We start from the raw sequence: 115,343 nt of genomic DNA on the forward strand, positions 1-115,343 counted from the left end.
GGTTGCAAACATTGAAAAAGATGATGCAGCTTATGATGATTTAATTGCTCAGCTTAAAGCCATTCATCACATGCTTTTAAATGCACCAAAACAATTCTTACTGGTATGTGAAGAACATCATTCTGAACGTCTTGTTGAAGAAGTCCAAAATGTTTGGGATAAATTGGCCATTGGTCAGACACCTTCAACGTTAAAAACAGTTGAATTTGACACCACTACAGAAGATGAAGCATGGTTGATTCAAGCCAATGTTCAGTTCTGCGCATCTGCTTATCCTGCTGTGGCGGTTTCACATCCAGATGCTGCACCACTCATGGTACTTGCAGGCTACTTAAGAAATGGTTTCTTGCACAGTGCGATTCGTGAAAAAGGTGGTGCATACGGTGGTGGTGCTACTTATGATGGCAACGCATGTTCGTTCCGTTTCTATAGTTACCGTGATCCGCGTTTAGCTGAAACATTTAAAGACTTTGAAGCAAGTTTAGAGTGGTTACTTGAAGTTGAACAACAGCCGCATCAACTTGAAGAAGCGATTTTAGGTTTGGTGTCAAGCATGGACAAACCAGGTTCTCCAGCAGGTGAAGCAATCACAGCATGTTATGCGTTATTGCATGGTCGTAATCCAACATTTAGAAAAACTTTACGTGAACGTTTACTTAAAGTGACGCTTGAGGATTTGAAACGTGTTGCAAAAACGTATTTAATAGAGCAAAAGCCAAGCAAAGCCGTAGTTGCTCCTGTTGCAAAAAAAGAAATACTTGAACAACTCGGATTTGGAATAAAACAAGTGAATTAAAAAAACCTTCGGGAGAATTGAATGCCGTTCAAACATTTTGAACGGACACCATTGAATTTGAGCATCTTTTTGATGCTCAATTTTGTTGGGGTGTCTGTTTCGCACGCAGAAGATCCATCGACACAAATAAATCCAGCAAGCTCCCAAGCTTGCGTAGCCTTAGAATCAAATGCAGATCGATTGGCCTGCTATGATGCTTTATTTAAAACTCCAAATGTAGATAGCTCTGCACCTGTTTACGTTTCAGAGCAACGAGCAGCAAAAGAAATAGAAGCAAAAGAAGAACCAAAAACTTTGGCCAATAAAATTGAAAATAAAGTCGAAAATTTATTTAGTGTTCATGCCCAAGTTGATCCAAATTCATCTTTACTCGATAAGCGTTGGGAGTTGTCTGAGGACAGTAAACTTGGAACGTGGAATATTCGAGCACATCAACCGGTATATTTAATGCCAGCATTTTGGACATCGAAAAAAAATGAATTTCCACATAGTCAAAATCCAAATAATACAGTTACCGATGATCAAAACTTAAAATCCTTAGAATCTAAATTTCAAATTTCTTTAAAAACCAAAGCACTTGAAAATTTAATTGGAAATAATGGTGATCTTTGGTTAGGTTATACCCAGTCATCACGTTGGCAAGTTTATAACGGTGATGAATCTCGACCATTTCGTGAAACCAATTACGAACCTGAAGCCAGTTTAGTGTTTCACACTAATTATAATATCTTGGGTTTAAATGGACGTTTATTGGGTTTAACGCTGAATCATCAATCCAATGGTCGTTCTGATCCACTATCACGCAGTTGGAATCGTGTCATGTTGAATGTAGGATTTGAGCGTGGCAATTTTGCAATGATGGTGCGTCCTTGGTACCGTATTGAAGAAGATGCAGAAGACGATAATAATCCAGATATTAAAAACTATATTGGTCGAGGCGATCTCACCACATTCTATCGTTGGAATGACCATGATTTTTCACTGATGCTTCGTCATTCATTAAAAGGTGGTGATGATTCACGTGGTGCAGTTCAGTTTGATTGGGTATTCCCAATTAAAGGTAAATTGCGTGGACATTTCCAAGTCTTTGATGGTTATGGTGAAAGTTTGATTGACTATAATCACCGTGCGACGTATATCGGATTAGGTGCTTCATTAATGAATGCTTTTTAATTCGAAATGTTTTCCGAAAAGCCATTGTTTGAACAGTGGCTTTTTTATTGACTTGCATCTGATGTGTATTCCAGAGTTATACAAAATTTTGCAACAAACATTTTTAAAATGTAGCATCATGTGTATAAACAATATTTGGTTAAATGATGATCTGTGTTAAGATCATAGAACACATCACCACAGGTGTCATAGGTGTAGAGAATGGATATGACTACATTTACAGTCATGAAAACCACACTGCAAGAAGAATCATGTATTCCAACTTATGCTGTGCAAGCATTTCAAAAGGCTTTCACTGAAGCGTATGCTCAACAAGCAGAGATGGTTTATGTCGAACATGCACAACTGATCAAGAAAATGCCAGATGGTCATACGGTTGTGATAAAAGATTTGAGTGATGCTTATGTAGCGCCTCAATTAAAGCGTGCTGTGCTTAAACGTCGTAAGTCCGTAGCATCTTTGGTTTAAAGTATTGTTTAAGTTTTAAATTTTTTTATTAATTTTCTATTTTTTGATATAGATAGCGCTTGTGCCAAAACCACGTATTCGAATGTTTGCAGGACCAAATGGTTCAGGGAAAAGTACGATCATTGAATATTTGTCACCACGACAGGTAGGCGCATTTCTAAATGCAGATGAATTGGAAAAAGTATTAAAACAAACGCATCGACTTGATCCTAGCCATTACCATTCTGAGCTGTCCGCCCAAAAACTGATTCATTTCCTCGAACAGAAAATACGTAAAGTTGGGCAAAAAAGTAAGCCATTATTAGCTAAGTTGCCTGTCATTCAGCCTGATGGTGCAATTGCGTTTCAACCGAGTGAAATAGACTCGTATTTGGCAGCTCGAATTATTGATTTTATTCGTTTTGAATTTTTAGCACTGAATATAAGTTTTACCTTTGAAACAGTGATGTCGCACATCAGTAAAGTTGAGTTTTTAAAACAAGCGCAGGAACAGGGTTTTAGAACTTATTTATATTATGTCGCAACAGTAGATCCTGACATCAACATTGCTCGCGTTCAATATCGTGTAGATATGGGTGGACATCCAGTAGCTGAGCATAAAATTCGTGAACGTTATACACGAAGTTTAGATTTATTGATGTCCGCCGTAGAATACGCCAATCGTGCCTATATTTTTGATAATTCGTCCAATGGGCAAATGGCATCGTTTATTGCGGAAATAGAAGAGGGTGAACGCTTAAAGTTAAACCCTGAAATTGAACAATTTCCAAGATGGTTTGTAGACAAAGTTTTAACTGAATTTCAATAAAAAACGCCCGTATTTAATTGTAAATACGGGCATTTTTAATCTAAGAGAATCTTTGCTAAATTTATGACTCAATGCGTTTTTAATTTATCTAACACTTGAATCAGTTCATTTGCTTTAAATGTTCCAGTGAGTCGAAGGTTGCGAATTTCCTGACCATCTGGCTGGAAAAGTAAGAGCGTTGGGGGGCCTAGAATTTCATGATCTTTTAAAATCAGATCTTGTGAAGCGTTATAGTGAGATAAGTCTAGTTTGATTAAATAATAATGCTGTAAATGTTCCTGCACATCTGTACGTGTAAAGACTTCACGTTCCAGCGGCTGGCATGCAACACACCAATCAGCATAGACATCAATCACCACAATCTTATTTTTTTCGTGGGCTTCATTCATTGCAAGTTTTAATTGTTCACTGGTGGTGACTTTATTCCAAATAATCAAATCATTTTGCAAATGCTCAATTTGATTTGATTTCATGCCTAGTTGGAATTGCCACACACTTAAGCACAATACACATACTGCGATCAGCGAAACCAAAATACGTGCAAACAACTTTTGATTGTCTTTGATGACTTTAATTAAATAAAGCGCAAGTACAAGTCCGATAGCTCCGAGCATGTAGGCATAGACTTCTGTACTGAGCATTGGACGAATGAAGTAAACAGCCATCATAAGCATCAAAAAGCCAAAACAGACTTTGAGATGATTCATCCATAGTCCAGGTTTTGGTAAAAGCTTGGTTCCAAATACACTCGCGATAAACAGTGGAACGCCAATCCCCAAACCGAGTATCAATAAATATAAACCGCCCAAAACAGCACTATGACTTTGTGAAACAAAAAGCAATGCACCTGCCAATGGGGCACTCATACAAGGACCAATAATCAGTGCCGAGAGTGCACCCATGACACCAGCACCCACAATTGTGCCTGCTTTTTGCCGATTTTGAACTTGGTTTAACCGTTGTGTAAGTGCCTGCGGTAAAGACAGTTGAAATAAACCAAATAAATTTAATGCAAAAATCACAAAGAGCAGTGCAAATAATGAAATAAAAATCGGGTTTTGGAACCAACGCTGAAAGCTGTAACCAATTTCAGCCACAAAAATGCCCATGAGGCTATAAACCAAAGCCATGCTGATAACAAAACTTAATGCGATAGCAGCAGCTTTATAGCCAGAATTACGTTGAATAATAATGGTGGATAAAATAGGGATGAGGGGTAATGAGCAAGGCAAAAAAGCCAATAAAATACCTAGAATAAAGAAAATTAGCAGATTTAATCCAATACTCTCTTTAGAGAGTAACTTAAAGAACGATTGGTCATTGTTCCATTCAATTAAAGGTGCATTGCTTGCCTGATCAACATCAATCTCTGAGTCGGAATCAGTATTTCTTTGGGCATTTGTGATTGAATCTAATGAAGATTGTACCGTATCTTGTTCAATTGCATTATTGCGTTGGGTATTGAGCGGATTATTTGAAGATGTACTCCACGCAGATTGAGGCGTTGGAGTATTCTGCGGTAATAAGCCAGATGCATCCGTTTCAATGATTTTACTTTGTGGCGGATAACACAATCCATCTTTGGCACAGCCTTGCCAAGTAATTTTATATTGCGTATTGGGCCGAACATCTATAACAATATTGACCTGATGATAATGAACTTGTGTTAATCCGAATGTAGGATCATCTTTTGGCTGTCCTTTTGGAAGTTGAAAATGAACAGGTTTTTGTTCAGCACTGATTTTAAATTGATCATGATAAAGATAATAATCTGGAGCGATATTCCAATTCAGCTTTACTTGTTGCTCAGTCACAGATTCGGAAGACAACTGAAAAGCTTGATCTGCTGGAAGGAATTCTGAATTGGCAAAACTATATGTGCTTAAACCGATTGTAGTGATTAAGCATAATTTGAATAGAGATCGCAAAAGAATTTTCCTAAAAGCTAAAATTAAAAAAAGATGAATTTGATAGGATTTTCGCATCAACATTTTATTATTCTCAAGGAGTCAGAACCAAATGAAAAGCATTTTATTGTTGTTCATATCAAAAATAATATCATAATCAAATGCATAAGCATTGCATATCAAGTTAAAGCGAATAAATGATAGAAGCAAGCGTTCCGTCTAGGTGAATACTTTTTAATTCATTTATATTTTTTAGGTATAAAAAGGAAGCAGGTTTAGTATTCTTTTTTGACCTATTGGTTTATTTTATCGGCTATTATACTTTTAATTTGCAACTGAAGTGACAATTCATTACGAATTTAATTTGCTAAATTAAGACATTAAGCGTATAACAGTACCTGTCGGTGCGGGATGGAGCAGTCTGGTAGCTCGTCGGGCTCATAACCCGAAGGTCGTTGGTTCAAATCCAGCTCCCGCTACCAATCCAGAGTTAAATATGGCTAAAAGAGAAAATAGTCCGTGTTTAAGGTGATTTGGTAGAGCATCGTCAAGCATTGTTCATGTGTTTAAATATCCGAGGTCTAAAGAGTACAAAAGCTCTTTTTCCTTGATGTAAATAAAGATCAATTCATATTTGTTTTAATGACATCGTCAACGATAAACGTGGTTTAGTGATCCAGAACCATTCTAATGAAAAAATGATATATCGCTGTAAATAGAGAAAATAAAACAAATTCAATGATCTCACAAACATTGATCTTGATATCACAATGAATAATGCACTGAAAATGAAATTCTAATGTTGGAATTTCAGTTGGTAAAGATATTGGTGTATAAATTGAAAAAATCTGAAAAATTAATTGCAAAATCTGTAAATGGTCGTGAAATTGTTGTGTCTTTGATTCCTTCAATAAAAAAGCAAAGTACGCGTGAAGGCTTTAAATGGGTTGAAGTAGGTAAAAGAGTATTACTACAATCTGGTATTGAAATTGAATTAAACTTAGACGGACGTAGTTTCTATACAGGCATTCACGAAATGTTCCGTTTAGAAGCACGTGTTTGCTAATCACGAAAATCTAGAATCAAACAAAAAACCGCTTATGTAAGCGGTTTTTTTATGTGCTGTATTGGTATATTTAGAGGGAGCTATTTAGCTGAATACCGGTGGAGCATAGGTCAGTGTTCGTCCTAAAATCCACAGTAAAAATAACACCAAAGGTAAATGGAATATCAATTGCGTGACTGTAAATCCGATGACATCCTTCGCTTTTAATTTTAAAATACCCAGCATGGGTAACATAAAGAAGGGGTTAATTAAATTCGGTAAAGCTTCTGCTGCATTATAAATTTGCACTGACCAACCTAAGTGTACTTTTAAATCATGGGCAGCTTGCATCACATAGGGTGCTTCAATAATCCATTTCCCACCACCAGAAGGAATAAAAAATCCTAAGATCGCCGAATATATTCCCATGACTATAGCAAAGGTTTCTTTTGTGGCAATGGAGACAAAAAATTCTGCAATATAATGGGAAAGTGATAAATCTGCACTATTTACAGCATTGGTCATGATAAATGCAATACTGCCATACAGTGGAAACTGAATTAAAACACCAGAGACAGCAGGAACAGCTTTTGCGACAGCATTTAAAAAGTTTCGGGGTGTGCCGTGTAAGGCTATACCGAGCATTAAAAAGATAAAGTTGTAGGTGTTTAAGCTGGATATTGCAATAATCGGATTGCTTTTGGTATATTCATTAAACATCCAGAGTAAGCCTAAAACCACAATTAAAATACTTAAAATAGGCGAGTTTTCTAGCCAATCTCCAGGACGCTTTGGCGTATTTTCAGCTTTTTGTTCTTTATCTTCATCCCATTGAATATCAAATTGATCAATGGTTTTAATGCTATTGCCTTTGGGGGCTGACCAAAATGCAATCGCAATCGATACGATAATTAAAACAGCAGTCATGATCATCGATTGTGGAAGAAAAATGGTTTCGGTAAATGGTATGACTCCTGATAGGTTATAAAGCGGTTCAGGCAAACTGGCTTTATTGGCTTGCAGTTGTGCTGCTGAAGAACTTATACCCAGTGCCCATGTTGCACCCATACCAATAATTGCCGCCGCTGCCGCAGCACGATAGTCCATATTCAGCTCTTTACGTTTGGCTAAAGCAATCACCAGTAACGCCGTTAATACGGTACTCATTGCCCAGTTGATTAAAGAGATAAACAAACTGACAGTTGCCACCAAAACGATTGCACCACGTCCAGAATTGGGGATTTTTGCCATTTTTCGAATTAAGATTTCGACTGGTTTTGAGACAGACACCACATAACCAACGATAATCAACATGCACATTTGCATGGTGAATGGAATCAAACTCCAAAAACCGTTTCCGAAAGAAATGGCGACATCTTGAACGGGTGCACCAATGGATAAAGCTGCAATTGCAACAATAATCACACCTAAAAGTGCAAAGATATACGAGTCTGGAAACCATTTTTCAGACCAATCACTCACTCTTAAGGCAAATCTTTGTAATATATTTTGAGAATGATCCATATTGTTAAACTCCATTCTTATTAAATATTGAACAGTAATCCTGACTGTTTTTAGAAAATAAAAGCCTGATCACATTGGACAGATCAAGCCAATGAGTCCTTATGTGTGAAATCAATATGTAGAAACGAAATGAGGCCGTTCAATAATCACGACCTCATTTCTTGGAAATTTATTAACTTATTGAAGCAGTTGTACACCTGTGACTTTTTGAATTTCATCGAAAGTGACATCTTTTGCCAGTTCGACCAGTTTTACCCCATCTGGAGTAATGTCTAAAACACCTAAGTCGGTAATGACACGATGGACAACGGCTTTACCTGTCAGTGGCAGGGAGCATTGATCCACAATTTTCGGTGTGCCATCTTTGGCGCAGTGTTCCATGAGTACGACTACGCGTTGTACGCCAGCCACCAAGTCCATTGCACCGCCCATACCTTTGACTTTTTTGCCTGGAATCATCCAGTTGGCAAGATCACCCGTTTGAGAGACTTCCATTGCGCCTAAAATGGCAATATTGACATGTCCGCCACGAATCATAGCAAAGGAGTCTGCACTGGAGAAAAACGATGCTCCTTTACGTGCAGTGACCGTTTGTTTACCAGCATTAATCAAATCGGCATCGACAGTTTCTTTTGTAGGAAATTCACCAATGCCTAAAAGCCCATTTTCAGACTGAAGCCACACATTGATATGCTCTGGAATGTAATTCGCCACCAATGTGGGCAAGCCAATCCCTAAATTGACATAAAATCCATCTTCTAACTCTAAGGCCGCTCTTTGAGCCATTTCATTTCTTGTCCAAGCCATGATTTAAGCCTCCGCCTTCAAAGTCATTTGTTCGATGCGTTTTTCAGGATGCGCATTGAGCACAATACGGTTGATGTAAATACCTGGCAAATGAATCGAGTCTGGATCCAGTTCACCAATTTCAACAATTTCTTCTACTTCGGCAACAGCAATTTTGCCTGCCATCGCACAGACTGGGTTAAAATTTTGTGCGGTTTTACGGAAGATGAGATTACCTGCTGTATCTGCTTTCCAAGCTTTCACGAGTGCTACATCTGCTGTTAAAGATTCTTCCAAAATATATTCTTTACCATCATAGGTACGTACTTCTTTTCCTTCGGCAATGAGCGTGCCTACACCCGTTTGGGTAAAGAAAGCTGGAATACCAGCTCCACCTGCACGGAGTTTTTCAGCCAATGTTCCTTGTGGTGTGAGTTCGACTTCAAGTTCACCATTTAAATACTGACGCTCAAATTCTTTATTTTCACCCACATAAGATGAAATCATTTTCTTAATTTGCTTGGTTTCGAGTAACAATCCTAAGCCAAAACCATCGACACCTGCATTATTGGAAATACAGGTCAGTTGTTTTGCACCAGTATGTTTTAAAGCCAAAATCAAAGCTTCAGGAATACCACATAAACCAAAACCACCTACGGCTAAGGTTTGTCCATCTTGAATAATATCTTGCAGTGCGGCATCAGCACTGTCATATACTTTATTTGTCATACATGACCTCTATTATTATGGTTTTACCGTTAGACGGAATATCCTTTTTGAGTTTTCCTCTTTATCAAAGAGGGTGAAGATTACGCACAGCGTGTTTGCCAATAGGCATTGGCATAATTTGATGGATTATTACGCTGTAAAACTTGACTAATGTTCTGTGAGGCCTTCATTAAAGCATCGAGATCAATGCCTGTTGTAAAGCCCATTTTTGACAGCAAATAATACAGATCTTCAGTGGATACATTGCCAGAAGCGCCTTTGGCATAGGGGCAACCACCGAGTCCTGCAATCGAGGAATCGAAAATACGAATCCCTTGTTGCAAGGACTGATAAATATTAGCAATTGCCATACCATAGGTATTGTGAAAATGACCTGCTAAATAGTGTGCATCCATACTTGATAAACAAGCATCCCAAACTTTGGCAACACGATCTGGCGTTGCCGTACCAATGGTTTCACCTAAAGACACTTCATAGCAGCCCATATCGAGTAAGCGCTGGGTGACTTCAGCCACTTTATGTGGATCAATGGCTCCTTCATAAGGGCAATCGACAATACACGACACATAACCACGAACTTTAATGTTATTTGCTTTGGCAGATGCCATGATATCGGCAAATTTATCAAAGCTTTCATCGATTGAGCAGTTGATATTTTTTTGAGTAAAACTTTCTGAAGCAGCAGTAAATACCGCTACTTCAGTACAACCCACTGCCAATGCCGATTCAAAACCTTTGATGTTCGGCGTCAGCAAGCTGAATTGAATATTTGGGTCTTTAGGCAACTCTGCATACAGTCGATCGCTGTCTGACATCTGTGGCACCCACTTGGCAGAGACACAGGAACCAACTTCAATATTTTTAAGCCCAGTCTGCATTAAATCTAAAATTAGATTTTTTCGATCCTCCAATGTCAGTGGCGTCTTTTCGTTTTGAAGCCCATCACGCGGACCGACTTCGACAATTTTAACGAAATTTGAACCCTGTAAATTCATTGTCATGCGACCTCCTCAAGCGCTTGGAACTCGACCAGTTCATCACCTGCTTTGACTTGATCACCTTTCTGGAAATACGCAGCGACAACAATGCCATCAAATGGTGCACGAATGGCATATTCCATTTTCATCGCTTCAAGTGTAAGTAATACGTCATCTTTTTTCACACGTTGATTCGCTGAGACCAGAACTTGTGTCACAGCGCCAGGCATCGGTGCTTTCAAATTGGCTTCTGAACCTTGTGCATCTTCACCGGCATAGTTGTTTTGAATCGCTTGGAACAGATAGGTCTTACCCTGTTTAAATAGTGTCAATCCTTGCTGAGAACGACTGAAGGAATACAGCTGTTTTTGACCTTGATGTTCAATGGTTAAATTACTTTGATTCAAAAGTTCAGCTTTTAATTGAATAACTTCACCATGAGTCGCCACTTGATAATAGGAATCTTGAACTGCAATACTGAGCTTGATCTCTTCATCGTTCAGTTTAAAACGAATCGGATATTGTGTTTGTATATTGCTACGCCAAAGTGGTGAACTATTCCAAACAGGATTGCTTGCCGCAAGGTTTGTTTGAACACGATTTAAAAATTCAGCCACGCCAGCAACCGCAATAATCTCAGAACTGACTGAATGATCTTGCTTAAACAAATAGTCGTCTTCACGCTGAATCAGGTTTGTATCTAATTTGGCGTTTTTAAAAGAATCTGTTCCCACTAACCGATCCAAAAAGGCGATGTTGTTGCCCAAACCTTCAACATGGAATTGGCTTAAAGCATGATGCATTTGCACCAAGGCTTCCTCACGGTTTTCACCCCAGACGATCAATTTTGCGATCATTGGGTCATAAAAGGTTGAAATTTCATCACCTTGTACAATGCCACTGTCGACCCGAACATGTTCGTTCTGTTCTGGATAATGCAAATAGTGAATTTTACCAATGGCAGGTAAAAAACCTTTTTCAGGTTCTTCGGCATACACACGAGCTTCTAAAGCATGACCGTGAATATGAAGTTCATGTTGCTGTTTCGGCAATGGCTCGCCATATGCGACACGCAGTTGCCATTCAACCAAGTCTTGTCCTGTAATCATTTCAGTGACTGGGTGTTCGACTTGCAAACGGGTATTCATTTCCATGAAGTACGCCGTACCGTCTTGTTCAACAATGAATTCGACCGTTCCTGCACCAACATAGTCTACGGCCTTGGCAGCATTAATGGCAGCTTCACGCATGGCCTCAAGTTTTGCTTCTTGCATTTTAGGTGCAGGTGCTTCTTCCAGAACCTTTTGATGACGACGTTGTACAGAGCAATCACGTTCAAATAAATGCACATAATTGCCGTGTTTATCACCAAAGACCTGTACTTCAATATGGCGTGGATTAACCACATAGCGTTCAATTAATACATCATCATTGCCAAAGCTCGATTTAGCCTCAGATTTACAAGAGGAAAGTGCAGTTAAGAAGTCTTCGCTACGCTCGACCAAACGCATGCCTTTACCACCACCACCGGCAGAAGCTTTAATCAGAACAGGGTAGCCAATGCTATCTGCTTGTTGTTTTAAAAAATCTGCATCTTGGTTTGTGCCATGGTAACCCGGTGTTAATGGTACACCTGCTTTTTCCATCAAAGCTTTCGAGGTGGCTTTCAGACCCATGGCTAAAATGGCCGCCACAGGAGGACCAATAAAGGTAATGTTATTTTTTTCACAGGCTTCGGCAAATTGATCATTTTCAGACAAGAAACCATAACCTGGGTGGATGGCTTGCGCACCTGTTTTTAGCGCTGCTTGAATAATACGATCTGCTTGTAAATAACTTTGCGCAGCCGGTGATTCACCAATATAAACCGCTTCATCTGCCAATTTGACATGTTGTGATGTGGCATCTGCATCGGAGTAAACAGCGACAGTGGCAATCCCTAATTTTTTTGCACTACGAATCACACGGCAGGCAATTTCACCACGGTTTGCAATTAAAATTTTATTAAACATGATGTCATCCTTTTATTGTTCAGCCGTCGCTTTTATCCATGCAGGGCTTTGTTTATTTAAAAAGGCGGTTAAACCATTTTTGGCCTCAGCGCCTTGACGTACATGTGCAATGTGTTGGGCTGTTTTGTGTAGTAAGTCTTCAGTAACTTCTTGATGATCCACCATTCGAATTAAAGCTTTTGACGAAGCTTGTGCTTCAGGCCCACCCAATAAAATGTTTTGTACAATTTCATCCACTTTTGCATCTAAACTTTCAGGCGTACTAATTTCATGCACTAATCCAATGGCTTTGGCTTGTTCAACATTTATTCTTTCTGCAGTTAAAAAATAACGTGAAGCCTGACGAGCGCCAATCGCACGAATCACATAAGGACTGATGGTTGAAGGTGCTAAACCTAGGCGTACTTCTGATGTCGCAAACTTGGCATCTGTACTTGCGACACAAATATCACATGCTGAAGCCAAGCCCATGCCGCCACCGAAGGCAATGCCATGTACACGGGCAATAGTTGGTTGTTTTAATGTCGCAAGGCTTTGTAGCATTTTTGCCAGTTTTAAGGCATCCGCTTCGTTATCCTCAATAGATGCTTGTCCGGCTTGTTTCATCCAGTTTAAGTCTGCACCTGCTGAAAAGCTTTTACCACGTCCTGCTAAAATCACCACACGTATATCATCTCGACTATTGAGTGCTGTAAAGCAGGCATCCAGTTCTTCGATTACTTTGGTATTGAAGGCATTGTGCAGTTCTGCACGGTTGAGCCACACCGTTGCAACTTGGTTTTTTTGTTCGAGTTGTAAAAAATCATAGTTCATCGCGATCATCCTTACATGCGGAACACGCCAAAGTGTGTTGGTTCAATTGGGGCATTCAAGGCTGCGGCTAAACTTAAACCCAGTACATGACGAGAATCGGCAGGGTCAATCACGCCGTCATCCCAAAGACGAGCAGAGGCATAGTATGGATGACCTTGTTTTTCAAATTGATCACGATAAGGTTGTTTGAACTGATCTTCTTCTTCTGCAGACCATTGTTCACCACGCGCTTCAATTTGGTCTCGTTTTAACGTCGACAGTACACTCGCAGCTTGTTCACCACCCATTACTGAAATTCGAGAATTTGGCCAAGTCCATAAGAAGCGAGGTGAGTAGGCACGTCCACACATGCCATAGTTACCTGCACCAAATGAACCACCGACCACTAAAGTGAGTTTAGGTACATTGGCTGTTGCAACGGCCATGACCAATTTGGCACCATTTTTGGCAATTCCTTCATTTTCATATTGGCGACCCACCATAAATCCTGTGATATTTTGGATAAACAGCAGGGGGATATTGCGTTGGGTGCATAGCTCAATAAAATGCGCACCTTTTTGAGCTGACTCAGAAAATAAAATCCCGTTGTTGGCAATAATCCCGACAGGCATCCCATAAAGTTTGGCAAAACCTGTAATCAGGGTTGTACCGAAACGGGCTTTAAATTCATCGAGACGTGACCCATCGACAATACGAGCAATCACTTCACGAATATCAAAGGGTTTGCGTGCATCATTGGGAATGACGCCGTAAAGTTCTTTGGCATCATACAAAGGGGCTTCAACACCCTCCTGAAAAGCTTTAGGTTTAATGTTCAGGTTTTTAACGATATTTCGTGCAATGGCAATGGCATGTTCATCATTTTCAGCCAAATGATCGGCCACACCAGACAAACGTGTATGGACATCACCACCACCTAAATCTTCAGCACTCACGACTTCGCCTGTCGCAGCTTTGACTAGTGGTGGACCACCTAAGAAAATCGTCCCTTGGTTTCGTACAATAATGGTTTCATCAGACATTGCAGGCACATAAGCACCGCCAGCGGTACAACTTCCCATAACCACCGCGATTTGAGCAACTCCTTTGCTCGACATGCGGGCTTGGTTATAGAAAATACGTCCAAAATGATCACGGTCTGGGAAAACTTCATCTTGCATTGGCAAAAAAGCTCCACCAGAATCGACCATATAAATACACGGTAAATGATTCTGTTCAGCGATTTCTTGCGCACGTAAATGTTTTTTTACCGTCAATGGATAATAAGTACCCCCTTTAACCGTTGCATCATTGGCAACGATCATGCAAGTGATCCCTTGCACTAAACCAATACCAGCAACCACACCAGCTGCAGGGACATCGTCGGTATAGACTTGATAAGCTGCCAATTGACCTATTTCTAAGAACGAAGTTCCTGCGTCAATGAGTTGATCAATACGTTCACGCGGCAATAATTTTCCACGATCAAGATGCTTCTGGCGGGCTTTTTCACCCCCACCTAAAGCGATGGTTTGTGCTTTTTGCTTTAAATCATCAACCAAAGCCTGCATAGCTGTTTGATTGATTTTAAACTCATCAGAGCGAACGTTGATTTTGCTTTGTATTTCATTCATCACTCACATCCCTGTATTTTTTCATTATCTTTTGAGCATTGATCAATTATTTGGTCTCATTAAAAAGTTCACGACCAATCAGCATACGGCGAATTTCTGAAGTTCCTGCGCCAATTTCATAGAGTTTTGCGTCACGCCATAAACGACCCGTGTCGTAGTCATTGATATATCCATTACCACCTAAAGTTTGAATCGCTTCACCTGCCATCCACGTTGCTTTTTCAGCAGAGTATAAAATGGCACTGGCTGCATCTTTACGTAAGCCACGGTCATGGTCGGCTTTATCACATGCAGCACCCACGGCATATACAAGGGCTTTACTTGCCAACCATGTTGAATACATATCCGCAATTTTGCCTTGCATGAGTTGGAACTCACCTAAACATTGACCAAATTGTTTGCGTTCATGAATATAAGGAATGACTGCATCTAAACAAGCATCCATAATGCCAAGTGGACCACCGCTTAAGACAGCACGTTCGTAATCCAAACCACTCATCAACACTTTTGTTCCATTGCCAACGCCACCCATGACGTTTTCTTTTGGCACTTTGACGTTGTCGAAAAATAGGGGATAGGTATTTGAACCACGCATACCCAGTTTGTCCAAATGTGTGCCGTGGCTAAAACCTTCCATGCCTTTTTCAATTAGGAAAGCTGTCATACCTTTAGGGCCAGCATTGATGTCCGTTTTTGCATAAACCACCAGAACATCAGCATCACCACCGTTTGTGATCCACATTTTTGAACCGTTTAAGACAAAATGATCACCATGATCATCGGCACGCAGTTTCATGCTGACCACATCTGAACCCGCATTTGGTTCAGACATCGCAAGTGCACCAACATATTCACCAGAAATCAATTTAGGAAGATATTTACGTTTTTGTTCTTCAGAACCATTACGATTGATTTGATTGACACATAAATTTGAATGCGCGCCATAAGACAAGCCAATCGATGCAGAGGCACGAGAGATCTCTTGCATAACAATAATATGCGCTAAATAGCCTAAGTTGAGGCCACCATATTCTTCACTGACAGTCAAACCCATCAACCCCATATCACCAAATTTTTTCCATAAATGGGCAGGGAACAGATTGTCTTTATCTACTTGAGCAGCAATTGGCTTAATTTCTTTGGCACAAAATGCAGCCACTGAGTCACGTAAAGCGATCAAAGTTTCGTCTAGACCAAAGTCAATGCTCTGTAAATTCATATTTATCATCCTAAAAAGTTCTTTTTTATTCCGTTTAACAAGCAAAAATCCTATGCTTAAACCTACAATACATTTTTTTTTTGAAAAAGTGAACCATAATTCACAAAATGATTTATAATTCATTTTAGTTGATTGGATAAACAATTATGAGCTATAAAAGATCATCTTTAATGCAAGAGCGAATGGCGCAGAACCGCCAATCGATTTTGAAATCTGCGCGTGAACTGATTGCTGAAGGTGGGTTTAAAGATGCTCAAGTTCAAGCAATTGCTGAAAAATCAGGTGTTTCAAGCGGTTTGGTTTATCGTTATTTTGAAAACAAAAACCAAATTTTGATTGAAGTCCTGTCACATGCAATTGAAGTTGAAGTTGATATCTTAAATTCGATCGCTCAAAGTGAATTGAGCAGTATAGAAAAATTAAATAAGGCAGTGACAACGTTCGTAAAACGAGCGCTCAACAGTCCGCAATTGTCATATTCATTGATGTTTGAACCGATTGATCCAACTTTGGAACATGAACGTTTTAAAAGTAAACAATTGATCAAACAAACCATGAAAGAGATTTTGGCGGAAGGAAAAATTAATGGTGAATTTGATTTTGAGGATCTAAATACAGCCGCATTGTGTGTGGTGGGAGCAATGACTTTCGTTGTTATTGAGCCACTCAATCCATCACGCAATGTCATGTTTGATGACGGTTATAAAGGTCACTTTGTTAAACAAATCGCAGACTTTTGTGTCAATGCAGTTCAGCTTAAGGAGGAAAAATAAAATATTGCGCTAAGCAATTTTGTACGCACAAAAGGATAGGAATGTCGTCAAGCTGAGTGAAACTCAAAACAAAATTGAAGAAGTAAAGAATTAGAAAAGCGAATCAAGGAGTAAGATTCAATGTCACAAGTTCGACTTAGTTATGCCTATGGCACCAGTCAGCAACCCTTATTGGGCATGACCATAGGTGATAAATTTGATCAGGCGTGTCAACAATATGCAGATCAAGATGCCGTGGTCAGTGTGCACCAAAACGTGCGACTGACCTATCGTCAATTACAAGAAAAAGTCGATGCTTTTGCCTGTAGTTTATTGAAATTGGGTCTCACAAAAGGTGATCGTTTAGGTATCTGGTCACCGAATTGTGTCGAGTGGACCATCGCCCAATTTGCTGCATTTAAAGCGGGTATTATTTTGGTCAATCTAAATCCTGCTTATAAAAGCAGTGAGCTTGAATTTGTATTGAATAAAGTGTCTTGTAAAGGGCTAATTATTGCATCTTCGTTCAAGACCACAGATTACCAAGAGATTTTAAGCAAAATTGCGCCTGAAATTAATCAAGCGACAGATAAGGTTTTAAATTCGCAAACTTTACCGCACCTTAAAGTCGTCATTAAAATTGATCAAGCAGAACAGGTTGGTTTTCATCGTTTCAATGATTTACTGTCTACGCCTACAGCAGAACAACTTGAACAACTCAGAAAGATTTCTGCAGAGTTACAATTTGATGAGACCATTAATATTCAATTTACCTCAGGGACGACAGGTAATGCGAAAGGGACAATGCTGACCCACAATAATATTTTGAATAATGGTTATTTTGTTGGTGAAGCCATTCATTTGTCGCCACAAGATCGGGTATGTATTTCTGTGCCATTATTCCACTGTTTTGGCATGGTCATGGGCAATTTAGCGTGTATCACGCATGGTTCAACGATGGTGTATCCCGCTGGGGTATTTAATCCATTAGAGAGTTTAAAGGCGATTGAACTGGAAAAATGTACCGCTGCTTATGGTGTGCCGACCATGTTTATTGCCATGCTTGAACAAGAACAGTTTGATCAGTTTGATTTAAGTAGCTTACGTACGGGGATTATGGCGGGTAGCCCTTGTCCTCGTGAAATTATGCAACGTGTGATAGATCGTATGCACATGCGCGACATTACCATCTGTTATGGTATGACGGAAACCGCACCAGTGAGCGCACAAAGTTCAACCTCAGATTCCTTAGAACAACGTGTCAGTACTGTAGGTCGCGTGCATCCGCATATTGAAATTAAAATTGTGGACGAGCAGGGCAAAGTGGTGCCACGTGGAAAATTGGGTGAACTCTGTGTCCGTGGATATTCAGTGATGCTCGGTTATTGGGAAGAAGAAGACAAAACCCGAGAAGTGGTCGATGTAGCGAAATGGATGCATACAGGCGATATTGCTGAAATGGACGATTTAGGCTTTATTAAAATTAAGGGACGCATTAAAGATGTGGTAATTCGAGGCGGTGAGAATTTATTCCCGAAAGAAATTGAGGATTTCTTGTACAAGCATCCAGATGTTTCTGATGTACAGGTGATTGGATTACCAGACCCACGTTATGGTGAAGAATTATGTGCCTGCATTATCTTACATGAACACCATAATTGTACCGAAGAAACCATCCGTGCTTATTGTAAGGAACATATTTCTCATAACAAAGTACCACGATATGTGCGCTTCTTTACTGAGTTTCCAATGACAGCTTCAGGTAAAGCACAAAAATTTAAATTGCAAGAAATTATGCGCAAGGAATTGAATATATTGGAAGAAATTGCGTAAATCGATTCTAAACTAAGTGCCAAATTCCACGGGGTTTGGCATTTTTATGACTATAAATTCAAAAAAACAACCAATTCTGGGAATGATCATAATGGCAAAAGATTTTAACCATCCTAAGGTTGTAGAAAATTATGATGAACATATTCGAAGTTTAATTCCTGCATATGAATTGGTGCATTTGCAGATTCAAGCGATATTAACCACGCATCTTAAACCAAATGCTAAAATTTTAATTGCTGGATGTGGTACTGGCTATGAATTGCAATATTTAGCCAATCAATTTCCAGAAGCGCAATTTGTCGCAATTGATCCATCACTGAATATGATTGAGTCTGCCAAACAACGACTCGCCAAAACAACGGATATTGATCGCGTGACATTTATTCATGGCGATACGTCCATTCTTGCTGATGATCAGTATTGTTATTGCAATGAATTTGATGCAGTACTGGCAATATTAGTCGCACATTTCCTTGCAGAACCAGCGAAAACAAAGTTTTTTAATGATTTAAATCAGTCATTAAAAAAACAAGGGGTACTCATCACTTATGATTTGATGCAAATGGATCAATGTACACAACAGATTTTATTTCATTTGACTCAGTACAATGGTTTAACTGAAAAACAAAGCTTGAATATGATTGATCGATTAGAGGATGATTTTGCGCTTATTGATGCAGCAGAAATGAAAAAAAATTTGATGCAATGTGGTTTTGAAAATGTGCAGTGTTATATGCAAATTTTAGGCTTTCATGGTTTTTATGCATATAAAGCATCTGGAAACCAGTTGAACTCTAATACCTAAATCAATATTTCTCATCAAGTTCTCGTTTAATATTATATCAATTAATTACAATTTGATTTTTATGCCCTTTTAAAAAGGATTATCATCAGATTATTGTTTTAAATTATTCAAGGAAAGATCATGTCTACAGATCCACAATTTCCACAAACTGAAAACTTAGGTATTGCTGTATATAGCAATAATGCTGATTCGATTGGAAATACACCACTTGTGCGTATTCATCGTCTTATTTCAGGTGGTGCGACGGTTTTAGCCAAAGTTGAAAGTCGTAACCCTGCATTTTCGGTAAAAGACCGTATTGGTGCAGCACTTATTGCTGATGCTGAAAAAAGTGGAAAATTGAAAAAAGGCATGCATATTGTTGAGCCAACCAGTGGAAACACGGGTATTGCCTTGGCATTTGTTGCTGCTGCAAAAGGCTATGATATTACCTTGACCATGCCTGCAAGTATGAGTATTGAACGTCGTAAAGTATTAAAAGCTTTGGGCGCAAATTTGGTGTTAACTGAACCTGCAAAAGGCATGAAAGGTGCAGTAGATGAAGCAGTTCGTTTAGCCACTGAACAGCCTGAACTTTACTACTTGCCACAGCAGTTTGAAAATCCAGCAAACCCACAAATCCATGTCGAAACCACTGGTCCTGAGATTTTTGCTGCTACAGGCGGAAAAGTAGATATCTTGGTTGCAGGTGTGGGTACGGGTGGTACGATTACGGGTATTTCACGATATTTTGAACAGGTAAAAAATCAGCCGATTTATTCTGTCGCTGTTGAACCTGCAGATTCACCGATTATTGGTCAAACCAAACGTGGTGAAACATTGACACCTGGACCGCATAAAATTCAAGGGATTGGTGCAAACTTTATTCCAAAGAACTTAGATTTAGATTTGGTCGATGAAGTGATTGCGATTAGTAATGAAGAAGCGATTGATTTTGCGCGTAAATCGGCAACTCAAGAAGGTATTTTTGTCGGTATTTCTAGTGGTGCAGCATTGGCTGCAGCTGCTAAATTGGCGACACGTTCCGAGAATGCCGGAAAAACGATTGTAGTGATTTTGCCAGATGCAGGTGAGCGTTATTTATCTTCAGTGTTGTTTGAAGATATTTCTGCTGATTAATGTAAATATATCCTTAAAGCCGACTTGAATAAGTCGGCTTTTTATAAGTTTTAAAAAATCTAGATAAAACCGTGAAATAATGCTTAAAGTATAGGCGTGGAACGGTAATATTCAACAAAAAGCCCAACTATGCTCAGTTGGGCTTTTTATTTCAAGATAAATATATGATTTAAAAATAGAAATAAAATAATATCGTATAAGGTGTATTATGTTAATTTAACTTTAAACATTGAGATCCATTAATTAAATCTGGATCATTTTTCAAAAGATTTAAATATTCACTTTGCAATACAAAAGTTTTATTCAAGGTTGTATCATATCGTTTTACTAATTCTTTTCTTTCCAAATGACTTTGATATTTTTTCAAAAACTTATTAATAATACACATTGAATCAATAGCATCTCCCGATATTAACCTGTAACTTTTAATGTCTTTCTTATAATCTAAAGCACCCATATCATAAGTATTAAAAAGTGATTCGATTTCACTCAAAGCATATAAATATAAGTGATCGTTAACTTCCGAAGATTTTTCTGAATTTTTATATGCAGCTCGATATAAAAAGCTTGCAGATTCTAAACTACTTGAAATAGCAATGATTTTTGTTTGTAATATTTGCTTATCCAATTCATCTTCATTGATCGCATTTTTTGCATTAGAGCAAGAAGAAAGAAGGAGCGAACAAATTAGTAAAGAGATTTTTTTTTTCATTGTTAATACGTTCCATCAAATTTTTCAAATTCTTCTTTTCTAGGAGTTCTGTAGCCTTCTGAAACAGCAAAATTATGAGCTTGTTTATTCCATCTTTTTCCAAAAATCATGGTATACAATCTTTCACTAATCATAAAAGGACCACCATTTTTTAGAATTTGTCCAGCTTTACCGACATATTCTGCTTTTGAAAACATACCATAGCCAGCTGGCGTAAGCTGAATGATATCTTCCTTATTTTTATAATGAGCAGCAACTCGAATTTTAAATGTATCTTTTAATAATTCAGCGGCTGCTATCAGTGCTTTGTCTTTACTAACCTTAGTAATATATGTAGCAAATTTGAGATACATCATTGTGTGAAAATATTCAGTATAAATAAATCCAGGTGTATCTTTATCAATTTGCCTTAAATCAAACTCTAAACCAAATCTTAAAGCCATATCATACTCAAAAGGTTGTCGTCTCTTAATATTATCCCAAAGATGCTGTGGAATACAAAAAGTGTAAGGTACTATTTGTTTCACTTTAATTAAGTTTTGCCAACCTTCACAAGCTGTAAGAAAGCCATCATCAGCTCGGCACATGTTGACTGTTCCTTTTAAATCAATTCGTTCCGCTGCTTGAGCCTGAATAGGAGTTTTATCGTAATTGCTATGATAAATTAAACGGCCAGTATCACTCATTTTTTTTCCTAGTATTATTTATAAGGGATCTAATGTCTTCGACAAGTCCAACGTTATAAGTTCAATAGCTTCTGGTTGATGCTCGCTTTCATAAATCGCTGTCATGCCATTTTCATCTGTATAGCCTTGAACTAATAATTCCCCTGATTCTTTGCTATAAAGTTCATACAACATATCTGAAAGTAATTCCTGAGAATCTTCATCTATAATTTTGAACTGAATTTTATGGATTTCTTTCGCAGTACCCTCAACCAAACTACTTATGATAGGTGTGGTTTTTGTTGAGATACTAGAAGTAGAACTAGCTCCACCGCTTGTCCCAACAACATGCACTTGTTGTGGCATTAAGGTTGCACCACAAGTAAACTTATCGCCAACATAAGCCACTGCTTTCCCATCAAAAATTACATGATCATTACTCTTAATTAATGTTGACCACGTTTTACATTTAGGGCAAGCAAACCCATCACCAGCTCGAAGAAATAAATTCCCCATTTGAGAACTACGTGATTGAGTCGAAAGAACTGTGCCACCATGATTTGTTGTAGAACCATGAATACCAAAACCTTTAGACATCTTTAGACTCCGAACATGCTGACTTCATAAAACCTTCAGGTGGCAGTTGATCATGATAGATACGTAAAACATGTGAGGTGATAGGGCTATCAATAATTTCATCGCCATTGTCAAGTTGAGAACCTATTAAGGCAGCAGAAAGACCACGTACAGTGATAGCAGAACCAGCTCCAGAAATTATTTTAGCCGTTGAACCATCTGAATAAATAGCTTCATCTCCAACAAGTGCTAAAGAAATACCATTTAATTTGTAAGAATCATTAGATGCTCGAATTAGACCGCCATGCATTGTCTTTGCACCGTTAAATGCAATGTAATATGTAGTAAAAGGTTTGTGACTCCAATAAAGTTTTTCCGCTTCTCGGATTTTTTCAATATCTTCATGAGAAAGCCTATTAAATTGCTCTTCAGGCAATTCGTGTAGAAAAATTGGGCTAGACATTTTGAATCCAATTATTACTATTTAAAATGTGAATTAGTTATCAAACAATAAGTGATAATACATACTTAGACAGATGGCTTAAATTAAATTAATGTAATTTTTCATAATGATAATTTTTACTTGATTAATACTTAAAAATAAAAAACTGACAGCAATCATCACTGTCAGATTTTTGTATTCAACATTAACTAAATTATAAAAGTTAAGCATTTTCACCCAAAAGCACATTTCCAAATTCTTCACGTAACTTCCGTTTCAGCATTTTTCCAGTACCACTCAGGGGAATGGCATCGACAAAAATCACTTTATCTGGAATTTGCCATTTAGCAATTTTTCCTTCGTAATAGTCGAGAATGTCAGCTTCAGTCACTGTACTCTCAGGTTGTTTCACTGCAATTAAGACAGGGCGTTCATCCCACTTTGGATGGTCGGCTGCAATGGCTGCGGCCATAGCAATTTCAGGATGTCCCATGGCAATGTTTTCAAGTTCTACTGATGAAATCCATTCGCCACCTGATTTAATTAAATCCTTGGCACGATCACTAATATGTAAATAACCATCAGCATCCATTGACGCAATATCACCTGTGTCAAACCAGCCATCTTCTGTCAGACTATTTTTTTCTTTGCCAAAGTAACTTTCAATAATCCAGTGACCTTTGATTTGAACATTACCAATGGTTTCACCATCTTGAGGCAACTTATGCGTACCATTTTCTTCATTGACTAAACGTACATTTACACCAAAAGGTGGACGACCTTGAGACAAACGGAGCGCCGCTTGTTCTTCTACACTGAGTTTACGATGTTTGGCTTTTGGACGGTTCACAGTGCCCAGTGGACTGGCTTCCGTCATTCCCCAAGCATGGATGGTCTCACAATCATAGACATCACGGAATGTCGCCAACATAGATGGCGGACATGCAGAACCACCAATCACATTATGTTTTAGTGTGGTGAGTTTAGAACCAGACTGTTTAGCCGCAGCCAATAAACTTTGCCAGATGGTCGGAACACCAAGCGCCACAGTGACTTGATACTCATCAATGAGGTTGACCAAACTGTCTCCGTCCAAACCTGGACCAGGTAAAATCATACTTGCACCAACCATGGCTGCTGCATATGGTGTGCCCCAAGCATGCACATGAAACATCGGAACTACAGGTAAAATAATATCATTTGCAGACAGATCTAAAGAATCAGGTAAACATGCAGCAAAGGTATGCAATAACGTTGAGCGATGGGTAAATAAAGCACCTTTTGGATTCCCTGTAGTACCAGAGGTGTAACACAGTGAGCTTGCTGTGGTTTCATCAAATGTAGGCCATACATAATCTGGTTTTTGCCCTGAAATCAGTTCATCATAAAATTTGACTTCAGGAAGTGCTTTGGCGACATCTGCATCGAAAGGTTCTAAGCAAATAAAATTTTTCACCAATGGAATATGCGCTTTAATTGCTGTGATTAAAGGTAGGAATGTTTTATCAAATAAAATCGCTTTATCTTTGGCATCATTGATAATAAAAATCAGCTGTTCTGGGAATAAACGTGGGTTAATCGTATGACAAATCAAACCACTGCCAGAAATGGCATACCATGCTTCTAAGTGTCGATGATTATTCCATGCAAGGGTGGCAACACAATCTCCATGTTCTAAATGCAAAGCGGCTAAAGCGTTGGCTGTTCGTTTGGCATTTTCTGAAACTTCTAGCCAATTGGTTTCATGTATTGAACCGTTGGTGTTTTTGGAAATGATGGTGGTATCTGCGTGAAATTGAGCGGCATGTTCAATCAGGCTGCTAATCAGTAGCGGTTGAAACATCATACGTCCTTGCATTTAAATCTCCTTGTATTTTTTATTGCGTTATCCAAGTACCCGATTTTTTATCGATATTTTGATTATAAAAATAAAATTTAATTTGGATGAACAAAAATCAGATTGTTCAATTCTCATTAAAGGATCATGAGGGTAGATTCATCTACTCCCATGATGAATACACTAACTTATGCACTAAGTAAAGAACCCAATAATTGCTTAATTGAAACTTTAGATTTCCGTTCTGGAATGATGATACCTGCAGATTTTAAATCAGCCACCAATTCAGCTCTAAAGTCATTGTAATCGACTTCGGCTGCATGACGTTGCCCACTTTCAAACTGATGATGCGGATTCTCAAGCTCTTTTTGAATGGCTTTGTGCATATCGGCTGGGCGTTTGTATTTACCCAAAATCTCTTGGCAAGCCAAATTGGCTTGATGGTCTGAAGCGGGCCAAATACAACCTAAAGGTTGAAATAAACCAATAAAGTAAAGATTGTCATGATCTGCATGCATCATCTTACGATATAAAGGTAATTTTTCTGCATGTTGAAAATCAATAAAATCACGATCGAAGAAAGGGAATACAGTCCAGAACCCTGTGCAACAGCAGACAATATCAAACTCCTGTTCTGTTCCATCAACAAATTCAATTTTTTTGCCATTGAGTCGTTTGATTGCAGGTTTGGGTTTGATTTTGCCATGACGGACGTAATCGATAAAATCAGAGTTGGCCGTCGGATGCTGTGTCAGCATAGGTTTATCGTTCACAGGTAACCCAAAATCAGCATAATTGCCCGTAAATACCTTAACCATTTTGGTCAGTAACTTGCGTCGCGTATTGGGTGAAAATTTTTCAATGGCTTTAACTAAAATATCAGCAGGATGCCCCAGCATAAACTTAGGGACAAACCATTGTGGGCTACGCATCGACAAAAAGACCTCTTTAGAAACTCGAGCCGACTCAACCGCAACATCACAGCCAGAATTACCAGCACCAATCACCAAAATTCGTTTGCCACGCCACTCATCTGTGACTGCTTTAAAATCATGGGAATGCATCCATTTTCCGGTAAATTCACCTTCATATTCAGGATATTTGGGCATCCAGTGGTGTCCGTTACACACCATTAAATAATCATAAATGTGTACATGATGTTGTGTGTGATCATCGGTGTATTCAACTTGCCATTTACCTTCGGGGGTTTTACTGACATGATTGATTGTGTGATGAAATTTGATCTGATCATAGACGCCAAAATGTTTGCTGTATTTTTCAAAATACGCTTGCAGATGATCGTGTCGAGGGTAATCGGGATAATGCTCAGGCATCGGATAGTCTTCATATTCCGACATGGTTCTAGAGCTAATAATATGTGTATTTTCATACACAGATGAATGTCCTGTTTTTGAATTAAATACCCAGTTGCCACCCACTTTGTCATTTTTTTCAAAAATGTCATAGGGGATGCCATATTGTTGACAGTTTTTTGCAGCAGAGATACCAGACGGACCTGCACCGATAATACATACCTTGTTCATATTTTCATCCTTGGTCTATTATTGTTATACATAAACCAACTATAGTTGGTTTAATAAGACTATAATTGATTTATTTTTAATCATCAAGCTAAAGGCGATACGGTTTATGTTGTTCGATGAAATGAAGCTTCCAGTGCAAAAAAGAAGTAAGGCTAGACTGGAATTGGTCGTGGAAAAAACCATTCAACTCATCGAGGAACAGGGGATCACTGCGTGTACCATTCCAGAAATTGCACACAGAGCAAATTTACCTAAAATCACGATTTATCAATATTTTCCAACCATTAATCATCTATTTACTTTACTCATTAAGCGTTATTTAGATGAAGTTCAAAGGTATGTTTCTTTTCAAAGCACACACTATCAATCATGGAAAATTGAGCAAGTGACGCGAGATTTAATAGGTCGCGTTGCAGCGTTTTATAATCAACACAAAGCGGCAAGTTTGCTCATTCTCGGTGGGCCTGTACATGTCGATGGCTTCAATCTCCAAGAAATGGTTATCGAGCAGATTGCACAAGATTTACTAGAGCTTTTTTCTCAGCATCCAGCAGGCCTAAAATTTAAAAAAACAGAGCATGTGACTTACTTAATCGAAATCGTATTTGCATTAATGAAACATAGTTTTTATAAATATGGCTGTATTAGTCCAGAAATTTTGAATGAATGTATTGAATTGACTGACCTTTATATCCAACACAAAATTCAGGCTTAAATGGATGAAAAGATCAGTTAATGTAATGTTATCTTAAATGTTTTAAAAACAAGGTATGACATTCTAAAATTTGCGATTTATGCGGTTCATGGAACAAATCAAAATGTCCACATTGCAACTCAATATACTGACTTGATTTTATTTTTTTCGCCATTTTACGTGTTGCTGAAATGGGAATGAGGGAATCTTTTGCTGCACCCATCACCAAGGTATCAGACTGGATTTTGTGCGCTACAGTTGTGGGACGATATAGGCCAATGGTCGCAACAATACGTGCAGGAACGGCGTTATCCCATTGTTTTTCTTTAGGAACGATAGACCAATACCCATCATAACAATCTTTGCCTGCAAGTATGGCGAAACGATCTTTTGCCACCACTGGCATGGTTTTAATTTTACCAAACGATGCCAAAACTAAATCTTGGATCGCAATCGCTGTGGCAGGGAGTAAATATTTTTTGGGATATAAAGTCAGGCTGGCCAAGCCATCTGTATGCGGAAAATTTGCAATGACTCCTTTAAAATGATCATTGCTGGCAAGTGTCAGTGCATGTGCTCCGCTAAAGGAATACCCCCATAAAATGATCTGTTGTTTAGTGATCTGAAATTGTTGATTTAAGTATTCAATCACGGCGTTCCAATCTTGAAGCTGACTGTGTTTATCTACCAAATGCTTAACTTTCCCGGTACTTTGACCAAAACCTCGATGATCAAACACACAGACATTGAACTCCATTTCTTCATAAAACTTTGCAAACTCAGTCAAACCACATTGCTTTTCACCCCCTAAGCCATGTGCCATGATGATGGTTGACTTGGTTAAATCATGAAAATCGCCATAAAGATCAGCTTGAATCTGATCATTTTGTATAGGGATAAAGATTTCTTGCATTGCCATTGTTATTCTTCCTTGTATGCTTTCCATGCGTCGTTATTGTTTTGTGCATTCAATTGCACAGTTTTATTTGAGTCTTTTTTAATGTACTTGGAATAATGAATCCTGTCTATCTTAACTAACTATTTGAATATCATTAACAATATTATATTTAAGTGTTTTTTAAGCCTCAATTAACTCAATATTAAGTTATGTGGTTTTTAATATGCAAAGTTAATTTTGAAATTTAAGTCCTCATGACTGATTCATTTCCTTTTTTCTTTAAGCAATGTTGTTTGCTGAGTATCAGCTTCATTGTGCTGCTGTTATTTTTTCCTATTGGTGGAAAAATTGATCTTATGCTGAGTCAGCCTTGGATCAATGATCAAGGTCTCTTTTTTTTAAAGCATAGTTGGGCATTAGAGGTGCTCAATCACCAATATGTGAAGCATTTGATTATTTTCTGTGATGTTTTATTTTTTCTGGCATGGTTGGCATCATTTAAAATTCCCAAATATAGATCTACGCGTTGGCAAAACGGATATTTTTTTATGATGGTGATTTTAAGTGTCTCTATCATTGGAATATTAAAAGCGCATTCGTCACATTCTTGTCCTTGGGATTTGACGGTCGTCTCAGATACAGGGATTTCTTGGAATTTTATAAAGGGTTCAGGGCATTGTTTCCCAGGAGGACATGCATCGAGCGGCTTTGCTTTAATGGTTGGGTATTTTATCTTTCGGTTGTCTGATCCACCACGCGCATATTTTTATTTAACGGCTGGAATTATTTTAGGTTTTGCGATGGGCTGGGCACAAATGATGCGAGGTGCACATTTTATCAGTCACAATTTATGGACAGCTTGGATTATTTGGGCATTAAACCTTGTTATCTATAGGGTGACCTATCATCATTTTGTTTCTCAAATCGTACATAATGAATTTAATAGTTCTCCTATATGCAATAGCAAGTTCAAGACTTAAGGTTTTGCAGTTAAAGGTAAGCGAATTTGTACTTGAAGGCCCCCAAGTTGTTGGCTCTGAGAAAATTCTATTGTGCCACCCAATCGATGAACGGCTTTATCTACAATCGATAAACCCAAACCGCTTCCAATTTCAAGATGTTGATGAACACGATAAAAGCGCTTTAAAATTTTATTGTATTTTTCTGGGGAAATACCTGGACCGCTGTCTTCAATTTGAATAATTGCAGAGTCATATTCGTGATAAACCGATAAATTGATGATGCCATGTTGCGGTGTATACTTTATCGCATTGTCTATTAAATTCATTAGAACTGAACGTAAGTGAGAAGCTTGCGTATGTATAACGATGACTTCTTGCTTTTCCATACCCAAATCAATTTCTTTACGCAAAGCTAAATTCATCAATTGTTCAATGCAATAGATCACTTCTTCATTGAGGCTGATTTCTACATTGACTTCATCCTGACTTAAGGCCGCATCTTGTTTGGCTAGACTCAGCAATTGGTTGACCAAATGTTGAACACGATCCAAACCTTTACTCAAATTTTTTAAAGATGAATGGTTGGGTAGTTCACTCAGTAAGATTTGAGTTTGTAGGTTTAGCGCTGTAATTGGCGTTCTGAGTTCATGTGCTGCATCTGCAATAAACTGGCGTTGCTCTTGTTGAGTATGCGATATACGTTCAAACAAATGATTAATTTCATCAATACTGGGTACGATTTCAATGGGGTAATCATGACTAGAAATTGGCTCAAGTTCATTGGGTTTACGCTGTGTTAGCTCTGTTTTGAAGTTTTCCAAAGGTTTTAAATTCCGACGAATAATCAGACTCAATCCCCAAATCGCAAAGGGCATGATCAATGCATAAGGGAGAAACATATTGATTGCAAGCTCTAAAGCCAAATTTTGTCGTACAGAATCCTGTTGGCTGATTTGAACTTGTAAATCTTTTAACGGTAAAACATAAGTATGCCAACGTCCTGCATTGGTTTCATGGGTATAAAAACCTGCCTGTTGAACAGGTTTAATCAACAAATGGAAGGCATGATATTGATGTTCATTTTTTTTATAAGACCAGACATCTACAAATAAGTCTTCTTCATGATAATGCTTGAGATGATTAAAATTACTTTGAACAGGTTGAGGATTGAATTTACCAATTCGCTCAGCCAGATATTTCATCTGTGCATCTAAGATTTCATTGGTTTCTTCCAGCGCGATGCGATATGCAGAGACAACCAACAAACAGCCCATTAAAATACTGAAAATAGAGGTATAAACGAGCAGTTTACGTGTTAGTGAGTAATGAGGGTGTGGGGTTGCCATACATTTCCTTAAGGCGTACCTAAACGATAACCGAGTCCACGTACATTGCGAATAAAGTCCTTGCCTAATTTAGCACGAATATGGTGAATGTAGACTTCAATGGTATTGCTGCTGACATCGGAGTCGATGTCATACAACTTTTCTTCTAGGTTGGCTTTGGAGAAAATCTTGTTGGGAAAACTCAATAGCGGGATCAGTACAGCCCATTCACGATTAGAAAATTCAATCATTTCATTTTTAAATTTAGCAATATGATGTTCAATATCTAAGCTTAAATCCCCATAATTTAAGACCAGATTTTTATCGACCTGTTGACCTATTTGCATACGACGAAGTAAGGCATTGATTCGAGCCAAAAGTTCCTCAAACTCATACGGTTTAATCAGATAGTCATCTGCACCATGATTTAAACCATCAACACGGTTTTGTAATTGATCTCGGGCAGAAATGATTAAAACAGGCAAACTGGGTTGATCTTGGCGAATGAGTTTTAATACTTGCATGCCATCCATTAACGGTAAGCCCAAATCCAGCAAAATAATATCAAAAATGGCTTGTTTCATTGACTTGAGTGCATCAATACCATTATTGACGCATTCAACTTCAAATTGATGATATTCCAGAAGTATGCGAGTTGATTCCGCAATCATGAAATCATCTTCAATAATCAATACCTTTGTCATAGACACATTCACTTTTGCTATTAAATGGTATTTTTACATGTATTTAAAATATCATTTTTTTCATTAATGACACTGGTTTTTACGTCTAATAAATGCAACAAGGTTGGGAATAAATGATCATGACTGAGTTCTTGCTGACGAAGTTGACGCATACATGATGCTTGCTGAGCGTTAAATTGATTCCACTCTTTTGAGAACCACACGAACATAGGCACATGGGTTTGTTGCGAAGGTGCAATCGCATAAGGTGCACCATGTAAATACATACCATGCTCACCAGTAGATTCACCATGATCTGAGATATACCAAAAACCTGTTAAATGATTTGGAACTTTCTCAAGTGTTTTAATCATTGAACTTAAAATATGATCTGTATAAACAATTGAATTGTCATAGGTGTTAATCAGTGAATTTCTATCACAGCTTTGAATGGCTTTGGTGTCACAAGTTGGTTTGAATTTTTGGAATTCAGGTCTTGTACGCTTGTAGTAAGCAGGCCCGTGACTGCCCATTTGGTGTAAGACAACCAATCGAGGGGTTTGATCATCTTTTGGAATTTGATCAATATAATACTTTAAGCTATCAACCAATATTCCATCATCACATTCACCATCTGCATTACACCATTTTTGCTGAATGTTCTGAGGGATCTCAAATTTCGTGACACGATCACATGTGCGTTTACAACCAGAATTATTGTCAATCCAAGTCACATGATAACCAGCACGTTGTGCAATATCGAGTAAACCATCTCGTCTATATGCCAATTGAGCATCATATTCTTTTCGGGTCATACCTGAAAACATACAAGGGACTGATACAGCAGTTGATGTGCCACATGAGCTTACATTTGGAAAATTGATAATATCGAGTTGAGATAAACTCGGATTGGTCATTTTGCTATAACCATTTAAAGAAAAACTCTCAGCACGCGCCGTTTCACCCACAACCAAAACCATTAACTTTTGAGGATGTGATTTAGATACTTCTTGAACGAGTTTTGCATCTGTACCATAAGGAATATGGGGTAAATTTTTCTTTGGTGCATGTTTTTTATAATATGACCATGTCGATGCAAAGGTATTCTGCGGTGAAATCATTCCTTTTAAAGTACGATGACCACGGAAAATAGCGGCATAATCAACAAAGAAAATATACAGCAAAGTTAAAATGACCAATAAAGAAATAACGCTGTTGATGGTCTTTTTAAGCAGTGTTTTGGATAATGGATCGGGTTTAATTTGAATAAAAAATACAGCGAAAATTGGAATTAGGATGGTGTAGACCGACCATAACAATAATTGTATGGTCATTAAGTCTAATGCTTCATTTGGATTTGTTTCTACAGCATTCTGAATTTGATCTGCTGTAATGATCACTCCAAGGCTGTTGACGATATAAGCACTGATACCACCTACAAATAAAAAGAGACATGCAAAAAATTTAGTGCTATAGCGCCAGTTTACAAGCTGAAATATGAAATTATACAAGGCAACCAAGACAATTGAGGTTGCGACAATGAATGCAATTGCACTTATTCCTTGATAAGGCGTAAGTTCATAAATGGTCTTTAAAAAACCATAATTAAAAATGAAAGCAATCCACACGGCCAAAATCATATTAAATGTGGTTAATGTGATTGTTGGTCTATTTTTCAGCGTATTTTGTAAACTGTTTAGCATTATTTCTTTATAATCTTAATAGATAAAATGGATAATAGTGGACTTAACTTAAATTAAACTTAAAGTGAAATCAATCCTTTGAAAATTTATAAATTATTGATTTTTATATTAATTTTAGCTAAGTGTTATTATTGGATTAATGATAGTTTTCAGTTAAATGTGAATGCAATTGATTTCTAGAATGATTAAAAAATAATGTAAAAATGGAGAAAAATATGTATACAGCAACGTGTCTTTGCGGAGTGATTCATATCGAAATCAATCAGCAGATTGATCAAATTTATATTTGTCATTGTAAAGCTTGTCAAAAAGCGCAAGGTGGGGCATTTGTTGCAGTCACAACCATTTCAACTGAAAATTTTCAGATTAAATTCGGGCTTGAATATCTTGCTGAATATTATTCAAGTTTGAATAAAAAAAGAGTGTTTTGCTTGAAGTGTGCTTCACCCATATATAGTGCACGATTAGATTTACCAGAGGTTTTAAGGCTACGGGTTGGAATTATAGATCAGCCATTAACAGCGAAGATTTATTCGCATGCATTTATAGATGAAAAAGCCGAATGGTACGAAATACATGGAGATGCACAACAATTTCAAAAGCAGGTGATTGATGAGTGATTTGGTCGAGTTGCGAAAAAAAAAGAGACATAATGAGTCTCTTTCTTTTCTTCATGAATTTTGAATGTTCATGAAATGTGTTGGAGGTTTAAACCATAGCATTTAGATAAGTCGTTAAATTGTGTCCTTAGTCAGCACGAATCCAAGTTTGTGAACGACCGAGTGCAGACACACCTAGATAACCACGACCACTAAATGTTTTACCATCTTCAGAAAGTTTTGCTTTAAAGCTGTAAGTTTTACCATTTTGAGGGTCAACAATTTGACCATTTTCATAAGTATTTTTACCAACTTTTTTCAAACCTGAGACGATTTGTATACCAGTTAGCGATTTTCCTTTGTATTTACCTTCACATTTCACACATTTAGAATCTTCAGTGGGTTCGAGAACTTTAACGATTTTTGCTGAAAATGTGCCATTACTATTTTCAGTAAATTGGACGATGGATAAAGCTTTTTTAGTTTTATCATCAATCGTTTTCCATTTTGTACCATCCAATGTATCAGCAGCGAAAGCTAAACATGATGTTAGGGATAGTCCTAAAATTAACATCGCTTTTTTTATCATCTTAATCCTCTTTTGCTCTAGCTAAGTTGCATATCCATGCACTTTATTCAATAGCTATTCAGTCCTATTGAGTTTGCAAATTATGCTTCGAAATCATTTTATATTTGATTTCGTTCAAATTATGTATTGCTAATAAGGATAAATTATGAGCTTTTTATTGTCGCTTTGTTTAACTGCGTAGTCATAAGATTCATCATCGATACAGCTTGATATGTGTTGAAACATGCCTCACCTAACTATTGATAAAACGGGGACGTTGAATTTTTAAATATTTGGTCGCGATATTAACAAAATGACACATCAGATTTAATGAAAAAATGTATAAATATAAAAGCAATAAGCAATTTTGGCTTTGAGCCAACTACAAAAAAGTATTTCACTATTCATCTTAATAATACTGAAAAATGTCTCATGTGATACAAAAAATATAGGTGCTAATCAATGGATTTTGAAGATGTTTTAAGTGAATTTGATTTGTCCGAACCCAATATCGAACAAGAACTTGAATCTGCACTTAAAAAATTAGTGAAGCAAAGCACAAATATTCCGCATCCAGCACAAGGTCAAACTTTTTCAAGATGGCAAGTTTTAGCTCAGGTCTCAGCTAAAAATTTAAATTTAGCAAAATGGTTTGAATCACATTTAGATAGCATCAGTATTTTGCAGGAATTAGGCTATAGCGATCTGATTGAAAGTGACAAAATATATGGGATTTGGGCTGCAGAAGGAAGTCCAAATCCTGTACATGAATTGAAGGGTCTCATCTCAGGTCAAAAAAACTGGTGTTCTGGTGCAGGCATACTCGATTACGCGTTAATCACTTATCAAAATGAAAATCAGCAATCGCAATTGGTACTGATTGATATGCATCAACCCAATATCAATATTGACTACAGTACTTGGCAGGCAGTGGGTATGGCACACACACAGACTGCATCTATTGCGTTCGATCAAGTCAAAGCTATACCCGTTGGTCAGCCAAATCAGTATCTAACCCGTGCAGGTTTCTGGCACGGTGCTGCAGGCGTTGCTGCATGTTGGTTTGGTGCAACTGTACGTATCGCTGAATTTTTAAAACAGGCATGTACTACGAAAGCCAATGATTATCGATTGCTGTATTTGGGCGAAATGAGTACCCAAATTCACATGACAAAACAGTATTTTAATTATGTTGCAACGCAGATAGATCAATATCCAACTGAAAGTCATGAGTTGGTTATTCGCATATTACGTGCTGAAGTTGAAAAAACTGCACAGTTGGTTTTGACAAAAGTTGGGCAGGCCTTGGGCGCTCGACCTTATTGTGAAGATCGACGATTTGCAGAGTTGACGGCTGATTTGACTGTATTCATGCGCCAAAGTCATGCAGCATTTGATTTAAAACGGATTGCCGAATTGACCTTGGATGTTGAATCTCAAGCAGATAAGGAGCAATTATGGACGCTCTAGATGAAGCATTACAATATCGCTTAGCTCATTATGAAATTGGTCATCGATTGTTATATGGGACGGGTACTGAAAAAGAAACATGGCTTAATTGGCAGGGAATTCGTACCCTTACAAAGATCAATCTTGATGAGGACTTTCCAGAACATCAACGAATATTGATTTTAGCGCCACATCCAGATGATGAAATACTCGGTTGTGCCGGTCTCATGCAACAACTCAATGCATTGGGCCGTGAAATGATTGTTATCGCGATCACCAACGGAACAGCAAGTCATCCAAACTCGACGCAATTTAGCCCTGAACAGCTCAATACGATTCGCCCACAAGAATCTATAGCCGCATTACATACATTGAATCTTGGGCATGTTTCTAGAATTGAATTGAATTTGCCAGATGGTCAGATTAGTCAAAATATGCATATTTTGGTCGATCAACTAAAGACATTGATTCAAGCTCAAGATATTTTAATCAGTACGCATGAACAAGATGGTCATCCTGATCATGAACTGAGTGCTTATGCGATCAAATTAGTCGCACAACATTTTCATTTGAAGCATTTTCAGGTATTTATCTGGACTTGGCATTGGGCAAAACCAAATCAGGCTGACATTGATTGGACTAAAGCGAAACGCTTAGATTTGTCTCAGGCGCAGATCGATTTAAAAGAGCGGGCTATTCGTTGTTTTAAAACGCAAACGCAAGTCGATGTTTCTACAGGCAATCCGCCTATTCTTCCTGAATATGCAATTCAACGAATACTCATGCCATATGAGGTGTATATCAATGAAAACTAAAACAGAATATTTTGATGCCTTATATTTCGAAAATCATGATCCATGGGGTTATGAAAATCGTTGGTATGAAGAAAGAAAACGCAATGTTTGCTTGGCATTATTGTTAAAACCTATCTACAACAATGCGCTGGAAATTGGCTGTGCAAATGGCGTATTTAGTCAACATTTGGCATTACGCTGTAAAAATCTACTGTGTATTGATGCAAATGAAACAGCAGTTGATTTGGCTCAAGCACGACTCAGTCATTTAAATCACGTCAATGTGATACAGGCCATGATCCCTGAAACTTTTCCAGAACAAAAGTTTGACCTGATTGTACTGGGAGAAGTGCTTTATTATTTAAATCATGATGAATTGATGAGTCTGATTGAGAAAATTCACAGTTGTTTAAGCGAGGATGGTGTTGTGCTGTGTTGTCACTGGCGTTATCCCATTGAGTATTTTTCTTTGACGGGAGACCATGTACACCAAGTTCTAAAAGAAAACATTCAGCTTTATCATTATTTATCTCTACAAGATCCAGATTTTAATGTCGATATATGGGCTCAAGAAGGTCAATCGGTGGCAGATCGTGAGGGATTAATATGATCGGAATCGTCATTCCAGCATGTAATGAAGAAGCACATCTTAAAGCCTGTTTAAATGCGATTCAAAAAGCCATTGATTTTGTTAAGAATCAAAATATTCATATTCAAACGTTGGTGGTTCTAGACAGTTGCCAAGACCAATCTAAACAGATTACGCAACAGATGAATATTCCCTTTATCGAATGTCAGGTACAAAATGTCGGGATTGCGCGAGATTTGGGCGTGAGAGCACTAATTGAGCAAGGAGCACAGTGGATTGCATGTACAGATGCGGACTCATGTGTATATGAAAACTGGTTATTGGAACAAATCAAATTACAACCAATTGATGCCATTTGCGGCGTAGTACAAATTTCTGATTGGGGGAGACTGTCACCCGAAACGCAAATGCATTATTTAGAACATTATCAGGATCGCATGGGGCATCATCATATACATGGTGCCAATCTAAGCTTCAGTGCTGAGGCTTATTTAAAGGTAGGCGGTTTTGAAGCAATTCAATGTCATGAAGATATTCGTTTGGTGCAACGATTAAAAGCATTTGATTTAAAGATTATATGGAGCAATCAAGTGCGTGTGAACACAAGTAGTCGTTTGAATGCAAGAGCGCCTGAAGGGTTCTCACAATTTCTGATCGATTTGGAAAACAAAAATATAATGACATCAAAGCAAGAATCGTAAAATCAAGAACCATAGTCGTAACACTTCATCATTCACGAACTTATAAATGTATATATGATCACATTTTTAAAAAATGACATGAGTTTGTATTAATATAAAAAAACGATTAAAAAATAATTTTTGATAATCTTAAAATAAAAAATAGTGAAGTATTTTATAGTTTTAAGTTTTTAGCTTATAAGCAAGTATCTATAAGGCTTTTGGCTGTTACAAAAATATGGTTTTTTCGCTATTTTTCTGCTTTTTATTTTAAAAATACTGTATATAATTTCGCCAAATAAACCCCTGTATAACTTATTTTTTCACAATAAGTCATCAGGGGTTTTTGTATGGAAAATTGCTCGATCTGGATGTCTTAGCCCTTATATCTGTGGTGATACACGATGTTAACACTCAAAAATGATTCAATTGCTCAAGGTGTACAACAGCAAGTACAAACTCAAACGCATCCAATTTTAGCGACCTTGGTTTCATTTTTTTGCTTAGGTTTTGGCACAGCAGCTTGGGCGCCGTTGATTCCATATGCACAGCAACGTCTCCATGTAGATCATGCTGATTTTGGCTCTTTGCTGTTGTGTGGTGGTCTAGGTTCAATGCTCGCGATGCCACTGACAGGGTTGATCATTCAACGTGTAGGCTGCAAAGCAGTGATCGGGTTATTTTTAAGTGTATTACTGTTGATGTTACCCATGCTTAGCTTGACCCATACTGTATTAATGATGGCAATTGCTTTATTTCTGTTTGGTACAGCTGCAGGTGGTTTAGGTGTCGCAATCAATTTACAAGCAGTCATTGTGGAAAAGACATTCTCACGCAATATGATGGCTAGTTTTCATGGTATGTGTAGTCTTGGTGGTCTTGTAGGGGTAATGCTGGTCACTTGCTTGTTGGCCGTTGGTTTAAGTCCAATGCTCAGTGCTGCGACCATTACTGCCATCATGATCCTACTCACTGTATTTGCATTTCGACATAGCTTAAATCGGGTACAAACGGGTGATCAAAGTATCGATCAAGACGAGAAACCGCGCGGATTTATAGTGCCTAAACCTGTGATTTTGATTTTTGGTTTAATGTGTTTTATTGCTTTTTTATCTGAAGGGTCGTCTATGGACTGGAGTGGTATTTATCTGGTCGATCATTTTGATGTCGATAAATCATATGCAGGCTTAGCCTATACCTGTTTTGCAATTGCCATGACTGCTGGCCGTTTTAGCGGTGTACACATTCAAAAGAAGATCGGTGAAAAAAACACAGTCATTTATGGTGCTGTGATTGCTGCGTTCGGGTTAGCTTTGGTGATATTCACGCCAGTTTGGTGGGGGGTATTATGTGGTTATTTGTTGGTCGGTTTTGGGTGCTCAAATATTGTTCCGATTATTTTTTCACAAGTTGGTCGTCAAAATGTAATGCCAAAAGCAACTGCACTTTCTTATGTCTCAACCATGGCCTATAGCGGTGGTTTATTGGGTCCTGCGCTTATAGGGATGCTCAGTATGGCAATGGGATTAGACATGGTATTTGTAATTATCGCAGTGATGATTGTTATGATTCCAGCATTAAATTTGATTTCTCAGAAAATGTTGAAATAATTTGGTGAGATAATGAAGTTTTAAAATGATTAAACTTCTTCCATAAATCATTTTTTAGCCAATCAAAATTTATCATAAAGTTCCTCGCTTTCTCCCTAAGCCATATATGGCGCAAGCGAAGGAACTTTCATTGTTCATGCAAATTCGAGCCAAGGATTATTTTTGATTTATGAACGATCCCTATTGATATTGAATGACAAATGGAAGTACAAGTGATTTATATGATTGAATATTTTCTCTCATACTTCCAAAAGTGTTCACCATAAATTGAATGACACACGGTTCTTTATTCTGTACATATCTTGAAAATTCATCTAAGCAACTTTCAATCTGGCATCTTTAAAAAACCTTTTTTTGAGTAGCGCTTTATAGTGAATGTGAATGAATTGCGACACGTTGACGTTTTAACGTATGTGAATACGCAAGTTGTTCAATCTTTCTTAAATCTTTTAAGAAACTATTTCGCCAATGATGAATATCAAACTGTTTCAATCCTTTAAATAATTCACGGTAACGTTCTTGTTTTTCGACTTTAGACATACTCAAGGCTTTTTTTAAGGCATCAACCATACTCTTTGTATGATGAGGATCAATTAAAATCGCTTCAGGCATCTGTTCAGCAGAACCTGCATATTTGGACAGGATAAGGACACCAGGATCATCTTCATTCTGTGCAGCAATGAATTCTTTAGCAACCAAGTTCATGCCGTCTTTTAAGGAGTTAACCCAGCAAATATCAGCATCTCGATAGAGTTTCATGAGCTGATCATGTCCAACTGTATCGTGTGTACAATTAATAGGTGACCAATCGCCTTGCATATATTGTTGGTTAATTTCCTTTACTTTGGCTTGAACATTTTTAAACAAGGTCTCATAAGCAGGAATATCCATTCGACATGGACATGCGATTTGAAGATCTGTAATCATTTGATGATATTCAGGATGCTGTTTTAAGAAATCTGCAAATGCATCGAAACGTTCCAACATGCCTTTGGAATAGTCAACACGATCGACTGAAATAATGGTTTTTTGCAACGCTGAATGTTCCATTTCAAAAATATCATCAATCGAAAGGTGGTTTTGTTGTTCTGCCGTTTTTCGAATTAACTCTGGATTAACGCCTATAGGATAGCATTCGATTTTAATCATACGATGTTGAGCATTTAGAAAATGAGATGATGTGTTCTCTGATGCTTCATCGGCAGAATCAAGCACTTGGCACTTATTTTTTTGTCGTTCAATGTGACTGTCTTGAATGGTGTGAGCAAAATTTCGCTTTGATTGCTCAAGACTGATATCAACCGTATTTTTAGGCTGAGCTTGTACAAAGCCTTGACAAATTGACATGCATTTTTGTTGGTCATATTCGGTTTGTAGTCCTATGACATCATATTCACATAGATTACCAATCAACTGATCAGCAACGCTCAGTTTTTTCCAAATCGATTGTTTGGCAAAGGGGATGTGCAAGAAAAACCCCATTCGATTTTTCATACCCAATTGACGACAATACGCTGCTACACTCAAAAAATGGTAATCATGTACCCAAATCATGTCATCGGGCTGTGCTATTTTTTTTAGTTCTAAAGCAAAAAGCTGATTGACTGAAAGGTAAGTCTTAAATTCATTTTGATCAAATTCAATCAAATCTTCGCGTTCATGCATGGCAGGCCAAAGCGTGTTATTGGAAAAACCACAATAATAATCTTGGTATTCTTTATGAGTCAGTGGACAGGTGATGTAATCCACCTGATCGATATGCACTGTCTGAAAATGTTGTTGATCCTTTGTTTCGACTTTTTCACCATTCCATCCTAACCAAACACCACCAATTTCTTTTAAAGCATCTTGCAATGCAACAGCCAGACCGCCCGCTGCATGATGATCCGCTGAAGGAATATTTACACGATTCGACAATACAATTAACTTAGACATGGCGATGCTCCTCGTTATGTAGATATTTTGGAATTTGATTTTTTTGTTTAAGTGCAAAAGTTTTCAATAAATGAATAAATTCACGAACAGCAGATACATCTTTAAGGCGGTATTGTGCAAACGTTGCACCTTCACCGACTTTGATGGAGATGCCATTGAGTTCACGAATGACCTTAAAACCCGATTCATCGGTTTGATCATCACCGATAAATATCGGAATCAGTGATTGTAAGGTCAATTGATCTATCAGTTTTAGTATGGCTTGGCCTTTATCAGCATCTTTTAACATCAACTCAAAGACAAACTTACCTTGATTTAATTTAAGATCGCTGTATTTGGCATGTAATTGATGCATGATGTCTTGTGCAATATCGGCATATTGTGGTGCTTCTCGATAGTGCAAAGCGATGGCATATTTTTTTTGTTCAATTCTTAAGTTTGGATAGGGTCGACATGCGGCTTCCAAATCCTTTAGCACTTTGTTGAAATCTTGCCATTTACTGGGAGATTGAATATGCGAATCTATTTGGGTGCGTAACTCTAAACCATGTGTTGCAGCAATCGGAACATCTAAGGGAGATAATAAGCGCGTTGCATCTTGCATACTGCGTCCGGTCACAAACAACACAGTAATCTCTGATTTTTTTAAAATTTGAAGATCTTCAATGATCGATGAGGCGATAAAACTTAAATTTGGATTGGGATGAAATTCTGAAATAGTTCCATCGATATCTAAAAAAAGGCAATATTTTTGTGTGGTAGAAATTTGTGGATTAGAAAATTGCTTGATAATGTCATTGCATAGCGCTAATGAAGAAATAAAATCATTAGAAATATAGTCATTATTTTCATGAATTGAGTCATCCTTCGACGCAAACATTGTTATTGCCTATTTAGCTATGATGTATTGATACTTCCTTAGTTATGCTTTGAAAAGTTGTATTTTTACATTAAATACGTATAAAACTACAAAGTGTTAATATATGTAAGTGAATGTGTATCTCTATAAATAAACTCCATCTTGTATTCACAATTTGTTGTTTAAAAATTATTCAACTCATTAAGTGTTTGAAATAAAATCAATCTCATTTTTCTTTTTTAAATTTTATTTTTAGATTTGAAGTTCATATATTTAACTTTGCACCTGAAATACTGAAATTTCATCATGTTTAAAAATGAAAACAATTGTAAGAATCTACTTACTCATCCTCAGTCAACAAACTTCTTATAGAAACTTTTTTTAAAGCTTCCTTTATAAAAATTCTAAATCGAGGTGCTATTTATGACTAAAACAAAGGTCGCAATAACAGTACAGCGCTGATACTTAAAAAAGAAAGGAGCGCCGTTAGCATTACAGCCGCAGATGCTTGTTCAGCCACGCCATAGTTTTGACCATAAATCGCCGTTGCACTGGCCATAGGTAGGGCAGCAAGAATCAATGCTGCAAAGTACATTTCAGAAGTGGTGTTGGGTAAGCAGAAAAACACCAATGCCATGGTCAAGGGCATCAAGAGCATTTTAAAGCTGCATATCGACAGGATATTCTTGCCAATAGAAGCAATGTTGAGTGTAGATAGACTGCCACCAATCACAAATAAAGCCAGAGGCGTTGCTGTATGCGCAAAGAAATTCAGTGTGGTTTCAATGGGTTTAGGCCATTGTATTGAGATTAATGACAATACACAGCCAACGACAATCGATTGAATAACGGGATGTTTAATTAGGCTTTGAATGGTCGTTTTGAATAACGCTGTCAGCCTTAAATCTTGATGTCGTCCCATTTCAGCTAAAAAGAGCATTAGACTCAGCATAATAATACTTTCAATAATCAGGGTCATTGCCAAATACGGAATAGCATGTGAACCTAAAATCATGGTCAAAACTGCCGTACCAATAAAGCCTGTATTTGACATGGAACTACCGAAAGCAAAAATTGAGGCTTTTTCAGCAGGAAGAGATCGAGCTTTTCTAAAATAAAAATAGCCTAAGCAGAAAACAGAGATCGATGTTAGCGCATAACCAAGGAAATACGTGGTTTGCCAAATTTTCTGTAATGGAGTTGTCGATAAGGCATACACCAAAAAACTCGGCAGTGAAATTTTGATAATAAATTGGCTTAATATCGGAATTGAACTCATCGGAAGTAATTTAGCTTTGATGCTGATGAATCCAACTGCAATCATCAAAAAAATAGGCAGATTAATTGCGAGTATTTGATCCATTCAATATTCCAGTGTTTAAACGGCAGACTTTAAGGTCTTAACGTTATGTCTTAAAAAGACGATCGATGTATTGAAGTCATTTTGCGACAGTATTCAAAAAAATAACCAATACTCAATTTCATCAGATGTTATATGTTCATTTTTAACTTCTGATAAGCCAAAAATACGTGATTTTGATTATAACTCAGATGCATAGCATAAGAGATCATTTGTATGGCGAACAATTTGGCAAATGTACTATTCCTTTCATTCATATAGATAGATTGTATGGAGGCAAGATGAATACATCGCATGAATGAATTGGCTTTGTTCGATTTGTTTGCAAGATTGATGTTTGAAACCATAAATTGATTGAAAAATATACTAAAATAATCATTTATATCAATAACATGTTTTAAAAAATAACCAAAATTAGAAAAAGTGCGCGGTTTTATTTATTATTTTAAATTAATATGTAAATATATTGACATAAAATAAATCATCGTTTAGCTTAAAAACTCAGCTTTTTAGCGTAATTGCTAAGCTGTGAATTAGCGAAAAGTCATTAATCCATGATGGGTTTGGGTTGAAATGAACAATAGCTAAAAACGTTGGATACAAGTTTTAGTATCTCAAATTGTAATATTCATAATCCAAATTGCTAGCTTCACCTCTAACAATCAACACATAGGTTTTGTTTAAATATCGCTATTTGGACCATGTATAAACTATAAAAAAATGCCACAAGGAAATGTGCACATATGTTAAAGCTTAAAATTCAAGATGATGGTGTTGCAATCGTTGAACTGAATCGTCCAGAAGTTCGTAATGCCTTAAACATGGCGTTAAGGCAGCAACTCGCAATCACTTTTGATCAGCTTGATCATGACACAAATGTACGTTGTATTGTCCTAACAGGTGGGCATGATGTTTTTGCAGCAGGTGCTGATATACAAGATTTTACTACGGCAACGACTGCGGAAATGTATTTACGTCATACAGAGCGTTACTGGCAAAGTATACAAACGTGTTCTAAACCGATTATTGCAGCAGTCAATGGTTATGCTTTAGGTGGAGGATGTGAGTTGGCGATGCATGCAGACATTATTGTTGCAGGTAAATCTGCTCAGCTTGGGCAACCTGAAGTGAAATTGGGCTTAATGCCAGGTGCCGGAGGTACGCAACGGTTACTTCGTGCAATAGGTAAATTTCAAACATTACTTTTGCTGCTCACAGGTAAGATGATCAGTGCTGATGAAGCTAAATCCATGGGTTTAGTCTCTGAAGTGGTTGAAGATGACGACACCATTTCGCATGCATTAAAATTAGCCCGTACCATTGCCAGTTATTCACCCATTGCGGTACAACAAATTAAAGAAGTGACATTGCTTGGGCAAGATTTGCCTTTGACTGGCGCATTGGCTTTAGAGCGTAAAGCATTTCAAATTCTGTTTGATACACAAGATCAAAAAGAAGGTGTTCATGCGTTTTTAGAAAAACGGAAACCTCATTATCGTGGAGAATAGAACATGAACATACAATCCATTGCCATTATTGGTGCAGGTATCATGGGTATGGGCATTGCCCAAATTGCAGCGCAAGCTGGAATGAAAGTACAGATTTATGATTCACATATGGGCAATGCACAACAAGGTCTGAATACATTAAAAACCACGCTTGAAAAATTACAACAAAAAGGCAAATTTTCTGAAGAAGAACTAAAGCAAATACTGTCCCGAATTTTAATTGTAGATACGTTAGAACAAGTCGATGCAGTTGATTTGGTGATTGAAGCGATTATTGAAGATTTAGAAATCAAACAAAATCTATTTAAACAGCTCGAAAAGATTGTTTCTACAGACACCATTCTTGCGTCAAATACGTCATCTTTATCCATTACGGCTATTGCTTCTGTGCTTGAGCATCCTGAACGGGTTGCAGGTTTTCACTTTTTCAATCCTGTACCACTGATGAAAATTGTAGAAGTCGTAGCTGGTTTAATGACACAGAATCAAGTCATCAACACCTTGTTGGATTTTGCTAAAACAGTAGGACATTTAGGGGTGACCACCAAAGATACCCCAGGATTTATTGTGAATCATGCCGGACGTGCCTACGGAACAGAAGCCCTAAAAATCTTCAGCGAAGGGGTCGCATCGTTCAGTGAAATTGATCGTATCTTGAGAGATGGTGCTGGTTTTCGTATGGGACCTTTTGAATTGTTAGATTTAACAGGTTTAGATGTCTCACACCCTGTGATGGAATCGATTTATTATCAATATTATGAGGAAGACCGATATCGTCCAAATCCACTCACACGTCAAATGCTTGAAGGAAAGAAAATTGGGCGAAAAGTGGGTGAAGGTTTTTATCGTTATGAGAATGGCAATAAACAAAATGAAGCGCCAGTGGTGTCCATTCCCAAGGTCGACCAATTCAATCAAATTTGGCTTCAGGCAGATCGTGCACAAGATGTTGAATTATTAAAACAATATTTACAGCAACATGGTTTGCAATTGGATGAATCATTGCAACCTGATTCAGACAGTTTAATCATTTTGGCCACTTATGGTGAAGACACCACGACAGCCGCGCTTCGTTATGGTGTTGATCCTAAACGTGCAGTCAATATTGATATGCTTACAGATTTTGCACGCCATCGTACCTTAATGCCATCTTTAATGACAGATCAGTCCTATATCGATCAGGCCCATGCCATTTTTGCGCAAGATAATGTGACTGTGTCTGTGATCGATGAAAGTTATGGATTTGTCGCACAACGTGTTTTGGCAATGGTGATCAATCTTGCATGTGATATTGCACAACAAAAGATTGCAACAGCATCCGATATCGATCAAGCCGTGAAACTCGGTTTAGGTTATCCATCGGGTCCCATTTCTTGGGGCGATTCTCTGGGTGCAGATCGAATTTTATTGATTTTAGAACGCATTCTAGCGTCAACCCATGATCAGCGCTATCGAGCAAGCCCATGGTTAAAACGCCGTGTACAACTGGGTTTACCGCTTTTATATCAATCATGATCTTACCGTAACGATCATAAACTGGAAGTGATCGGATCAATGATAAAAAAAATTAAAGGACTAAATAATGTTAGATGCATACATATACGACGGAATTCGTACGCCTTTTGGTCGCCATGCGGGAGGACTTGCAAGTACACGTCCAGATGATTTGGCAGCACATGTTATTCGTACATTGATTGAAAAGCATCATTTGCCCAATGATATTTATGATGATGTTTTACTTGGAAATACCAATCAGGCGGGTGAAGACAGTCGCAATGTTGCGCGGCATGCAGCACTGCTTGCAGGCTTAGATGTAAAGACTCCAGCACAGACGGTCAACCGTTTATGTGCATCAGGGCTTGCGACCATTGTTGATGCAGCGCGTGCGATCACTTGTGGTGAGGGTGATATATATATCGCTGGTGGTGTTGAGTCAATGAGTCGCGCACCCTTTGTTTTTTCTAAAGCTGAAGTACCATTTAGTCGTGATTTTAAAGTCTTTGATACCACCATTGGCGCACGATTTCCCAATTCCTTGATCGAAAAGCAATTTGGCGCAGATACCATGCCACAAACTGGGGACAATGTCGCCGTAGAATATGCAATTACGCGTGAACAGGCCGATCTTTTTGCTGCATCATCCCAAGCCAAATATGAAAAAGCCAAACAGGAAGGCTTTTTTGACGAAGAAATCATTGCTGTTGAAGTATCCCAAGGTCGAAAACGACCACCCAAAATCATCAGTACAGATGAACATCCACGTCCTGCAACAGATCTGACTGCATTAGAAAAATTAAAACCTTTATTTGAGGGTGGAGTGGTCACAGCAGGGAATGCCTCAGGTATTAATGATGGCGCCGTAGCATTGATTATTGGTTCAAAAAAAGCAGAACACACACTTGGTTTTAAACCTATTGCAAAAATTTTGTCGTCAGGCGTGGTGGGTATCGAGCCTAGAATCATGGGGGCAGGACCAATTGAGGCCATTAAACTAGCATTAATACGTGCCAATTTAACCCTTGAAGATATGGATATTATTGAAATCAATGAAGCCTTTGCCTCGCAAGTATTGTCTTGTTTAAAGGGCTTAAATATCGCATTTGATGATCCACGGGTGAATCCACAGGGTGGTGCAATAGCAGTAGGGCATCCACTGGGGGCTTCTGGTGCTCGACTTGCTTTAACAGCGGCAAGAGCATTGCAAAAAAATCAGAAAAAATACGCTGTAGTTAGCTTATGTATAGGTGTTGGGCAAGGTCTTGCCATGGTCATAGAGTGCGTTTAGATACATGAGATAGACCCGAATACATCTCATTTTAAATGCAGAGATGAGATGTTTTATTGATCATTGGTCCATCATTGTAGCAAAATAAATAGCCTAAGCGTTAAAAAAAATTTATGAAAATAGCCTAAGCAAATATCAATATATTCATGTAAGAAGCAACATATTCTTTTTAAAACATTTAAATATCAATTCAATAAAAAACGTACAATAAAATATGTAAATATATTGTCATAAAATAAAATTTATGATTAATTAAAATGATCAATAACAATGAAACATAGGCAATGGATCGTCCTATAAAATCTCAAGGAGCATCACATGATTCGTGATCCTGAAATGCTGCAACAACTCGTCAATACCATTCAACAATTTGTCAAAAATGAATTGGTGCCACTTGAGCATGAGGTCGAGGAAACCAATGCTATTCCTGAACATATCGTTGCTCAAATGCGCGAATTGGGGCTTTTTGGACTTACGATTCCAGAACAATATGGGGGTTTAGGCATCACCATGGAAGAAGAGATTTATGTGGCGATGGAACTTGGACAGACATCAGCTGCATTTCGATCTTTAATTGGCACCAATAACGGTATTGGTTCGAGCGGGATTTTAATCGATGGCACAGAAGAGCAAAAACAAAAATACCTACCTCGTTATGCCAGTGGAGAAATGATCGGATCGTTTTGTTTAACTGAGCCTGATTCAGGTTCAGATGCTGCTTCTTTAAAAACCACAGCAGTTAAAGACGGTGACTATTATATTTTAAATGGCACTAAACGTTTTATTACCAATGCACCTCGTGCAACCACATTTACCGTGATGGCAAGAACCAATCCTGAAATAAAAGGTGCAGGTGGGATTTCAGCATTTTTAGTTGAAGCAGGAACGTCAGGTCTTAGCCTTGGAAAAATTGATAAAAAAATGGGGCAACATGGTTCTTATACTTGTGATGTGATTTTTGATCGATGTAAAGTGCATAAGGATCAGTTGATTGGCGGTGTAGAGGGAATAGGATTTAAAACTGCAATGCGGGTTTTAGATAAAGGGCGTTTACACATTGCAGGTTACAGCGTAGGTATGGCTGAACGAATGTTGAATGATGCTTTAAATTATGCCGTAGAGAGAAAACAATTTGGTCAAGCGATTGCCAATTTTCAATTGATACAAGCAATGTTGGCGGATTCTAAAGCTGAAATTTATGCGGCAAAATGCATGGTTTTAGATGCTGCGAAGAAGCGTGATGAAGGACTAAATGTCACAACAGAATCTTCTTGTGCCAAAATGTTTGCCACTGAAATGTGTGGACGTGTTGCAGATCGATGTTTACAAATTCATGGTGGTGCAGGTTATATCAGTGAATATGCTATAGAACGCTTTTACCGCGATGTTAGACTATTCCGTTTATATGAAGGGACCACACAAATTCAACAAATTATTATTGCCAGAGAAATGATTAAACAAGCGACAGCTTAATTTTAATTGATGTATTGAATTAATTTTAGTTAGTTACTAATTAATAGTAAGTATGAACGATGCTACATTAAAAAAACCATCCGTTTTTATAAGGATGGATTTTATTTTGATGCATTATTTTTAGTGCTACAAAGTTTAATCGGTAATTTTAATTCGCTTTAACCCTTCATTCACTTTATTTAACAGATGAATCATGGTGACGGTATCATCTAAAGGGATACCTTCAAGTGCTTGCTGATAAAAATCAAAAAACTTCTGTTGCAGTTTTTCCCAATTTTCATGACCCGCAGGTGTGAGTGCGACTATCTTGGCACGACGGTCTTGCGTATTCATCACACGTTGAACCAATCCATCTCGCTCTAAGCGCTTAAGAACACCATCTAAATTTTGACGACTAACACGTAAATATTCTGTCAAGTCTGAAAAAGACATGCCATCTTGTACTTTTGGACGTGACAGTGCGCCAAGAACAGACCAATGTACAGGTGAAATACCCAGCTCATTTAAACATTGACGATCAAGTGTATTGCCTACTTGAAATAATCTAAAAAAGAGTCGGTTATGAACTGAATATAAGGATTGATCATAATTTGGGGCAGGTGCATCACTCATGATATTGACCAACTTTTAAAAGTAAAATGAGATGTTTCCATTTATTTAATGTTGAAAGGGCAATAATTTTGACCTTGCAATAATCTGTATAAATCTAAGGTTTGTTAACATTTTAGCCATGCGTTTTGTCATAGGAAAATGACAAGCACAAGGCATGAGTCAAAGACAATTCCATTGTCGGTGTATCTTGTTCAATTATAAATAATTAAATACGACGAAGACATGACTTATTGCAATGGTTTCAACCTTTTTTCATCAATAAATTCAATACCGTTTTTATGAAGACTGAGATCTACATTGAAACTAGTAAAATAACAAATGTATGTCAATATGTTTGTATTTATTAATTATAAAATATTGAAAATTAATAATAAATAATATATTTACATAAATATATGTAAATATATTGACATAAAATAAGCAAAATTCTATGCTGATTATAGGTAGCAATATCCAAAATAAAAACTGAGTGAAATGGAATGATCTTTGGATCACCATTCAACAAAGGACATAAAAATGAAAGGACTCAAAGATAAAGTGATCATTGTCACTGGCGGCGCTGGTGGTATTGGCAGTGCAACATGTAAACGTCTTGCAGCAGAAGGCGCAAAAGTTGCTGTATTTGATATGAATTTAAACGTTGCACAAAATCTGGTGGATCAGATTACCGCTACTGGCGGTCAAGCCATTGCTATTCAATGTGATATCACAGATAAAACCATTGTTGATCAATCAGTTGCAAAGACTGAGCAAGAACTCGGACCTATTGATGGTCTGGTCAATAATGCAGGGTTTGATATTTTTAAACCCTTTGTTCAATCAAGCCCTGAAGAATGGCAAAAACTCATTCAAATCAATTTGGTGGGTATGTTGAATATGCATCATGCGGTACTCAAAGGCATGGTCGAACGTAATGCAGGACGTATTGTCAACATTGCATCTGATGCTGCTCGTGTAGGTTCCTCTGGCGAAGCTGTTTACGCTGCATGTAAAGGCGGATTATTGTCTTTTTCTAAAACACTCGCACGTGAACATTCACGTCATAACATTACCATTAATGTCGTATGTCCAGGACCGACCGATACCGCATTACTTGCGCAAGTGACTGATGGTGCTGCCAATCCTGAAAAATTAAGAGAAGCGTTTATTCGTGCCATTCCCTTAGGTCGTTTAGGTCAACCTGATGATTTAGCATCCACAATTGCATTTTTCTTAAGTGATGATTCCAGTTTTATTACAGGACAAGTGCTCAGTGTTTCTGGTGGTTTAACTATGAATGGTTAAACGTACTATTTAGATTAAAAACTCAAAAATACACTACATTCAAGGAAGGAATGAGACATGAATTTTGAAGATATTTTATATGAAAACCGCAATGGTGTGGCGTGGATCACCATTAACCGTCCAGACAAAATGAATGCGTTTCGTGGACAAACTTGTGATGAGCTGATTCGCGCACTCAACAAAGCGGGTTATGACCGAGAGATTGGTGCGATTGTATTGGCAGGTGCAGGTGAAAAAGCATTTTGTACGGGTGGAGATCAGTCTGCTCACAATGGTAATTATGATGGTCGAGGCACCATTGGACTACCTATGGAAGAACTGCATACCGCAATTCGTGATGTACCCAAGCCTGTGATTGCGCGCGTGCAAGGTTATGCCATTGGTGGTGGAAATGTTTTAGCGACCATTTGTGATTTAACCATCTGTTCTGACAAAGCCATTTTTGGTCAGGTTGGTCCTAAAATGGGATCGGTTGATCCAGGATATGGTACGGCGTTTCTGGCACGTGTTGTGGGTGAGAAAAAAGCCCGTGAAATTTGGTATATGTGCCGTCGTTATTCGGGTCAAGAAGCGGTGGAGATGGGATTGGCCAATAAATGTGTACCTGCCGATCAACTCGATGCAGAAGTACAAGCATGGGGCGAGGAGCTCTGTGAACGTAGTCCTACGGCTCTTGCTATTGCAAAACGGAGTTTCAATATGGATACGGCGCATCAGTCAGGTATTGCTGGCATGGGTATGTATGCCTTGAAACTGTATTACGATACAGAAGAATCTCGTGAAGGAGTCAATGCATTAAAAGAAAAACGTAAACCTGAATTTCGTAAATATGCCAAGTAAGGAGATGAATCATGAGCAAAAATCCTTACATCACCGAAGAGCTCGAATTTTTGGCAGAAACCGCTGAAAAATTTGCGCAAAAATATATTGCTCCTGGTTTTTTAGAGCGAGATCAAAGCCGTGTGTTTGACCGTGATTTGGTGAAAAAAATGGGAGAAATGGGCTTTATTGCACCAGAACTACCTGAACAATACGGCGGTCAAGGCATGGGATGTTTGGCAGCTGGCGTGATTCATGAAGCCATTGCCAAAGCGGATTTAAGTTTTTCCTATATCAATTTGTTGGCATCTTTAAATGGTCAGATTCTCGCTGAACATGGCAAACCTGAAGTCGTTGAACCTTGGTTAAATAAATTAACTGCGGGCGAAGCGATATTTTCGATTGCCTTAACTGAACCTCGTGGTGGTTCAGATGCCGCAAATTTACGTTTAAAAATAGAACGTGAGGGTGATGAATACGTCATTAATGGTGAGAAAACCTCTATTTCAGCTGCGGATCAAGCAGATGCTTCAGTGGTTTTTGGTCGTACAGGTTCAATCGAAGATGGTGCCCATGGTGTCAGTGCTTTATTGGTTCCCATGAATCTTCCAGGCATTACCACCACACGCTTTGAGTGTCATGGTCAGCGTGCCATAGGACGAGGTTCAATCTTTTTTGACAATGTGCGTGTACCCGTAAGCCATTTATTGGGTGATGAAAATAAAGGCTTCGTACAAGTCATGCAAGGTTTTGATTTTTCACGGGCCTTGATTGGTTTACAAGTGCTCGCGGTGGCACGTGTCTCACTCGACGAAGCTTGGGAATACGCTGTGCAGAGGGAAGCCTTTGGTAAACCTTTGTCGGCATTCCAAGGTGTCTCACATCCCTTAGCAGATTATGAAACCCAAATAGAAGCAGCTCGCTTACTCTGTTTGCAAACTTTATGGCTCAAAGACAACCATCTACCACATACGGCAGAAGCAGGTATGTGCAAATGGTGGGGTCCAAAATTGGCCTATGACGTGATTCATCAATGCTTGCTCACATTTGGTCATGCAGGTTACGACCGTGGCGTGATGGAACAACGCTTACGTGATGTTTTAGGTTTCCAAATTGGTGATGGAACAGCGCAAATTATGAAAACTATTATTGCTCGTCATAAAGCAGGACGTAAAGCTGTACCTGCTTAAACCATAGCAATTTAAATCAAAGCAATATCAATTCAATTTTGATCAATGCAATTTGAATAAAAAGCATGAGATCCAAACGCAATATTGATGATGTTTAAGCTTGATGAAAAAGTTTAAACCCATCATTTGGATTGAATCATAACAATGATAAAGAAGGAATGTGCGAATGGAATTCGATGCAATACTTTTAGCCCCACGTAAAGCAAGAATGCTTCAACAGGGTTTATGGTTGAACAGAACCATTTTACAATCTTTAGAAGATGCAGTTGCATCATCTCCAGAAAAACAAGCTTTGGTGAGTTTCAGAACCGAAACCAAACAGCATATTAGCTTTAGTTATCAAGATATATTGGACACCAGTAATAAAATAGCCTTGGGATTAAAACAGTTAGGTGTTACTCAAAATGATGTGGTGTCCTGTCAGTTACCAAACTGGTGGGAATTTACACTGCTGTATATTGCCTGTTGTCGTATTGGTGCTGTGTTAAATCCACTGATGCCCATATTTCGTGAACGTGAATTGGAATTTATGCTCAGTCATGCTGAATCCAAAATATTCATTGTGCCGAAAAAGTACCGCAATTTTGATCATGAGGAATTGGCCAATAAACTTAAAGCCAAAATAGGCACACTTGAACATGTCATTGTGATTGATGGCTTAGGCGAAAATAATTTTGATCAAAGCTTAGTGAATCATGGTTTAGAAAAGGATGAACATTTACTCCAAGCATTGACGTTACATCACACACGTCCAGATGATATCACTCAAGTTATATTTACCTCAGGCACTACAGGTGAACCTAAAGGGGTTATGCATAGTTCAAATACGCTGTATGCCAATATTATTCCGTATGCCAAACGCCTACGTTTATCAGAAAACGATATTATTTTAATGGCTTCTCCCATGGCACATCAAACAGGCTTTATGTATGGTCTGATTATGCCCATCGAACTCAAAGCGAAAATTGTTTTACAAGATGTCTGGGAAGTTTCACAAGCCATTGATTTAATTCAACAGCATCAAGTCAGTTTTACTATGGCTTCTACACCATTTTTAAATGATCTAGCCAATACCGTGGCAGAAAAACAACGACAAGTGAACTCGTTAAAAACTTTTCTATGTGCTGGTGCACCAATACCCAGTCCATTGGTACAAAAAGCACGTGAAATATTAGGGGTCAAAGTCATCTCTGCTTGGGGGATGACGGAATGTGGCGCAGTCACATTGACCAAACCTGAAGATGAGGAAGAACGCTCTTTTAATACTGATGGAATTGATTTACCTGGAGTTGAAACCAAAATCGTTGACAGAGATGGCAATGAAAAACCAGTCAACGAAGCAGGGCGCTTAATGATTCGAACATGTTCAAACTTTGGAGGTTATTTAAAACGACCACATTTAAATGATACTGATTCAGAGGATTGGTTTGATACAGGTGATATTGCTTACAAGGATGAACAGGGCTATATCCGCATTTCAGGTCGAAAAAAAGATGTGATTATTCGTGGTGGTGAAAATATTCCTGTCGCAGAAATTGAATCACTGTTATATCAACATCCCGCTATTGCAATTGTGGCTTTGGTGGCTTATCCCGATGAGCGTATGGGTGAAAAAGCCTGTGCGATTGTGAAATTAAAAGATCCTACTCAAACTCTACAACTTTTTGAAATTGTGGATTTTCTAAAATCCCATCAAATGGCCAATCAATATTTACCAGAACGTTTAGAAGTGTGGGACGAGATTCCAATGACACCATCTGGGAAGATTCAAAAATTTAAACTCCGAGAAATGATTGTCGCCAAATTAAAACAATTTTCTTAATCCTTGTGATAGTCGCGCTGAGCTTAAACCTGCGTAAATCTCAAACTTATTCATTATATGCAATTATATTGTAATGACATTGTCAATCTGAAAATGACAAATCTAAAATAGAACTTAAAATGGAATTTAGTCGAATGAAAGTAAAGAAATATCCTTTTAATCATCATGCACTTGCAATAGCGCTTTTGGGATGTATCAGTCCTGTATATGCAGCAAGTAATGCAGAGTTAGAAGCCAAAGTCGATCAATTGCAAAAACAAGTGCAAATGTTGACAGAAATGATGACCAAACAAAATCAGCAACAGCAATTAGATCAACAACAGATTCAACAGTTAGCTCAAGTAAATAAAGACGTAGTCGCGCAAGTTCAGACTCAGCAAAAAAATATAGATTCAAATCAAACAATAAAAGTTAAGTCTAATTCTGAGAAAACCGACTTACAACTCAAACCTTTGGTGACCAAAAATGGTGCTGAGTTAGAGCTCTATGGAAATATTCGTGCCGATGCTTCTTATCAAGTCAAAGGACCGGGGACCATGTATAACTCGATTAGTACTGTGCCTTTAAAAGGTTCCGCAGGTGAAAAGAACAATACAGATAAGGTTTTAAGTACACTGAATGCCACACGCTTTGGTTTTAATTTCAAAGCCCCGAAGACATGGAATCATGATGTAGGCGGTAAGTTGGAAATGGACTTCTTTGGTGGTGCAGGTCGTGACACTTTTCGTATTCGTCATGCTTATATGACTTTTGATCAGTGGTTGGTTGGTCAAACATGGTCTAACTTTAATGTACTAGATTTCTTTCCAGAAACGGTCGATGCATCACTTTCTGTTGGTGGTTCACTCACGCGCGTTCCGCAAATCAAATACAGTCATGATATTGATAAAAAAACCAGCATGTTGGTGAGTTTAGAAGATCAAAAATCTGAAATTGTGACCACTACAGGCACACAAAACATTCGAACTGACCCATATGCCAAAGTGAAGTTGCCATCCCTCACAGGTCGAATCAATTACAAGTTTGACAATGGTTCGATTATTTCAGGGCGTGCATTTATGACGCAAAAATCGACATCCTACGGCGGTAGTGATGATTTCTTAGCGTGGGGTGTGGCAGCAGGCGGTAAAATTCAAATCACCCCAAAAACGACATTTAAAATAGATTACAGTCATATTTATGGTGATACTAAAAATGTGCTCTGGTCAAATTATGCTTATGTGTTTGATGATAATGCCAAAATTCATCCCAATGAGTTCGATGCTGTAACGGTTGGTTTAACGCAACAATTTACCCCGAAAATTCGTTCAACTTTAGGCTTTGGGTATAGCCGTGCCAATACAGGTAATACTTTTGCAGATTTGGTCAGATTGCATAATGACCAAACGCAAAATAAAGAGCTCATGGAAGGTTGGATTAACCTGTTTTATACACCCATTAAGCCCATCAATATTGGGGTTGAATACATGTATGGTCAACGTAAAACTTTTGATGATAAAACAGGTGAAAATAATCGATTTAACATTACCGCAATTTATGATTTTTAAAATATTAATGTCGAAATCACTACCATCTCACATGTAGGATCATCCAAGGATGATCCTTTTCTATTGGCTTTTGGGGAATGTTTATTGCGGTGAACTTTTCAGAGGCATCTTGAGAGAATCATTAGGTCAAATGGATGCATGTCATTGAAAAACAGCAAACGATAAAATGAACTATTTTTAAGCTAATTTTCTTAAGCTAAGTATTGAAATACAAGAATAATTTGATCTTTATTGTTATTAGCGTTATGTTGAAAATCATCATATTTAAAATGATCAGTAGCACCACCATGTTTACCATCATTTCTATAAGAGTTTAAAGGCATTAAAAACATAAAAAATTAAAACAATATAAATTAAGGTTCAATATGTACAAAGCGAAATTATGGCAAGTAGCATTCTTAGTAATGATGAATGTGGGGTGTACTCAAACCAATACCTCAACAGAAAAAACCATTGATTTCACCCAAACAAATCAAGTTTGTCTAGGGCGTATAGAACTGACTGTGCCAAAAGAAACAGATATTCAATTTGGGCAATTTTCATTTGATGGGAATCAGTTTGAAATTGATTCAACCATCACAAATTTGATTCATTATGAAACTTATATAGCTGAAAGAATTGAAGAATTATCTGAACAAAAACATGAATCTACAGATAGCTTATTGAAGTTGCACAAAATCATAGTGCTTGATCATAATCATAGCAGTCACGTTATTGCGTATCGACCGACACCTTTTAGTTATGATGCTTTTCTGATTGAAGCATATTTATATTTAAATCATAAAACCATTAAATTGGTGAATTTAACCGATGACGCACACTTTGAAGAAACATTAAGTAAAGTTGAAAATACCTTGAAAAATTTTAAATTATTCTCTGCAAAACAGCCCAATGAAGCAGGAATATGTTGGCAAGAGTATTTTCTCTCTGATCCGATGACTGAAAATCGACCTTTTCTGACTGAAGCAATTTTAAAATTCCCTTCATATCCAGAACTTAAATTTAATGTAGAAAATCGAGGAAGATTCGAGTCAGATCAGTCACTAATTAAAACGATTCAAGACAATAAAGCCAGACTTCCTCTAAACCCATTAATTTATAATGAAAAAGTGCTTAGAGAAATTGAGAAAGAAATCAATCAACTCAAAGGCGAGGAAGTGATTACTCATTATAAATTACGTTTGCTTTTTAGTCGTGGCTTCGAAACGGGGGCTTGGCAATATTTAGGTTCAATCAATGATCCCAAAGATTCTTATATCTATTTTGGATTGGAAAGTGCGGATAAATATCGCAACAAGTCACTGAATTCGCCAACCAATCCATCTAAAGTGCTTGAACTGTATGATTTTATTTTAAACAGTATTCATGTTGCCAAACATAATCAGTTCAAATGAAATAAAAATTTAATACCAATTTGCGTTTGTGCTGAAATTGCATCGTTGAGGTGCATTTTCAGTATTTTTTTCTATGTTATGCCACCTAAAAGTACAAAAAATAAGCCAAATAGTATGATAAAAACTAAAAATAGTAATACTGAATTGGCACGTCATTTGCATCTTTAACAACATCATAAAGTGATCTAGGGTTCCGATACATGAAATTTATGTATGACTGAGACCGAGAGTTCACGGCTTAAGTTTCGAGCTCAAGCTACACGGAGGGATAAAAGCCCGGGAGGTAAACCGTTAAAGATTGAGGAAAGGCGAATGAGCACAATCACTTATCATGAAGATCAAGTCTTATGGACTGAACGTTTACCGGGTGGACATCACTGGTCAGCACGTATTCAACGTGGCGCAGTCTTACAACTCAAATCCTTAGGTAAAAATGCCAATGTGTCTCTGTTTTGTGTAAATCGTGAAGACACACTTGAACGCTACAACATGCCAGACAGTTTAAAAGCACAACACACCGCATTTTTAAGTACAGGGAACATTTTAGCTTCTGATCTTGGTCGTGCGATGGTCTCTATTGTTAAAGATGATCACGGTTGGAATGATGCTTTTTGTGCACCGAGTACAGCCCAACAAATCGAAAATCAATTTGGTTCAAAGACTTTCCAAGATGTGCGTAATGACATGTACCGCAATGCTAAAGACAGCCTACTTTTAGAGATGACCAAGTTTGGATTATCTGCTACGGATTTAAGCAGCACCTTAAATCTATTTTCAAAAGTTCAACCTGATGACAACGGCAACTTAAGCTATGTGCAGTCAGACAATACCGATCAAGTGATTGAACTGCGTTTTGAAATGGACTGCTTGGTGTTTCTATCCAGCGCACCTCATGCTTTAGATAATAGCCCTGAATATGCACCAGCAGATATCCAACTGTCTTTATATAAAGCGCTTCCTTTAAGGGACACCGATGTTTGCCGTGATTCATGCCCGCAAAATCAGCATGCATTCCAAAACAACAATCGTTACTACGCTTTAAGCGCTTAATTGGGGGATATATCATGACTGCATTAGTAAATCCAACTCAAAATCATGAAAAATTAGTGTTAAGCGAAGTCTGTCCTGCCGGTGAAGCATGGATGTGCGAAGTGAAAAAAGGCCAATATTTCCGTATTGTCGATCTTGAAGGCAACCAAGCAGTAGATACATTATTTATCTCAAGCCAAAACCCCGAAGAGCGCTATAGCGCAACCGATACTTTAACCATTAACCAGCAAATTTATTTAGAAAAAGGTACAGCGCTATATACCAACTTTGGCAATAAAATTGCCACTATCCATGATGACAATTGTGGTCGACATGACACTTTAGGTGGTGCATGTTCATGTGAAAGCAACACGGTACGTTATGCTCATGATAAATATCCAATGCACAGTTGCCGTAACAATTTCATGACAGCCTTGGCGCAACATCCGATTGCAAAAAAACATGGGCTTAATGTGTGTCATATTGGTCCAAACATTAATTTCTTTATGAATGTACCTGTGACAAGTGATGGACATTTGAAATTTGATGATGGCATTTCTGCACCGGGCAAATATGTCGAAGTCAAAGCGGAAATGGATTTGATCGTACTGATCTCAAACTGCCCACAGCTCAACAACCCATGTAATGCCTACAATCCAACCAAAATTCAATTGATCATCCGTGAAGGCGAGGAATAAGCATATGACTTTAAAATATGGGTTTAATAAAGTTCTCATCGCCAACCGTGGTGCCATTGCATGTCGTGTGATTCGTACCTTAAAAAAACTCGGCATCCAATCCGTTGCGGTATATTCAGAAGCCGACCGTGATTCATTACATGTGACTTTAGCCGATGAAGCTGTCTATATCGGTGAGGCACCAGCTAGCCAAAGCTATTTGAATGTCGATAAAATTTTAGAAGTGGCCAAACAAACTGGTGCAGAGGCGATTCATCCGGGTTATGGTTTCTTGTCTGAAAATGCGGAATTCTGTGACTTGTGTGAATCACAAGACATTGCCTTTATTGGTCCAAATTCAACGCAAATGCGTGCCTTTGGTCTCAAACACACCGCACGTGAGCTTGCGATTCAAGCCAATGTACCATTGCTGCCGGGTAGTCAGCTTTTGGCGGATGAAGCTGAAGCACTGAAAGAAGCGAATCGTATTGGTTATCCTGTGATGCTAAAAAGTACCGCGGGTGGCGGTGGGATCGGCATGCGTTTGGTCTGGAACGAAGCAGAGCTGAAAGATGCTTATGCAACGGTGTCCTATTTAGCGCAAGCGAATTTTAAAGATGCAGGTTTGTACCTTGAGAAATTTGTACAAAATGCTCGTCATATTGAAGTGCAAATTTTTGGTGATGGCAAAGGTCAAGTGCTTGCACTCGGTGAACGTGATTGTTCAGTGCAACGTCGTAACCAGAAAGTGATTGAGGAAACGCCTGCACCACATATCGATGACGAACAACGTGCATATCTCCAAAATGTTGCGATTCAATTGATGCAATCGGTGAATTACCGTTCTGCAGGGACAGTTGAATTCGTGATGGATACCGACACGCAGGAATTCTACTTCCTAGAAGTGAACACCCGTCTACAAGTGGAACACGGCGTGACTGAGCAAGTCTTTGGTGTGGACTTGGTCGAATGGATGGTGACACTTGCTAGTGGTGATTGGACTGCGCCAACTGAAACATTTGAATCCAAAGGTCATTCGATTCAAGTGCGTTTATACGCTGAAGACCCAATTAAAAACTTCCAACCAAGTGCTGGCTTACTGACACATGTGGAGTTTGATGAAAATGCACGTAACGAAACATGGGTCGAAACAGGTTCAAATGTTTCCTCATTCTACGACCCGATGATTGCTAAAATTATTGTGACCGCTGATGATCGTGAATCTGCGATTCAAGCCATGATCGACACACTTGCTAAAACCTCAGTCGCAGGGATCGAAACCAATCTTGAATATCTACAAAACATTATCGATTGCGATGTTTTTAAAGCAGGGACACAAACCACACGCTTTTTAAATACCTTTGAGTGGAAAACGCAAAAGATTGAAGTGCTACAAGCGGGTATTCAAACTGCCGTACAAGATGTGACAGGGCGATTGGGCTATTGGGATGTCGGTGTACCACCATCCGGTGCGATTGATCCATTGTCACTGAATGTCGCAAACCAATTGCTGGGTAATGCTTATAACACCGCAGGCTTAGAATGTACGCTACAAGGTCCGACCTTAAAATTCCATTGTGATAGCCAAATTGTGTTGGCAGGCGGTGATATGCCATCAACCTTGGATGGCATAGCTGTTCCAATGTGGCAAACCGTCAATGTGCGTAAGGGTCAGATTCTAAAATGTGGCAAAATCGCCACTGGTTGCCGTACCTATATCGGCATTAAAGGTGGTCTGAATGTGCCTGAATATCTCGGTTCACAAGCGACTTTTACCTTAGGTCAGTTTGGTGGTCATGCAGGGCGTAACTTGCTGATTGGCGATATGCTCCCCATTACGGCATTCACAAGCGATGAAGTGAAAGCGCTTGCACCTGAGCAAATCCCATCATTCAGTCATGAATGGGAAATTGCGGTAATGTATGGCCCGCATGGCGCACCAGACTTCTTTACGAAACATGACATTGATACCTTCTTTTCCAATACCTTTGAGATTCACTTTAATTCAAGCCGTACGGGTATTCGTTTAATTGGTCCAAAACCTGAATGGGCACGTGAGGATGGTGGTGAAGCTGGTTTGCATCCATCCAATATTCATGACAATGCTTATGCGATTGGTGCAATCGACTTTACCGGTGATATGCCGATTATTCTCGGTCCAGATGGTCCAAGCTTAGGTGGTTTCGTCTGTCCAGCAGTCGTGATTAATTCTGAACTGTGGAAATTGGGACAGTTAAAAGCTGGAGACAAAGTTAAATTTGTCCCTGTGAGCTATCACCAAGCGAAACTCTTAAATGAAAAATATCATGCACAGTTAGAAGCAAGTGATACTCAAAATGTTGCATTTGATGAGTCATTTTATCCTGAACTTTCGACTTTAAAAAATGCGGTTCTCGATACCTTAAAAGGTGTAAATGGCTTGCCTGATGTGGTGTATCGTCCTGCCGGCAACAATTATATGTTGGTGGAATATGGTGAGTTGGTGCTTGACCTGAACTTACGTTTCCGTATTCATGCACTTATGCAATGGGTTCAAAAGCAAAATATTCAGGGCATTATCGATCTGACACCGGGCATTCGTTCTCTACAAATTCATTTTGATTCGATTAAATTGGATCAACTTGATTTACTGCGCCTGTTACAAGTCGCTGAAACTGAACTGCCTGATGTGACGGAAATGCAAGTGCCATCGCGTACCGTGTATTTACCACTGGCGTGGGAAGATTCACAAACGCAACTCGCTACTGAACGCTATATGCAAACTGTGCGTCCAGATGCTCCATGGTGTCCAGACAATATCGAATTTATCCGTCGGATTAATGGCTTAAAAGATAAACAAGCGGTAAAAGATGTAGTCTTTGATGCACGTTATTTGGTGATGGGCTTGGGTGATGTGTACTTAGGTGCACCTGTAGCAACACCACTTGATCCGCGTCAGCGTTTAGTCACCACCAAATATAACCCTGCACGGACATGGACACCTGAAAATGCCGTGGGTATTGGCGGTGCTTATATGTGCGTATACGGTATGGAAGGTCCGGGTGGTTATCAGTTTGTCGGTCGTACCACGCAAATGTGGTCACGCTACCGTAAGAATGCCGACTTTGAACAAGGCAAACCGTGGTTACTGCGCTTCTTTGACCAAATTAAGTTTTATGAAGTGTCTGAGTCCGAGCTGATGCAAATGCGTGAGGACTTTAAAGCAGGTCGCTTAAAACTGCGTATTGAAGAAGGTGTATTGAACTTAAAAGAGTACAACGACTTCTTAACGGAAAACCAAGAATCGATTGCAGCCTTTAAGTCGGTGCAACAAGCCAACTTTGATGCAGAACGTCGTCGCTGGCATGAAGCAGGGCTTGCAGAATATGTCTCTGAAAGCCTCGATGCGGTGGATGATGGAGAAGGGGTTGAAATTCCAGATGGTGGTTGTGCGGTGGAATCACATATGCCGGGTTCAATTTGGAAAATTGAATGTCAGTCAGGGGATATTGTGGAAGAAGGTGCAACGCTTGCGGTGATTGAAGCGATGAAAATCGAGATTCCAATTATTGCGCCTGAACGTATGCGTGTAGATGCGATTACCATTGAAAAAGGGCAAACTGTGAAAACGGGGCAGGTATTGTTTACGTTAGCGCCAGTGGCTTGATGAGATAGATATTAAAAAAGACCGCTTAGGCGGTCTTTTTTATTTAGGAAGCTAAATTATATTTTTGTTCTCGTAACTTAAAGGCTCTATCTCCACCTTCAAGAATTTCACAGATATGTGACTTAATTGTTTTTTGATTTAAAGTGGATGAACAACCTGGATCATGATCTAGTGATTCAATACTACCAAACTTATATTGGAACTTATGATTATTCATATTTGGACTATGAATCCCATGTTGATTGGCAACAATGATTAGCTCACTATCGGCATTCACAACAACATTTGCGTTGTGAGTAACAAGAATAATTTGTCTTTCCTTTTTCTTTTGTTTTAGGAAGGTAACCAATTCAGAATAGATAGCTCGATTATCTAAGTCATCTTCAGGTTGGTCGATGATAATAGGGCACTTACTTTCACTACAATCTAAAGTCATTTTTAACACTACAAAAGCTTTTTTGCCTTGTGACATTTCATTGTAGTTGTCACCATCATATATCACGTCAAATTTTATTTTAAACCATGAATTATCGAAGAACTCTTTCGTAAATGTTTCTAAAGTAGTACCACCTCTAAAACGAATTTCTCCTTCTTCTAAGGATGCTACTATTTCATGATATTTATCTAAAAGTTCAATTTGAGAAGCAACTTGCATTTCAGCAAATAGCTTGGCTTTTTCTGGCTGTTGGTTAATAGTTTTTTTGATAAATTCATTGAACTTAAATTTATCAAATATATTCGTTGCAAGTATTTGTAGATCTTGGCTGATTGTAATTGATGATATAGCCTGTATTAATTCAGAGGCTATATTGGACATTGATAACCAAATTGTACGTTGAAACTCTGTTTTTAAACTTTCTAAAGAAGTTGTTAATTTAGAAATTTTTTCTAAAATATCATCAATCTCTAGAATTTTAGCTTTTTCAGTATTTAGTCTTTCTAATAATGGTTTTATAGCGTCAGAAGACTTTAGATAGACTTCTACTTTTTTAAATGTGTCAGTACTTTGGATATTTAAAATTTCTTTTTCAACTTTTAGGATTTGATCAGAAATAGTTTGTAGGGAGAGCTTTTTGAATTGCTCAAATTGAGTAGTTGTAAGTTTTTTTATTTCACTTGCAAAGGATTCAAAGTGTGATTGTACTAGCACATAATTTAAATTAAGTTCTAATGGGTTTAACAGTTGGTAGAAATCAGAACAGTGCTTATCTTTAAGTAGTTCTTTAAAAGTAATAAGCCCTTCAAGATTTTTATTAAGAATTTTTAAAGTTTCATTCGAAGCATTAAAATCAGCCATTTCCTCCTGAGTTATATTTCCAATATCATTATTTTGGATTTGTATAGATAATTCATTAACTTGATTTTGAATATCATCCTTATTACCTTTCTGTATCAATTGTGATTGATAGTCACTTAAAGAGCTTAAAATTGAAAAATAAGTAGATACTTTTCCTGAAATTTCATGACGTAAAAAATCATTTTGATCTTTAAATCTAGAGAAAAGCTTGTTGTCTTTTTGCTGTATCAAGTCTTTAACTATATCTTCAATACCTTGATCTTTTGACTTTGAATACATATGTCCTTGGTAAAAATATTCGATCGGTCTACTGTAATCCTCCTTACCATCTTGCCAAATAATTCTAAAATGTGAACAAAGCTCATCAATATGCTGAGATTGTTCAAGGATGTTTAGTGCAGTAGGTTTTAATTTATTTGCTAGACATTGCAATAGGGTGGATTTTCCAGAAGACCGCCCTCCGATGATAGAAGTTAGATTGCTATTGAAGCAAATTTTGCTATTTGAAACATTATTGTTGTTTAGTTCAACATAATCTATTACTTCGTAGGGGTTTTTGACTTCGGGACAGTGCTGTCCGATATTAACACGACTTTCAGGTTCATGAATGATTTGCTTTAAACCTTCAAAGGTTGGTTCAGCTTTTATCCAACAATATTTATGATCAATTGGTTCAAATAAAGTTTCTAATTTATGAGCATCACTTCCGTGGATACAAGGTTTATATGATCCATAACTGTCTAGAAAACTTTGTTGATCTTTAGTATTTTCCCCTAAGAAAAAGGGCTTATCTGTGAGAGTCGATGAAAAAATTACATCAGAAATTTTATAAAGTGATTCTCTTAATACTTTTAAAGTTGCACCTGTTTGTTGTTTTAGGAATGCTTCATGACCTTGAAATGCTGATGCGCCATCCTTATTTGAGTTTGCAACGGCAACCAAAGAGTTTTTTCGAAAATTTGGATATTGTTTAAATGCTTTAATAATATCAGAAGGATTAAGAACAAAAGATAAAATTCCAATTTTATAGAGCGCATTTTCATCCGTTGTAGTTGGACTCTCTTTTTGTCCAAGTCTAATCAGATCATATTTAGTTAATTTGTATTGCTCTGAATCTGATACTGTAAATACCAAGGAGTCTGAATATCTTTGTTCAAAGTCATTTATACAATCAGGATTCAGAAGTAAGTGCATATTGATTGCACTTCCTTTGTCAGTGCTAGGAGATATTCTTAACTCAATATTAGGAAGCAGAAAAATTTTAGAAATGATATTTTTCTGAATATCGTCGAATTCTGTTCTAGAAGAGATCGAATCTTGAAATGCTTTTACTTTTTTGTAATTTTCGACACTAAAATAGTCCGTGATACCAATAGCTTTTATATTTCTTTCTAAGGCTTTTTTGAAAAGCTGAATGCAGTATTCTTCAAAAGATATATCGCCAAATTTGTCATTTTTTGCTGTACCTTTTGTATGTACATGCAAATCCCAACGTCCCCATTCTGAACCGCGATTCATTTTTTAATTCCTTTTCAAGTAATATTTCCACTATAAAATACAAAAAAAATAATACTATATGAAACATATAATTTACATTTTGTATAAAAATTAAACAAAAAAATAGAAGTTAAACTTTATTGGAATTAAATCAAATCTGGCACAGTTCCTGCATATCTAATCGTAATACAAATTTTACATTTGGTATTACCAAGTGAGGAGATGCACCGTGAACAAAGACAACATCTTAAACATCGCCAAACTCTTCAAACTTTTTATTATTGAGCTTATTTCCGCACGCGCGGGCTTTTATATCAAACAAAATCATCAACATCGTAATAAAAGAGGCTAAAACTGTGCCAAAACAAAAGTTGGCACGCATTAGCATTACCGTGCCTGAAACCACACTCAATGCACTCGATCAGAAAATTGTCGATCAACATTACGAAAGCCGCTCACAGGCGATTGTCGACATGATCAATAAACACCTCATTGCGGATTTAGTGGAACGAAATGAAGTCATGGTCGGAACGCTCACATTATTGTATAACGCAGGACTCAAACCACTAAGATCACAACTCTTTGAATTACAACAAAAATACTTAACCCAAGTGATCAGCTCACTGCATATACAACTCGATGATGAAAAAGTCTTAGAAGTCATGCTCATGCAAGGTGCAAGCGAAGATTTACACCATATCAGTCAGCAATTTATTGCACTTAAAGGTGTCATTAAAGGGCATTTGGAACTCATGGATGCTGTTATGCCACCTATTGCGCAAAACACATAAAATCGGGGAGAGATTATAGTGAAATCATTATGGACCATAGAAAATTGGAAAACGGCGTACCAAGAAAAAGCCATTCAATTAGACGATTTAATTGATTATGTTGCCCAGTTTCGAAACCATGACCATGCTTGGATTTCAATCGCTTCAAAAGCGCAATTACAAGCACAAATTGATGCTTTAAAAGATTTAGATCCAAATACTTTAGCCTTATACGGCGTACCTTTTGCAGTCAAAGACAATATAGATGTTGCAGGCTTTTATACTACGGCTGCCTGTAAAGAAGCAGCCAATTTAGCCAGCGAAGATGCAACGGTCGTGGCGAAGCTTAAAGCCCAAGGTGCTATAGTGGTCGGTAAGACCAATTTGGATCAATTTGCGACAGGATTGGTTGGGGTACGGTCACCTTATGGTGCAGTAAAAAACAGTTTTAACCCAGACTACATCAGTGGTGGTTCAAGTTCTGGTTCATCGGTGGTGGTTGCCAATGGTTTGGTACCATTTTCACTAGGCACAGATACAGCTGGTTCTGGTCGTGTTCCAGCAGGTCATAACAATATTGTAGGCTTAAAGCCAACCAAAGGCTGGTTTTCAGCGCATGGATTAATCCCAGCATGTCGTACCATCGATGTTATTTCAATCTTTGCTTTAACCAGCGTTGAGGCATGGCAAGTCGCGCAAATTATGCAAGGTTTTGATGAGAAAGATGAATATTCACGTCAACATCCTGCATCTGTACCAACACAATTTTCTAAAGGCAAAATAGCGATTCCTGCACAGCTTGAATTTTATAGTGATGCTGAAACCGAAAAAGCGTTCAATAGCGCAATTGAGCGTGTGAAGTCACTGGGTTATAGCATTGAAAGTATCGATTTTACAGCATTTAATCAGTTGGCAGCTGCGCTATACAACAAAGCTTGGGTGGCTGAACGTACCAGTGCAGTTGAAAAACGTGTTGCACGTGAGGTGACACATCCCGTCATTCATCAAATTATTGCTCAGGCAGATCAATTTAATGCCGTAGATATGATTGATGCTGAATACGAACGTGCTCAACTGGCGAGAATCATCAACCTAGCCTTAGCACCGTTCGATGCATTGATGGTACCAACCGCACCGACCATTTATAAAATTGAAGATGTTAAGGCCGATCCATTGGTAAAAAACAGTCACATGGGTGCATATACCAACTTTGTGAATTTTGCAGATTTATCCGCGATTGCTGTACCCAATGTCATTCGTGCCGATGGATTGCCTTCAGGTGTGACATTTATTGCACCTGCATGGCATGACCAAGCATTGGCTCAGTTTGCAGACGTTTGGCAAAAGCATACGGCACTTCACTTGGGGACGTCCAACTTAAAACCATCAGACAACGTACCAGCAGATTTTAATTCCGCTCATTCAATCAAATTGGCCGTTGTTGGTGCGCATTTAACAGGTATGCCACTGAATTTTCAACTGACTACACGTTTGGGTACTTTGCTTAAAAAGACCCAAACTGCAGCTAAATATAAGTTATTTGCGCTAAAAAATACCACACCACCTAAACCAGGACTGCAATTTGTCGAACAAGCAGGTCAAAGCATAGACATTGAAGTTTGGGATATTCCTTTGGCTAGATTTGGTGAAGTTGTCGCTGAAGTACCAGCTCCACTAGGCATAGGAAATGTACAACTAAAAGATGGCACATGGGTGAAAGGTTTTATTTGTGAAGGTTACGCATTGCAGGATGCAACAGACATTAGTCATTTGGGTGGCTGGCGCAACTATATTGAATCTATTCAAACCACAACAACCACATTTGAATGTAACTCGATTGGGGATATTGCATCATGATAAAAAACATCTATTTATCGGCATCCGTTTGTTTGGCTCTATTTGCTTCTGGTTGTGACAATACCGCAAAGATTCCTGAACCAACAGATCGTGTAAAAAGTAGTGTAAGTTCAAAACCTATTTTAATTGGTTATAGTGACTGGCCTGGTTTTGTCGCATGGCAGGTGGCGATAGATAAAGGCTGGTTAAAAGAGGCTGGCGTGAATGCAGAATTTAAATGGTTTGACTATTCAGCATCGCTCTCTGCTTTTGCATCAAATCAACTTGATGCTGTCTTTGTCACCAATGGCGACAACCTTGTCACAGGCTCTGGAGGTACTAAAGGGGTCATGATTTTAGCGACAGATTACTCAGCAGGTAATGATGTCATTATTGCTAAAAATGGCATAAACACGATTGATGAGCTAAAAGGTAAAACTATTGCCACTGAAAAAGGCTTAGTCGATCACTTATTATTATCGACTGCATTGGATGATGCCAAAATTAATCTGGCTGATGTGAAGTTGGTCAATACCATGACCAATGAATTGCCTCAAGTTTTTGCAACGCCTGATATCAATGCGATTGCCGTTTGGCAGCCTGTAGCGAATCAAGCATTAAAAGCGGTGGCAGGTTCAAAAGTTATTTATACATCAAAGGATAAACCAGGCTTAATTTACGATACTTTAACCGTGAATCCTGCACATTTAGAAGCGAATAAAGAACAATGGATTAAAGTCCTACAAGTGTGGGACAAAACCGTCAAATTTATTAATGATCCTGCAACACGTGAAGAAGCAGCACAAATCATGTCTAAACGAGTGGGCGTTGACACCAAAGCTTATATGCAATTTATTGATGGTACGCATTTATTAGACATTGAAGCCAATAAAAAGGTCTTTAGCAAAGGTACAGGCTTTGATTCAATCTATGGCTCAAGTTATCACGTCAATGAATTTAACGTAAAAAATGGTGTGTACACCACAAAAATGGATGTGGATAGTGTGATTTACCCAGCTTTACTTGAGCAGATCAAATAGTTAGCATCACTTCATATGTTTAGATGTTTAATTTTTGACTGATATTACATTTGACTGATTAAAATATTCAATACAAAGACTCGGATCTGACAGATCTGAGTCTTTTCTTTATTAATACAAGAATAGCTTCGAATGTACAGACAAAATGAATAAACCTAAAAATAAACACAAGGCTTTTATGAATCTATATAGGACAAATCATCAATTTTTGGTTTATATATTTGAATCAATCAAATATTGGCTAGCTCATCCATCAATACATGTTGATGTAAATCGGCTTGTTTTCTTAAAAAATCCCATACCAATTTAATTCTAGGTTCATGCTGCAAGTCGACTAAGGTCAGCATCCAAAAGGTATGTACAAATTTCACATCATCTTTCAGCACTTGTTCTAGTTCAGGCCGATCATTGGCTAAAAATTTGGGCAAAATGGCTAAACCTGCACCAGCAGACACTGCAATTTGCTGTGCCAAAATACTGCTACTTCTAAAATGTGCTTCTAACTGTAAAGGCAAACGTTCCAAACAATAGAGTTCAGGGCTATACACCAGATCATCAATATAATTGACAAAACGATGTCCTTTTAAGTCCTCCAATGTACAAATGGTCGCATGATTTTGTAAGTAATCATGACTGGCGTAGATTTTTAAACAGTAATCACTTAGACGAGTAATGATATAAGGACCTGATTTTGGACGGTCAATTGAAATCACAATATCTGCTTCACGATGCGATAACTTAATCATTTTCGGCACAGGAATTAAATCAATCGTGAGTAGTGGATATTGCTTTGAAAATTCAGCCAAAAGTTTGGCTAAAAAAGCCGTGCCTAAGCCTTCAGGTGTGCCAATTCGCACACGACCTTGTAAAGGCTGGTTAGGTTTTTCAATTTGCAAAAATGCCTGTTCCATTTGTTCTACACGCGGCACTAGCGCTAAACCCTCTAAAGTCAGTTCATAACCCGAGGCTTCACGTTTAAACAATGGCGTACCTAATGCCAGTTCAAGCGCCTGAATACGTCTAGATACCGTACTGTGTTCTACACCAATAATTTTGGCGGCATTGGTTAAGGTCTTAGCACGCGCTAAAACCAAAAAATAATACAGATGATCCCAATCCATTTTCATTATTATTTTGTCCTTGTGCAAATTTGCACATTCATCGTGCGTGAATTTGCGTTGGTGGTCAAATTTTTCTTTGCTAGTCTGAATTGAAACAGGACAGTTGCATATAAGACCTTAGCCAGTGACTTTGAGATGAAAGTAATAAGGTCAAACATCGAAACAACAAGAAACAAGCCCAAGGAGTGGCCATGAACACCATGTCAAATATTCAATCAACCACGGCAAAATTGCTTATCAATGGCAAATTTATCGAATCAAATACCCAAGAATGGCAAGACATTGTTAATCCCGCAACTCAAGATGTCATTGGGCGTGTGCCTATGGCAACGCTTGATGAAGTCGATGCTGCGATTGTAGCAGCGCAAGATGCATTTAAAACTTGGCGCCTAACCCCGATTCAAGCACGCATGCGTATCATGCTTAAACTGCAAGATCTTATTCGTGAAAATATGAAAGAAATTGCCAAAGTTTTAACAGCAGAACAAGGCAAGACTTTGGCAGATGCAGAAGGTGATATTCAACGTGGTTTAGAAGTCGTGGAGCATGCTTGTTCTGTCGGCACATTACAAATGGGCGAATATGTCGAAGGTGTAGCACGTGGCGTCGATACTTATACTTTGCAACAACCTTTAGGCGTGTGTGCAGGCATTACGCCATTTAACTTCCCAGCGATGATTCCACTGTGGATGTTCCCAATGGCCATCGTTTGTGGCAATACGTTCGTTTTAAAACCATCTGAGCAAGATCCATTATCTACCATGATGTTGGTGGAGCTTGCCGTACAAGCAGGTATTCCAGCAGGTGTTTTAAATGTCGTACACGGTGGTAAAGATGTGGTCGATCGTTTATGTACGCATCAACACATTAAAGCGATTTCATTTGTGGGTTCGACAGCGGTGGGTACACATGTCTATAACTTAGCAGGACAACATGGCAAACGTGTGCAATCAATGATGGGTGCGAAAAACCATGTTGTGGTTATGCCAGATGCCAATAAAGAACAAACCTTGAATGCTTTAGCTGGTGCGGCTTTTGGTGCTGCAGGCCAACGCTGTATGGCATTGTCGGTTGCGGTGATGGTGGGTGAAACCAAAGATTGGGTTACCGAGTTGGTAGAAAAAGCCAAAACTTTGAAAGTAAATGCAGGACATGAGCCTAATACTGACATTGGTCCTGTGATTTCGCCACGTGCTAAAAATCGTGTATTGGAGTTGATTCAAAGTGGTGTGGATGAAGGTGCAGAACTGTTGCTGGATGGTCGTGACGTCAGCGTACCAGGTTATGAAAAAGGCAATTTTGTCGGTGCAACCGTGTTCAATAACATCAATACCAACATGCGCATTTATAAAGAAGAAATTTTTGGACCTGTACTTGGCATTATCCATGTCGATACCTTAGAACAAGCCATTGAACTGATTAACGCCAATCCATTTGGTAATGGTGTCGGGCTATTTACCCAAAGCGGTGCAACTGCACGTACTTTCCAAAATGAAATTGATATCGGTCAAGTGGGCATTAATATTCCAATTCCTGTGCCTGTACCATTCTTTAGTTTTACAGGCTCTCGTGGTTCAAAACTGGGCGATTTAGGACCATACGGTAAACAAGCTGTGCAGTTCTATACCCAAACCAAGACCATTACTAGCCGCTGGTTTGAAGATACGCAAGAAAAAGGTGAAGTAAATACCACCATTAACTTACGTTAAATCAGGAGCTCAAGGATGAATATTGCATTTATTGGATTAGGCAATATGGGCGGAAAAATGGCGCAGAACCTGCTCAAAGCAGGTCACACCGTCTACGGTTTCGACTTAAGCCCAACAGCAATTCAAGAATTTCAAACGGCGGGAGGCGTTGTAAGTACAAACCCTCAAGACGCAGCAAAACATGCCGATGTGGTGATTACCATGTTGCCAGCAGCCAAACATGTCAAAGACGTGTACTTAGGTGACACAGGTATTTTGGCTGTATTGCCTGAAGGGGGTTTGTGTATCGATAGCAGTACCATTGATCCACAAACCATCAAAGATATTGCTGAAGTCGGCAAATCTAAAAACATTCAGGTCTGTGATGCGCCTGTTTCTGGTGGAACGGTGGGTGCACAAGCAGGAACGCTTACCTTTATGGTCGGTACCGATGAAGACACTTTCAACAAGGCGAAAAATATTTTAAGCCATATGGGAAAAAATATTGTGCATTGTGGTGATGTCGGTGCTGGTCAGATTGCCAAAATCTGCAACAACCTGATTTTAGGAATTTCAATGGTGGCTGTCGCTGAAGGGATGGCATTGGGTGCAAAACTAGGCATTGACCCTGAGGCCTTGGCAGGTGTGGTCAACAGTTCCAGTGGACGTTGTTGGAGTTCCGATGTATGCAATCCTTGGCCAAATATCAGTGAAAATGCGCCAGCTTCCAGAGGCTATCAAGGTGGTTTTGCCACTCAACTTATGTTGAAAGATTTGGGTCTTGCGATAGAAGCTGCAGGTCAAGTCAAACAACCTATTTTACTGGGAGGTTTGGTGCAACAGCTTTATCAGCAACGTTGTCTGCAAGGTCATGCACAACTTGATTTTTCAAGCATTATTCAAAACTATTTGCCAGATGAGGCATAGCAACAATAACCATCTTTCTGATGATCAGGGGATGGTCATAAACTTGAATTAAAATTTAAAACGAAAACTTAAAACGTAAAGTACAGATGGAATATGAGCTAAGCGTGATTCATGATGAATGGTTTTTAATAAATCAATGAATCAATACGCATCATCAGCAAAACTTATCCATCTCAATCAATAAGCCATAGGATGGCGAATGTTCAATACATTCACCTGCGTCATAAATAAGAATTACGCCAGATGAGGTCAAGTTATGTTGAACTATCAAAATGCTGCACAAGAATTTGATTTAAATCAAGCAGCGCAAAAATTATTATCCGGTTCAGTCGATCAACTCAATGCATGCTTTGAATGTTGCGACCGACATGCAGAATCAGATCCAGAAAAAGTTGCTTTGTATTGGCAAGGCAAAGATGGACGAAAAGAACAATATACTTTTGCTCAACTCAAACAATGGTCAAGCCAATTTGCCAATTTTTTAAAATCGCAAGGTGTACAAGCAGGTGACCGTGTTTCAGGGCTTTTACCGCGTACACCCGAACTTTTGATTGTGATATTTGGCACTTGGCGCATCGGTGCGGTGTATCAACCATTATTTACCGCGTTTGGTCCTAAAGCGATTGAACACCGTGTTCAGCTGGCACAAAGTAAATTGGTTATTTCGGATGTCGGAAATCGTAGCAAAATCAATGAAGTCACTGACTGTCCGCAAATTGTCACAGTGGCAGATGCACAAGGTCAAGGCGTTGAAACTGGCGACTTAAATTTCTGGGATGTGGTCAATGCTGAGTCTGATCAATGTGACTTGGTAATGCGAACGATTCAAGATCCATTCTTGTTGATGTTTACTTCGGGTACCACAGGTCCTGCAAAGCCTTTACAAGTGCCACTGAAAGCGTTGATTGCATTTGGCAATTATATGAAAGATGCTGTTGGACTACGTGAAGAAGATTCTTTTTGGAATATTGCCGATCCTGGTTGGGCCTATGGTTTGTACTATGCTATTACTGGCCCATTACTATTAGGTCATTCCACCATTTTCTATGAAGGTGGCTTTAGTATTGAAAGTTTGTGTCAAATTGTTGAAGATTATCAAGTCAATAATTTGGCAGGTGCACCAACGGCGTATCGCTTAATGATGGCAGCTGATCAAAACCAAATGGCAAAGCTGAAGGGCAAATTCCGAGTGGTGAGCAGTGCGGGTGAGCCTTTAAATCCAGAAGTGATTCGCTGGTTTAGACAGGTCTTGGATGCACCTATTTACGATCATTATGGTCAAACTGAAGTCGGTATGGTGGTGTGTAATCATCACGGTTTAACACACGAAATTACCGCAGGTTCTGCAGGATTTGCCAGCCCTGGTTATCGCGTGGCGGTCGTTGATGAAGCGGGCAATGAACTGCCTGAAGATACCCCAGGAATTTTGGCAGTCGATTTAGAGCAATCACCAATGATGTGGTTTGGTGGATATCAAGAAAGCCGTAAATCACCTTTCCTAAAGCATTACTATTTAACAGGTGATACCGCAGAATTGCACGCCAATGGCAGTATGAGTTTTGTTGGGCGTAGTGATGATGTCATTACAACTTCAGGATATCGTATTGGACCTTTCGATGTCGAGAGTGCTTTGCTTGAACATGATGCCGTTATTGAAGCTGCTGTTGTGGGCGTACCAGACCCTGAACGTACTGAAATTATTAAAGCATTTGTAATTTTGGCTGAACATAAACAACCATCTCCAGAATTGGCCGAGCAACTCAGTCAATTTGTGAAAAAACGCTTATCTGCACATGCATATCCACGTTTGGTTGAGTTTGTCACTGAATTGCCAAAAACACCAAGCGGTAAAATTCAACGTTTTTTATTGCGCAATCAAGAGATTGCTAAACAACAAACTGAACACAAAGCCAGTTAATTACGGTAGATTATCTGTTCATTAAAATTGTGAAATATCGCGTAAATAACAAAAGCAAGATTGAGAAAGGAACAAAGGAATGCAGTTTACTGAAGAACAGTTATTAATTCAGGATATGGCACGTAGTTTTGCGCAAGAGCAAATCAAACCCAACGCTGCAGATTGGGATAAGAATGAAACTTTTCCAAAATCAGCATTGGCGCAAATGGGTGAGCTTGGTTTTCTGGGGATGTTGGTGTCCGAAGAATGGGGCGGCTCTGATACTGGAAATCTAGCTTATGTGATGGCATTAGAGGAAATAGCAGCCGCAGATGGAGCAACATCAACCATTATGAGTGTTCATAATTCCGTAGGTTGTGTGCCGATTGCTAAATTCGGTACAGAGGAACAAAAGCAAAAATATCTCACACCTTTGGCGCAAGGCAAAATGATTGGCGCATTTGCATTGACTGAACCGCATACTGGTTCTGATGCTGCAGCGATTAAAACCAAGGCCGTGAAAGATGGTGATTACTGGGTTATTAATGGTGCCAAACAGTTTATTACTTCTGGACATAATGCAGGGGTGATTATCGTCTTTGCAGTGACCAATCCAAGCGCAGGTAAAAAGGGCATTAGTGCTTTTATTGTGCCACGTGATACCGCAGGTTATGAAGTGGTACGTACCGAAGAAAAACTGGGTTTACATGCGTCGGACACTTGCCAAATTGCTCTGACTGATGTTCGTGTGCATCAAGACTTGATGTTAGGAAAAGAAGGTGATGGTCTTAAAATCGCTTTGTCCAATTTAGAAGGTGGACGCATTGGGATTGCAGCTCAAGCAGTTGGACTTGCACGTGCAGCACTGGATGAAGCCACTCGTTATGCCAAAGAACGTTTAACTTTTGGTAAACCCATCTTTGAACATCAAGCGATTGCATTTCGTTTGGCAAGTATGGCGACAGAAATCCATGCGGCACGTCAAATGGTACATCATGCTGCACGTTTAAAAGAAGCGGGGCAACCGTGTCTCACTGAAGCATCGATGGCAAAACTGTTTTCATCTGAAATGGCAGAACGTGTTTGTTCAGCGGCTTTACAAGTTTTTGGTGGCTATGGTTATTTAAAAGATTTCCCAATTGAACGGATTTATCGTGATGCACGTATTTGCCAGATTTATGAAGGTACTAGTGACATTCAACGTCTGGTGATTGCACGTATTTTATAAGAATTTAAAAGATTTAAATGAAATGATGACCAAGATTTTGCACTTTTAAAGTCAAGGTTTTGGGTCCGTATCAATTCTAATTTAAACAGTTAAGTTGATTGATCAAAGCGGATGAAATCATCAGCAGATTAATCTAAAAGAATAAAGGAATGAAGTGATGACATTTGAAACCATTCAGCTGGAAAAACAGCAAGGCATTGGTTTAATTCGTTTAAATCGACCTAAAGCTTTAAATGCACTCAATAGCCAACTCATTGCAGAGCTTAATCTCGCATTGGATGATTTAGAGCGTGATCCACAGATTGGCTGTATGGTGATTACGGGTTCTGAGAAAGCTTTCGCGGCTGGTGCGGATATTAAAGAAATGGTCGATTTAAGCTATCCGCAAATTTATTTTGATGATTTTTTTCATTTAGCAGATCGTATAGCTGAACGTCGTAAACCATTGATTGCAGCTGTAAGTGGTTATGCTTTGGGCGGTGGTTGTGAATTGGCACTGATGTGTGATTTTATTTACTGCGCTGAAAATGCGAAATTTGGTTTGCCTGAAGTCACTTTAGGCGTGATTCCTGGGATTGGCGGTACACAGCGTTTAACCCGTGCTATTGGTAAAGCCAAAGCCATGGAAATGTGCCTGACTGCACGCCAAATGGGTGCGGTTGAAGCTGAACAAAGTGGCTTGGTAGCACGAGTCTTTAAAAATGACGAACTTTTAGATGAAACATTAAAGGCTGCGACAACAATTGCAGAAAAGTCTTTAACAGCCACCATGATGATCAAAGAATCGATCAACCGTTCTTATGAAGTCAGTTTGCATGAAGGTTTACGTTTTGAACGTCGAATTTTCCATTCTATTTTTGCAACGCAAGATCAAAAAGAAGGCATGCAGGCATTTATTGAAAAACGTACAGCTGAGTTTAAAAATCATTAATTGAATCATGAGAGTAAGGGATGACCATGAATATTGAAAATAAAGCACTGAAGGATCAATTACATATAGAAAAAACGGGTCATTTAGGTGTGATTGGATTGAATCGAGTGGCACATTTAAATGCTTTAACACTGGAGATGATTCAAGGCATCACCAAACAACTTAGCGATTGGCATAATGATCCAGAAATTCAAGCCATACTGATTCAATCGAACAGCCCTAAAGCCTTTTGTGCAGGTGGTGATATTCGATATTTGTATGATGGTTATATGAATGGAACTGACAATCACAAAGCGTATTTTAGTGCCGAATATGACATGCTCAATACTATTCGTGCATATGCAAAACCTGTGATTGTGCTGTTAGATGGCTATGTTTTGGGTGGTGGATTTGGTTTGGCGCAAGCCTGTCACATGATTATCAGCAGTGAAAAATCCCGCTTTGCAATGCCTGAAACAGTGATTGGATTTTTCCCAGATGTAGGTGCTACACACTTTTTATCTCGTTTAGATGATATTGGTGTGTATTTGGCACTGACGGGTGAACAAATCAGCAGTAGTGATGCCTTGTATCTTGATTTGATTGATTATCATATTCCAAGTGAACAGTTTCAACATTTCAGAGAAGATCTAAGCAAGGCTACAGATTTAAGTAAAGATCATATTAGCCAAATGATTGGTCGCTATATTGTTCAGCCTGTTGAAAGTGAATTACGTCAATATGCAGAGATCATTCAACAGCATTTTGCATCTGATGACCTCGCTACGATTGAAAATGGTTTGGCTCAAGAATCCAATCCCAAATATCGAGATTGGGCGCAAAAAACATTATCGACGCTTGAACAACGGTCATATATTGCCAAAAAGACCAGTTTAAAGCTGCAACATTTAGGACGTGGCTTGTCCTTAGCACAATGTATGCAGCTTGAGCGTCAATTGCAGGATATTTGGCTAGATGAAGGTGATTTTATCGAAGGCGTGCGCGCATTGATTGTCGATAAAGATAAACAACCCAAATGGAAAAAAGAGAATCCGAAATTAGATCTTATTTTAGATCAATTAGGATAATGCAAAGTTCTAATTTTATTATAATGTTATGTATTTCAATATCTTAATTACTAAATGGAGTTTTTAAAAGCATTCAAGCACCAAATTATGAATCAAATCACCCATAGGATGGGTTTTGTCAGAGATTACTGACACAATAAGGGATTATACAATGCAAAATTCATACGTAACTGATGTTAAAGCCAAAAGTTCACATCGTTTGGCCGGCATATCCAGTATGGTGGGAACCACTATCGAGTGGTATGACTTTTTTATCTATGGTGCAGCTGCAGCACTGATTTTTAACAAACTATTTTTTCCAAATTTAGACCCATTGACTGGTGTTTTAGCCGCATTTGGAACTTATGCGGTTGGCTTTATTGGGAGACCATTAGGTGGGATAGTTTTTGGACATTTTGGCGATAAAATTGGCCGCAAGTCCATGTTACTGATCACATTAATGTTAATGGGTATACCCACGGTATGTATTGGATTATTGCCCACATATGAGTCGATTGGCTATTGGGCAGCAATATGTTTAGTTGTACTTCGTTTTATACAGGGTATGGCTATGGGTGGTGAATGGGGCGGAGCAGTGCTCATGGCCGTTGAACATGCACCTGAAGGTGGTAAAGGCTTTTGGGGAAGTTTACCACAAGCCAGTACAGGTGGCGGTTTAATGCTCGCATCTGTTGCATTGGGTTTGGTATCATTACTTCCAGAACAAGCATTATTTAGCTGGGGATGGCGAATTCCATTTCTTGCCAGTATTGTACTTCTGGCTGTGGGTTGGTATATCCGCGTCAAAGTACCAGAATCTCCAGATTTTGAAAAAGTGAAAGAAGCTGCCAAAGAAGTTAAAGTTCCGGCTTTACAAGTCTTTAAGTCTTATCCTAAAGAATTAATCACCATTATTTTGTCGCGTGCAGCTGAAAATGCATGGTTTTATTTGGCATCGACATTTGCATTGGCATATACGACCACACAACTGAATATTCCACGCCAAGACATATTGTTTGCAACCATCTGTGGTGCAGTTGTGATTATGGTCATTACACCCATATTTGGACATTTATCGGATAAAGTCGGTCAAAAAAACATGTTCCGTTTTGGATTATGTGTATTGGCACTTTATAGTTATCCATTCTTTGCCATGCTGAATACTAAAGATCCAGTTTGGGTGTGGACAGCCATTGTTTTAGCAATTGGTGTGGTTTTTCCTATTATGTATGCGCCACAGTCGCAATTGTTTGCACGCCAATTTCCAGCTGAAATTCGTTATAGCGGTATTTCTATAGCTGTGCAGTTTGCCGGCGTTTTAGGTGGTGGTTTAGCACCATTAATCGCAACAAAATTACTCAGTATTGGTCAAGGTAGCCCACATTTAATTATTGTATATATAGTGAGCATTGCAGTGGTGGCGATAATTGCATCAGGATTTTTAAAACCTGATCAAAAGCTAAACACGATAAAATCGTTAGGTAATGAGCAGGTTAAATCATCATCAAGTCATATTGGCTAGTATAGAAGTGCTTATATAGGATGATTAGAATGATTGTTTTGTAAATGCATAATTTTTGTAGGGCTTTGATTTGATGCTCAAGCGACTAAGATAAATCACTTAGTCGCTCTTTAAAAAGTTAAACAATCATGAATTGCTGTCTGTGTAATCAAAACGTATATAAGCACATGTCTAGCAACAAGTAATTCTAAAACTGATTTTACAATGTATATAAGTATATAGAGATCTTGATGTGTGGGAACTTTCAAATTAAAACAGTTCGCATAATGTATATTATGTTAAATAGGATATATTAGACTGTGGCCTATACAATACTAATGTTGCCACAGCTCAGTAACGTTATGACTCAATTTATGTCTCAATCTCATCTACCTAATAAAGATTCATACTAAGAAAATAATGTCTAGATACGTAAGGCTAATACAGCTGTAATTTTCGATGTTCATTACGTTTAAATTCCAACCCTCTCATTTTACAACTGGCTCAGGTTATAATAATGGCCTCCTAAAATATGATTGATTTATTATGAACACCTCCAATGACCCTTTACACGGCAAAAAACTTGCTGACATTTTGGACGAATTATTGGATTACTACGGTGGCTTTGAAGGCTTAAGTCGTAAAATTGAAATTAGATGTTTTTGCATAGATCCAAGTGTTAAATCATCATTGCGATTCTTACGCACTACACCATGGGCACGTGAAAAAGTAGAAAGCTTATATTTGTATGTCTTACGCCAAAAAGCCAAACAGCAAGCGTAGCCCTGAATAACCATCAAAACCTAGCATCAGCATAGCTAGGTTCATGAGCTAAATATTATAAGTCATTATTTTAGTTATCTACGTAATTAAATTTATTGTTTATTAAACATAAATTTAAGTGTGAACTGGATTCTAGGTGAACATAAGTTAAATAAAATATAGAGCAATTGATCCTTTAAGAGCAATTGATCCTTTAATCGTTTGACTCTCAATCCCATAAATGATTCACTTATTTTAAATCATGCGACTTAATGCATAACAATCGTAATGATATTTACGTCAGTCTCATTCTTAAACCTTAAGCCATTTAAAAAGCAGATAAAACTCAGTTTCGGTCGATACATATAATGGTCAAAATCATAAATGCCCTTTACAATACCGATTTATTGAGACTTGAATATATTTGGCGTTAAATAAACAATAAAAATGAAAAAAAAGAACAACTTTTACCAAGTTGCTCTCTTATCAAGTTCGACTTTATCTATAGGTCTAGATCATTAGCTTTGAATAAAAGCCAATAAATCAGGATTAATCACATCATGATTTAGAGTCAACATACCATGAGAATATCCAGGATAGACTTTCAGCGTTCCATTTTGAACCAATTCAACCGATAATTTTCCAGATATTTCAAAAGGTACTACTTGATCGTCATCGCCATGTAATACCAATACAGGCACAGAAATCTTTTTCAAATCTTCAGTAAAATCTGTCTGTGAAAATGCCACCACGCCATCATAATGGGCTTTAATGCTCCCCATCATTCCTTGACGCCACCAGTTTTGAATAACAGCTTCTGAAGGCTGCGCATTTGGACGGTTGAATCCATAAAATGGACCTTCTGGTACAGCGCGATAAAACTCAGAACGATTTTTTAAGATTTGAGTTAGAAAATCATCAAAAACGGCTTTAGGTAATCCGTTTGGGTTCTGTTCAGTTTTGATCATAAATGGCGGAACAGAACTCACCAAAATGGCTTTAGATACATGTGTTTCACCATGTTTAGCGATATATCTGGCAACTTCACCACCACCAGTTGAGTGACCAATATGAATAGCTTTAGATATTCCTAAATGCTGAACCACAGCAGCTACATCATCAGCATAATGGTCCATATCGTGACCATCCCATACCTGACTTGAACGCCCGTGTCCACGACGATCATGTGCTACAACTCGATAACCCTTTTCTAAGAAATAGATCATTTGAGCGTCCCAATCATCTGAACTGAGTGGCCAACCGTGATGGAAATAAAGGACTTCAGCATCGCGTGGTCCCCAATCTTTATAAAAAATTTCTACGCCATCATTTGTCGTTACGTAACCCATGAAATTCACCTTTTTATCGTACTTAATATTGATTGAGCACTCAATTTAAATTGGCTCAATATCCTCATACTATTCATTTTCTCATGGTGGTTATCTGTACTTTTGATCGTCTTTAATGATGATTTGTAAACTCACTATCTGCTTCATAAATTATGTGATATCTATATTTGTTATGGTTTTAATTTTAAGATGTAATACTTGCAATTTACTTTGATTATAATTTTCTAACTTTTTGATTTTAAATTATTTTTAATGAATAAAACATATAAATTTTTAAAGCATTCTGAGTTGCATAGTGACTTTAAAACTAGATTGACCCTTGATTAATCATAAATATATATTTTGCGCCACTTTTATTGATTCTAAGTGTATGATGAATTGCTTTTATCTTAAAATGTAACTATGAATCATCCTTATTCAGACAATGCTCAAATTCAAGTTGTCACTCACTTCTCTGAACTGATCAATACTCAATTTAAAGCGCAAGTGAATGCACTGTGTTGGCATCGAGATTTGAATGGAAATTTTGCAGAAATCGTTTTAAAACTTCAATTACAAGACAATATCACTGAGGTTTCTATTAAGGATCTTTTAGCATTAGATTTGACTGAACAAGGTCATATTGCCCGACAAACCATTATCCAAGATATAACGCTACTCAGTGATTATGGTGCTTCCCCATCACTCAATTTAATCAAAAACTATGAACGAGATGACGAGTTAGATTTTATTTCTACCGATGTCTACTCTTATCATGTCGACCGTTCTCCCATTGCGACTGATACATTTCTATGTACCTATTACGGCGCTGCAAGCGACATTATTGCCAATGATCAAGTAGAACAAAAGATTCAAATTCCAGAAATACGGGAAAAACTCAAAGCCGTACATGATGATTTTCATAAAAAATTAGATGGTGACTTTGAAAGCTTTTTAGCAGAATATTATTTTGATTTGCACTATCAGCCAAAGCCACAGGCTAAACCTACAAACTTAGGTATTGGACATCTTTGGCGGCTGGCAGTTGATCATCCGACACAACAAGTTTTGCCTTGTGTGCACCGTGCACCAGTAGAAAATAACGAGTTTCGATTACTGCTCATTTGTTAATTCTCTTCTACGTAAAAACAATGCCAAATACTGGGATTTAAATTTCAGAAGTTTCTGTCGTATCTAAATATAAAGGTTGAAGCTCATCAAAAAATTTTTCACCAATGGCAGACAAAATGTAGGATTCCGAACTGGTTTTTTCTAACAGAATATTACGCTCCACCAAAATATTTTTGATTTGTACGTAGACATCATCCCCCATGCCTGCACGAGTCAACAATTCTGCTGTTTCTTGCATATTCCGAATACCTAAAATATCAGAACGCGACAAACCTACATTTAAATGCTTGATCTTTTGTAAACTAAAATTATTGTTATTTAAATATTTACTAATCAAAAGCAATAAAATTTGTGCTTTCATCGCAATATCAGTTTTATTTTTTTCATCTTCAGTAATGTAGACATAGTCGCCTGAATGAATGAACTTAAAACCACTCATTTCATATTGTTTTTGGTAGGCTTCTAAATTATCCATAATTTCAGTAAAGAGTGGTTCTGGCACCAAAACATCATTATCAATTTTTTCACGATTAATAATTCGACCATTCATTAAGGTATTAAAAATTTGCTCACTGGTTTGTAAATTAACCATATTTCACCTCATTTTTCTGCCAGGACAGCACTGAATATTCTAAATAATAGTGTTCATCTTCTACCCGTCCCCTTAAATTTCCCCCTTTAAAATGGCTACGTAAAAGTGGAAGAAGCATTTCTAAACCAAAGAGAATATCTTTAAGTGAATAATCTGGAAAATGTTGTTTTAATTCATTGTGAATGAATAAATAAACATCTTCCATATATTCGGGTAATGCCAATTCAGCAACAAAATTCATAATGGCCTTTTTTCGAGTTTCTTCTAATCGAATTGTTTTGGGCAAAGCCACATGTTCAAGTATTTTGGTCTCACGATAAGGCTTTGAGTAAAGGCGTTCGAGATAATATTCAAATGAAAAACGATTATTTTCAGGTGCCAAATTCAGTTTAGCTTGATATTTTTTCTTATGATCTGCCAAACCATCTAGTACGGTTAAATGATCAAAAAAAGCAGCATCTGGTTTCAACTTAATATTTTTAAAACCACCATGACGTAAGGGTTCTAATGCTTGCATTAGATCGGCAAAGGCATTTTCAATGGCCAAATAACTTGATCGATCTTGCCCGATCTGATGTAGATAGCGGCTAATCCGCTCAGAAATGTCTTGTATGTCTTTGTAATAAGAGGTAATTGCGGTGAGTCGATAACTCAGTTGATAAGACAACTCAATATCACACTGCCCTTCAAAAAAATCAATGATAGATGACACCGCTTCATGGAAAGATTGCACGGATAAAATCTGATCGGTCGAGGTAAAGTCTAAAAATGGTTTTACATTACGTAAAAACAAATGATTCACTTGCGTATATAAATCTTGAATGGTGAGTTGACTTTCACCTATTTCGAAACGCCGATATTCTTCAGCAAAGCCTTCTAAACGACTATGCAACACCATACAATTTTCTTGAACATTACTGTGAATTTCATTGAGTAAAAGTTTAAATCCAAGCACAATTTCCTGATATTGCTGGCTCCCCACTTCTGCATGTTGTATTGCATTTGCAAAATCTACAGTTCGTTTACGCATATCTTCAAATTGCGCATTCACCAACTGTCTTGTACGTTTGGTATCTAAAAAACTCAGTATGTCCAAAACCGTTTTATTAATCACCAATTGCCCTGTCGATGGAAAATCAGCAAAAATATGATTATCAATCAGTGATTCTAGGCTTAAAAGCTGGATGAGATTTGCTTTGCTCAAATCCAATTTGGCTTGTGCACGAATATGTCGTTCAAAAAAATCAATATACAGGGTCTTAGGGAACTCACCCCCTGAATGATGTTCATTGATATAGTCTATAAATCGAAGAAAATGGCTTTTTTCATCAATAATTGCCTTTAAAATCAGGTCACGATTGAACTTCATGTATCCCCCAATGGTTTACATGATGCGGCATAATATTCCACTGGCACTCAGGTTCCATGAAGTGCTTTGCAACATTCTGATTGATATAGATATAACGACCCACTTCAGAGACCAAATACGCTGTGAGTTCAGGAGTTGCACAGAAAATAGAAAAACCATATTCCCCAATTTGTTGAATGGTCGAAGCTGTATTTTCAGCATCTAAAGCTGAAATTTCATCGACAATAATCGGGATACGTACCGATGACCCAATTAATTTAATTTCATTGAGTAATACAGAGAGAACAAATGAAGTAATGGTCGTGGTGGTTCCACCAGATTGAGACTTCATTACTTCTTGACCATCAATTTTATAGCGATATTGAATGGACTGAATCAAGTTGGCCATTTTCAAACGACCTTTTTCTTGATGCTTGTTAAAGAATGCAATCAGTGACAAATAGAATGATTCTTCAGCCAGTGTTTCACCTGAAATATTATATTTGTCCAGTGTATTCTTCAATGCATCAAAATCTGAAACCGTTTCTAGATGTAATCGAATTTCCGTTAAATTGGAAATCTGATGTTGATTCAACTTTTTATTGATCATCGCAACCACACGATGCAGCTGATCTTGTGCTTCGTTGATTTCATGGATTTGCGAACGTATTTCTTCATTATGTCCCAACACAGCGTGATTAAATTGCTGTTGTTCAAGGTCTAAATTGGCAAATACATTTTTATAAATTTCGACGCTGTGCTCTAATTCATCTAAACGGATGTGTACACGATTTAAATCCAAATCGGCTGTAGGGACTTCATTAGAAAATTGCGTAAACTTAAACACATAGTCATTGTATTGCTTTTGCAATTTTCGAGCTTGATCTGTGAGGTGCTGTGCTTGTTCAAGGAGCTCATCTACAGATCCGTGATCTATTTTAAAAAGTTCTGCATCAAAACGTGTTGATGGCAAGACATCAAACATATTCGCAGCATTTTCAAGTGAATGCTTAATACGTTTAAATTTGTCTTGCTGGTCATTAAGCTGATCCAAAATTGACTGACAATTGCCTTGCTGTGTTTTCAAATCATCAAATTGAATGTTTAAAATTTGAAATTGTTCATCTAACTTTAGCTTTTGTTCATTTAAAACTTCAATTTCAGCACTGTATTCTTTAAAACGCTCTTTATGACTTTGCAAAGCATCCAGTAATCCTATATCTGTTTGGTTCAGTTCAATGCTTTCAGTTAACTTTTGTTCATTGGCATTGTGTAATTCTGGATTATTTGCATCACGAATCAGCTGTTCAAGTTCTTTCACTTCAATCTCTAAATCTTGCGATTGAACATGTAATTGTTGATGCTGATTTTCAAGTTGTACAATCAGTTGTTCAGGTTGATAGTGATGAAATAAAATTTGCGTAGGATGTTGCTTAAAATCAAGATGCGATGTATTGAGTTGAAATAGCTGGGTAAACGACTCAATACTCTTTTTTTCTTCAACTGAAATCACTTGGCTGATTTTTACCAAAGCTGGATTTAAGTTATACAAAATTTGAAGACTATGTTCACTGATTTGATTAATCAATAAGTCTTTATCTTGCTGGTTTTTAAGTGTTTGAATGTCTTGATTCAGTTGTTCGAGTTTTTGCTGATGCGCTAATAATTGTTTTCTTTTGCTTTGAAATGCCGTTTCTGCTTTAGTGAAATCACGTAGAAGATCACGTTTTTCGATGAGTTCTTGTGTATCGACATGCAATGCGTGTTTAATTTCATGAATAGTCATTGAAGGTGGATATTCACATTGTACTTTTCCAGCCTGTTCTATTTTTTTATTGATGTTGTTGAGGTCTTTTTCCCGAAGTTCAATCTGTGAGTGACATTCTGTTCGTTGCGTTTTGACTTGTTCAATTTGGGATTTGAGCTCACGAAGAGTTTTATTCAAGTCATTTAATGTTTGCTGATTTTCTGTTTGTACAGGCAATAAGGTATTGATCTTTTGATCGACATATTGATGAATACGATGACTCTGCAAAGAATAGTCATTGGTTGCTTGGTTTAAACCATGAAATTCATGAGCAAGCTGATTAAAGCGCTCTAAATTATTCTGTTTTAATTTTAAATTTTCACTTTGTTTGTTGAGTTGTAAATATTTTTGATAGGTTTCATCCAAATCATGATCGAGCTTTTCTTCTTGTCGTCCACGTTGCATTTCAATTAAAGCAGCAATGGCTGAAGGCAAAACTTCTGAGACATTACTCGACATTGAAAATGCGAGATTATAAATTTTTCTAAATGCGTTAATCGAATCTGTAGTGTTGTCTTTTAAAGGCACAATACAATATTGCGCTTCTGGACTACCTAAGCGTGCAAAAATCATTTGGCGAAGTTTTGAGGCTTCATGAATGATCAGGCCACGATTTTTTTGGGTAAATTTGGTCAGTTGTTCTGTACCTAGTTGTTCAGAGAAATCCTCTTCCTCCATATTCCAAAACAGTTGACGCACTTGCTCATAAGGCAAAGGAATAAATGCACGATGATAGGCAAAACTTTGATTTTTTTCACTGCTGGCAGCACGGTACAACACCATCGTGAACGTACCACTTGGGTTTTCGACTTCTAAGGCAATATACGATTTAATGGTCGGAAAATAAAAGCGAAATGATTGTTCTGCATCATAGGGACCATCCTTCCCTTCAAAACCAAATTTATTGAAACAATGTCGAAAATTGGTTTCTGGGAAAAGGAGCAATTTGGTTGCTGCTAAACTTGCCGTTTTACCGTTGTTATTGCGTCCAAACATCGCCAAATGCTGATCTAAGAGTAATTCGGAATAGGCATGTTTAGCCGAGTTGACAAAAACTAAGCGTTTAAGTGTGAACTGTAATAGAGCCAAACTTTCATTGGTCATTTAAAAAACTCTCTTGTTCAAGACGGCATTTAGAATTTCGAATCATTTCAATAAAAGGATTGAGGAATGCGGGTGCATGTAAAGAAAACTGTGCCAATTTATCGAGTTCATCGGGCGTGCACGTTTGTACGACGTTTGATAATCGCTGCTCGATATCATGTGGCTGTACAAAGGTCATGGGTTTTAAAGGCAATAAAGTCTTGATGTTTTTTGCTATTTTTAGACCACCTAAATCACAATCGAAACATAAATACAGATGGTCATATTGATTCAAAAAATGCTGATGTAATGAATTGGGGATTTCATTACCCGTACCAAAAATAAAATCGATCGGTTGAGAACATGGCACGTCTGTATAATGCTGTAGAAAAGCATACATTTTTTCAATATTTAAAAAGATTTGACGATTTTCCAAAATAACGGCGATTCGTGACAATGAAATCGGTGTTTGATATTGTCCGTCATGATCAAAAATTACCACCTGTGGATGATTTGGAATCTGTCGTATCAGAATAAATGAACCTTGGACTTTATGCTGATGACTTAAATTCTGTCTCGCTGCACTGATGCGGTCATGTCCCATATCAGCAATCAGCTTATCAATTTCTTGTTTAATGGTAGGATGGATATAGCAAATCCGATATCGATCCCCCTTGATTTTAATCCCTCGAATATCAGCAGCTTCAACTCGATGTTGAATATTCAGTTGTGAAACCAATTCTTTAAAACGAATGAGATGAATAGGCTGATTTTGTTCAATAGCCCACATCATTTTTTTTAAAGTAGAAAGATTCAAACATTTCCCCTGAATAATTTTTATTGGTGTTTTTGAAATAAATACTTATTCGATAAGATTAAGATGTAAAAATTACACTTTTAAACAATTGGGAGTCAATAAAATTTTAGACAAAAAATAAAGAATGACGACCGTATATGTCGCATATTTGCATTTGTATGTATTGATAGAAGAGTCATCGTCATTTGAAAAAATGGATATTTCAGATATAAGATCTATTGATTATTGATTTTCTGCAAAGCAAAAAAGGCGTGATAAGAAAATCCCTATCACGCCATGAAACTTAAATATTATAAATTACTGATTTACAGGCTTGGTAAAAAATGCATCATAAGGGATAGAATCTACAGGCACATCATTGATCTGTATGATCATTCCCTCTTTCATTATAAAGTTCAGAATCACATAACTGGTTTGTACTTCAGGATCCCAACTTCGATTCATTCGGATGTATTCTTTAACAAAAACTTCATTTTCCGAGGCCGCAATACTGTCTATTTCCAATTTGTATTTATCACCTGAGACGTTAGACAATAAACGACTGCGGAAATCGACATAACCTTCCCAGTTTTGATAATATCCGGCTAAAAAACTGCTTCCAGGGACGGTAAAGACTAAATCTGGTGTGGCTAATTTACTCATTGAATTTAAATCATTTTTCCAGAAGTAATGATAGAACGCTTCAACATGATCGAAGTTTTTCGAAACTTTATCTTCCGATTGATCGGTATTGATGGTGACAACGGATTTTTCGATACTTTTAGGCGCTTTGAATGCTGCACCAGGTGTCCAAAAAGCATCATATATATCTGGATCCATGGGAATGGTCCACGCTTCAGAAATCAAATTATCTTTGAGTCTATATTCCATAATTAACCGTAAAGTCCACATTTCAGCAGGATTCGATTTACGATTCATGATGATTTGTTCGCGTGTGTAAATCACATCATCATTGATTGCAACTGTGGGTACAGAAACAGAAAATTCACCACCCCCATAGGAAGCAATATTGCCTAAAAATTTCTTAAAGCCTTCTTTACCCCAGTATTCACCAGCGTTTAAGCCCTGACCAGGCACATGCATAATAAAATCATCAGTCACATACTGTAAAATCTCTTCTGCATTGCCTCGACTAAAAGCTGCGTAAAATTCGGTAATTAACGTTTTATTTTCCATGATATTTCTCTCTCTGCAATAAACAAGAAGTAGACCTGCATGAGATATATTTCACATGTAGATTTCTAGATTTAGCTATAAGTGTGAAATTGTTGATTTGTCTCATGAAGTTTTATGCGTCGTATTATTCAATACAGTGCATTGATGATGGAGGATCAATAGTCTTTCTATAAATCAGTTACTGACTTGGCTATTGTTTTGTGAAAACATATATTTATAAATTAACCATGTATCTTTGATTTTCTTGAGAACGAACATTTCTCTAAAATAATTTTTTGTGGTCTGTCCTGTCGCTAACTCTGTGACATTGGCTTGCTCTTCACAACGTACAATGGCGATATCTGCACTTACATCTGTTGATCGAACCACAAGTTTCCCATCAATTTGAATACTGGAAAATGTTTGTTCATAAAATGGAACGATCAAAGCTGTACCTACAATGCTTGGCAATTGATCTGGGATAATTTCTGCATCATCATGGTAAAGCGAGATAATACCGTCGATATTCTTTGCATTGAGGTATTCGCCGTATTGCATGATCACTTGCTCAGGACTCAAATTTGCCGATGTTTGTACAATAGAAATCATCTTCGCATCCTCTTTCTTGACTATCTTTTTATGGGTTGTTTTTATTTTGTTTGATTTATCTTTAAAACATAAGTAACAATTCTATTGTTTTACTTTCAAATAAAAATTGAAAATCAATGACAATTGTATAATCATAATTTCAAATCAACACATTTAATCAACAAAAATGGAAACACTCAGCAATATCGAATCATTTATCGCAACAGTAGAACACGGCAGCTTTTCTGCGGCTGCTCGAAAGTTAGGATTAAGCCCAGCAGCAGTCAGTCGCAACATTGCTCAATTAGAAAAGAAATATGCAGTACGGCTATTTGACCGCAACACGCGAAATTTAACACTTACTCCTTTAGGTCAAGAGTTTTACAGCGAAATCAATGCGGGTTATCAAATGCTGGATCAAGCATTTGAAAATATCAATATGAAAAATTCTGTGCCCAAAGGCACCTTGAAAATCAGTATGTCTAAAGGTTTTGGGAAAGACTACATCATCCCTGCTTTGTCTGGTTTTTTAGAAAAATATCCTGAAATTATTCCAGATTTTAGTTTTGAAAACCGTCAGGTCGATTTAATCAAAGAAGGTTTTGATGCTGCAATTGGAGCTGGTATAGAGCTGAATAACACCTTAATTGCACGACCGCTTATCCCGATGCATATCATTGCTGTGGCCAGCCCCGATTTCCTTAAAGATAAAGCTCCGATTCAACATCCTAGTGAATTGGAACATATTGATAACATTGTGATGCGCTCGATACACAGTGGCAAAATACGCAAATGGTTACTGGCAAAATCAAGTGATGAGATCTTTGAGGTGAATCAATCTGCCAAAATCATCCTTGATGATACTCAATCGATCTGTGAAGCAGCAGTGAGAGGCTTTGGTATTGCCCTATTGGCAACGCATGATGTTGCTTATTATTTAGATCGAAAAGAATTGGTTCGTGTGCTTCCAGAATGGTATGGCGATATGGGCTATGGCAATATTTATTATTCTTCACAAAAAAATATGCCTTTAAAACTCAGAGTTTTTATTGATTATATTATTGATTACTTTAAAGAAAATAAATATTTTGAAAAATTATCGCATTATAATTATGTGTGATTTATTCATCTTTGATGTCTAAGGTATTTGTTAGGATTTTTTCTAAAATCATTAACTTATATGTTATTTAAAAATCCTAGATAAAATTCGATTTTATCTAGGAAATGTTGTGCAGAATTATTTTACTGATACTCGCCATACACTATTGCCAACATCGTCAGCGATAATCAAAGCACCCGTTTTATCTTCCGTTAAGCCAACTGGTGCACCAAACGATTCATTTTTCTCTTTGGAGTAAAATCCATCCACGACAGTGACAGGTTTGCCATTGGGTTTACCATCTTTAAATGGAATAAAAACAACATTGTACCCGACTGGATTTTTTTTGCCCCAGCTCCCATGATTACTCACAAAAGCGCCGTCTTTATACTGACTGGTTAAATTGATGTTATCCGAAGTGAACAACAATCCTAAGGGCGCAACATGAGCACCTAATGAATAATCAGGTTTAATGGCTTTGGCAACTAAATCTGGACGTTCTGGTTTGACACGCGTATCAACATGTTGACCATAATAACTATATGGCCATCCATAAAAGCCTTTGTCTTGAACCGATGTCATATAATCTGGCACTAAACTTTGCCCAATTTCATCACGTTCGTTCACAATAGCCCAAAGTTTTGCTGATTTTCTTTCCCACTGTAGACCTGTAGGATTTCGCAAACCACTTGCATAAATTCGACTTGCACCAGTCTGTGTATCGACCTCTAAGATATTCGCTCGTCGATATTCAACAGCCTCTCCATTTTCAGTAATATTACTGTTTGAACCTACACCGACATAAAGCTTGCTTCCATCAGGACTAGCTAATAATGCTTTGGTCCAATGATGATTCACTCGATCAGGTAAATCTGCCAATTCCACGCCCTGATCGGTGATTTGTGTCGCACCAGTTTGATAGGCATATTTCATAATATTATTGGTATTGGAAACGTATAAATTGTTTCCAATCAATTGAACCCCAAAAGGGGAATTTAAATTGTCTAAAAAATTATATTTATTCCAATGACTAGCCTCATCTAACCTTAAGAGTGTAATTCTATTTCCGCCCTTGCCACCTTTACCAGACTGCCCCTTAATGACTTTTCCTGCAACAATTTGTTTAGGCGCAGTCAGCGCTTCAGAACCAGGACTATTGCCTTCAACAACGAGAATATCCCCATTGGGTAAAGTTAAAAGCGAGCGTGGATGTTCTAATTGAGCTGCAATTTTTTCGATTTTTAATCCTTTGGCAACGGTTGGACTTTGATTTTCTTTCCAACCAGTCCCCTTAGGAACATTTACAGGCGGTAAAATAAAGTTCTGTGGCGTTGGGAGCTTAGGATCTGATCCATACTGTTGTTGAGGATCAACCGTGGTGCCACTGTCACAACCTACCAAGATCGAAGCAAACATTGACGTAAATAAGGCAGGAAGTAAGATTTGATTGAACATTTTCATTAAAATTCACCTTCTGCATTTTGATTCAAAACAATAGCCTGATAGAGATATGCGATAGCAATAAGGATAACGGTGATAGCCGATAAGACTAAACTTGTTGGTACAATGGCATAGGCATCACGTCCGTGAACAAATGCGTTGAATGTTGCACTGATGATTGCAAAGCCATACATCCAGAACCCAAAAACATCTGCTTTTCTACTGTTTAAATGGGGTCTAAACCAAACATAAAATAGATTGATAAATCTTGGGAGAATGGCGAAGAGTAATCCAAAGCTAATGACCCAACTGGCTGCTTTGGCCCAAAATATTTCAGCGGTATTCATATAGAACAGATCAAACAATAAACCTGCAACAAAGAATCCAAACGGAATGGGATTAAATACTTTGTATATGGCGTATAAGATGCCTGATCGTCTTTCTAATTTTCTATTCATTTAGACCTCTGCTTGCAGATTAGATTGCTTTTTAAGCATCACTATTTTAAAAAGTATTAATAATCAATATTTTATATTTAACTTTATACGTATCTTCAAAATATACCGAAGCCAAACTAAGGCAATGGTGTAAATTCTTGATCATCACCAACGGGGAGTTTCATTCGTTGTAAACGCCAATCTTCTTTGGCTTGCTCTAAACGCGCTTTTGAAGATGAGACAAAATTCCAATATAAGAATCTTTCACCAATCGGCTCACCACCCAATGCCATCACTTGAGATGCAATGTGTGCCTGAATCACAGCAGTTTCTCCCTGCTTCAGTACAGCCATTTGCCCTGGATGAATGACTTCACCATCTACACTGACCAAGCCACTGACGACATAGATAGCCCGCTCGGAATATTCATTTGAAAGGCTTTCTGTTGCGCCTGCATCCATTTCCCAGTGCATATAAAACAAGGGAGAAAAAGTTTTCACTGCTGCTTTCATTGAGCCAATTGATCCTGCAATGAGACGTCCACGGACGTCGTGATCATTCCAAGTCGGTAAATCTGCCCCTTCATGATGATAAAAAGCAGGTGCCGTTTCTTCATCTTCTATAGGTAAAGCCACCCACGTCTGAATGCCATGAATAAGATCTCCACCATGCGTTCGTGCATATTCAAAACGTTCTGAATGGGTAATTCCACTTCCTGCAACCATCCAATTGACTTCTCCTGGACGTATTTCTTGATGTACGCCCAAACTGTCACGATGCGTAGTTGTCCCATCAAATAAATACGTCACTGTAGATAAGCCAATATGCGGATGTGGACGAACATCAACGTCTTTGGATACATTTTCAGGTAAATCAACGGGTCCCATATGATCGAAAAAAATAAATGGTCCAACCATAGGTTGCGTTCTAAAAGGCAGTAAACGACCAACCTCAAAACCGCCACCTAAGTCTTTAATTCGACGGTCTATGATGTACTGAACAGCCATAGCAGTTATCCTTAATCAAGATTGAGCAATGCTTATGTGCTGGTGAGTCGAATTGATAACCTCGCCGCTAGCGTGGACTTATAAAATCGACTCACCAAAATAGATAGGTGTTTATTTCAAAAGCGAAAAATGTTGAAAGTTGTAAGTTTTTCAACGCTAACGCCTTCAAGATGATGTATTAATAAAAGTGAATGACGGGCAAATGCTTTTAAAGATTATTGATTTGAACGACTTTGAGTTGCGTTCAAACTCGCATAAAGATTGGCATAATCTGGAATAGAATTGCCCAAGGTTTCAGAAAGACCATCGACTTGATTGCGTAAATCGCGTTGTAATTCACCAGCAACAGCAAACCATGAAATTAACTGTGCTCCTGCTTGCTGCATGCGCCCCCAAGCTGAATAACGGGTAATTTCATTGAACGTGCCAGATGCATCTGTCACCACAAACACTTCATAGCCTGCGTTTAATGCACACAGCGCTGGAAATGCTACACAGACTTCCGTCACAACACCTGCAATAATCAGCTGCTTTTTCCCTGTCGCTTTTACCGCTTTGACAAAGTCTTCATTGTCCCAAGCGTTAATTTGTCCTGGACGCGCGATATAAGGTGCATCTGGAAATAAAGCTTTAAGTTCAGGAATCAGTGGACCATTAGGACCTTGTTCAAAACTGGTGGTCAAAATGGTGGGCAATTTAAAAGCTTTTGCTAAACCTGCTAAGGCTAAAACATCATTTTTAAATTTTTCAGGCGGGATATCACGAACAAGTGAAAATAAACCAGCTTGATGATCAACTAGTAAAACCGCTACATCGTCTTTATCTATACGTTGATATAAATCTTTCATTTCATTTTTCCAATAGTATATTTTAATAAATTCTGTAAATGCTTTAAATATAAAAATCACATCGACATTATATTTTTAGATTTGTTTAAAAAAATATTCAACAAAAAAATAATTATTTTATATGTTTTATTGTTAACCAAATTTTATATCGTTTAATTAAAATGTATGATTCAAGCTCAAAATAAACAGCACATTAATTCACAATAATCAACGAGGTTTTTAAAAATGTTAAATACAATTCGATATCTTAATCTGAGTAAAATCAATCCATTATTACTGCTCGTGTCGAGAGTGCTTTTGGTAATCCTTTTTATTGTTTCAGGACTACCCAAAATGATGAATTTTGAGAGTACTGTCCAATATATGACTTCCCTTCACACCCCACTACCATGGCTTGCAGCTGCTATTGCAGTTTTTATGGAAGTTATTGTTTCTATATTGATTATTGTAGGTTTTTACACACGGCCTTTAGCATTAATCTTTGCTGCATATACCTTAGGCACAGCTTTAATTGGTCATGCATATTGGACCATGACAGGTGCTGATATGGCTGGAAATATGATCCATTTTTATAAAAATATCAGTATCATCGGCGGTTTTTTATTATTGGCGATTACTGGCCCAGGAAGAATATCTTTAGATAAAAATTAACACCATAATTTAGGTTTAATTCTCAATCTTCTTCATATGATATAAGTTATTTTTGAAATTTTGGGTGTGTATAAATTTATATAACACCCAAAACAATTTATTTAAATAAATACAACCAAATAATTTAGATTAAGATTATTATTTATATTAAATAAAATTTAATTATAATATTATTTACACTATAACATTAATAAATAATATTTATTATCTATATTCTATTTGAAAGACTTTCAAATAGAATTTGGAAATAAAGCACTCTGTAATTTTGGTTATTTTTATCGCTTTATTGATCCCTTTACCCTCTATTTTTAACTTGTATTTTATCTTAGGCACTGCGGTACGTTTTATAAAAATATTGATAAGCTTTTAATTTTTATAATATTTAAATACTTCTGATGAATAAAAAAGAATAAAGCGTCATAGTAACTGTTTCGCCAAGTTCAATATTGCGCTAGCAAAAAAATGAAGCTGGCATCACAAATTTTCATCGTTCTAAAAATAAAACGTAGCTTACAGTTGATGCCTTTGAAAACCTACATCCTAAAGCACACACTGAAGCCATCTGATCATATTGATTAAAGTTTACGAGGAAATAAGAATGTCAAAATCTCCTACGCTTCATCGTGAAATTGTTTGGCGTACTAAAGGTCATCGCGGTGGTCCAATTACTCGCCTTATGAGTCCATCTGATTTAGGAAAAGTGGTTAAACCTTTTGTATTCCTAGATATCTTTGATACAGGCAATACAAATGTAAATGCTTTACAAGGTATGCCTATTCATCCGCACTCTGGCGTGGCTACTGTAACGGTATTTACGGAAGGTGCAATGCACTACAATGATCCAAATTCTGGAACAGGTTTGATTGGTTATGGCGGTGTAGAGTGGATGCGTTCAGGACATGGTATTTGGCATGGCAAAGAACTCTTTCCGGCAGATGTTGAACGCATTCAAGGTTTTCAGCTCTGGTTATCTTTACCTGAGGAGCTTGAGTTGAGTCAGCCTGAGAGTTTTTATCTTGAAGAAGATAAAATTTCGCAAACTGGTCCAGCGAAAGTCATTGTAGGTGAATATGAAGGTGTGAAAAGTCCATTACCGACTCCAGATGATGTTAACTATTTACTGGTTCGTCTTCAACCTGGTGAACGCTGGACATATCAACCGCCTAAAGGACATTCTGTAGGTTGGATGGCAATTGCCAAAGGTAATGTTGCAAGTAGTGATGAGAGCATTCATTCAGGTGAAATGATTGTATTTTCGCAAGAGGAAACTGCAATTGAAATTGTTGCTGATAAAAATGGTGAAGCGATATTTGTATTGGGTTCAGCCGTTCCCCATCCGCATGATTTACATTTAGGTTATTATTCAGTACATACTTCACAAGAAGCCTTGAACAAGGGTGAAGCACGTATTGTTGAATTAAAGAAAAAGTTAGATGAAGCAGGTGATCGTCAGACTCAAACTGGTAATGTCCCTGTGTTTCATTAATTCAATTGAATATTTAAATGTATATCAAATAGATACCAGAGCTTTCTAATTTGAAGGCTCTTGGTTTTTATGGTAGCTCACCTTATGAATCTATTCCTCATAGTTAATAAGGCAATTTATTATCCGATATTCACGTTAAGTTAAGAATTATTTATGAATTTTTATTACAAACATAACGTTTATGAATTGAGTTTATAAAGCTTATATTCCAAAGATCTGGTAATTGCTTGAGTGTCTGACCTTCTCCCAAGTTAAAAGAATATTTAATATCCAAAGGTGGGACAATTTCCAATTGATTTAATTTTGAATCACAATAAATATACGCATCTTTGTATTTATTTAAAAATTTCCAACCTTTATTTTGCATTTTAATTTTAATAGTATCAAGATACTCTTGATTGGATAAACCATCAACTTTTAATTGAAAAATTAATCTATTAGCATTGTAGGTAGCATAGTATTCCTCTTCTATCAAGTTATTACCAAATATAAAATTCGCATCATTAATAAATTTATTTTTAATACCTTTTTCATTTTTTATATTATTGGGTGCTGAAATTCTTTCATTATTACTTACGCGATATTCACAGCCTATTGTAAATACACTACATAAAATTAATGAAATAATTTTAAAACTATTTGAGCTAATCATTTTAACTCCTGCCGATTGCAACATATATTTTCTGTCCAGTTTATTTTTTTGATGTAACATCAACAGCATCTAATAATGTCTTAACACTGACAGTGCCACCTACTCCATGTCCACACCTGAAGTTCCAACCCCAAATTCAGTTGGCCAAGCTCCATTAATAGGACTTTGCTTGTTTACTAGTGGCTTTACATAATTGCCAACTAATCCATAAGCACCACTACCGACGGAAATAGATGCTCCACTAACAAATTCATTTGTTATTTCACCCATAGTCATTTTAGACTTTGTTCGACTTGGAATATTATGAATGTGCCCACCGACGAAACTTGCTCCAGCAAGGTCTTTAGAACTTACCTGCTTTCCAGAAGCTGTAGATATTGCAACGGGTACTAAAATTGAGTCTTTATTACCACTAATATAGTATTCATTAGTCCACATGTTTTTTACAAAACCTACACCAACAGCAAGTGCACCGACACTGCAAGTAACATAATCAAACAGTGGAGGAACATTTATCTTACATGCTGCTCCTGTCTCCGAATAGGAATCATAATTTCGTTGAGTTTGATAGGCAATTCCAGATTGAGCAGATGATGGTATTCCATACATTTCACCAAAATTAAATGACTGTAATCCTTTCGGGTCTATCCAAAGATTTGGATTTATAACATAGCTTTAATTATTGGATCCACCATCAATGTCAATCGAATCTTTACTCAGATACCTTGCCATTAAAGGCTCATAATATCTATATCGATTATAATGTAGTCCTGTTTCCTCATCCTTGCGCTTCACACTAAGCAGTGCTTAGTCTTTGCTCATGTACCTTGGAAAAAGATATCAATTTGATGAAACCTTGATAACCTGCTTGGAGTAACGGCACAAAACGATTCGGCTCATACACATAGTGCTTTGTATAACTATTTTGAGCATCTGGATCTTGTCGAGACTCCCAATGCATCAAATTACCATCCCAACCAAATAAGGTTAGGTGCTGGTGGATTTTTTTATAAAAATCCTAGGAAGAACCATGTTGAATAAGTGATCTGACCCAATTATTATGAAAATCATGCACGTGTAGCCATGTTAAGTAAATTCATAGAATTAGGTCGAGCTAATACTCAAATTGTCGCTTGAATTTACGCAACTTAGGAAAGATCTGTCTCTAAAACCTTTATTCAACAAAGCCATTAAAATACAATAATGAAATTAAAGATGAATCGATAACACTTTACCACCAAAATATGAACTACGTTTAAATCAAAGTTCGCAATCTTCTTTTATATTATGACAATAAGGATATAAATCACTATAATCAAAATCCTTCCAATACTCATCAATTATAATTTCATTTAATTTAACATATTTTTCATCTTTAATTTTATATATTGCCTCTTTATAACCTAATTCAGCCGATTTTTGCAAAAAAAATGAAGCCATCTTAGGCTTATTAATACTCAAAAAAAATAAAAATTGATTATATTCTACTTTACCTAGCTCAGAGAAACTCTCTAACTCACTTCTTTGTTGCCAAATATTCGCTTTAATTAAATCAATATCTACTCCATATGCTTTACCATAAGTATATGATTTTGAAATTAATTTCATAGATTTTTTATCGTTTTTTAAAACATATGGATACAGATAACCATATGCTTCAGGATATTTATTTTCTTTTATCAAAGAAACAAATTTGGTATAATGCTCATTTTCTTTCATATTTTTCTTATAGAGATATAATTTGTAAGAAAAAATGAAAGAACCAAACAGATAAATATTATTAACATTTTAAAAAAAAGATTCATATTATTTTTCAACCTTCATTTTAACCTTCATTCCATTTAACATCTTTCTAAGTTCCACAAATTTTTCTACAGCCACTTTATCTGCGGCTGGTACTGTTATACACCCCTCTGAAACAGAACCTAAATGAAGAAAGAAAGAGTTTCTTTTCCTAAAAATTCTAGTTAATTTCCCTTCATCCAACCACCAAGAACCACCATATTTTTCAGGTAAATACACCATATCATAGGTTCCTGGCAATACAGACCCAATGCTGGCTTTTTCTAAACAAATATCATCAGAATCATTAGCACACCACCCCTGCCCAGAAAAAATACCATTTTTAGAGTTTATATTTATCACTTGTACTGTTGAATTTATACCATCTATTCCAATTGAATTTATTGATTTCTTAATACAAGTTAAATCTCTTGCTTTAATTTTATATGTACATTCAGCAGATGTATAAATGCCATTTAATCCCAACGGATCAACCCATTGATTTGGGTCACTGACATAAACTGAATTATTCGATCCACCCAATAACCCAATCGGATCTTTACTTATATATCTTGCCTTGCGAAGTTTAAAAATATATTTTTAAACTTCTCAGGCTCATAATATCTGTAACGGTTATAGTGTAATCCTGTTTCCTCATCATAATACTGACCTTGGAAACGAATATCACTCTGTTCTAAAGGGTTCTCTGGGCTTTGGGCATTAATTTCTTGTGTTTGTCCCCAAGTATTTAAAGCAATCTCCCATACACATTCACCTCATTCATTACTTAAGGTTTGTGGAGTCCCCACTTGGTCACAGTGGTAGAAAGCAATACGTTCAATTTCGGCTCTGTTGCGACGGGTATCTGTACGCCAAACAGGATCTTTCTGAATTGAATAGGCTTCAGTCTTAAAACGCTCATAATCAGGTGTTTCGATCAGTTTGATAAACCCTGCATACCCAGCTTGAAGTAATGGCACAAAACGATCAGGCTCATACACATAATGCTTGGTATAACTATTTTGCGTATCTTGATCTTGACGTGATTCCCAAATCATTAAATCACCATCCCAACCAAATAAGGTCAGGTGCTGGTCGGTCTTCTTAAATAAACGTCGCCCAAATACATCATAACCATAACTTGTGATTTGCCCATGATGGTCACTTTAAATCAAACGATTTAAATTATCCCATTTCAGTTTAAGGGTTTTGTTGCCTTGTTGGGTTTCAATGACATTACCTTGCGCATCGTATTTATAGCGTTTGCCTTGGTATTCTTTGACCAAATTATTTTTGACTTGTGCACCTTGACTACCGCTTGTATCAATCAAATTCCCTGTAGGGTCAAAACTAAAGCTTTCTGTTTTATTTGAACTTTGACTTTTAACTAAGCGACCAATCGCATCGTATTGGAATTTCAATTGCCCTAAACGACTGTCTTGCACTTGGGTCAGCAAGTAGTTTTTGTCATAGCTATACTGACGTTGTGCTTGATGACTCAGTCGATCTACAGTTTCTTGCTCAGGCTGAATCATTTGTGCGGTGAGTAATCCCAATTCATTGTATTGATTCTGTTGAATTAAGCCATTTGCAAGATAACGCTCAGTTTCACGGTGTAAGTCATCACGTTTAAAGCCCACCATATCTTGTTTGTTCAGTGCTACACCATAGACATGCCCTGAACCATAGGTCAGATGTGCAACCTCTTGCCCATCTGGACGGATGGTCTTAATCAGATTACCCAACTCATTGTGTTCGTAATGTATTACTGCTATGAGTGTTTTGAGGTTTTACAGTTAGAGTTTTGATGTTCTTTTTTTTTAAAATCAATTATCGCTGACCAAGTTTATAACCGAGTTCAAACAAATTTCTAAATTTAGTTTAAGTTTATGTAGGATTATGAAAATCAGTCACTTAAAAATATAACACCTAATAAACCTTTATCAATTCCTTGCATTTACTCTTACTGAAGAATAAGCTAAATAGATAAACATTATTAACATTTAAAATTTTATACTCTAGCTCCACAGGACCGTCAAAAGTAGTTTCAACCAGATTACAAATTTCATTAACTTTTGGTGGTAAGTAATGTTTATTTTTAATATCTTCAATCGATTTATCATCTACTCTTTCAAGTTTTAATTGATATACATTAACAAGAGTATTTTTGTCTCGATAAACATCTATCAAACTTGTACAACAATCTATTTTTTTTGGTAATTCCTTTTTTTTGTTTAAAATAAAATCATCCATAACCTCCTTATCAATTACATTTAATTCTTCATTTTTATTATTAACAGTAGAGCAAGATATTAATATAAAAATAGAAATAAAAATAAGTGAAAAAATTTTTAAATTCATAATATCACCTTAACACACAATAAATAGAAAATGAAAAAAATATAATAATATAAAAAAATCTAGCATAGTAATCATAAATACTACTATTTTCATTTATTTTACTTAAAAATAAATAACTAGCATTATACAGTATATCAATAAAAAAAATAAAAAATGCAATTGCACCTATTAAATTCCAGTAATCATTAACACCCAAAAAAAATAATTTAATGTACATCGTTGAAAAAAAAATAATCAAACCAAGTAATAATATATACATTTTTTTAGTTTGATAAATTTTTACGATATAATTATTCATATGCATCTCTATCTCACTTTCATTTTTTATCCATTTCTCTATCTATCTCTTTACCTACAGCTTTATCTATTCCAACCCCTATCGCCTCAACTGTTGCTTTTTTTACATTATCTGGTGCAGCATCAGCTGCTTTACCAAAAACTTTACCAACTCCATAACCTGTAACTGTACTCACTACTTTATGCTTAGTTGATTTATCAGGATCAGTCCAAGTAACATATGTCCCTATTGCCGTACCACTCCCTCCTAATACAGCACCTAAAGGACTACCCACCCCTGTTGCTGTACATATAACCCCACCAATGGTTAATGCATCACTTATATTTTCTAAATTTTTTCTCTTTTGTTCCGGAGTAGTTTTGGGATTTCTCCTTGGATCACTATCTATTTTAGGCTTAGCCTGTGTACCTTGTCGACTTGGGAAATTATTTGACTGTTTTCTTGCCTTATCGTTTAGCACAGTTACTATTTTCGATGGTTCTTTCTGTATTGGATGTTGATTAATCGTATACTTTTGAGGATTATTCACTTGATCAATTGCTTTTGATTGCTGAGCACGTCCCCAATCTCCCATTGCACTTCCCATGAAATTACCATTAACTACATTCAACCCTAACGGATCCACCCACTGATTTGGATCACTCACATAACTCGAATTGTTTAATCCCCCCATCAACACAATCGGATCTTTACTGATATATCTCGCACTAAATGACTCATAATATCTGTAACGATTATAGTGTAATCCTGTTTCCACATCATAATATTGACCTTGGAATCGAATATCACTCTGTTCTAAACGCAATCCGTTCTAACTCTGCTCTATTCTTCCTTGTGTCTGTTCGCCAAACTGGATCTTTTTGAATTGAATAAGCTTCTGTTTTGAATCGTTCGTAATTTGGCGTTTCAATCAGTTGAATAAACCCTGCATGGCCTGCTTGAAGTAATGGCACAAAGCTATTATTTTCATAGATGTGATGTTTGGTATAACTATTTTGAGTATCTTGATCTTGTCGAGACTCCCAAATCATCGAGTCACCATCCCAACCAAATAAAGTCAGGTGCTGGTCGGTCTTCTTAAATAAATGACGACCAAACACATCAATTTGATTACCTATCATCTGAAGAACATGCAGGATAAAAACTTTCTGAATCAGATGAATATCACTTATAACAGCATAATAAAATAGAAACGTTATTCAGATTATTGAAAGGTCAATACAATTTAATAACGAGTAAGACACCTAATATTAATGGCTTTCTAAGTGGGATTTATAAATTTTTACGTGCATATCAATTATACCATCGGAATAACCCAACAATTCAAATTATGAAATCGTTGGATTAAGCAAGATTTGAATTAGTTAAAATCAAATGCTTATTAAATCTTTATGCAAAAAAGTCCTTTCATGCCTGTAAGTAAGGCTTACTTTTACTTCCCTTACAACGTACACTATTTTTGTTAGGTATATAATATAGTGTTATTGATATCGTTTTATAAAATTGATAGGTAAAATACCCTTTATTTAAGCCTACAGATTTTTCATTTAAGCTAGGAAATGTAATCCCTATAGCTTGATTATCAATATTACAATACAATTCACCATATTCATTTTTTTCTACCATCGTCCAACCATTTTTTTTCAAATTTTTACTTACTATTTCCCTATATATATCCATATGAAATACAACGTTACTGCTTATAAAATAATAAAACGTAGCACTCCTACTGTATTAATATCATATAAACTTAAATTGTAAATTGTAAAAATATCTTCCATTTCTTTAATATACTCAGCTTCATTTTTAGAAACTCTATGCTCTAATTGTTGTAAACTAATACCTCTTTCAATTTCGCTTTTTTCACAACCTACTAATAGTGAAATTATTAACAAAAATCGCATTAGTCTCATTATCATCTTCCAAACGAACGCATCAAACTATTGGGCGATAAATTTACGGCAAAGTGCTTTCCTAGTCAGGTGAATGAAAACCATGCACGTGTAGCCTTGTTAAATAAAGTCATAGAATTAGGTCGATCTAATTCTCAAGTTTTCACTTGAATTTACGTAACTTAGGAAAGATCTATCTCTGACGCCTTTGTGCAACAAACCCAATCAAAATTGTTATTCAAAATTTAGGTTTATTGAATGAATTTTTCATAAAAAATAATTTATTTCATACCAATAAGGCATATATGTTGAAATATTCTTTTAACAAAATTATTAATCGAAATAACCTAAAGACTTCAACTTTGGAACTAGATTTTTATTAAAGTAAATAATAACAATTAAGCAAATTAATGAGTATGTAATTGTGAAAATATAATAATAACTATCATTGTTATTATAATAAAAACTAAATTCCTGAATAAAAAAATTAATATTAAAAAACGGAATAAAAAACACTAACGAAAAAAAAATGTACAAACAAAAACTCAAAAATTTTTTTAAAATATTTCCAACCAAAGAAAATTTAATTAGCAACTTGGCATACAAATTTACCATAAAAAATAAATATACTATAAAACCAAATAAAAAAATAAACGTTTTAATCCAAATCATCAAGTATCTCACTAACTATTTATTACATGATGGAAAAGTTATTTTACCAGTACCTAATAACTCACCTGTACCAGTTATTTTACCATCTAATAATGCACCGCTTAACTTTCCAGGAGTCCTATTAATACCTGACGTACCCAAAGGTTTATTAATCATGTCTACTCTAATATAAGGTGCTTTTTTTATTGCTAATTTGCTGACAGCACCTCCTACAGCCCCCCCAGCCATTGCTCCTAATACAGCTCCAGCATCGTAATTACAAACATTCGTCACATTTTTATTTTTTGTTGCCAAACCAACTCCCTGACCTGCAATTGATGCAGCACCAGCTCCAGCTGCTGCACCAACGGCATTTGATGCCCAAGGATTGACTGCCCCTACAACTGCCCCTGTACCAACGCCGATAGGAACCCCTTTCCAACCACCAGTTGTATAACCACCTACTCCACCAGCAATACCTCCCAGTATAGCACCAGCTGCATTCAAAGGAGTTAACCCTAACTGATCCACCCACTGTATTGGATCAGCAATATATGTTCTACTGTTAATTCCACCTTCTAATCCAATAGGATCCTTGCTTAAATATCTAGCACTAAACGGCTCATAATATCTGTAACGGTTATAGTGTAATCCTGTTTCCTCATCATAATATTGACCTTGAAAACGAATATCACTCTGCTCTAAAGGATTCTCTGGATTTTGGGCATTAATTTCTTGAGTTTCTCCCCAAGTCTTTAAAGCAATCTCCCATATACATTCACCTCGTTCATTGCTTAATGCTTGCGGTGTCCCTATTTGGTCACACTGGTAAAATGCAATACGTTCAAGTTCGGCTCTGTAGCGACGGGTGTCTGTACGCCAGACTGGGTCTTTTTGAATTGAATAAGCCTCTGTTTTAAATCGCTCATAATTTGGTGTTTCTATGAGTTTTATAAAACCTGCATAACCTGCTTGCAAAAGTGGAACGAAGCTATTAGGCTCATACACATAGTGTTTGGTATAACTATTTTGAGCTTCCTGATCTTGTCGAGACTCCCAAATCATCAAGTCGCCTGCCCAACCAAATAAGGTTAGGTGCTTGTCGGTCTTCTTAAATAAACGACGACCAAACACATCATAACCATAACTTGTGATTTGACCATTGTGATCACTTTGAATCAAACGATTAAGGTTATCCCATTTCAGTTTAAGTACTTTGCTGCCTTGTTGGGTTTCAATGACGTTACCTTGCGCATCGTATTTATAGCGCTTGCCTTGGTATTCTTTCAGCAAGTTATTTTTAACATCTCTGCCTTGACTAGCACGTGTATCTATTAAGTTACCTGCAGGGTCAAAACTAAAGCTTTCAGTTGTGTGTGCATTTTGCGATTTAACTAAACGACCAATGGCATCATATTGATAATTCAATTGCCCAAAACGGCTGTCTTGCACTTGGGTCAGCAAGTAGTTTTTGTCATAGCTATACTGACGTTGTGCATGATGGCTCAGTCTATCTATAGTTTCTTGCTCAGGCTGAATGATTTGTGCGGTAAGTAAGCCCAATTCATTGTATTGATTCTGTTGAATTAAGCCATTTGCAAGATAACGCTCCGTTTCATGGTGTAAGTCATCACGTTTAAAGCCCACCATATCTTGTTTGTTCAGTGCTACACCATAAACATGCCCCGAACCATAAGTTAAGTGTGACACTTCTTGCCCATCTGGACGAATGGTCTTAATCAGATTCCCCAGTTCATCATAGTCATAACGGAGTACTGCGGTCATTGGTGTCAAATCTGGCAGTTTATAATGTTGATGTTCTCTAACCAGTTGCCCCAGCGCATTACGATAAAAGTCATTTTGACTGATGGCATTGCTGGCACGGCTCAGTTGACCATTTAAGTTATAGGCAAATTCTTCAGTTTGCGTATGGCGTGTTTCGATATGGGTATAATGTTTGGCTTTAATCTGTCCGTCAGCATAATAGTCAAATTGCGTGATCACATTCGGCTGACGGATTTGATGCAAATAACCATCTTCACAGTAGCGATAATGTTTTTCTTCACCTTCAAAATCTTGCTCTCGAACCAGTTGACCATATTGGTTATAGTCAAACAGATACTCCGCATGGTTTTGGTTAATCAGTTTTTGAATCCGACCTTGTAAATCCCATGTATAGGCAATTTGGTCTTGGTTGGCATCAAGACGTTGTTGTAGCAGACCAACAGCATTGTATTTATAGGTCGTGACTTTACCTGCGGTATCAATATGCTTCTGTAAACGCCCTTCTTGGTCATGCTCAAAGTGTTCTTTTTGCCCATCAGGATACACAATGGTTTTGAGTTGACCTTTATCTATCCCTTGAGTGCTATACAGGTATTGCACCCCTTGTTGATCGGCACCAAGTTGCTGTTGAAGCGTACCTTCTTCATCATATTGCCAAGCACTTTCTTTGCCTGAACAATCGGTATAGGCAATCATTTGCCCTAGGTCATTGTATTGAATTTTTTTACTGCCACCTTTGGCATCGATCACTTCAATCAATTGCCCTTCAGCATCGTATTTATATTCAGTTTTATGACCGAGTGGATTGATCTCTTTGCTCATCAAACCATCAGCATTGTATTCACGTTTCCAAATATAACCTTCAGGGTCTTTAACTTCGGTTAAATTACCTTTTTTATCATAGGCAAAACGAATCACACCGCTATTCGGTTGTACAATTTTATCAAGCTGACCTGCTTCATTATAATATTGCTGGGTTTCACGACCAGTAAAGTCAATTTCTCGGGTAATGCGTTTTTGTTGATCACGTGAATACCATTTTTCACGGCCATCGGCTAAACGGATGCGATAGGTAAAACCATCTAAGTCAAAGTAATAATAAGTCGGTACATGATAAGCATCATACACTGCCACTTGACGTAAACGTGGATGCCATTTCAGTGTGGTTTTATAACTACCGTCATCCGCCCATTCTTCTATGGCTTTGGCTGTCGGTAACGTTGAATCGTAACGAATGTTTTGACCACGACCTGTACGGTCAGTATATCGAGTCAATTGATGGTGGGCATTGTATTGGTATTGATGCGCATGTCCATTTTCATCAATCGCTTCAATCAAATTGCCAGATCGATCATAGCTATAACGTGCCAATGGTGTTGCAACATCATCAACAAAGATGGCAATCATTTTGCCTTGATCGTTATAAGCAAATTTTAAAGTATGTTGGAATTTTTTCAGTTGGAAATCGACGGTTTGTAAATATGCCTGTCCATTCAATACGGCATACTTCAGCTCAACTGACTCTTTGCTCTCTTCATTTTGTTCAAGCACCAGTTGATAGCTTTCACCACCATTAAAGCTTTCAAAGTCATAAGCCCAAGCACTGCCAAAATTCAGGCTTAAACGGCCATTCTCTAATGGTATGACCCGTGTGCCTTCATAAGGCACTTCATAGCCTTGTTGCACAATCGAATGTGGTAGCTGGATTTTTCTGCCTTTACCATCGATAAACACATAACCTTTGTCATGACGGATAATGCTGTTGGAAAATGGCATCATCCAACGTGCGCCCATACTACTTCCATCCAACTCATGCATTTGTGAATTATATAAGCGACTAAAAACGAGACCTATTTTCGGTAAAGCAAAGTCATTATGGCTAATTCGCTCTGCACCAATTGAATAACTAATACTATTATCGGATCCTGACTCTGCTCCAGAACAAGGTGGTGCATTCAAAGCATCTGCCTGTAAAGTTACAAATTCTAAAATATCACCTTCAGTATGACGTTCATATTCACCCGTTTGATTAATGGGTACACTGGCATTGCCTTTATTTTCATTGTTCTGGATGGCTTTTAAGGTTTCTTGAATCAACCATGCTAAACTATATTGCGTACCAGCATTGGCTTGTTCCTGAATCGCTGTGGTGATTGTGGCAAGTGCATCTGTCACCGCCTGTTGTAAATGACTTGCAGGGGCATCAATCTTCGGTTCAATATTGGCTTCAGCGTCTTGACTCAGCAAGTCAATCAATGGGCTTGCCCAGTTGGTAAATTGAAGTTGAGGGTCACGTTTTTCAGCCGAAGCCCCACCAGCACCTACAGTAACGGCTTGAGGTGGAGCAGTTGCAACCAAACTTTGTAAAATAGTGCTGCCTAACTGGCTGGCACTACTGAGTAATGCACTGAGTTTGCCTTGCGTTTCTTTTAAAAATAGTTCAAGGTCACCTGCCATACGTGCATTTAAGTGCAATTCTAAACGACGAATATCTGCAGCTTTTATTTTGCCATTTTCAGGGTAAAGACATTCAGCCATTAAACCGAGCATGGGACGTAAGGCCATACGTGCATGTGCTTCACTGGCAGGCTCTGCAAATAAGCCTATTAAATTGGCAGCCAATAATGCATTGCGTTGCACTGCGGCTGCTCCCGTCTGTGGCACAGTGGCATACAGCAGTAAATCCAAGACACTGCCTGTTAGTGCATAAATATTGGCAACAGTCGTCACTTGAGCATGGGCTTGTACATTTTTAAGAGACGTTTGGCCACACACCATCAAGAAATTTTGAACTTGATTGGCAATAATTTGATGATCCACTACATGCGTGACACTGTCTAAATTAAACACCGCCAATTCAACCGCTGGCACTTGCGGCTCTGTTTGTTGTTGATCTTGAGCATTTACAGCTTGATTTTGTTCTTGTTGTTTTTTGCTATGATTGACATCTTGAAAAGTCATGTTAACCCCTAATTCTTCTTTATCTTTAAAATTTAATCTTTCAACTTATTGGCACTAAATTGGTCATTTTCAGTAGGTTTCACCACACGAGTGGTCTCGGTGTATTTCACACCACCCGACTGATAATAAGTTTGAGTGATAAAATCATCATTTGCTTGAGTGACGCTCGTGACTGGCTTGCGTACTTCGCTCATAGGTGGTGTCACCGTTGGCGCTGTTTGTGTCGACGCACTATAAGTCGGTGCAGCACTCGTCGGGTTTGAAGTACGAATTGTTTCGGTATAAGTCAAGCTTCGCGATTGATAATAATTTTGACTGATATAGTCTTCTGAATTCGGAACAGCCTCGCTTCCTCGCATATCAGATTCGACCTGACCGATGCTTTGCAGTTGTTCAGGGTTCAAATTCATATTCAAAGGATTACTTAAGCCACCCAATATATTGGAGGTAAACTGATCTTTAAACTGATTCAGGGTCTGACTACCCAGATCCTTCAAAGCATTTTTTCCAATATCTTTGAGCGTATTGGCATTTAAATTAAATAAATTATTCTTAAGCTGAGCAGTGATGTTTTGTCCCAATTGCGTCAATGCATTTTGCAACATCCCTGACGATTGCGGTACAACTTCCTCTGCCCATGTGTAGTCTCGATCAAAGTGATTAGATTGTGACCATGCACTGCGTAAGTCTTTTTCAAGTTTGACTTGTGCAGGACCAGGCGCAATTCCTGTAATCTGAGCAAAACCATTACCATCGAGCTTTCCTGTCAATTGCTTGCCTAAAGCATCAATGACTTGATAACCACTTTGTTTAAAGAAATCTGTGCCACCATAACTGCGTAAAATGTCTAATACACCTTTGAGTGGCTTCGCTTGTGGTAATTGAGTAGACACACTGGCACTGGCACCTGGCTGGAACACATGTTGTCCAGCTTTGACCTCAAAGGTTCCACCTGTTTTCGGAAATATCCCTGAACCATTTAAAGTAATTTGTGAGCTAGCACCTGTAATCACAATTTCTTTCGGACTACTAATTTCAATTCGGTCATCCGTCGATGTAATTTTGATACCTTGCTTGGCTAACACATCTAAAGCATCTGACTGTGCTTGTATTTCGACTTTACCTTGACCTGCATAGAGTCTGGCACCAGATTGTGCTGCAAATAAGCTAATTTTCTGGCTGGCATGTGCAATCAAATTCTTTTGTGTGCTGATATTGATGCTATCACCTGCACTGTGGTTAATTTGCCCATCTGCTGATAAATGAATATCTTCAGGTGTGCTCAATGCAATCCCTTCCGGCGAGTTCAGTAGCAATAATGCTTTTTTAAATTTAGCAATATCAGCCTCAATTTGTTCAGCAAATTCTTTAAGTTGATCGACTGACTCAATTTCATCAGTTTGTTGCTGTTTAGCAATATCACTTAAAGCCTTGGTATTGGTCTGGCTGGCTTCTAATTGTTTTTTCGCTTCTTCTGCCGCTAAATGATCACCTTTTGCGGCATCCTGTTTGTAGGTCGAAACCAATAAACCTTGTCCTGCCCGTACCGCACCCCACTGGTCGGTTCTGAGCTCAAAACCTTCGCCTCGCCCTTCACTTTCTTCTGTTTCTTTGGGGTGACTTAAGTTACCCAAGTTGAGTTGAGTTACCCCATGACTGCTTTGTAGTTGGGTGGAGATTTGTCCTGTGGTGTCATCAAAGCGTAACTGACCAAAGCCTTCACCTTGAACTTCTTTGGAGCGAATCCCTGCCAATTTTTTAGTATCTGGCAATTGACCTTTAATGTCGAACTTGGTTGGGCTACGTTGTGCTTCATGAATACGCCCCACCACAAATGGTCGGTCAATGTTACCATCAAAGAAGTCAATCACTACAATTTCATTGATACGAGGAAGGAAGCGTGCCCCATAACCCTCACCTGCCCATGGGGTCAGGACATCGACCCAAGCAGAGTCAGTATCGTCATTATTTGAGCCTGCTCCACCATCAAACTGGTGATCTTCGTTACGGGTGAACAAGAAACGGACTTTAATCCGTCCCCATTCATCGACATGGATTTCTTCACCTGCAGGTCCAACGACTTTGGCACGTTGCGGATGTGCGGCTGGGCGATGTGCCAGTGGGTTGTATTCTGGAACGGTGGTGATGTTACGACGTTGCAGGATTAAGCTGTTGGCTTGGCGTTCATCATTTTGGTTGGTGCTGGTTGTGCTAATGAGGTTTGAGCTGACTGCACCATTAAAACGGTTTTGCGTCCATTGGCTTTGTGCCAGTAATGCATTGATCTGATCATTCAGATCTTTGGGTAAGTTGTTTTGGTTATAGAAAGTCTTACCCACAATCAGAAATTCTTTGTCTGCACCGCTGTGTTGGTCTATTTCTGGGTGTTCGTTAAACTCAAACCAATAACCGACCTGACTATCACGTACAGTTGAGTTCGCAATGAATTGTTTGCTTTTGGCATCGTAGTAATTGCTGAGGTTTTGGTTGAGCTTTTCAATCTGGCTGTTGCTGGATGCAGTGGTTTGATCTTCACCGTTTAAGTCTTGCATCCACGCTGGGCTGAAGTGCCATGCTTGTTCTAAGCCTAAGCTGGCATTGTCTTGATTTTGACTGTGTTGGTGTTTGCTTTGGACTGAACCAGCCCTTCTTCTTGTTCGAGGACATCGGCTTGCCAGCGTTGTACATGAACAGCAGTGGGTTGTAGGGAGCGTTGTCCAATAAAACTGGTGATACTGTCTTGTTGTTCTGTGGCACTACTACGATGAAAACGAATATTACGACGCTCTAAGGCGTTGTATTGGCTGTTGTCATCAATCAGACGTAGTTTTTGGGCTTCAATTGAAGCCGATGAATTGGGTACATTAAAGTTGTGCTTCATCAATGAGCCAGTTGATACCTTCACTACGCATCAAGCGAGTAAGGAAGTCGTAATCCGTTTCATTGCTTTGCATGATGAATGGACGGACATCGTACTGGTTTTTAAGTCCGCTAATATCAAGGCTTAAGCTCGATGCAAACAATGGACTTTTGTTTTGCCATTCCTGAAAAAGCGTATCGACCACATCCACAACAGATTTATTCATAAACACACGGCTATTGCGTCGTTTATGCCACAGTGAAGTTGGGTCTTCTAGTGTGAGTTTATATAGGGTGAGTGAGCCGTCACTTTGCCCTTGTGCAGCTTCAGTAATAATGCCCGTAGTACGGAATAACTTGCCATTGTCCGTGACTTGATCGACGGCTACCTGACTGCCAATGAATTCTTTTAAAGAGATCTGCGCATTGGTGGACAGACAGATGAGTTCTGCCTTTAACCCCTCGTTTAAGGCATGTTGTCCATCTATTCGTTGTAAAAAGACTTGGCTGTTTAAGTTTGAATTTGAAAATTGAACATGGATGGCACGTTTTTGTGCGGTAAGTCCCAATTGTTCTAAGGCCGAAAAGATATTGGCAAGCATCTTTATTATCTATAGTTAAAGGTTTATTTAAGTGTTCTATTTAATCAAAAAAGCTGTTTACAAAACAGTGCATATGTAGCATAAGTTGTTATGAAATGTAAATTGGTTATCGAATAGTCGTTGATTCTTTTAGTAAATTTAGTGAAAAGTAATGTAATTATTCTTGTCTTATCACAATGGTATTCACAATATGTATCTAATATATCAGATTTTATATGTATATGAGCATTGTATCTATTCCAGTAATATATCCTCACTAGCTTAGAAGGCATGAATTACTTTTAATCAATGCGCCAAAAAACACTAAATTGTTATAAAACACACAACAGGATTTAACCTGATCAAGCTTTAAATTGAATTTAGAGTTATCGTTTTTTCAATTATTAGTCATTTTTTGGCTACCCTCTCAGTCCATTCGAACCGAATGAATAATGAATTAGATGAAATATTCATCATAAAGACAATTGATTTTTAACATGAATTGAATACTCATTTTATAAGGTCTACAATTTGCAAAACTATATGGAATTTATTTCATTAGATTCCTTTTTTGTAAAAACACTAGGCTTGTAAATGAATAAAGTTAAATTAATTCAACTACTTATTTTAAGTGGTTTGGGTTTGGCAGTAAACGGTTATACAGCATCAACAGATGCTGCAATAGCAAATACGGGTTCTCAAGAATTACTCATTGGAACTTGGACTGGTGGTGTTCCAGATGGTGCAGGTGCTTTAAAACCTGTATTTAACAGTCAAGGGATATATAAAGTTCGTCTTAATGCCGATGGTACGATGTTACCGATCAGTCAAGTCAAACTAAGTAATCCATCTTGGTTGGCTTTTTCTAAAAATCAACAGTTTGTATATGCCACCAATGAAGATAATGGTGATAAAGACGGTAAAGTTTCTGCTTTAAAATTTACAAAAAAGGGTGATTTACAGTTACTGAATAGTGTCAAAAGTCATGGTCAACAACCGACTCACGCAGAAGTTTCTCCAGACAATAAATTTCTATTGATTTCTAACTATTCTGAACGCCCTAATCATGCAGGTGTAACCGTTTTTTCAATTAAAAAAGATGGTAAAGTTGGTAAATTAGTGCAAAAAATTGCCTTTATTACAGGTAGTCAAGCACTTCCAGATCGTCAAGCGGATGGGCATGCACATTCAACTGCATTTAGTCCAGACGGTAAAATTGTTTATATGGCAGACTTGGGTAGCGACCTGATCAAAGCATATCATTATGATGCAGAAGCCAAGCAACCATTAAAAGCTGCGCCAAATCTTGATTTGAAATTTAACAGCGGTAGTGGTCCACGTCATTTAGTCTTTAGTAAAAATGGCAATTATATTTATGCGACGACCGAAATGGGCGCTCAAATTATTGTCTTTAAACGTGTGTTTGATTCGTATAAAGTTATTCAACAAGCCAATTTGACAGATCAAGATGATCCAGATTCTAAAGGTGGTGCGGGCTTAATTTTCTCACCAGATCAGAAATTCTTGTATGTCGGCAACCGTAAAAAAGTCAATGAAATCGTAGCTTATGCTGTTGATAGTAAAAACGGTAAATTATCTTTAGTTGGTCGTTACCCAAGTGGTGGTATTGAGCCACGTGCTTTTGATATTGATGCCACAGGTCAATATTTAATTGTTGCCAATGTATTTAGTAATACAGTAAGCCAGTTTAAACGTGATTTAAAAACAGGTGAACTTAGCCCTACTCAAATTGCGCTACAAATCGGTTTACCGACTGATGTGAAATTTATTCCTAAGCAATAAATGCATTTAAAAAGATTCAATGCATAAAAAAGGTCACTTTGGTGACCTTTTTTATTGAAACTTAATGATCTTATAACAGAGACACAAATAATTAGCCCTGCTGAGCCACAAATTTCGCACGTGCTGCATGCAATTTTTTATAACTTTCGATTAAACGTAAATGACGGTCTAAGCCTTCAAGTTGCATATTGGTTTCTGTTAAGCCATAGAAACGAATGCTTCCGTCCATTGAGCCAATCACGGCATCCATACGTTCTTCACCAAACATATGACGGAAATTCGCTTCATAATCATTCAGATCTAATTCGTCATCGAGTTCAACTTCAAGCACCACATTCATGCATTGATAAAACAATCCACGTTCAACCGTATTGGTGTTGTATTGTAAGAATTGTTCAACCAAGTCTTTAGCTTCTTCAAACTGTTGTAATGCAACATAAATAAGAAGTTTAAGTTCTAGTACCGTCAATTGTCCCCATTCAGTATTGTCATCAAATTCAATCCCAATGAGGGTGACAATATCGGTGTAATCATCAACTTCTAACTCTTCTAATCGTTCAACCAAAGATTCAAGCTGTTCATCATCTAAACGATGGATATTTAAAATATCTTCACGGAAAGGTAATGCTTTGTTGGTATTGTCCCAGATCAGATCTTCTACCAAATAAATTTCAGAATAATTAGGCACCAAAATACGACAAGCCGTTGCAC

The 115,343-nt window shown here is 37.6% G+C and carries 91 protein-coding genes, 1 tRNA gene, 6 pseudogenes and 1 riboswitch (2 of these 99 running past the window's edge); of the genes and pseudogenes, 49 read left to right on the top strand and 49 right to left on the bottom strand.

What is annotated here, in order from left to right; translation table 11 throughout:
• The 4 genes from G8E00_RS07485 to G8E00_RS07500 all read left to right on the top strand — a co-directional run.
• Window positions 1–796: the 3' portion of an insulinase family protein gene (locus G8E00_RS07485; RefSeq protein WP_166223258.1), read on the top strand. It extends 2,144 nt beyond the left edge of the window; 796 of the gene's 2,940 nt are visible here — the last part of the coding sequence; its start codon lies off the left edge, out of view; the stop codon is at window positions 794–796.
• Window positions 797–817: 21 nt separating this feature from the next.
• Entirely contained in the window at window positions 818–1,969 is a 1,152-nt protein-coding gene (locus G8E00_RS07490; RefSeq protein ID WP_166223261.1) for a phospholipase A, read from the top strand.
• A gap of 201 nt (window positions 1,970–2,170) precedes the next feature.
• Window positions 2,171–2,437: a hypothetical protein gene (locus tag G8E00_RS07495; protein ID WP_227591408.1), complete on the top strand. Its 267-nt coding sequence runs from the start codon at window positions 2,171–2,173 to the stop codon at window positions 2,435–2,437.
• 61 nt (window positions 2,438–2,498) lie between these two features.
• The gene (locus G8E00_RS07500) at window positions 2,499–3,245 is read left to right on the top strand and encodes a zeta toxin (protein WP_166223264.1); all 747 of its coding nucleotides are present in this window, start codon (window positions 2,499–2,501) and stop codon (window positions 3,243–3,245) included.
• Window positions 3,246–3,313: 68 nt separating this feature from the next.
• Here G8E00_RS07500 and dsbD read toward each other — a convergent pair whose 3' ends face one another.
• A complete protein-coding gene (gene dsbD, locus G8E00_RS07505) occupies window positions 3,314–5,230 on the bottom strand; it encodes a protein-disulfide reductase DsbD (RefSeq protein WP_166223267.1) in 1,917 nt (638 codons plus the stop codon).
• Between the two features lie 327 nt (window positions 5,231–5,557).
• On the opposite strand from dsbD, the gene G8E00_RS07510 reads away from it, so the two are divergent.
• Window positions 5,558–5,634: transfer RNA gene (locus G8E00_RS07510), tRNA-Met, on the top strand.
• A 356-nt stretch (window positions 5,635–5,990) separates the two neighbouring features.
• Window positions 5,991–6,218, top strand: a complete 228-nt coding sequence (locus G8E00_RS07515) for a hypothetical protein (protein WP_406741409.1) — start codon at window positions 5,991–5,993, stop codon at window positions 6,216–6,218.
• An 84-nt stretch (window positions 6,219–6,302) separates the two neighbouring features.
• Here G8E00_RS07515 and G8E00_RS07520 read toward each other — a convergent pair whose 3' ends face one another.
• The 8 genes from G8E00_RS07520 to G8E00_RS07555 form a co-directional block, all read right to left on the bottom strand.
• Window positions 6,303–7,721, bottom strand: coding sequence for a short-chain fatty acid transporter (locus G8E00_RS07520; RefSeq protein WP_166223270.1), 1,419 nt, complete (start codon window positions 7,719–7,721; stop codon window positions 6,303–6,305).
• 177 nt (window positions 7,722–7,898) lie between these two features.
• The gene (locus G8E00_RS07525; protein WP_166012345.1) at window positions 7,899–8,528 is read right to left on the bottom strand and encodes a CoA transferase subunit B; all 630 of its coding nucleotides are present in this window, start codon (window positions 8,526–8,528) and stop codon (window positions 7,899–7,901) included.
• Window positions 8,529–8,531: 3 nt separating this feature from the next.
• Window positions 8,532–9,236, bottom strand: a complete 705-nt coding sequence (locus G8E00_RS07530) for a CoA transferase subunit A (RefSeq protein ID WP_166012346.1) — start codon at window positions 9,234–9,236, stop codon at window positions 8,532–8,534.
• 80 nt (window positions 9,237–9,316) lie between these two features.
• Complete coding sequence (locus G8E00_RS07535) at window positions 9,317–10,231, bottom strand: hydroxymethylglutaryl-CoA lyase (protein WP_166226479.1); 915 nt, start codon at window positions 10,229–10,231, stop codon at window positions 9,317–9,319.
• Between the two features lie 2 nt (window positions 10,232–10,233).
• Entirely contained in the window at window positions 10,234–12,225 is a 1,992-nt protein-coding gene (locus G8E00_RS07540) for an acetyl-CoA carboxylase biotin carboxylase subunit (protein WP_166223273.1), read from the bottom strand.
• A 12-nt stretch (window positions 12,226–12,237) separates the two neighbouring features.
• Complete coding sequence (locus G8E00_RS07545; RefSeq protein ID WP_166223276.1) at window positions 12,238–13,038, bottom strand: enoyl-CoA hydratase/isomerase family protein; 801 nt, start codon at window positions 13,036–13,038, stop codon at window positions 12,238–12,240.
• 11 nt (window positions 13,039–13,049) lie between these two features.
• Entirely contained in the window at window positions 13,050–14,651 is a 1,602-nt protein-coding gene (locus G8E00_RS07550; RefSeq protein ID WP_166223279.1) for a carboxyl transferase domain-containing protein, read from the bottom strand.
• Between the two features lie 46 nt (window positions 14,652–14,697).
• Window positions 14,698–15,870 (bottom strand): isovaleryl-CoA dehydrogenase, encoded by a 1,173-nt coding sequence (locus G8E00_RS07555; RefSeq protein ID WP_166012350.1) that lies wholly within the window; start codon window positions 15,868–15,870, stop codon window positions 14,698–14,700.
• Window positions 15,871–16,016: 146 nt separating this feature from the next.
• Here G8E00_RS07555 and G8E00_RS07560 point away from each other — a divergent pair, with 146 nt between their 5' ends.
• From G8E00_RS07560 to cysK, 4 genes are all read left to right on the top strand, one after another.
• Entirely contained in the window at window positions 16,017–16,643 is a 627-nt protein-coding gene (locus G8E00_RS07560) for a TetR/AcrR family transcriptional regulator (RefSeq protein WP_166012351.1), read from the top strand.
• 120 nt (window positions 16,644–16,763) lie between these two features.
• Window positions 16,764–18,455: an AMP-binding protein gene (locus G8E00_RS07565; protein WP_166223282.1), complete on the top strand. Its 1,692-nt coding sequence runs from the start codon at window positions 16,764–16,766 to the stop codon at window positions 18,453–18,455.
• A gap of 91 nt (window positions 18,456–18,546) precedes the next feature.
• The gene (locus tag G8E00_RS07570; protein WP_166223285.1) at window positions 18,547–19,260 is read left to right on the top strand and encodes a class I SAM-dependent methyltransferase; all 714 of its coding nucleotides are present in this window, start codon (window positions 18,547–18,549) and stop codon (window positions 19,258–19,260) included.
• A 120-nt stretch (window positions 19,261–19,380) separates the two neighbouring features.
• Window positions 19,381–20,379, top strand: coding sequence for a cysteine synthase A (cysK, locus tag G8E00_RS07575; protein ID WP_166223288.1), 999 nt, complete (start codon window positions 19,381–19,383; stop codon window positions 20,377–20,379).
• Window positions 20,380–20,590: 211 nt separating this feature from the next.
• Here the strand turns inward: cysK and G8E00_RS07580 are convergent, their stop codons facing one another.
• The 6 genes from G8E00_RS07580 to G8E00_RS07605 all read right to left on the bottom strand — a co-directional run bounded on the left by G8E00_RS07580 (window position 20,591) and on the right by G8E00_RS07605 (window position 26,155).
• Entirely contained in the window at window positions 20,591–21,091 is a 501-nt protein-coding gene (locus G8E00_RS07580) for a hypothetical protein (RefSeq protein ID WP_166012355.1), read from the bottom strand.
• Between the two features lie 2 nt (window positions 21,092–21,093).
• On the bottom strand, window positions 21,094–21,777 hold the full coding sequence (locus G8E00_RS07585; protein WP_166223291.1) for a hypothetical protein: 684 nt from the start codon (window positions 21,775–21,777) through the stop codon (window positions 21,094–21,096).
• Window positions 21,778–21,795: 18 nt separating this feature from the next.
• Complete coding sequence (locus G8E00_RS07590) at window positions 21,796–22,353, bottom strand: PAAR domain-containing protein (protein WP_166012357.1); 558 nt, start codon at window positions 22,351–22,353, stop codon at window positions 21,796–21,798.
• On the bottom strand, window positions 22,346–22,795 hold the full coding sequence (locus G8E00_RS07595) for a PAAR domain-containing protein (RefSeq protein ID WP_166012358.1): 450 nt from the start codon (window positions 22,793–22,795) through the stop codon (window positions 22,346–22,348). Before G8E00_RS07595 ends, G8E00_RS07590 begins: the two co-directional genes overlap by 8 nt.
• A 202-nt stretch (window positions 22,796–22,997) precedes the next feature.
• Window positions 22,998–24,632, bottom strand: coding sequence for a long-chain-fatty-acid--CoA ligase (locus tag G8E00_RS07600; RefSeq protein WP_166223294.1), 1,635 nt, complete (start codon window positions 24,630–24,632; stop codon window positions 22,998–23,000).
• 167 nt (window positions 24,633–24,799) lie between these two features.
• Entirely contained in the window at window positions 24,800–26,155 is a 1,356-nt protein-coding gene (locus G8E00_RS07605; protein ID WP_166223297.1) for a flavin-containing monooxygenase, read from the bottom strand.
• Between the two features lie 106 nt (window positions 26,156–26,261).
• Between G8E00_RS07605 and G8E00_RS07610 the strand changes: the two genes are divergently transcribed.
• Entirely contained in the window at window positions 26,262–26,870 is a 609-nt protein-coding gene (locus G8E00_RS07610; protein WP_166223300.1) for a TetR/AcrR family transcriptional regulator, read from the top strand.
• A gap of 28 nt (window positions 26,871–26,898) precedes the next feature.
• Here G8E00_RS07610 and G8E00_RS07615 read toward each other — a convergent pair whose 3' ends face one another.
• The gene (locus G8E00_RS07615) at window positions 26,899–27,768 is read right to left on the bottom strand and encodes an alpha/beta hydrolase (protein WP_166223303.1); all 870 of its coding nucleotides are present in this window, start codon (window positions 27,766–27,768) and stop codon (window positions 26,899–26,901) included.
• A gap of 233 nt (window positions 27,769–28,001) precedes the next feature.
• On the opposite strand from G8E00_RS07615, the gene G8E00_RS07620 reads away from it, so the two are divergent.
• Window positions 28,002–28,727 carry a phosphatase PAP2 family protein gene (locus G8E00_RS07620; RefSeq protein ID WP_166223306.1) on the top strand — a complete coding sequence of 242 codons (726 nt, stop codon included), beginning with the start codon at window positions 28,002–28,004 and terminating at the stop codon, window positions 28,725–28,727.
• Here G8E00_RS07620 and G8E00_RS07625 read toward each other — a convergent pair.
• The 3 genes from G8E00_RS07625 to G8E00_RS07635 are packed head-to-tail and all read right to left on the bottom strand — an operon-like array spanning window position 28,724 to window position 32,420.
• Window positions 28,724–30,055, bottom strand: coding sequence for a sensor histidine kinase (locus tag G8E00_RS07625; RefSeq protein ID WP_166223309.1), 1,332 nt, complete (start codon window positions 30,053–30,055; stop codon window positions 28,724–28,726). The genes G8E00_RS07620 and G8E00_RS07625 overlap by 4 nt on opposite strands.
• Before the next feature lie 8 nt (window positions 30,056–30,063).
• Complete coding sequence (locus tag G8E00_RS07630) at window positions 30,064–30,738, bottom strand: response regulator transcription factor (RefSeq protein ID WP_166223312.1); 675 nt, start codon at window positions 30,736–30,738, stop codon at window positions 30,064–30,066.
• 20 nt (window positions 30,739–30,758) lie between these two features.
• Entirely contained in the window at window positions 30,759–32,420 is a 1,662-nt protein-coding gene (locus G8E00_RS07635; protein ID WP_166223315.1) for a phosphoethanolamine transferase, read from the bottom strand.
• A 215-nt stretch (window positions 32,421–32,635) separates the two neighbouring features.
• On the opposite strand from G8E00_RS07635, the gene G8E00_RS07640 reads away from it, so the two are divergent.
• Window positions 32,636–33,040 carry a GFA family protein gene (locus G8E00_RS07640; protein WP_166223318.1) on the top strand — a complete coding sequence of 135 codons (405 nt, stop codon included), beginning with the start codon at window positions 32,636–32,638 and terminating at the stop codon, window positions 33,038–33,040.
• Window positions 33,041–33,167: 127 nt separating this feature from the next.
• Here the strand turns inward: G8E00_RS07640 and G8E00_RS07645 are convergent, their stop codons facing one another.
• The gene (locus G8E00_RS07645; RefSeq protein ID WP_166012434.1) at window positions 33,168–33,605 is read right to left on the bottom strand and encodes a DUF2147 domain-containing protein; all 438 of its coding nucleotides are present in this window, start codon (window positions 33,603–33,605) and stop codon (window positions 33,168–33,170) included.
• A gap of 444 nt (window positions 33,606–34,049) precedes the next feature.
• On the opposite strand from G8E00_RS07645, the gene G8E00_RS07650 reads away from it, so the two are divergent.
• The 5 genes from G8E00_RS07650 (at window position 34,050) to G8E00_RS07670 (ending at window position 38,709) form a co-directional block, all read left to right on the top strand.
• Entirely contained in the window at window positions 34,050–35,057 is a 1,008-nt protein-coding gene (locus tag G8E00_RS07650) for an acyl-CoA dehydrogenase family protein (protein ID WP_166223322.1), read from the top strand.
• On the top strand, window positions 35,045–35,851 hold the full coding sequence (locus tag G8E00_RS07655) for a PIG-L deacetylase family protein (RefSeq protein ID WP_166223327.1): 807 nt from the start codon (window positions 35,045–35,047) through the stop codon (window positions 35,849–35,851). Before G8E00_RS07650 ends, G8E00_RS07655 begins: the two co-directional genes overlap by 13 nt.
• Window positions 35,841–36,440 carry a class I SAM-dependent methyltransferase gene (locus tag G8E00_RS07660; RefSeq protein ID WP_166223330.1) on the top strand — a complete coding sequence of 200 codons (600 nt, stop codon included), beginning with the start codon at window positions 35,841–35,843 and terminating at the stop codon, window positions 36,438–36,440. The genes G8E00_RS07655 and G8E00_RS07660 overlap by 11 nt, the downstream gene beginning before the upstream one ends.
• Window positions 36,437–37,120, top strand: coding sequence for a glycosyltransferase (locus tag G8E00_RS07665; protein WP_166012370.1), 684 nt, complete (start codon window positions 36,437–36,439; stop codon window positions 37,118–37,120). The genes G8E00_RS07660 and G8E00_RS07665 overlap by 4 nt, the downstream gene beginning before the upstream one ends.
• A gap of 383 nt (window positions 37,121–37,503) precedes the next feature.
• On the top strand, window positions 37,504–38,709 hold the full coding sequence (locus tag G8E00_RS07670; RefSeq protein ID WP_166012371.1) for an MFS transporter: 1,206 nt from the start codon (window positions 37,504–37,506) through the stop codon (window positions 38,707–38,709).
• A 366-nt stretch (window positions 38,710–39,075) separates the two neighbouring features.
• Here the strand turns inward: G8E00_RS07670 and G8E00_RS07675 are convergent, their stop codons facing one another.
• The 3 genes from G8E00_RS07675 to G8E00_RS07685 all read right to left on the bottom strand — a co-directional run bounded on the left by G8E00_RS07675 (window position 39,076) and on the right by G8E00_RS07685 (window position 42,866).
• Entirely contained in the window at window positions 39,076–40,644 is a 1,569-nt protein-coding gene (locus G8E00_RS07675) for an alpha,alpha-trehalose-phosphate synthase (UDP-forming) (RefSeq protein WP_166223333.1), read from the bottom strand.
• Entirely contained in the window at window positions 40,637–41,524 is an 888-nt protein-coding gene (gene otsB / locus G8E00_RS07680; RefSeq protein ID WP_166223354.1) for a trehalose-phosphatase, read from the bottom strand. The genes G8E00_RS07675 and otsB overlap by 8 nt, the downstream gene beginning before the upstream one ends.
• 406 nt (window positions 41,525–41,930) lie before the next feature.
• Window positions 41,931–42,866, bottom strand: a complete 936-nt coding sequence (locus G8E00_RS07685; protein WP_166223357.1) for an AEC family transporter — start codon at window positions 42,864–42,866, stop codon at window positions 41,931–41,933.
• A gap of 740 nt (window positions 42,867–43,606) precedes the next feature.
• Here G8E00_RS07685 and G8E00_RS07690 point away from each other — a divergent pair.
• The 4 genes from G8E00_RS07690 to G8E00_RS07705 all read left to right on the top strand — a co-directional run bounded on the left by G8E00_RS07690 (window position 43,607) and on the right by G8E00_RS07705 (window position 48,629).
• Window positions 43,607–44,371, top strand: coding sequence for an enoyl-CoA hydratase (locus tag G8E00_RS07690; RefSeq protein WP_166223360.1), 765 nt, complete (start codon window positions 43,607–43,609; stop codon window positions 44,369–44,371).
• 3 nt (window positions 44,372–44,374) lie between these two features.
• Window positions 44,375–45,886: a 3-hydroxyacyl-CoA dehydrogenase gene (locus G8E00_RS07695; protein ID WP_166223363.1), complete on the top strand. Its 1,512-nt coding sequence runs from the start codon at window positions 44,375–44,377 to the stop codon at window positions 45,884–45,886.
• A 67-nt stretch (window positions 45,887–45,953) separates the two neighbouring features.
• Window positions 45,954–47,156 (top strand): 3-oxoadipyl-CoA thiolase, encoded by a 1,203-nt coding sequence (locus G8E00_RS07700; protein ID WP_166223366.1) that lies wholly within the window; start codon window positions 45,954–45,956, stop codon window positions 47,154–47,156.
• A 318-nt stretch (window positions 47,157–47,474) separates the two neighbouring features.
• On the top strand, window positions 47,475–48,629 hold the full coding sequence (locus tag G8E00_RS07705) for an acyl-CoA dehydrogenase family protein (protein WP_166223370.1): 1,155 nt from the start codon (window positions 47,475–47,477) through the stop codon (window positions 48,627–48,629).
• A gap of 135 nt (window positions 48,630–48,764) precedes the next feature.
• Here the strand turns inward: G8E00_RS07705 and G8E00_RS07710 are convergent, their stop codons facing one another.
• Entirely contained in the window at window positions 48,765–49,241 is a 477-nt protein-coding gene (locus G8E00_RS07710) for a MarR family winged helix-turn-helix transcriptional regulator (protein ID WP_166012379.1), read from the bottom strand.
• Window positions 49,242–49,757: 516 nt separating this feature from the next.
• Here G8E00_RS07710 and badH point away from each other — a divergent pair.
• The 9 genes from badH (at window position 49,758) to uca (ending at window position 62,649) form a co-directional block, all read left to right on the top strand.
• Entirely contained in the window at window positions 49,758–50,525 is a 768-nt protein-coding gene (gene badH, locus G8E00_RS07715) for a 2-hydroxycyclohexanecarboxyl-CoA dehydrogenase (protein ID WP_166223373.1), read from the top strand.
• 57 nt (window positions 50,526–50,582) lie between these two features.
• The gene (badI, locus tag G8E00_RS07720; protein ID WP_166012381.1) at window positions 50,583–51,365 is read left to right on the top strand and encodes a 2-ketocyclohexanecarboxyl-CoA hydrolase; all 783 of its coding nucleotides are present in this window, start codon (window positions 50,583–50,585) and stop codon (window positions 51,363–51,365) included.
• 11 nt (window positions 51,366–51,376) lie between these two features.
• Window positions 51,377–52,534, top strand: coding sequence for a cyclohexanecarboxyl-CoA dehydrogenase (gene aliB, locus G8E00_RS07725; RefSeq protein WP_166223376.1), 1,158 nt, complete (start codon window positions 51,377–51,379; stop codon window positions 52,532–52,534).
• A 166-nt stretch (window positions 52,535–52,700) separates the two neighbouring features.
• Complete coding sequence (gene aliA / locus G8E00_RS07730) at window positions 52,701–54,356, top strand: cyclohexanecarboxylate-CoA ligase (RefSeq protein ID WP_166223379.1); 1,656 nt, start codon at window positions 52,701–52,703, stop codon at window positions 54,354–54,356.
• A gap of 134 nt (window positions 54,357–54,490) precedes the next feature.
• Entirely contained in the window at window positions 54,491–55,903 is a 1,413-nt protein-coding gene (locus G8E00_RS07735; RefSeq protein WP_166223382.1) for a DcaP family trimeric outer membrane transporter, read from the top strand.
• Between the two features lie 365 nt (window positions 55,904–56,268).
• Window positions 56,269–57,297, top strand: a complete 1,029-nt coding sequence (locus tag G8E00_RS07740) for a T6SS immunity protein Tli4 family protein (protein ID WP_166223385.1) — start codon at window positions 56,269–56,271, stop codon at window positions 57,295–57,297.
• 174 nt (window positions 57,298–57,471) lie between these two features.
• Window positions 57,472–57,582, top strand: a riboswitch (guanidine-I (ykkC/yxkD leader).
• 27 nt (window positions 57,583–57,609) lie between these two features.
• On the top strand, window positions 57,610–58,347 hold the full coding sequence (locus G8E00_RS07745) for an urea amidolyase associated protein UAAP1 (protein ID WP_166223388.1): 738 nt from the start codon (window positions 57,610–57,612) through the stop codon (window positions 58,345–58,347).
• Window positions 58,348–58,361: 14 nt separating this feature from the next.
• Window positions 58,362–59,024, top strand: coding sequence for an urea amidolyase associated protein UAAP2 (locus G8E00_RS07750; RefSeq protein ID WP_166223391.1), 663 nt, complete (start codon window positions 58,362–58,364; stop codon window positions 59,022–59,024).
• Between the two features lie 4 nt (window positions 59,025–59,028).
• Window positions 59,029–62,649, top strand: a complete 3,621-nt coding sequence (gene uca / locus G8E00_RS07755) for an urea carboxylase (protein WP_166223394.1) — start codon at window positions 59,029–59,031, stop codon at window positions 62,647–62,649.
• A gap of 43 nt (window positions 62,650–62,692) precedes the next feature.
• On the opposite strand, the gene G8E00_RS07760 is transcribed toward uca, so the two are convergent.
• Complete coding sequence (locus tag G8E00_RS07760; protein ID WP_166223397.1) at window positions 62,693–65,464, bottom strand: TrlF family AAA-like ATPase; 2,772 nt, start codon at window positions 65,462–65,464, stop codon at window positions 62,693–62,695.
• Window positions 65,465–65,799: 335 nt separating this feature from the next.
• On the opposite strand from G8E00_RS07760, the gene G8E00_RS07765 reads away from it, so the two are divergent.
• Genes G8E00_RS07765 through G8E00_RS07775 form a run of 3 tightly spaced genes read left to right on the top strand, consistent with a single transcriptional unit; the run spans window position 65,800 to window position 69,089 of the window.
• Entirely contained in the window at window positions 65,800–66,234 is a 435-nt protein-coding gene (locus tag G8E00_RS07765) for a CopG family ribbon-helix-helix protein (protein ID WP_166223400.1), read from the top strand.
• A gap of 15 nt (window positions 66,235–66,249) precedes the next feature.
• Window positions 66,250–68,070 (top strand): allophanate hydrolase, encoded by a 1,821-nt coding sequence (gene atzF / locus G8E00_RS07770; RefSeq protein WP_166226482.1) that lies wholly within the window; start codon window positions 66,250–66,252, stop codon window positions 68,068–68,070.
• On the top strand, window positions 68,067–69,089 hold the full coding sequence (locus tag G8E00_RS07775) for an ABC transporter substrate-binding protein (protein WP_166223403.1): 1,023 nt from the start codon (window positions 68,067–68,069) through the stop codon (window positions 69,087–69,089). Before atzF ends, G8E00_RS07775 begins: the two co-directional genes overlap by 4 nt.
• 230 nt (window positions 69,090–69,319) lie before the next feature.
• On the opposite strand, the gene G8E00_RS07780 is transcribed toward G8E00_RS07775, so the two are convergent.
• A complete protein-coding gene (locus G8E00_RS07780) occupies window positions 69,320–70,216 on the bottom strand; it encodes a LysR family transcriptional regulator (RefSeq protein ID WP_166223406.1) in 897 nt (298 codons plus the stop codon).
• Window positions 70,217–70,401: 185 nt separating this feature from the next.
• Here G8E00_RS07780 and G8E00_RS07785 point away from each other — a divergent pair, with 185 nt between their 5' ends.
• From G8E00_RS07785 to G8E00_RS07820, 8 genes are all read left to right on the top strand, one after another.
• Window positions 70,402–71,919, top strand: a complete 1,518-nt coding sequence (locus G8E00_RS07785; protein WP_166223410.1) for a CoA-acylating methylmalonate-semialdehyde dehydrogenase — start codon at window positions 70,402–70,404, stop codon at window positions 71,917–71,919.
• Between the two features lie 15 nt (window positions 71,920–71,934).
• On the top strand, window positions 71,935–72,825 hold the full coding sequence (mmsB, locus tag G8E00_RS07790) for a 3-hydroxyisobutyrate dehydrogenase (RefSeq protein ID WP_166223414.1): 891 nt from the start codon (window positions 71,935–71,937) through the stop codon (window positions 72,823–72,825).
• Between the two features lie 256 nt (window positions 72,826–73,081).
• Window positions 73,082–74,743, top strand: a complete 1,662-nt coding sequence (locus tag G8E00_RS07795; protein WP_166223418.1) for an AMP-binding protein — start codon at window positions 73,082–73,084, stop codon at window positions 74,741–74,743.
• Between the two features lie 79 nt (window positions 74,744–74,822).
• The gene (locus tag G8E00_RS07800) at window positions 74,823–75,950 is read left to right on the top strand and encodes an acyl-CoA dehydrogenase family protein (RefSeq protein WP_166223421.1); all 1,128 of its coding nucleotides are present in this window, start codon (window positions 74,823–74,825) and stop codon (window positions 75,948–75,950) included.
• A 157-nt stretch (window positions 75,951–76,107) separates the two neighbouring features.
• Window positions 76,108–76,881: an enoyl-CoA hydratase gene (locus tag G8E00_RS07805; RefSeq protein ID WP_166012399.1), complete on the top strand. Its 774-nt coding sequence runs from the start codon at window positions 76,108–76,110 to the stop codon at window positions 76,879–76,881.
• Window positions 76,882–76,907: 26 nt separating this feature from the next.
• Complete coding sequence (locus G8E00_RS07810) at window positions 76,908–77,948, top strand: enoyl-CoA hydratase/isomerase family protein (protein WP_166223424.1); 1,041 nt, start codon at window positions 76,908–76,910, stop codon at window positions 77,946–77,948.
• A 151-nt stretch (window positions 77,949–78,099) separates the two neighbouring features.
• Window positions 78,100–79,449, top strand: coding sequence for an MFS transporter (locus tag G8E00_RS07815; RefSeq protein WP_166223427.1), 1,350 nt, complete (start codon window positions 78,100–78,102; stop codon window positions 79,447–79,449).
• 525 nt (window positions 79,450–79,974) lie between these two features.
• Window positions 79,975–80,211, top strand: a complete 237-nt coding sequence (locus G8E00_RS07820) for a VF530 family protein (RefSeq protein WP_166223430.1) — start codon at window positions 79,975–79,977, stop codon at window positions 80,209–80,211.
• A 497-nt stretch (window positions 80,212–80,708) separates the two neighbouring features.
• Here G8E00_RS07820 and G8E00_RS07825 read toward each other — a convergent pair whose 3' ends face one another.
• On the bottom strand, window positions 80,709–81,539 hold the full coding sequence (locus G8E00_RS07825; RefSeq protein WP_166012402.1) for an alpha/beta fold hydrolase: 831 nt from the start codon (window positions 81,537–81,539) through the stop codon (window positions 80,709–80,711).
• Between the two features lie 402 nt (window positions 81,540–81,941).
• Here G8E00_RS07825 and G8E00_RS07830 point away from each other — a divergent pair, with 402 nt between their 5' ends.
• Entirely contained in the window at window positions 81,942–82,649 is a 708-nt protein-coding gene (locus tag G8E00_RS07830) for a DUF1826 domain-containing protein (RefSeq protein WP_166223433.1), read from the top strand.
• 37 nt (window positions 82,650–82,686) lie between these two features.
• On the opposite strand, the gene G8E00_RS07835 is transcribed toward G8E00_RS07830, so the two are convergent.
• The 6 genes from G8E00_RS07835 to G8E00_RS07860 form a co-directional block, all read right to left on the bottom strand.
• Window positions 82,687–83,241, bottom strand: a complete 555-nt coding sequence (locus G8E00_RS07835; protein ID WP_166223436.1) for a condensin complex protein MksE — start codon at window positions 83,239–83,241, stop codon at window positions 82,687–82,689.
• Window positions 83,234–84,610, bottom strand: a complete 1,377-nt coding sequence (locus G8E00_RS07840; protein WP_166223439.1) for a hypothetical protein — start codon at window positions 84,608–84,610, stop codon at window positions 83,234–83,236. Before G8E00_RS07840 ends, G8E00_RS07835 begins: the two co-directional genes overlap by 8 nt.
• A complete protein-coding gene (locus tag G8E00_RS07845) occupies window positions 84,594–87,500 on the bottom strand; it encodes a coiled-coil domain-containing protein (protein ID WP_166223442.1) in 2,907 nt (968 codons plus the stop codon). The genes G8E00_RS07840 and G8E00_RS07845 overlap by 17 nt, the downstream gene beginning before the upstream one ends.
• Window positions 87,490–88,296: a hypothetical protein gene (locus G8E00_RS07850; RefSeq protein WP_166223445.1), complete on the bottom strand. Its 807-nt coding sequence runs from the start codon at window positions 88,294–88,296 to the stop codon at window positions 87,490–87,492. Before G8E00_RS07850 ends, G8E00_RS07845 begins: the two co-directional genes overlap by 11 nt.
• 297 nt (window positions 88,297–88,593) lie before the next feature.
• Window positions 88,594–89,472, bottom strand: coding sequence for a nuclear transport factor 2 family protein (locus G8E00_RS07855; RefSeq protein WP_166223448.1), 879 nt, complete (start codon window positions 89,470–89,472; stop codon window positions 88,594–88,596).
• Window positions 89,473–89,646: 174 nt separating this feature from the next.
• Window positions 89,647–90,060, bottom strand: coding sequence for a YybH family protein (locus G8E00_RS07860; RefSeq protein ID WP_166223451.1), 414 nt, complete (start codon window positions 90,058–90,060; stop codon window positions 89,647–89,649).
• A 166-nt stretch (window positions 90,061–90,226) separates the two neighbouring features.
• Here G8E00_RS07860 and G8E00_RS07865 point away from each other — a divergent pair, with 166 nt between their 5' ends.
• Window positions 90,227–91,159, top strand: coding sequence for a LysR family transcriptional regulator (locus G8E00_RS07865; protein ID WP_166223454.1), 933 nt, complete (start codon window positions 90,227–90,229; stop codon window positions 91,157–91,159).
• Between the two features lie 117 nt (window positions 91,160–91,276).
• On the opposite strand, the gene G8E00_RS07870 is transcribed toward G8E00_RS07865, so the two are convergent.
• The 4 genes from G8E00_RS07870 to ycaC all read right to left on the bottom strand — a co-directional run bounded on the left by G8E00_RS07870 (window position 91,277) and on the right by ycaC (window position 94,870).
• Window positions 91,277–92,599: a PQQ-dependent sugar dehydrogenase gene (locus G8E00_RS07870; protein WP_166223457.1), complete on the bottom strand. Its 1,323-nt coding sequence runs from the start codon at window positions 92,597–92,599 to the stop codon at window positions 91,277–91,279.
• On the bottom strand, window positions 92,599–93,036 hold the full coding sequence (locus tag G8E00_RS07875) for a DUF2231 domain-containing protein (RefSeq protein ID WP_166223460.1): 438 nt from the start codon (window positions 93,034–93,036) through the stop codon (window positions 92,599–92,601). The genes G8E00_RS07870 and G8E00_RS07875 overlap by 1 nt, the downstream gene beginning before the upstream one ends.
• A gap of 116 nt (window positions 93,037–93,152) precedes the next feature.
• A complete protein-coding gene (locus tag G8E00_RS07880) occupies window positions 93,153–94,022 on the bottom strand; it encodes a pirin family protein (RefSeq protein WP_166223463.1) in 870 nt (289 codons plus the stop codon).
• A gap of 215 nt (window positions 94,023–94,237) precedes the next feature.
• Window positions 94,238–94,870, bottom strand: coding sequence for an isochorismate family cysteine hydrolase YcaC (gene ycaC / locus G8E00_RS07885; protein ID WP_166223466.1), 633 nt, complete (start codon window positions 94,868–94,870; stop codon window positions 94,238–94,240).
• A gap of 225 nt (window positions 94,871–95,095) precedes the next feature.
• On the opposite strand from ycaC, the gene G8E00_RS07890 reads away from it, so the two are divergent.
• Both G8E00_RS07890 and G8E00_RS07895 read left to right on the top strand, forming a co-directional pair.
• Window positions 95,096–95,521 (top strand): DoxX family protein, encoded by a 426-nt coding sequence (locus tag G8E00_RS07890; protein WP_166223469.1) that lies wholly within the window; start codon window positions 95,096–95,098, stop codon window positions 95,519–95,521.
• Between the two features lie 598 nt (window positions 95,522–96,119).
• The gene (locus G8E00_RS07895) at window positions 96,120–97,007 is read left to right on the top strand and encodes a pirin family protein (protein ID WP_166223472.1); all 888 of its coding nucleotides are present in this window, start codon (window positions 96,120–96,122) and stop codon (window positions 97,005–97,007) included.
• Window positions 97,008–97,158: 151 nt separating this feature from the next.
• On the opposite strand, the gene G8E00_RS07900 is transcribed toward G8E00_RS07895, so the two are convergent.
• The 8 genes and pseudogenes from G8E00_RS07900 to G8E00_RS16390 form a co-directional block, all read right to left on the bottom strand.
• A complete protein-coding gene (locus G8E00_RS07900; protein WP_166223475.1) occupies window positions 97,159–97,683 on the bottom strand; it encodes a hypothetical protein in 525 nt (174 codons plus the stop codon).
• 75 nt (window positions 97,684–97,758) lie between these two features.
• On the bottom strand, window positions 97,759–98,268 hold the full coding sequence (locus G8E00_RS16530) for a hypothetical protein (protein ID WP_166223478.1): 510 nt from the start codon (window positions 98,266–98,268) through the stop codon (window positions 97,759–97,761).
• 69 nt (window positions 98,269–98,337) lie between these two features.
• A pseudogene (locus G8E00_RS16535) lies at window positions 98,338–98,671 on the bottom strand (RHS repeat-associated core domain-containing protein); the annotation flags it as partial.
• A 248-nt stretch (window positions 98,672–98,919) separates the two neighbouring features.
• Window positions 98,920–99,378 (bottom strand): hypothetical protein, encoded by a 459-nt coding sequence (locus G8E00_RS07920; protein ID WP_166223482.1) that lies wholly within the window; start codon window positions 99,376–99,378, stop codon window positions 98,920–98,922.
• Between the two features lie 87 nt (window positions 99,379–99,465).
• Entirely contained in the window at window positions 99,466–99,927 is a 462-nt protein-coding gene (locus G8E00_RS16385) for a DUF2778 domain-containing protein (protein ID WP_171522896.1), read from the bottom strand.
• Window positions 99,916–101,135: pseudogene (locus tag G8E00_RS16345) on the bottom strand (RHS repeat-associated core domain-containing protein); the annotation flags it as partial. The gene G8E00_RS16385 and the pseudogene G8E00_RS16345, both read right to left, overlap by 12 nt.
• Before the next feature lie 235 nt (window positions 101,136–101,370).
• Entirely contained in the window at window positions 101,371–101,802 is a 432-nt protein-coding gene (locus tag G8E00_RS07940) for a hypothetical protein (protein ID WP_166223491.1), read from the bottom strand.
• Window positions 101,803–102,707: 905 nt separating this feature from the next.
• Window positions 102,708–103,203: pseudogene (locus G8E00_RS16390) on the bottom strand (RHS repeat-associated core domain-containing protein); the annotation flags it as partial.
• On the opposite strand from G8E00_RS16390, the pseudogene G8E00_RS16395 reads away from it, so the two are divergent.
• Window positions 103,201–103,448 (top strand): annotated as a pseudogene (locus G8E00_RS16395) (IS982 family transposase); the annotation flags it as partial. The pseudogenes G8E00_RS16390 and G8E00_RS16395 overlap by 3 nt on opposite strands.
• A gap of 352 nt (window positions 103,449–103,800) precedes the next feature.
• Here G8E00_RS16395 and G8E00_RS07960 read toward each other — a convergent pair.
• Window positions 103,801–104,004, bottom strand: a complete 204-nt coding sequence (locus tag G8E00_RS07960) for a hypothetical protein (protein ID WP_166223497.1) — start codon at window positions 104,002–104,004, stop codon at window positions 103,801–103,803.
• A 30-nt stretch (window positions 104,005–104,034) separates the two neighbouring features.
• Here G8E00_RS07960 and G8E00_RS07965 point away from each other — a divergent pair.
• Window positions 104,035–104,163: pseudogene (locus tag G8E00_RS07965) on the top strand (IS5/IS1182 family transposase); the annotation flags it as partial.
• Between the two features lie 516 nt (window positions 104,164–104,679).
• Here the strand turns inward: G8E00_RS07965 and G8E00_RS07970 are convergent.
• Both G8E00_RS07970 and G8E00_RS07975 read right to left on the bottom strand, forming a co-directional pair.
• Entirely contained in the window at window positions 104,680–109,389 is a 4,710-nt protein-coding gene (locus G8E00_RS07970) for an RHS repeat-associated core domain-containing protein (RefSeq protein ID WP_166223500.1), read from the bottom strand.
• Window positions 109,390–109,421: 32 nt separating this feature from the next.
• Window positions 109,422–112,850, bottom strand: a pseudogene (locus G8E00_RS07975) (type VI secretion system Vgr family protein).
• A gap of 573 nt (window positions 112,851–113,423) precedes the next feature.
• Here G8E00_RS07975 and G8E00_RS07980 point away from each other — a divergent pair.
• Window positions 113,424–114,632: a lactonase family protein gene (locus G8E00_RS07980; protein ID WP_166223503.1), complete on the top strand. Its 1,209-nt coding sequence runs from the start codon at window positions 113,424–113,426 to the stop codon at window positions 114,630–114,632.
• A 91-nt stretch (window positions 114,633–114,723) separates the two neighbouring features.
• Here G8E00_RS07980 and G8E00_RS07985 read toward each other — a convergent pair whose 3' ends face one another.
• Window positions 114,724–115,343, bottom strand: partial view of an OsmC domain/YcaO domain-containing protein gene (locus G8E00_RS07985; protein ID WP_166223506.1) — the 3' portion only. Its footprint extends 1,579 nt past the window's final position; only the last 620 of its 2,199 coding nucleotides appear in the window; its start codon lies beyond the right edge, outside the window; it ends in the stop codon at window positions 114,724–114,726.

The organism is Acinetobacter shaoyimingii (assembly GCF_011578045.1).
Lineage (GTDB): Bacteria > Pseudomonadota > Gammaproteobacteria > Pseudomonadales > Moraxellaceae > Acinetobacter > Acinetobacter shaoyimingii.

Coding starts and splice junctions, on each gene's coding strand:
- G8E00_RS07490 (WP_166223261.1), top strand. CDS start 818: ATGCCGTTCAAACATTTTGAACGGACACCATTGAATTTGAGCATCTTT.
- G8E00_RS07620 (WP_166223306.1), top strand. CDS start 28,002: ATGACTGATTCATTTCCTTTTTTCTTTAAGCAATGTTGTTTGCTGAGT.
- G8E00_RS07845 (WP_166223442.1), bottom strand. CDS start 87,500: ATGACCAATGAAAGTTTGGCTCTATTACAGTTCACACTTAAACGCTTA.
- G8E00_RS07820 (WP_166223430.1), top strand. CDS start 79,975: ATGAACACCTCCAATGACCCTTTACACGGCAAAAAACTTGCTGACATT.
- dsbD (WP_166223267.1), bottom strand. CDS start 5,230: ATGCGAAAATCCTATCAAATTCATCTTTTTTTAATTTTAGCTTTTAGG.
- G8E00_RS07815 (WP_166223427.1), top strand. CDS start 78,100: ATGCAAAATTCATACGTAACTGATGTTAAAGCCAAAAGTTCACATCGT.
- G8E00_RS07835 (WP_166223436.1), bottom strand. CDS start 83,241: ATGGTTAATTTACAAACCAGTGAGCAAATTTTTAATACCTTAATGAAT.
- G8E00_RS07600 (WP_166223294.1), bottom strand. CDS start 24,632: ATGCAAGGACGTATGATGTTTCAACCGCTACTGATTAGCAGCCTGATT.
- aliB (WP_166223376.1), top strand. CDS start 51,377: ATGAGCAAAAATCCTTACATCACCGAAGAGCTCGAATTTTTGGCAGAA.
- badI (WP_166012381.1), top strand. CDS start 50,583: ATGAATTTTGAAGATATTTTATATGAAAACCGCAATGGTGTGGCGTGG.
- G8E00_RS07920 (WP_166223482.1), bottom strand. CDS start 99,378: ATGAAAGAAAATGAGCATTATACCAAATTTGTTTCTTTGATAAAAGAA.
- G8E00_RS07595 (WP_166012358.1), bottom strand. CDS start 22,795: ATGTCTAGCCCAATTTTTCTACACGAATTGCCTGAAGAGCAATTTAAT.
- G8E00_RS07520 (WP_166223270.1), bottom strand. CDS start 7,721: ATGGATCATTCTCAAAATATATTACAAAGATTTGCCTTAAGAGTGAGT.
- G8E00_RS07785 (WP_166223410.1), top strand. CDS start 70,402: ATGAACACCATGTCAAATATTCAATCAACCACGGCAAAATTGCTTATC.
- G8E00_RS07625 (WP_166223309.1), bottom strand. CDS start 30,055: ATGGCAACCCCACACCCTCATTACTCACTAACACGTAAACTGCTCGTT.
- G8E00_RS07825 (WP_166012402.1), bottom strand. CDS start 81,539: ATGGGTTACGTAACGACAAATGATGGCGTAGAAATTTTTTATAAAGAT.
- G8E00_RS07495 (WP_227591408.1), top strand. CDS start 2,171: ATGGATATGACTACATTTACAGTCATGAAAACCACACTGCAAGAAGAA.
- G8E00_RS07805 (WP_166012399.1), top strand. CDS start 76,108: ATGACATTTGAAACCATTCAGCTGGAAAAACAGCAAGGCATTGGTTTA.
- G8E00_RS07840 (WP_166223439.1), bottom strand. CDS start 84,610: ATGAAGTTCAATCGTGACCTGATTTTAAAGGCAATTATTGATGAAAAA.
- G8E00_RS07750 (WP_166223391.1), top strand. CDS start 58,362: ATGACTGCATTAGTAAATCCAACTCAAAATCATGAAAAATTAGTGTTA.
- G8E00_RS07895 (WP_166223472.1), top strand. CDS start 96,120: ATGTCAAAATCTCCTACGCTTCATCGTGAAATTGTTTGGCGTACTAAA.
- G8E00_RS07855 (WP_166223448.1), bottom strand. CDS start 89,472: ATGGAAAATAAAACGTTAATTACCGAATTTTACGCAGCTTTTAGTCGA.
- G8E00_RS07570 (WP_166223285.1), top strand. CDS start 18,547: ATGGCAAAAGATTTTAACCATCCTAAGGTTGTAGAAAATTATGATGAA.
- G8E00_RS07860 (WP_166223451.1), bottom strand. CDS start 90,060: ATGATTTCTATTGTACAAACATCGGCAAATTTGAGTCCTGAGCAAGTG.
- ycaC (WP_166223466.1), bottom strand. CDS start 94,870: ATGAAAGATTTATATCAACGTATAGATAAAGACGATGTAGCGGTTTTA.
- G8E00_RS07735 (WP_166223382.1), top strand. CDS start 54,491: ATGAAAGTAAAGAAATATCCTTTTAATCATCATGCACTTGCAATAGCG.
- G8E00_RS07710 (WP_166012379.1), bottom strand. CDS start 49,241: ATGAGTGATGCACCTGCCCCAAATTATGATCAATCCTTATATTCAGTT.
- G8E00_RS07740 (WP_166223385.1), top strand. CDS start 56,269: ATGTACAAAGCGAAATTATGGCAAGTAGCATTCTTAGTAATGATGAAT.
- G8E00_RS07650 (WP_166223322.1), top strand. CDS start 34,050: ATGGATTTTGAAGATGTTTTAAGTGAATTTGATTTGTCCGAACCCAAT.
- G8E00_RS07800 (WP_166223421.1), top strand. CDS start 74,823: ATGCAGTTTACTGAAGAACAGTTATTAATTCAGGATATGGCACGTAGT.
- G8E00_RS07960 (WP_166223497.1), bottom strand. CDS start 104,004: ATGCGATTTTTGTTAATAATTTCACTATTAGTAGGTTGTGAAAAAAGC.
- G8E00_RS07560 (WP_166012351.1), top strand. CDS start 16,017: ATGAGCTATAAAAGATCATCTTTAATGCAAGAGCGAATGGCGCAGAAC.
- G8E00_RS07610 (WP_166223300.1), top strand. CDS start 26,262: ATGTTGTTCGATGAAATGAAGCTTCCAGTGCAAAAAAGAAGTAAGGCT.
- G8E00_RS07675 (WP_166223333.1), bottom strand. CDS start 40,644: ATGTCTAAGTTAATTGTATTGTCGAATCGTGTAAATATTCCTTCAGCG.
- mmsB (WP_166223414.1), top strand. CDS start 71,935: ATGAATATTGCATTTATTGGATTAGGCAATATGGGCGGAAAAATGGCG.
- G8E00_RS07590 (WP_166012357.1), bottom strand. CDS start 22,353: ATGTCTAAAGGTTTTGGTATTCATGGTTCTACAACAAATCATGGTGGC.
- G8E00_RS07870 (WP_166223457.1), bottom strand. CDS start 92,599: ATGAAAATGTTCAATCAAATCTTACTTCCTGCCTTATTTACGTCAATG.
- G8E00_RS07605 (WP_166223297.1), bottom strand. CDS start 26,155: ATGAACAAGGTATGTATTATCGGTGCAGGTCCGTCTGGTATCTCTGCT.
- G8E00_RS07660 (WP_166223330.1), top strand. CDS start 35,841: ATGAAAACTAAAACAGAATATTTTGATGCCTTATATTTCGAAAATCAT.
- G8E00_RS07615 (WP_166223303.1), bottom strand. CDS start 27,768: ATGGCAATGCAAGAAATCTTTATCCCTATACAAAATGATCAGATTCAA.
- G8E00_RS07530 (WP_166012346.1), bottom strand. CDS start 9,236: ATGACAAATAAAGTATATGACAGTGCTGATGCCGCACTGCAAGATATT.
- G8E00_RS07655 (WP_166223327.1), top strand. CDS start 35,045: ATGGACGCTCTAGATGAAGCATTACAATATCGCTTAGCTCATTATGAA.
- G8E00_RS07775 (WP_166223403.1), top strand. CDS start 68,067: ATGATAAAAAACATCTATTTATCGGCATCCGTTTGTTTGGCTCTATTT.
- G8E00_RS07830 (WP_166223433.1), top strand. CDS start 81,942: ATGAATCATCCTTATTCAGACAATGCTCAAATTCAAGTTGTCACTCAC.
- otsB (WP_166223354.1), bottom strand. CDS start 41,524: ATGTTTGCGTCGAAGGATGACTCAATTCATGAAAATAATGACTATATT.
- G8E00_RS07545 (WP_166223276.1), bottom strand. CDS start 13,038: ATGAACTATGATTTTTTACAACTCGAACAAAAAAACCAAGTTGCAACG.
- G8E00_RS07810 (WP_166223424.1), top strand. CDS start 76,908: ATGAATATTGAAAATAAAGCACTGAAGGATCAATTACATATAGAAAAA.
- G8E00_RS07540 (WP_166223273.1), bottom strand. CDS start 12,225: ATGTTTAATAAAATTTTAATTGCAAACCGTGGTGAAATTGCCTGCCGT.
- G8E00_RS07685 (WP_166223357.1), bottom strand. CDS start 42,866: ATGGATCAAATACTCGCAATTAATCTGCCTATTTTTTTGATGATTGCA.
- G8E00_RS07875 (WP_166223460.1), bottom strand. CDS start 93,036: ATGAATAGAAAATTAGAAAGACGATCAGGCATCTTATACGCCATATAC.
- G8E00_RS07745 (WP_166223388.1), top strand. CDS start 57,610: ATGAGCACAATCACTTATCATGAAGATCAAGTCTTATGGACTGAACGT.
- G8E00_RS07705 (WP_166223370.1), top strand. CDS start 47,475: ATGATTCGTGATCCTGAAATGCTGCAACAACTCGTCAATACCATTCAA.
- G8E00_RS07690 (WP_166223360.1), top strand. CDS start 43,607: ATGTTAAAGCTTAAAATTCAAGATGATGGTGTTGCAATCGTTGAACTG.
- G8E00_RS07980 (WP_166223503.1), top strand. CDS start 113,424: ATGAATAAAGTTAAATTAATTCAACTACTTATTTTAAGTGGTTTGGGT.
- G8E00_RS07550 (WP_166223279.1), bottom strand. CDS start 14,651: ATGAATGAAATACAAAGCAAAATCAACGTTCGCTCTGATGAGTTTAAA.
- uca (WP_166223394.1), top strand. CDS start 59,029: ATGACTTTAAAATATGGGTTTAATAAAGTTCTCATCGCCAACCGTGGT.
- G8E00_RS16530 (WP_166223478.1), bottom strand. CDS start 98,268: ATGTATGGAATACCATCATCTGCTCAATCTGGAATTGCCTATCAAACT.
- G8E00_RS07535 (WP_166226479.1), bottom strand. CDS start 10,231: ATGAATTTACAGGGTTCAAATTTCGTTAAAATTGTCGAAGTCGGTCCG.
- G8E00_RS07900 (WP_166223475.1), bottom strand. CDS start 97,683: ATGTTGCAATCGGCAGGAGTTAAAATGATTAGCTCAAATAGTTTTAAA.
- G8E00_RS07640 (WP_166223318.1), top strand. CDS start 32,636: ATGTATACAGCAACGTGTCTTTGCGGAGTGATTCATATCGAAATCAAT.
- G8E00_RS07580 (WP_166012355.1), bottom strand. CDS start 21,091: ATGAAAAAAAAAATCTCTTTACTAATTTGTTCGCTCCTTCTTTCTTCT.
- G8E00_RS07670 (WP_166012371.1), top strand. CDS start 37,504: ATGTTAACACTCAAAAATGATTCAATTGCTCAAGGTGTACAACAGCAA.
- G8E00_RS07940 (WP_166223491.1), bottom strand. CDS start 101,802: ATGAATTTAAAAATTTTTTCACTTATTTTTATTTCTATTTTTATATTA.
- aliA (WP_166223379.1), top strand. CDS start 52,701: ATGGAATTCGATGCAATACTTTTAGCCCCACGTAAAGCAAGAATGCTT.
- G8E00_RS07525 (WP_166012345.1), bottom strand. CDS start 8,528: ATGGCTTGGACAAGAAATGAAATGGCTCAAAGAGCGGCCTTAGAGTTA.
- G8E00_RS07555 (WP_166012350.1), bottom strand. CDS start 15,870: ATGAATTTACAGAGCATTGACTTTGGTCTAGACGAAACTTTGATCGCT.
- G8E00_RS07795 (WP_166223418.1), top strand. CDS start 73,082: ATGTTGAACTATCAAAATGCTGCACAAGAATTTGATTTAAATCAAGCA.
- G8E00_RS07630 (WP_166223312.1), bottom strand. CDS start 30,738: ATGACAAAGGTATTGATTATTGAAGATGATTTCATGATTGCGGAATCA.
- G8E00_RS07760 (WP_166223397.1), bottom strand. CDS start 65,464: ATGAATCGCGGTTCAGAATGGGGACGTTGGGATTTGCATGTACATACA.
- G8E00_RS07865 (WP_166223454.1), top strand. CDS start 90,227: ATGGAAACACTCAGCAATATCGAATCATTTATCGCAACAGTAGAACAC.
- G8E00_RS07635 (WP_166223315.1), bottom strand. CDS start 32,420: ATGCTAAACAGTTTACAAAATACGCTGAAAAATAGACCAACAATCACA.
- G8E00_RS07890 (WP_166223469.1), top strand. CDS start 95,096: ATGTTAAATACAATTCGATATCTTAATCTGAGTAAAATCAATCCATTA.
- G8E00_RS07665 (WP_166012370.1), top strand. CDS start 36,437: ATGATCGGAATCGTCATTCCAGCATGTAATGAAGAAGCACATCTTAAA.
- G8E00_RS07585 (WP_166223291.1), bottom strand. CDS start 21,777: ATGAGTGATACTGGCCGTTTAATTTATCATAGCAATTACGATAAAACT.
- badH (WP_166223373.1), top strand. CDS start 49,758: ATGAAAGGACTCAAAGATAAAGTGATCATTGTCACTGGCGGCGCTGGT.
- G8E00_RS07695 (WP_166223363.1), top strand. CDS start 44,375: ATGAACATACAATCCATTGCCATTATTGGTGCAGGTATCATGGGTATG.
- cysK (WP_166223288.1), top strand. CDS start 19,381: ATGTCTACAGATCCACAATTTCCACAAACTGAAAACTTAGGTATTGCT.
- G8E00_RS07700 (WP_166223366.1), top strand. CDS start 45,954: ATGTTAGATGCATACATATACGACGGAATTCGTACGCCTTTTGGTCGC.
- G8E00_RS07970 (WP_166223500.1), bottom strand. CDS start 109,389: ATGACTTTTCAAGATGTCAATCATAGCAAAAAACAACAAGAACAAAAT.
- G8E00_RS07565 (WP_166223282.1), top strand. CDS start 16,764: ATGTCACAAGTTCGACTTAGTTATGCCTATGGCACCAGTCAGCAACCC.
- G8E00_RS07780 (WP_166223406.1), bottom strand. CDS start 70,216: ATGAAAATGGATTGGGATCATCTGTATTATTTTTTGGTTTTAGCGCGT.
- G8E00_RS07880 (WP_166223463.1), bottom strand. CDS start 94,022: ATGGCTGTTCAGTACATCATAGACCGTCGAATTAAAGACTTAGGTGGC.